At 65.1% G+C, this 115,343-nt stretch carries 99 protein-coding genes and 1 pseudogene (1 of these 100 only partly in view); 46 read left to right on the top strand and 54 right to left on the bottom strand.

Annotated elements, in window-relative coordinates; translation table 11 throughout:
- The 4 genes from BCEP18194_RS29085 to BCEP18194_RS29070 all read left to right on the top strand — a co-directional run.
- Nucleotides 1–1,143 carry the 3' portion of a DHA2 family efflux MFS transporter permease subunit gene (locus tag BCEP18194_RS29085; protein ID WP_011354866.1) on the top strand. 417 nt of this gene lie to the left of the window's left edge, so the window shows 1,143 of its 1,560 coding nt (coding positions 418–1,560); its start codon lies off the left edge, out of view; it ends in the stop codon at nt 1,141–1,143.
- A 175-nt stretch (nt 1,144–1,318) separates the two neighbouring features.
- On the top strand, nt 1,319–1,648 hold the full coding sequence (locus BCEP18194_RS29080; RefSeq protein ID WP_011354865.1) for a hypothetical protein: 330 nt from the start codon (nt 1,319–1,321) through the stop codon (nt 1,646–1,648).
- Between the two features lie 255 nt (nt 1,649–1,903).
- Nucleotides 1,904–2,239: a sugar ABC transporter ATPase gene (locus tag BCEP18194_RS29075; protein WP_041493265.1), complete on the top strand. Its 336-nt coding sequence runs from the start codon at nt 1,904–1,906 to the stop codon at nt 2,237–2,239.
- Between the two features lie 136 nt (nt 2,240–2,375).
- Nucleotides 2,376–3,965 carry an ABC transporter substrate-binding protein gene (locus tag BCEP18194_RS29070; RefSeq protein WP_041493264.1) on the top strand — a complete coding sequence of 530 codons (1,590 nt, stop codon included), beginning with the start codon at nt 2,376–2,378 and terminating at the stop codon, nt 3,963–3,965.
- A 155-nt stretch (nt 3,966–4,120) separates the two neighbouring features.
- Here BCEP18194_RS29070 and BCEP18194_RS29065 read toward each other — a convergent pair whose 3' ends face one another.
- A complete protein-coding gene (locus BCEP18194_RS29065; RefSeq protein ID WP_011354862.1) occupies nt 4,121–5,428 on the bottom strand; it encodes an Nramp family divalent metal transporter in 1,308 nt (435 codons plus the stop codon).
- Between the two features lie 84 nt (nt 5,429–5,512).
- Nucleotides 5,513–6,769, bottom strand: a complete 1,257-nt coding sequence (locus tag BCEP18194_RS29060; RefSeq protein ID WP_011354861.1) for an oxalate decarboxylase family bicupin — start codon at nt 6,767–6,769, stop codon at nt 5,513–5,515.
- Between the two features lie 563 nt (nt 6,770–7,332).
- On the opposite strand from BCEP18194_RS29060, the gene sapR reads away from it, so the two are divergent.
- The 9 genes from sapR (at nt 7,333) to BCEP18194_RS29015 (ending at nt 15,292) form a co-directional block, all read left to right on the top strand.
- The gene (gene sapR, locus BCEP18194_RS29055) at nt 7,333–8,232 is read left to right on the top strand and encodes a sap1 transcriptional regulator SapR (RefSeq protein ID WP_011354860.1); all 900 of its coding nucleotides are present in this window, start codon (nt 7,333–7,335) and stop codon (nt 8,230–8,232) included.
- 24 nt (nt 8,233–8,256) lie between these two features.
- On the top strand, nt 8,257–8,820 hold the full coding sequence (gene ddpX / locus BCEP18194_RS29050; protein ID WP_011354859.1) for a D-alanyl-D-alanine dipeptidase: 564 nt from the start codon (nt 8,257–8,259) through the stop codon (nt 8,818–8,820).
- Nucleotides 8,821–8,890: 70 nt separating this feature from the next.
- Entirely contained in the window at nt 8,891–10,492 is a 1,602-nt protein-coding gene (locus tag BCEP18194_RS29045; protein ID WP_011354858.1) for an ABC transporter substrate-binding protein, read from the top strand.
- 10 nt (nt 10,493–10,502) lie between these two features.
- Nucleotides 10,503–11,573, top strand: a complete 1,071-nt coding sequence (locus BCEP18194_RS29040; protein WP_011354857.1) for an ABC transporter permease — start codon at nt 10,503–10,505, stop codon at nt 11,571–11,573.
- Between the two features lie 66 nt (nt 11,574–11,639).
- The gene (nikC, locus tag BCEP18194_RS29035; RefSeq protein WP_011354856.1) at nt 11,640–12,554 is read left to right on the top strand and encodes a nickel transporter permease; all 915 of its coding nucleotides are present in this window, start codon (nt 11,640–11,642) and stop codon (nt 12,552–12,554) included.
- Between the two features lies 1 nt (nt 12,555).
- Nucleotides 12,556–13,470: an ABC transporter ATP-binding protein gene (locus BCEP18194_RS29030; protein WP_011354855.1), complete on the top strand. Its 915-nt coding sequence runs from the start codon at nt 12,556–12,558 to the stop codon at nt 13,468–13,470.
- Nucleotides 13,467–14,243, top strand: a complete 777-nt coding sequence (locus BCEP18194_RS29025; protein WP_011354854.1) for an ABC transporter ATP-binding protein — start codon at nt 13,467–13,469, stop codon at nt 14,241–14,243. The genes BCEP18194_RS29030 and BCEP18194_RS29025 overlap by 4 nt, the downstream gene beginning before the upstream one ends.
- A 128-nt stretch (nt 14,244–14,371) precedes the next feature.
- Nucleotides 14,372–14,626, top strand: a complete 255-nt coding sequence (locus BCEP18194_RS29020) for a GlsB/YeaQ/YmgE family stress response membrane protein (protein WP_011354853.1) — start codon at nt 14,372–14,374, stop codon at nt 14,624–14,626.
- 330 nt (nt 14,627–14,956) lie between these two features.
- The gene (locus BCEP18194_RS29015; protein ID WP_041493263.1) at nt 14,957–15,292 is read left to right on the top strand and encodes a type 1 fimbrial protein; all 336 of its coding nucleotides are present in this window, start codon (nt 14,957–14,959) and stop codon (nt 15,290–15,292) included.
- Nucleotides 15,293–15,359: 67 nt separating this feature from the next.
- On the opposite strand, the gene BCEP18194_RS29010 is transcribed toward BCEP18194_RS29015, so the two are convergent.
- The 3 genes from BCEP18194_RS29010 to BCEP18194_RS29000 form a co-directional block, all read right to left on the bottom strand.
- Nucleotides 15,360–16,232 (bottom strand): LysR substrate-binding domain-containing protein, encoded by an 873-nt coding sequence (locus tag BCEP18194_RS29010; protein ID WP_011354851.1) that lies wholly within the window; start codon nt 16,230–16,232, stop codon nt 15,360–15,362.
- A 106-nt stretch (nt 16,233–16,338) separates the two neighbouring features.
- Complete coding sequence (gene bla / locus BCEP18194_RS29005) at nt 16,339–17,238, bottom strand: class A beta-lactamase (protein ID WP_041493262.1); 900 nt, start codon at nt 17,236–17,238, stop codon at nt 16,339–16,341.
- Between the two features lie 210 nt (nt 17,239–17,448).
- The gene (locus BCEP18194_RS29000; RefSeq protein ID WP_011354849.1) at nt 17,449–18,309 is read right to left on the bottom strand and encodes a peptidoglycan DD-metalloendopeptidase family protein; all 861 of its coding nucleotides are present in this window, start codon (nt 18,307–18,309) and stop codon (nt 17,449–17,451) included.
- A gap of 532 nt (nt 18,310–18,841) precedes the next feature.
- Between BCEP18194_RS29000 and BCEP18194_RS28995 the strand changes: the two genes are divergently transcribed.
- A complete protein-coding gene (locus BCEP18194_RS28995; RefSeq protein WP_011354848.1) occupies nt 18,842–19,738 on the top strand; it encodes a LysR substrate-binding domain-containing protein in 897 nt (298 codons plus the stop codon).
- Between the two features lie 209 nt (nt 19,739–19,947).
- Here BCEP18194_RS28995 and BCEP18194_RS28990 read toward each other — a convergent pair whose 3' ends face one another.
- Together BCEP18194_RS28990 and BCEP18194_RS28985 are read right to left on the bottom strand one after the other, a co-directional pair.
- Nucleotides 19,948–21,063, bottom strand: coding sequence for an alkene reductase (locus BCEP18194_RS28990; RefSeq protein ID WP_011354847.1), 1,116 nt, complete (start codon nt 21,061–21,063; stop codon nt 19,948–19,950).
- A 176-nt stretch (nt 21,064–21,239) separates the two neighbouring features.
- Complete coding sequence (locus tag BCEP18194_RS28985; RefSeq protein WP_011354846.1) at nt 21,240–21,695, bottom strand: MarR family winged helix-turn-helix transcriptional regulator; 456 nt, start codon at nt 21,693–21,695, stop codon at nt 21,240–21,242.
- Nucleotides 21,696–21,764: 69 nt separating this feature from the next.
- Here BCEP18194_RS28985 and BCEP18194_RS28980 point away from each other — a divergent pair, with 69 nt between their 5' ends.
- The 3 genes from BCEP18194_RS28980 to BCEP18194_RS28970 all read left to right on the top strand — a co-directional run bounded on the left by BCEP18194_RS28980 (nt 21,765) and on the right by BCEP18194_RS28970 (nt 25,935).
- Nucleotides 21,765–22,307, top strand: a complete 543-nt coding sequence (locus tag BCEP18194_RS28980) for a PaaI family thioesterase (protein ID WP_244273104.1) — start codon at nt 21,765–21,767, stop codon at nt 22,305–22,307.
- 180 nt (nt 22,308–22,487) lie between these two features.
- A complete protein-coding gene (locus tag BCEP18194_RS28975) occupies nt 22,488–23,234 on the top strand; it encodes a hypothetical protein (protein ID WP_244273102.1) in 747 nt (248 codons plus the stop codon).
- Nucleotides 23,235–23,766: 532 nt separating this feature from the next.
- The gene (locus BCEP18194_RS28970) at nt 23,767–25,935 is read left to right on the top strand and encodes a hypothetical protein (RefSeq protein WP_011354843.1); all 2,169 of its coding nucleotides are present in this window, start codon (nt 23,767–23,769) and stop codon (nt 25,933–25,935) included.
- A gap of 105 nt (nt 25,936–26,040) precedes the next feature.
- Here the strand turns inward: BCEP18194_RS28970 and BCEP18194_RS28965 are convergent, their stop codons facing one another.
- Together BCEP18194_RS28965 and BCEP18194_RS28960 are read right to left on the bottom strand one after the other, a co-directional pair.
- Nucleotides 26,041–26,781 carry a sulfite exporter TauE/SafE family protein gene (locus BCEP18194_RS28965; protein ID WP_041493260.1) on the bottom strand — a complete coding sequence of 247 codons (741 nt, stop codon included), beginning with the start codon at nt 26,779–26,781 and terminating at the stop codon, nt 26,041–26,043.
- A 489-nt stretch (nt 26,782–27,270) separates the two neighbouring features.
- The gene (locus tag BCEP18194_RS28960) at nt 27,271–28,287 is read right to left on the bottom strand and encodes an aldo/keto reductase (protein ID WP_011354841.1); all 1,017 of its coding nucleotides are present in this window, start codon (nt 28,285–28,287) and stop codon (nt 27,271–27,273) included.
- A gap of 139 nt (nt 28,288–28,426) precedes the next feature.
- Here BCEP18194_RS28960 and BCEP18194_RS28955 point away from each other — a divergent pair, with 139 nt between their 5' ends.
- A complete protein-coding gene (locus BCEP18194_RS28955) occupies nt 28,427–29,338 on the top strand; it encodes a LysR family transcriptional regulator (protein WP_011354840.1) in 912 nt (303 codons plus the stop codon).
- A 45-nt stretch (nt 29,339–29,383) separates the two neighbouring features.
- On the opposite strand, the gene BCEP18194_RS28950 is transcribed toward BCEP18194_RS28955, so the two are convergent.
- Nucleotides 29,384–30,538, bottom strand: a complete 1,155-nt coding sequence (locus BCEP18194_RS28950; RefSeq protein WP_011354839.1) for a porin — start codon at nt 30,536–30,538, stop codon at nt 29,384–29,386.
- Between the two features lie 382 nt (nt 30,539–30,920).
- On the opposite strand from BCEP18194_RS28950, the gene BCEP18194_RS28945 reads away from it, so the two are divergent.
- Together BCEP18194_RS28945 and BCEP18194_RS28940 are read left to right on the top strand one after the other, a co-directional pair.
- Nucleotides 30,921–32,018, top strand: a complete 1,098-nt coding sequence (locus BCEP18194_RS28945) for an OpgC domain-containing protein (protein WP_011354838.1) — start codon at nt 30,921–30,923, stop codon at nt 32,016–32,018.
- Between the two features lie 61 nt (nt 32,019–32,079).
- Complete coding sequence (locus tag BCEP18194_RS28940; RefSeq protein ID WP_011354837.1) at nt 32,080–33,015, top strand: alpha/beta hydrolase; 936 nt, start codon at nt 32,080–32,082, stop codon at nt 33,013–33,015.
- Nucleotides 33,016–33,159: 144 nt separating this feature from the next.
- Here the strand turns inward: BCEP18194_RS28940 and BCEP18194_RS28935 are convergent, their stop codons facing one another.
- Complete coding sequence (locus BCEP18194_RS28935) at nt 33,160–34,374, bottom strand: FAD-dependent monooxygenase (RefSeq protein ID WP_011354836.1); 1,215 nt, start codon at nt 34,372–34,374, stop codon at nt 33,160–33,162.
- A gap of 166 nt (nt 34,375–34,540) precedes the next feature.
- On the opposite strand from BCEP18194_RS28935, the gene BCEP18194_RS28930 reads away from it, so the two are divergent.
- A complete protein-coding gene (locus BCEP18194_RS28930) occupies nt 34,541–35,485 on the top strand; it encodes a LysR family transcriptional regulator (RefSeq protein WP_041493259.1) in 945 nt (314 codons plus the stop codon).
- A gap of 133 nt (nt 35,486–35,618) precedes the next feature.
- Nucleotides 35,619–36,377, top strand: coding sequence for an SDR family oxidoreductase (locus tag BCEP18194_RS28925; RefSeq protein WP_011354834.1), 759 nt, complete (start codon nt 35,619–35,621; stop codon nt 36,375–36,377).
- A gap of 82 nt (nt 36,378–36,459) precedes the next feature.
- On the opposite strand, the gene BCEP18194_RS28920 is transcribed toward BCEP18194_RS28925, so the two are convergent.
- Complete coding sequence (locus tag BCEP18194_RS28920) at nt 36,460–37,671, bottom strand: alpha/beta hydrolase family protein (protein ID WP_011354833.1); 1,212 nt, start codon at nt 37,669–37,671, stop codon at nt 36,460–36,462.
- Between the two features lie 323 nt (nt 37,672–37,994).
- On the opposite strand from BCEP18194_RS28920, the gene BCEP18194_RS28915 reads away from it, so the two are divergent.
- The gene (locus tag BCEP18194_RS28915) at nt 37,995–38,657 is read left to right on the top strand and encodes a helix-turn-helix domain-containing protein (RefSeq protein ID WP_011354832.1); all 663 of its coding nucleotides are present in this window, start codon (nt 37,995–37,997) and stop codon (nt 38,655–38,657) included.
- 14 nt (nt 38,658–38,671) lie between these two features.
- On the opposite strand, the gene BCEP18194_RS28910 is transcribed toward BCEP18194_RS28915, so the two are convergent.
- Nucleotides 38,672–39,007, bottom strand: a complete 336-nt coding sequence (locus tag BCEP18194_RS28910) for an H-NS family nucleoid-associated regulatory protein (RefSeq protein WP_244273101.1) — start codon at nt 39,005–39,007, stop codon at nt 38,672–38,674.
- A gap of 333 nt (nt 39,008–39,340) precedes the next feature.
- Here BCEP18194_RS28910 and BCEP18194_RS28905 point away from each other — a divergent pair, with 333 nt between their 5' ends.
- On the top strand, nt 39,341–39,967 hold the full coding sequence (locus BCEP18194_RS28905; RefSeq protein ID WP_011354830.1) for a TetR/AcrR family transcriptional regulator: 627 nt from the start codon (nt 39,341–39,343) through the stop codon (nt 39,965–39,967).
- Between the two features lie 22 nt (nt 39,968–39,989).
- Nucleotides 39,990–40,118 (top strand): hypothetical protein, encoded by a 129-nt coding sequence (locus BCEP18194_RS42295; protein ID WP_279626959.1) that lies wholly within the window; start codon nt 39,990–39,992, stop codon nt 40,116–40,118.
- On the opposite strand, the gene BCEP18194_RS28900 is transcribed toward BCEP18194_RS42295, so the two are convergent.
- Nucleotides 40,106–41,113, bottom strand: a complete 1,008-nt coding sequence (locus BCEP18194_RS28900; protein WP_011354829.1) for an AraC family transcriptional regulator — start codon at nt 41,111–41,113, stop codon at nt 40,106–40,108. The genes BCEP18194_RS42295 and BCEP18194_RS28900 overlap by 13 nt on opposite strands.
- A 135-nt stretch (nt 41,114–41,248) precedes the next feature.
- Between BCEP18194_RS28900 and BCEP18194_RS28895 the strand changes: the two genes are divergently transcribed.
- Together BCEP18194_RS28895 and BCEP18194_RS28890 are read left to right on the top strand one after the other, a co-directional pair.
- A complete protein-coding gene (locus BCEP18194_RS28895; RefSeq protein WP_011354828.1) occupies nt 41,249–42,280 on the top strand; it encodes a 2Fe-2S iron-sulfur cluster-binding protein in 1,032 nt (343 codons plus the stop codon).
- Between the two features lie 35 nt (nt 42,281–42,315).
- Nucleotides 42,316–43,518 carry an alkane 1-monooxygenase gene (locus BCEP18194_RS28890; RefSeq protein WP_011354827.1) on the top strand — a complete coding sequence of 401 codons (1,203 nt, stop codon included), beginning with the start codon at nt 42,316–42,318 and terminating at the stop codon, nt 43,516–43,518.
- A gap of 115 nt (nt 43,519–43,633) precedes the next feature.
- On the opposite strand, the gene BCEP18194_RS28885 is transcribed toward BCEP18194_RS28890, so the two are convergent.
- Both BCEP18194_RS28885 and BCEP18194_RS28880 read right to left on the bottom strand, forming a co-directional pair.
- Nucleotides 43,634–44,404: an SDR family NAD(P)-dependent oxidoreductase gene (locus BCEP18194_RS28885; protein WP_011354826.1), complete on the bottom strand. Its 771-nt coding sequence runs from the start codon at nt 44,402–44,404 to the stop codon at nt 43,634–43,636.
- Complete coding sequence (locus BCEP18194_RS28880) at nt 44,401–46,059, bottom strand: flavin-containing monooxygenase (protein WP_011354825.1); 1,659 nt, start codon at nt 46,057–46,059, stop codon at nt 44,401–44,403. Before BCEP18194_RS28880 ends, BCEP18194_RS28885 begins: the two co-directional genes overlap by 4 nt.
- Before the next feature lie 245 nt (nt 46,060–46,304).
- Here BCEP18194_RS28880 and BCEP18194_RS28875 point away from each other — a divergent pair, with 245 nt between their 5' ends.
- The 5 genes from BCEP18194_RS28875 to BCEP18194_RS28855 all read left to right on the top strand — a co-directional run bounded on the left by BCEP18194_RS28875 (nt 46,305) and on the right by BCEP18194_RS28855 (nt 50,652).
- Entirely contained in the window at nt 46,305–46,877 is a 573-nt protein-coding gene (locus tag BCEP18194_RS28875) for a nuclear transport factor 2 family protein (RefSeq protein ID WP_011354824.1), read from the top strand.
- A gap of 57 nt (nt 46,878–46,934) precedes the next feature.
- A complete protein-coding gene (locus BCEP18194_RS28870) occupies nt 46,935–47,726 on the top strand; it encodes an SDR family oxidoreductase (protein WP_011354823.1) in 792 nt (263 codons plus the stop codon).
- A gap of 165 nt (nt 47,727–47,891) precedes the next feature.
- A complete protein-coding gene (locus BCEP18194_RS28865; RefSeq protein ID WP_011354822.1) occupies nt 47,892–48,830 on the top strand; it encodes an alpha/beta hydrolase in 939 nt (312 codons plus the stop codon).
- Between the two features lie 124 nt (nt 48,831–48,954).
- Nucleotides 48,955–49,824, top strand: a complete 870-nt coding sequence (locus BCEP18194_RS28860; protein WP_011354821.1) for an IclR family transcriptional regulator — start codon at nt 48,955–48,957, stop codon at nt 49,822–49,824.
- A 15-nt stretch (nt 49,825–49,839) separates the two neighbouring features.
- On the top strand, nt 49,840–50,652 hold the full coding sequence (locus tag BCEP18194_RS28855; protein WP_011354820.1) for an IclR family transcriptional regulator: 813 nt from the start codon (nt 49,840–49,842) through the stop codon (nt 50,650–50,652).
- Between the two features lie 36 nt (nt 50,653–50,688).
- Here BCEP18194_RS28855 and BCEP18194_RS28850 read toward each other — a convergent pair whose 3' ends face one another.
- The 3 genes from BCEP18194_RS28850 to BCEP18194_RS28840 form a co-directional block, all read right to left on the bottom strand.
- Entirely contained in the window at nt 50,689–51,600 is a 912-nt protein-coding gene (locus BCEP18194_RS28850; RefSeq protein WP_011354819.1) for an NAD(P)-dependent oxidoreductase, read from the bottom strand.
- A gap of 65 nt (nt 51,601–51,665) precedes the next feature.
- Nucleotides 51,666–52,589 (bottom strand): alpha/beta hydrolase, encoded by a 924-nt coding sequence (locus BCEP18194_RS28845; protein WP_041493536.1) that lies wholly within the window; start codon nt 52,587–52,589, stop codon nt 51,666–51,668.
- A 470-nt stretch (nt 52,590–53,059) separates the two neighbouring features.
- Nucleotides 53,060–53,953 carry a LysR family transcriptional regulator gene (locus BCEP18194_RS28840; RefSeq protein ID WP_011354817.1) on the bottom strand — a complete coding sequence of 298 codons (894 nt, stop codon included), beginning with the start codon at nt 53,951–53,953 and terminating at the stop codon, nt 53,060–53,062.
- 111 nt (nt 53,954–54,064) lie between these two features.
- Here BCEP18194_RS28840 and BCEP18194_RS28835 point away from each other — a divergent pair, with 111 nt between their 5' ends.
- Nucleotides 54,065–55,090, top strand: a complete 1,026-nt coding sequence (locus BCEP18194_RS28835; protein ID WP_157687293.1) for an alpha/beta hydrolase — start codon at nt 54,065–54,067, stop codon at nt 55,088–55,090.
- A gap of 166 nt (nt 55,091–55,256) precedes the next feature.
- Here BCEP18194_RS28835 and BCEP18194_RS28830 read toward each other — a convergent pair whose 3' ends face one another.
- The 13 genes from BCEP18194_RS28830 to BCEP18194_RS28770 form a co-directional block, all read right to left on the bottom strand.
- Nucleotides 55,257–57,926: a LuxR C-terminal-related transcriptional regulator gene (locus BCEP18194_RS28830; protein ID WP_011354815.1), complete on the bottom strand. Its 2,670-nt coding sequence runs from the start codon at nt 57,924–57,926 to the stop codon at nt 55,257–55,259.
- A 48-nt stretch (nt 57,927–57,974) separates the two neighbouring features.
- Nucleotides 57,975–58,172, bottom strand: a complete 198-nt coding sequence (locus BCEP18194_RS28825) for a hypothetical protein (protein ID WP_041493258.1) — start codon at nt 58,170–58,172, stop codon at nt 57,975–57,977.
- Nucleotides 58,169–60,166, bottom strand: a complete 1,998-nt coding sequence (locus BCEP18194_RS28820) for an acetoacetate--CoA ligase (protein WP_011354814.1) — start codon at nt 60,164–60,166, stop codon at nt 58,169–58,171. Before BCEP18194_RS28820 ends, BCEP18194_RS28825 begins: the two co-directional genes overlap by 4 nt.
- Nucleotides 60,160–61,014: a hypothetical protein gene (locus BCEP18194_RS28815; protein ID WP_011354813.1), complete on the bottom strand. Its 855-nt coding sequence runs from the start codon at nt 61,012–61,014 to the stop codon at nt 60,160–60,162. Before BCEP18194_RS28815 ends, BCEP18194_RS28820 begins: the two co-directional genes overlap by 7 nt.
- A 122-nt stretch (nt 61,015–61,136) precedes the next feature.
- Nucleotides 61,137–63,383 carry a hydantoinase B/oxoprolinase family protein gene (locus BCEP18194_RS28810; RefSeq protein WP_011354812.1) on the bottom strand — a complete coding sequence of 749 codons (2,247 nt, stop codon included), beginning with the start codon at nt 63,381–63,383 and terminating at the stop codon, nt 61,137–61,139.
- Nucleotides 63,384–63,397: 14 nt separating this feature from the next.
- Nucleotides 63,398–65,527: a hydantoinase/oxoprolinase family protein gene (locus tag BCEP18194_RS28805; protein ID WP_041493257.1), complete on the bottom strand. Its 2,130-nt coding sequence runs from the start codon at nt 65,525–65,527 to the stop codon at nt 63,398–63,400.
- A 19-nt stretch (nt 65,528–65,546) separates the two neighbouring features.
- Nucleotides 65,547–66,011 (bottom strand): acetone carboxylase subunit gamma, encoded by a 465-nt coding sequence (locus tag BCEP18194_RS28800; protein WP_011354810.1) that lies wholly within the window; start codon nt 66,009–66,011, stop codon nt 65,547–65,549.
- A complete protein-coding gene (locus tag BCEP18194_RS28795) occupies nt 66,011–68,008 on the bottom strand; it encodes a hydantoinase/oxoprolinase family protein (RefSeq protein WP_011354809.1) in 1,998 nt (665 codons plus the stop codon). Before BCEP18194_RS28795 ends, BCEP18194_RS28800 begins: the two co-directional genes overlap by 1 nt.
- Before the next feature lie 252 nt (nt 68,009–68,260).
- The gene (locus tag BCEP18194_RS28790; RefSeq protein WP_011354808.1) at nt 68,261–69,076 is read right to left on the bottom strand and encodes an SDR family oxidoreductase; all 816 of its coding nucleotides are present in this window, start codon (nt 69,074–69,076) and stop codon (nt 68,261–68,263) included.
- Between the two features lie 33 nt (nt 69,077–69,109).
- Nucleotides 69,110–70,195 (bottom strand): porin, encoded by a 1,086-nt coding sequence (locus tag BCEP18194_RS28785; protein WP_011354807.1) that lies wholly within the window; start codon nt 70,193–70,195, stop codon nt 69,110–69,112.
- A 628-nt stretch (nt 70,196–70,823) separates the two neighbouring features.
- Entirely contained in the window at nt 70,824–71,291 is a 468-nt protein-coding gene (locus BCEP18194_RS28780; RefSeq protein ID WP_011354806.1) for a hypothetical protein, read from the bottom strand.
- Nucleotides 71,288–72,001, bottom strand: a complete 714-nt coding sequence (locus BCEP18194_RS28775; protein ID WP_011354805.1) for a DsbA family oxidoreductase — start codon at nt 71,999–72,001, stop codon at nt 71,288–71,290. The genes BCEP18194_RS28780 and BCEP18194_RS28775 overlap by 4 nt, the downstream gene beginning before the upstream one ends.
- A gap of 37 nt (nt 72,002–72,038) precedes the next feature.
- A complete protein-coding gene (locus BCEP18194_RS28770; protein ID WP_011354804.1) occupies nt 72,039–73,022 on the bottom strand; it encodes a zinc-binding dehydrogenase in 984 nt (327 codons plus the stop codon).
- A 97-nt stretch (nt 73,023–73,119) separates the two neighbouring features.
- Here BCEP18194_RS28770 and BCEP18194_RS28765 point away from each other — a divergent pair, with 97 nt between their 5' ends.
- Complete coding sequence (locus tag BCEP18194_RS28765; protein ID WP_011354803.1) at nt 73,120–74,166, top strand: AraC family transcriptional regulator; 1,047 nt, start codon at nt 73,120–73,122, stop codon at nt 74,164–74,166.
- Nucleotides 74,167–74,338: 172 nt separating this feature from the next.
- Here the strand turns inward: BCEP18194_RS28765 and BCEP18194_RS28760 are convergent, their stop codons facing one another.
- The 5 genes and pseudogenes from BCEP18194_RS28760 to BCEP18194_RS28740 all read right to left on the bottom strand — a co-directional run bounded on the left by BCEP18194_RS28760 (nt 74,339) and on the right by BCEP18194_RS28740 (nt 81,471).
- On the bottom strand, nt 74,339–74,875 hold the full coding sequence (locus BCEP18194_RS28760; RefSeq protein ID WP_157687289.1) for a MarR family winged helix-turn-helix transcriptional regulator: 537 nt from the start codon (nt 74,873–74,875) through the stop codon (nt 74,339–74,341).
- Between the two features lie 52 nt (nt 74,876–74,927).
- Entirely contained in the window at nt 74,928–75,635 is a 708-nt protein-coding gene (locus BCEP18194_RS28755) for a TetR family transcriptional regulator (RefSeq protein ID WP_011354801.1), read from the bottom strand.
- Nucleotides 75,636–75,694: 59 nt separating this feature from the next.
- Nucleotides 75,695–77,143 carry an efflux transporter outer membrane subunit gene (locus BCEP18194_RS28750; protein ID WP_011354800.1) on the bottom strand — a complete coding sequence of 483 codons (1,449 nt, stop codon included), beginning with the start codon at nt 77,141–77,143 and terminating at the stop codon, nt 75,695–75,697.
- Nucleotides 77,140–80,299, bottom strand: a pseudogene (locus BCEP18194_RS28745) (efflux RND transporter permease subunit). The gene BCEP18194_RS28750 and the pseudogene BCEP18194_RS28745 overlap by 4 nt, the downstream one beginning before the upstream one ends.
- An 11-nt stretch (nt 80,300–80,310) precedes the next feature.
- On the bottom strand, nt 80,311–81,471 hold the full coding sequence (locus BCEP18194_RS28740) for an efflux RND transporter periplasmic adaptor subunit (protein ID WP_011354798.1): 1,161 nt from the start codon (nt 81,469–81,471) through the stop codon (nt 80,311–80,313).
- Nucleotides 81,472–82,445: 974 nt separating this feature from the next.
- Here BCEP18194_RS28740 and BCEP18194_RS28735 point away from each other — a divergent pair.
- The gene (locus BCEP18194_RS28735; RefSeq protein WP_011354797.1) at nt 82,446–83,396 is read left to right on the top strand and encodes a LysR family transcriptional regulator; all 951 of its coding nucleotides are present in this window, start codon (nt 82,446–82,448) and stop codon (nt 83,394–83,396) included.
- 88 nt (nt 83,397–83,484) lie between these two features.
- Here the strand turns inward: BCEP18194_RS28735 and BCEP18194_RS28730 are convergent, their stop codons facing one another.
- From BCEP18194_RS28730 to BCEP18194_RS40305, 11 genes are all read right to left on the bottom strand, one after another.
- The gene (locus tag BCEP18194_RS28730) at nt 83,485–84,144 is read right to left on the bottom strand and encodes a TetR/AcrR family transcriptional regulator (RefSeq protein WP_011354796.1); all 660 of its coding nucleotides are present in this window, start codon (nt 84,142–84,144) and stop codon (nt 83,485–83,487) included.
- Between the two features lie 129 nt (nt 84,145–84,273).
- Nucleotides 84,274–85,353 (bottom strand): porin, encoded by a 1,080-nt coding sequence (locus BCEP18194_RS28725; RefSeq protein ID WP_011354795.1) that lies wholly within the window; start codon nt 85,351–85,353, stop codon nt 84,274–84,276.
- Between the two features lie 306 nt (nt 85,354–85,659).
- Nucleotides 85,660–86,400, bottom strand: a complete 741-nt coding sequence (locus BCEP18194_RS28720) for an SDR family NAD(P)-dependent oxidoreductase (RefSeq protein ID WP_041493256.1) — start codon at nt 86,398–86,400, stop codon at nt 85,660–85,662.
- A gap of 869 nt (nt 86,401–87,269) precedes the next feature.
- Nucleotides 87,270–88,337 (bottom strand): 4-hydroxy-2-oxovalerate aldolase, encoded by a 1,068-nt coding sequence (gene dmpG / locus BCEP18194_RS28715; protein WP_011354793.1) that lies wholly within the window; start codon nt 88,335–88,337, stop codon nt 87,270–87,272.
- Nucleotides 88,337–89,296 (bottom strand): acetaldehyde dehydrogenase (acetylating), encoded by a 960-nt coding sequence (locus tag BCEP18194_RS28710; protein WP_011354792.1) that lies wholly within the window; start codon nt 89,294–89,296, stop codon nt 88,337–88,339. The genes dmpG and BCEP18194_RS28710 overlap by 1 nt, the downstream gene beginning before the upstream one ends.
- A 78-nt stretch (nt 89,297–89,374) precedes the next feature.
- Nucleotides 89,375–90,169, bottom strand: coding sequence for a 2-keto-4-pentenoate hydratase (locus tag BCEP18194_RS28705; protein WP_011354791.1), 795 nt, complete (start codon nt 90,167–90,169; stop codon nt 89,375–89,377).
- 80 nt (nt 90,170–90,249) lie between these two features.
- Nucleotides 90,250–91,095, bottom strand: a complete 846-nt coding sequence (locus tag BCEP18194_RS28700) for an alpha/beta fold hydrolase (protein WP_011354790.1) — start codon at nt 91,093–91,095, stop codon at nt 90,250–90,252.
- Nucleotides 91,092–92,360, bottom strand: a complete 1,269-nt coding sequence (locus tag BCEP18194_RS28695; protein ID WP_011354789.1) for an LLM class flavin-dependent oxidoreductase — start codon at nt 92,358–92,360, stop codon at nt 91,092–91,094. Before BCEP18194_RS28695 ends, BCEP18194_RS28700 begins: the two co-directional genes overlap by 4 nt.
- 68 nt (nt 92,361–92,428) lie before the next feature.
- Nucleotides 92,429–93,268 (bottom strand): alpha/beta fold hydrolase, encoded by an 840-nt coding sequence (locus BCEP18194_RS28690; RefSeq protein WP_011354788.1) that lies wholly within the window; start codon nt 93,266–93,268, stop codon nt 92,429–92,431.
- 90 nt (nt 93,269–93,358) lie between these two features.
- Complete coding sequence (locus tag BCEP18194_RS28685) at nt 93,359–94,303, bottom strand: catechol 2,3-dioxygenase (RefSeq protein ID WP_011354787.1); 945 nt, start codon at nt 94,301–94,303, stop codon at nt 93,359–93,361.
- 27 nt (nt 94,304–94,330) lie between these two features.
- A complete protein-coding gene (locus BCEP18194_RS40305) occupies nt 94,331–94,990 on the bottom strand; it encodes a 2Fe-2S iron-sulfur cluster-binding protein (RefSeq protein ID WP_011354786.1) in 660 nt (219 codons plus the stop codon).
- 239 nt (nt 94,991–95,229) lie between these two features.
- On the opposite strand from BCEP18194_RS40305, the gene BCEP18194_RS28675 reads away from it, so the two are divergent.
- The 3 genes from BCEP18194_RS28675 (at nt 95,230) to BCEP18194_RS28665 (ending at nt 98,297) form a co-directional block, all read left to right on the top strand.
- On the top strand, nt 95,230–95,727 hold the full coding sequence (locus BCEP18194_RS28675; protein WP_011354785.1) for a flavin reductase: 498 nt from the start codon (nt 95,230–95,232) through the stop codon (nt 95,725–95,727).
- A gap of 132 nt (nt 95,728–95,859) precedes the next feature.
- Nucleotides 95,860–96,696, top strand: coding sequence for a TetR/AcrR family transcriptional regulator (locus BCEP18194_RS28670; RefSeq protein ID WP_157687287.1), 837 nt, complete (start codon nt 95,860–95,862; stop codon nt 96,694–96,696).
- Nucleotides 96,697–97,436: 740 nt separating this feature from the next.
- The gene (locus BCEP18194_RS28665) at nt 97,437–98,297 is read left to right on the top strand and encodes an oxidoreductase (protein ID WP_011354783.1); all 861 of its coding nucleotides are present in this window, start codon (nt 97,437–97,439) and stop codon (nt 98,295–98,297) included.
- A gap of 112 nt (nt 98,298–98,409) precedes the next feature.
- Here the strand turns inward: BCEP18194_RS28665 and BCEP18194_RS28660 are convergent, their stop codons facing one another.
- Nucleotides 98,410–99,276 carry an oxidoreductase gene (locus tag BCEP18194_RS28660; RefSeq protein ID WP_011354782.1) on the bottom strand — a complete coding sequence of 289 codons (867 nt, stop codon included), beginning with the start codon at nt 99,274–99,276 and terminating at the stop codon, nt 98,410–98,412.
- 46 nt (nt 99,277–99,322) lie between these two features.
- Nucleotides 99,323–100,183: an oxidoreductase gene (locus tag BCEP18194_RS28655; RefSeq protein WP_011354781.1), complete on the bottom strand. Its 861-nt coding sequence runs from the start codon at nt 100,181–100,183 to the stop codon at nt 99,323–99,325.
- A 211-nt stretch (nt 100,184–100,394) separates the two neighbouring features.
- Here BCEP18194_RS28655 and BCEP18194_RS28650 point away from each other — a divergent pair, with 211 nt between their 5' ends.
- The 3 genes from BCEP18194_RS28650 to BCEP18194_RS28640 all read left to right on the top strand — a co-directional run bounded on the left by BCEP18194_RS28650 (nt 100,395) and on the right by BCEP18194_RS28640 (nt 103,453).
- On the top strand, nt 100,395–101,363 hold the full coding sequence (locus BCEP18194_RS28650) for an AraC family transcriptional regulator (protein ID WP_011354780.1): 969 nt from the start codon (nt 100,395–100,397) through the stop codon (nt 101,361–101,363).
- A 405-nt stretch (nt 101,364–101,768) separates the two neighbouring features.
- Nucleotides 101,769–102,527, top strand: coding sequence for an SDR family NAD(P)-dependent oxidoreductase (locus BCEP18194_RS28645; RefSeq protein ID WP_011354779.1), 759 nt, complete (start codon nt 101,769–101,771; stop codon nt 102,525–102,527).
- Nucleotides 102,528–102,889: 362 nt separating this feature from the next.
- A complete protein-coding gene (locus tag BCEP18194_RS28640; protein WP_011354778.1) occupies nt 102,890–103,453 on the top strand; it encodes a DUF2889 domain-containing protein in 564 nt (187 codons plus the stop codon).
- A 100-nt stretch (nt 103,454–103,553) separates the two neighbouring features.
- On the opposite strand, the gene BCEP18194_RS28635 is transcribed toward BCEP18194_RS28640, so the two are convergent.
- Complete coding sequence (locus BCEP18194_RS28635) at nt 103,554–104,399, bottom strand: helix-turn-helix transcriptional regulator (protein ID WP_157687285.1); 846 nt, start codon at nt 104,397–104,399, stop codon at nt 103,554–103,556.
- Between the two features lie 319 nt (nt 104,400–104,718).
- Here BCEP18194_RS28635 and BCEP18194_RS38850 point away from each other — a divergent pair, with 319 nt between their 5' ends.
- The 5 genes from BCEP18194_RS38850 (at nt 104,719) to BCEP18194_RS28610 (ending at nt 111,355) form a co-directional block, all read left to right on the top strand.
- Nucleotides 104,719–105,207, top strand: a complete 489-nt coding sequence (locus BCEP18194_RS38850; RefSeq protein ID WP_011354776.1) for a cupin domain-containing protein — start codon at nt 104,719–104,721, stop codon at nt 105,205–105,207.
- Nucleotides 105,164–106,696: an aldehyde dehydrogenase gene (locus BCEP18194_RS28625; protein ID WP_244273100.1), complete on the top strand. Its 1,533-nt coding sequence runs from the start codon at nt 105,164–105,166 to the stop codon at nt 106,694–106,696. Before BCEP18194_RS38850 ends, BCEP18194_RS28625 begins: the two co-directional genes overlap by 44 nt.
- Nucleotides 106,697–106,743: 47 nt before the next feature.
- Nucleotides 106,744–108,378 (top strand): GMC family oxidoreductase, encoded by a 1,635-nt coding sequence (locus tag BCEP18194_RS28620; protein WP_011354774.1) that lies wholly within the window; start codon nt 106,744–106,746, stop codon nt 108,376–108,378.
- A gap of 77 nt (nt 108,379–108,455) precedes the next feature.
- Complete coding sequence (locus BCEP18194_RS28615) at nt 108,456–109,826, top strand: MmgE/PrpD family protein (protein WP_011354773.1); 1,371 nt, start codon at nt 108,456–108,458, stop codon at nt 109,824–109,826.
- 917 nt (nt 109,827–110,743) lie between these two features.
- Nucleotides 110,744–111,355: an ATP-dependent Clp protease proteolytic subunit gene (locus BCEP18194_RS28610; RefSeq protein ID WP_011354772.1), complete on the top strand. Its 612-nt coding sequence runs from the start codon at nt 110,744–110,746 to the stop codon at nt 111,353–111,355.
- 128 nt (nt 111,356–111,483) lie between these two features.
- On the opposite strand, the gene BCEP18194_RS28605 is transcribed toward BCEP18194_RS28610, so the two are convergent.
- Genes BCEP18194_RS28605 through BCEP18194_RS28595 form a run of 3 tightly spaced genes read right to left on the bottom strand, consistent with a single transcriptional unit; the run spans nt 111,484 to nt 114,667 of the window.
- Entirely contained in the window at nt 111,484–112,782 is a 1,299-nt protein-coding gene (locus BCEP18194_RS28605; RefSeq protein WP_157687283.1) for an MFS transporter, read from the bottom strand.
- Nucleotides 112,782–113,813 carry an aKG-HExxH-type peptide beta-hydroxylase gene (locus tag BCEP18194_RS28600; protein ID WP_011354770.1) on the bottom strand — a complete coding sequence of 344 codons (1,032 nt, stop codon included), beginning with the start codon at nt 113,811–113,813 and terminating at the stop codon, nt 112,782–112,784. Before BCEP18194_RS28600 ends, BCEP18194_RS28605 begins: the two co-directional genes overlap by 1 nt.
- 53 nt (nt 113,814–113,866) lie before the next feature.
- Nucleotides 113,867–114,667, bottom strand: a complete 801-nt coding sequence (locus BCEP18194_RS28595; protein WP_041493252.1) for an FkbM family methyltransferase — start codon at nt 114,665–114,667, stop codon at nt 113,867–113,869.
- Nucleotides 114,668–115,343: the final 676 nt, after the last annotated feature.

Genomic DNA, 115,343 nt, shown 5'->3' with positions numbered 1-115,343 from the left:
TCGAGCGCGCTGGCGCTGTGGTCGATGACCGCGCTCGTCGGCCCGATCGCGGGGCCGTCGCTCGGCGGCTGGATCACGTACGACTACAACTGGTCGTGGATCTTCTACATCAACATCCCGGTCGGCTTCTTCGCGGCCGCCGTCACGTGGATCGTGTTCCGCGACCGCGAATCGGCCACGAAACGCATGCCGATCGACAAGGTCGGCCTGCTGCTGCTCGTGCTGTGGGTCGCCTCGCTGCAGATCATGCTCGACAAGGGCAAGGATCTCGACTGGTTCAACTCGCCCGTCGTGGTCGCGCTCGGCGTCGTCGCGCTGATCGGCTTCGCGTTCTTCCTCGTGTGGGAGTTCCACGAGGCGAACCCGATCGTCGACCTGCGCCTGTTCACGCAGCGCAATTTCGCGGGCGGCACGATCGCGATCTCGGTCGCGTACGGGATGTTCTTCGGCACACTGGTGCTGCTGCCGCAGTGGATGCAGGGCTATCTCGGCTACCGTGCGGTCGATTCCGGGCTCGCCACCGCGCCGCTCGGCGTGTTCGCGATCCTGCTCACGCCGGTCATGGGGCGCCTGCTGCCGCGCACCGATCCGCGCTACATCGCGACGCTCGCGTTCGTCGGCTTCGCGGTCGTGTTCATGATGCGCACGACCTTCTACACCGACGTGTCGCGCTGGGATCTCATTTTGCCGACGCTGCTGCAGGGCATCCCGATGGCAATGTTCTTCGTGCCGCTGACGTCGATCATCCTGTCCGGGTTGCCGCCGGAAAAGATCCCGGCCGCGGCCGGCCTGTCGAATTTCGGCCGCACGTTCTGCGGCGCGGTGGGCACGTCGCTGATCAGCAACGCGTGGAACGACCGCACGATCCTGCATCACGCACGGCTCACCGAACAGGCGAGCGTCACCAACCCGACCTTCGCGCAGCACGTCGACACGACGCGTTCGCTGCTGCATCTGGGCCCCGATTCGGCGCTCGCGTTCTTCAACGCGTCGGTCGATTCGCAGGCGGCCGTGATGGGGCTGAACGACATCTTCTACGTGTCCGCGATCATCTTCATCGCGATCATTCCGCTGATCTGGATCACGAAGCCGTCGCGCTCGGGCGGCGGCGATGCCGATGCGGCGGCGGCCGGCGCGCATTGATCCGCATGCGCGACGATCGGGCCCCGCGCCGCGCACGCCGGGGCCCGCACCGCCACGCGCCCACGTAATAAAGACTTGCAATCGATACAGGCGGAAACGTCAACAGCCGGTGCCCCCTCCGCGTTTTTTGAACAAGCGCCCACGATCCGGACGCGCAACGACAGGAGAAAACACCATGCGAGCCCTTACCCGCCATCTCGCGATTGCCGCCACCCTGATGTCGGTGCTGACCGGCACCGCGTTCGCCGACACGCCGTGGCAACAGGCACATCCGCGCCGCGAAGAGGTCAACCAGCGCCTCGCAAACCAGAATCGCCGGATCCATCACGAAGTGAAGGAAGGCGAGATGTCGCACGCACAGGCCGCGCGCCTGCACCGTGACGACCGCAAGATCCGCCAGGAAGAGCGGGACATGGCTGGGCAGGATCACAGCCACATCACGAAGAGCGAAAAGCACGTGCTGAACCAGCAGGAAAATGCGGTCAGCCACCAGATCGGCCAATAAGATCGACAACACCGGCAGGTGCCCATTCGCCATCACCTGAAACGCCCGCTGCCGCGATGCGGTAGCGGGTGCTTGTTGTATCGAATCGTTTCAACGCCCCAACGCCGTCAAACGCTGCGGGTATACTCCGTCGTCAGCCGCCTGTTGCATCGTCGTCCGTCAAAAACGGCCCGATTCCGGGCGGTTTCGTCGCGAAGCTTCGCGTTTCGCCTACCCCGCGCCCCAGCCTCGATACGAGACACACGACGACCGACCATGAAACGATTCCTGCTGCTCCTTCCCGCCGCCCTGCTCGCCGCCTGCGGTTCCGCGCCCTCGTCCGACTCGGCCGCTTCGTCCGGCTCGGCGCCGATGATCTACGTGTCGTCGCAACGTCCGGCCTACGCGGTCGCCAACTGCCTCGACAGCCGCCTGTCGGGCACCGAGCAATCGCAGCACAACGGCGTGACCGATATCTCCGTCGGCTCGAACTCGTACTTCGTCACGCTGACGCCGTCGGGCAACGGCTCCGTCATCAAGGTCGTGCGCGGCTCGGGCAACGAGCCGGCCGAGGAAGCGATGCGCTTCGCGATCGCGCGCTGCGCGATCTGATCCGAACCTGCCGATGCCGGGCATCCGCCCGGCTCGCTCCTGCGCGCCAACCCGCCGGCGCGCACGCCGAATATTTTCATCCGGGTGGCCGTCGATGAGAGAATCGCACCCACGATTCCCTTTCCACGGAGCCCGCATGAAGCACCTGCTGTCCCGCCTGTTCGTCAGCGCCGCGCTCGTCGCGCTTGTTCCGGCATTGCCGGCGCAGGCGGCCACGCCGCCCGGCATCTTCGTCGTCGCCACGCAGCTCGGCGAATTCACGACCCTCGACCCGAGCGGGATCTACGAGCTGGTGCCGTCCGAGTATGTCGCGAACACCTACGAACGCCTGGTGCGCGTCGACCTGAAGGACCCGACGCGCTTCGACGGGCAGATCGCGCAATCGTGGACGGTCGGCGCCGACGGCGTGACCTACACGTTCAAGCTGCGCCCCGGCCTCACGTTCCATTCCGGCAACCCGGTGACCGCCGACGACGTCGCGTGGTCGCTGCAGCGCACCATCCTGCTCGACAAGGGGCCGGCCGGCGTGCTCGCCGATCTCGGCCTCACGAAGGCGAACGTGATGCAGAAGGTGCGCGTGGTCGATCCGCAGACCGTCGTGCTCGAAACCGATCGCAAATACGCGCCGAGCTTCGTGCTCAACGTGCTGAGCGCGTGCCCGGCATCGGTCTTCGACAAGAAGCTGCTGCTGTCGCACCAGCAGGGCAACGATTTCGGCAGCGGCTGGCTGCGCACCAACGACGCGGGCTCGGGCCCGTACCAGCTCGTGAAGTGGACGCCCAACGAGACCATCGTGCTGCAGCGCTTCGAGAAATACCGCACGCCGTACCCGATGAAGCGCGTCGTGCTGCGCCACGTGCCCGAAGCATCCGCGCAGCGGCTGCTGCTGGAGAACGGCGACGCCGATGCCGCGCGCAACCTGAGCCCCGACAGCCTCGCCGCGCTGACGAAGGCCGGCAAGATCAAGGTCACGTCGTGGCCGGTGTCCGCGCTGCTTTACCTGAGCCTGAACACGAAGAACCCGAACCTCGCGAAACCCGAGGTGCAGCAGGCGATGAAATGGCTCGTCGACTACGACGGCATCCAGCGCAACATCGTCAGCACGACCTACAAGGTGCATGAAACCTTCCTGCCCGAAGGCTTCCTCGGCACGTCGAACGCTCGGCCGTACAAGCAGGACGTCGCGAAGGCGAAGGCGCTGCTCGCGAAGGCCGGCTTGCCGAACGGCTTCGACGTGACGATGGACATGCCGAACGACTATCCGTACCTCGAGATCGCGCAGGCGCTGCAGGCGAACTTCGCGCAGGGCGGCATCCGCGTGAAACTGATTCCGGGCGATGCGAAGCAGGCGATCGGCAAGTATCGCGCGCGCCAGCACGACATCTTCATCGGCGAATGGTCGCCCGACTACATGGACCCGAACAGCAATGCGCGCGGCTTTGCGTGGAATCCGGACAACTCCGACCAGTCGCCGACGAAGATGCTCGCGTGGCGCAACAGCTGGGACATTCCGCAACTGACGAAGGACACCGAGGCCGCACTCGTCGAGCCGTCGCCCGCGAAGCGTGCGCAGCGCTACGAAGCGCTGCAGAAGGCCGTGCTCGCGAACTCGCCGTTCATCATCATGTTCGAGAAGGTCGTGCAGGTCGCGACGCGCCCCGGCGTGACCGGGCCGGAAATCGGGCCGATCAACGACCTCGTGTCATACCGCACGCTCGCGAAGTAACGGGCGCTGCCCGCGCGGCCGGCCATGCCGGCGCGCGGGTCATCGCCGCGGCCGCCGCGCCGGCGCTGTGCCGTACGGCGGTCGGCAATGCAACGCGATCTGGCGGCTGCGCGAGGCGCCGGACATGCAGCAGTAAGCTGCCGGCCCGCTGCCATTCAATTGAAGGCCGCCCACACCAGGTACGCATTCAACCCGACGATCACGACCGTCGCCGCCCCGGCGACGATCCGCAGCGGCAGCCGCATCGCGTAGGCACCCATCACGTCCGCGCGCGCCGACAGCATCAGCAGCGCAACCATCGGCAGCGGCAGCACGAAGCTCAGCACGACCTGGCTCGCGACCATCGCACGCGTGACGTCGCAGCCGAACGCAACCACCGCGAACGCAGGCACGATCGTCACCGCGCGCCGCACCCAGACCGGCATGCGACGGTGGATGAAGCCCTGCATCACGACCTGCCCGGCCATCGTGCCGACCACCGAACTCGACACGCCCGACGTCAGCAGCGCGACGAGAAACAGCGCGCCGGCCGCCGGCCCGAGCACCGGGATCAGCGTGTGATACGCGTCGCCGATGTCGGTCAGGCCCGGCGCGCTCGCGTGAAACGCCGACGACGCCATCATCACCATCGCGAGATTCACGAACCCGGCCAGCCCGAGCGCGACGACGACCTCGCGGTTCGAGAAACGCACGAGCCGCCGCCGCTCCGCGTCGTCGCGCGGCGCGGTGCGATCCTGCGTGAGCCCCGAATGCAGGTACAGTGTGTGCGGCATGATCGTCGCGCCAATGATCCCGACCGCGATCGTCAGCGCCGTGTGATCCGGAATCTGCGGGACGACCAGGTGGAACGCGGCCGCGTGCCAGTCCTGCGGCGCGATCAGCAGTTCGCCGAGATAGCACGCGCCGATCACGCCGACCAGCGCCGCGATCGCGGCCTCCAGCGGCCGGAACCCGCGCTTTTCGAGCGCGAGGATCGCGCAGGTCGCGAGCGCTGTCGCGATCATCCCCGTGAACAGCGACAGGTGGCACAACAGCCCGAAGGCGAGCGCGCCACCGAGGAATTCGGCGAGGTCGGTCGCCATCGCGGCGATTTCGGACGCGACCCACATGCCCCATACGACCGGCGCGGGAAAGCGGTCGCGGCACAGCTCCGCGAGATTGCGGCCGGTCACGATGCCGAGCTTCGCCGACATCGCCTGGAACAGCATCGCGATCGTGTTCGCGGCCAGCACGACCCACAGCAGCCGGTAGCCGTACGCGGCACCGGCCTGGATGTTGGTCGCGAAGTTGCCGGGGTCCATGTAGCCGATCGACGCGATCACGGCCGGGCCGACGAACGGCAGCAGCGCGGCGACGCCGGTGCGGCGCCCTTCCAGTGCGGCGCGCGCGGCACCGTCGGTGTGCGCGGTGGACAGGCCCGGCAGCGCGAAGCCGCCGGCAGGTTTGCTCGTGACGGGAATCATGGTGAGGTTCCGTTCGAATGAGAAAGGCTTCCTGAAGGTCGGGCGCCGCGGCCGGCATGCCGCCTGCCGGCCACGGCGGCGGCGTTACAGCGGCACGACGTCGGGACGGTTGCGCGGAAACTGCGCGATCACGTCCGGCGCGACGTTCAGGTGTGCTTCGACGAGCTGCGGCGGCGTATGCGCGAGCCAGTCGGACAGCGACACTTCCGCATAGCGGTCGGTCTTGAAGATCTCGAGGAACACCAGGTCAGTGCTGCCGGTGTTCTGCACGTAGTGCCCGAGGCTCTTCTTCACGTAGCCGACGTCGCCCGTGCGGAAGTCGGCCGTCTGCGCTTTCGGCCCCGTGTCGAACACGGTCATCCGTGCGTCGCCCTGCAGGTAGTACTGCCATTCGTCCGCGTTCGGGTGCCAGTGCAGTTCGCGCATGCCGCCCGGATGCACGGTGACGAGCGCCGCCGCGACCGTGGTCGACACGTTGAAGTTCGTGCTGTCCGCGATGCGCACTTCGCCGCCACGGGTCTTCCTGACCGGCTTCATGTCGCCGAGCGAAAAGATGAACGGATGCGGCGGCGCCCCGGCCGACGACGCCGACGCGCGCTGCGCTTGCGCGAGCGGGCCCGGCTCGTCGCCCTGGAAGATCCACAGGTTGTCGAGCGGAATGTTCTTGAACGCGTCGGCCGGCACGCCGAAGTTGAGCGCGAGCACGTCGGGCGGCGTGTGCGCGATCCAGTCGGTCAGCAGCAGCGTGTTGAATTCGGACGCGCGGCCGTTATCGAACGCCAGCAGGAATTCGGCGCCGTCGGTGCCGAGGCCCTGCAGCGAATGCGGCAGGCCGGGCGGGAAATACCAGAGATCGCCGGTTTTCACGTCCTGCACCGAGGGCCGCCCCAGTTCGTCGAGCACCGTGATCCGGCAGCGGCCGTCGAGCATGATGGCCCACTCGGCCTGCTGGTGCCAGTGCATCTCGCGAATGCCGCCGCGCGTGAGGCGCATGTTGACGCCGGAAATGGTTTCGGAAATCGCAAAATCGTCCTGCGTGACTTCACGCGCCCATCCGCCATTTTGAATGCGCTTGTGCGCATTATTGAACGAGGCCCAGAATAACGGCATGCCATTGATATCGGTGGCCGGCGGATCCTGAAAGGACGGGAATTGATTGGCGATTGCCGGGTTTTTAGGCCCCGGGTCGGTCAGGCTCTGACGGTTGAGCGCATTCACCGCGCCTTCCGGCGGGCGGTCCGGATTACCGAACGAGGCAGCCTTGGCCGATACCGCGATACCCGCGGCGGCAATGGCGCCAGCCGTTCCCGCCAGCATCTTGCGTCGAGAAAGATTCGTCATGGTTTCCTCTTCATTCCAGCGATTGAGTGAATTCCCATTACGGAACACATGCCGTTTTTCGGATTATCGAAAATCGAACATCCCGTGACGCAAGTTAAATCCAATTTTTATGAAAACTTAAATGAATTATTAACCTGAATTAATGAGTTAATCTGATTCGCTTTAATTTTGTAATTATTCAGGCGCTTCGGGGCGCAGGGCGCAGGCGAATCGGTCTCGTCAAGTGAAGGTGGAAGTGGAACCGTGCGCGGTCGTCATGCTATCCATTCGATTTGGATAACTGATCGAATGGAGCGGAAACCGACATTTGCCGAAATGTCGAGGGCTTCCTGCGGCAAGCGAAGCACCCGCTGCTGGCCAAATATTCCTGTCAGGCATAAACGCAAAATATGCCTGACAGGAATAATTTGCCCGCCCTGCTCACGCCCCTGCCCGTACCACCCAGCCCGCTTTCGACCCTATCACCTATCCTCACACCATAGTTTTTATCCGCTGGCGCGAATGATTTTGGCTTTGTTAGATGGATGACATTCGATCATCAGACGACAACGATCTAACAGCCGATGACCTGTGCGTTCGCTCATACCGTCGAATCCCGCTATGCCGAGCTGACGCCGACCGCCAAGCGCATCGCGAGCTACATGCTCGCGAACCTCGACCGGCTCGGGCTCGAGACGGCCGACCAGATCGCGCAGCAGGCCGGCACCAGCGGCATCTCGGTCGGGCGCTTTCTGCGCAGCGTCGGCTATCGCAACCTCGACGACCTGAAGCGCGAGCTGCGCGGCGGCGGCGACCGCCCGTGGATGATCACCGACCGGCTCGACGAATACCGTCGCGTCGCCGGCACGCAACCGGCCGAACCCGACGGCAACGGCAGCAACGGCAGCAACGGCAGTGAAGGCCCGCTCGCGACGTCGCTCGAGCGCGAGCTCGATGCGATCCGCCACGTGTACCGGCTCGCAGAAGGCCCGGTGTTCGCGCAGGTGGCCGACCGGATCGCGCATGCAGACGCCGTGTTCATCCTCGGCATCCAGTCGACGCGCGGGATCAGCAACGCATTCAGCAGCTACCTCGAATACCTGCGCCCGCGCGTCTTCTATTCGGACGGCCAGTCGGGCTCGTACGTCGATTCGCTGAACTCCGAATTCGAGCGGCCGTACTGCATCGTCACCGATACGCGCGCCTATTCGCGCAGCGCGCGCCGCTATTGCCAGGCGGCCGCCGAGCGCGGACAGCCGTTCGCGCTGGTCACGGATCTGTCGTGCCCGTGGGCGCGCGACTGGCCGGCCGACCTGTTGCAGGTGAAGACCGACGTCGGCCAGTTCTGGGATTCGCTCGCGCCGCTCACCTGCCTGTTCAACCTGCTGATCACGGCCGTGGTTGACCGTCTTGGCCCCGCGATCGACCGGCGCGTCGCGCGCAACCGCGAACTGCAGCACACGTTCGATCAATTCGAATCCTGAAAGCGAGTGACCTCCGAACCGCCGATGACCGCTCACCGCCTCGTTGAAATCACGCCCGCCACGCATCGCGTCGACATCGATCTCGTCTACGCGACCGACCGCAACCTGACCGGCAAGCCGATCTATCGCCGCGCGCACTGCCTGCTGCTGGAGCCGGCCGAAGCCGCGCTGCGCCGCGCGGTCGACATCGCCGCGCAGGCCGGCTTCACGCTGCGCATCTACGACGCGTACCGGCCGCCGCAGGCGCAGCAGGTGCTGTGGGATTTCCTGCCCGATCCGAATTTCATCGCCGACCTCGGCCGCGGCTCGAATCACAGCCGCGGCACCGCGCTCGACCTGACGCTCGTCGGCGCGGACGGCGAGCCGCTCGACATGGGCACCGGCTTCGACGAGATGGTCGCCGCCTCCGGCCACTTCCACGCGGGGCTGCCCGAAGCCGTGCAGCGCAATCGCCTGCTGCTGCTCGGCGTGATGCACGCGGCCGGCTTCGCGCACATCGACAGCGAGTGGTGGCACTACGAATTGCCGGGCTCGCGCGCGCTGCCGCAGATCGACAATGCCGACAGCGGCCCGTGGCACCTGATGTGATGGCCACATGCATTCCCTTCACCGTTCACGTTCGACGCCCTCAACGACTTCAACGACACATGGAGCGCACATGAAATTGCTGACATCCAGGCTCGTCGCGGCGCTGGCCGCCGCGTCCGTTCTCGCCGCCGTTCCGCTTTCCGCCGCGCGCGCGGAAACGCCGAAGGACATGTTCGTGATGGCCACGCTGCTCGACGAATTCACGACGCTGGACCCGGGCGAGATCTACGAGCTGGTGCCGGAGGAATACGTCGCAAATACGTACGATCGGCTCGTGCGCGTCGACCTGCGCGATCCGTCGAAATTCAACGGCGACGTCGCGCAGTCGTGGACGGTGAGCCCCGACGGGCTGACCTATACGTTCAAGCTGCGCCCCGGCCTCAAGTTCCACTCGGGCAACCCGCTGACGGCCGATGACGTCGCCTGGTCGATCCAGCGCGCGGTGCTGCTCGACAAGGGCCCGGCGGCCGTGCTGACCGGCATCGGGCTCTCGAAGGCGAACGTCGTCGCCAACGTGAAGAAGCTCGACGACCTGACGGTATCGGTCACGACCGACCAGAAGTACGCCCCGACCTTCGTGCTGAACGTGCTCGGCTCGTGGCCCGCATCGGTGGTCGACAAGAAGCTGCTGCTGTCGCACCAGCAGGGCAACGACTTCGGCAACGCATGGCTGAAGACCAACGAGGCCGGCTCCGGCGGCTACAAGCTCGTGAAATGGACGGCGGGCGACAGCCTCGTGCTGCAGCGCTTCGACGGCTACCGGCTGCCGCTCGCGATGAAGCGCATCGTGCTGCGCCACGTGCCCGAAGCTGCAAGCCAGCGCCTGCTGCTGGAAAACGGCGACGTTGACGCGGCGCGCGACCTGAGCCCCGACGATCTGGCGTCGGTCGTGAAATCCGGCAAGGCGAAGGTGTCGGCCTCGCCGCAGGCGACGCTGCTGTATCTCGGCCTGAACACGAAGAACCCGACGCTCGCGAAACCCGACGTGCAGGAAGCGCTGAAGTGGCTGGTCGACTATGCGGGCATCCAGGGCAACGTGGTGAAGACGACCTACAAGGTGCACCAGACCTTCCTGCCCGAAGGCTTCCTCGGCACGCTGAACACGAACCCGTACAAGCTGGACGTCGCGAAGGCGAAGGCGCTGCTCGCGAAGGCCGGCGTGCCGAACGGCTTTACGGTGACGATGGACGTGCGCAACGACTATCCGTACACCGAAATCGCGCAGGCCGTGCAGGCGAACTTCGCGCAGGCCGGCATCAAGGTGCAGCTGATCCCCGGCGACAACAAGCAGACGCTCGCGAAATACCGCGCGCGCCAGCACGACATCTACATCGGCGAATGGTCGGCCGACTACATCGATCCGCACAGCAACGCGCAGGGTTTTGCGTGGAATCCGGACAATTCCGACAAGTCGAGCTATAAAATGCTGGCCTGGCGCAACAGCTGGGACATCCCGCAACTGACGAAGGAAACCGACACCGCGCTCGCCGAACCGACCGCCGCAAAACGCGCGCAGCGGTACCAGGCGATGCAGAAGGAAATGCTTGCGCGCTCGCCGTTCGTGATCATGTTCGAGAAAGTCGCGCAGGTCGCGACGCGGCCCGGCGTGAGCGGGCTCGAAGTCGGGCCGATCAACGATCTCGTGTCGTACCGCAACCTGAAGAAGCAATAAGATTCGCCGCATGTCGACTCCCGCCTCCTCCCTCGAAGCACTGCGCACGCTGCCCGCGCGGCGCCCGGCCGTACGCTGGGCACTGCGCGTGCTGCGCTGGGCACTCACGCTCGCCGTCACGTTCGCGGGGCTGCTCGCGCTGACGTTCGTGATCGGCCGCAAGGTGCCGATCGATCCCGTGCTCGCGATCCTCGGCGATCGCGCATCGGCCGAGGCGTACGCGGCCGAACGCATCGCGCTCGGTCTCGACAAGCCGCTCGTCACGCAATTCCTGATCTATGCGCGCGACGTGCTGCACGGCAATCTCGGCATGTCGCTGCTGACCGCGAACCCCGTGCTCGACGACATCAAGCGCGTGTTCCCGGCCACGCTCGAACTGGCGACGATCGCGACGCTGATCGGCATCGCGATCGGCGTGCCGCTCGGCGTCGCGGCCGCCGTGAAGCACAACCGGCCGATCGACCACATTGCACGCTTCGTCGGGCTGGTCGGCAATTCCGTGCCGGTGTTCTGGCTCGGGCTGATGGGGCTGCTGCTGTTCTACGCGCGGCTGCACTGGGTCGGCGGGCCCGGCCGGCTCGATCCCGTATACGACGGGATGGTCGACACGCGCACGGGCAGCCTGCTGATCGACGCAGCGCTCGCGGGCGAGTGGGACGTGTTTCGCAACGCGGTATCGCACATTGCGCTGCCGGCCGCGATCCTCGGCTACTACTCCGTCGCGTACCTGAGCCGGATGACGCGCTCGTTCATGCTCGACCAGTTGAGCCAGGAATACATCGTCACCGCGCGCGCGAAGGGGTTGTCGGAACGACGCGTGATCTGGCGGCATGCGTTCGGCAACATCATGGTGCCGCTGCTCACCGTGATCGCGCTCACGTACAGCAACCTGCTCGAAGGCTCGGTGCTGACCGAGATCGTGTTCGCGTGGCCGGGGCTCGGCTCGTACCTGACCGGCGCGCTGCTGAACGCCGACATGAACGCGGTGCTCGGCGCGACGCTCGTGATCGGCGCGATGTTCATCACCGTCAACCTGCTGACCGACGCGCTGTACCGTGTGTTCGATCCGCGTGCGCGCTGAGGGCCGCCACGACATGACCGCATCCCCCCTGCTTCTTTCATCGCCCATGCCGAAGGTCGTCCAACCATGAACGCCGAGCGCCTCACACTGCGCGCGTGGCTGCTGTCCGACGCTCCCGCGTCGCGCTCGCAGGCCGCACTCGGCCTCGCGTACCGACGCTGGCGTCGTTTCGCCACGAATCCGCTCAACCTGTTCGGGCTCGCGATTCTCGTCGCACTGATCGTGGTCGCGATCATCGGCCCGCTGATCATGCCGCACGATCCGCTGCGCCAGGTGCTGTCCGACCGGCTGCTGCCGCCCGGCTCGGCGTCGCACTGGCTCGGCACCGACCAGCTCGGCCGCGACATCCTTTCGCGGCTGATCGCCGGATCGCGCCTCACGCTCGGCATCGCCATCCTCGTCGTCGTGATCGTCGTGCCGATCGGCCTCCTGATCGGCACGACGGCCGGTTATTGCGGCGGCTTCGTCGACAGCGTGCTGATGCGCATCACCGACATCGCACTTGCGTTCCCGAAGATCGTGCTCGCACTCGCGTTCGCCGCCGCGCTCGGGCCCGGCGTGATCAACGCGGTCGTCGCGATCTCGATCACCGCGTGGCCCGCGTATGCGCGGCTCGCGCGCGCGGAGACGATCCGCATCGCGCAGGCCGACTACATTCACGCCGCGCGGCTGCAGGGCGCGTCGGGTCCGCGCATCCTGTTGCGCTACATCATGCCGATGTGCATGTCGTCGGTGATCGTGCGCGCGACGCTCGACATGGCCGGCATCATCCTGACCGTCGCGGGCCTCGGCTTCCTCGGCCTCGGCGCGCAGCCGCCGAGCCCCGAGTGGGGCTTCATGGTCGCGTCGGGCCGCAACGTGCTGCTCGACGCGTGGTGGGTCGCCACGCTGCCCGGCTGCGCGATCCTGCTCGTGAGCCTCGCGTTCAACCTGCTCGGCGACGGGCTGCGCGACGTCTTCGATCCCCGCCATGGAGCGTGACATGCCGATGATTCCCGCCCCCTCGCCCGCGCCGCTCTGCGAGATCGACGGCCTGAAGATCGGCTTTCGCGGCCACGACGGCACCGTCACCGATGCGGTGCGCGACCTGTCGCTGACGCTTGCCCCCGGCGAACGGCTCGGCATCGTCGGCGAATCGGGCTCGGGCAAATCGCTGACCGGCCGCGCGCTGCTCGGCCTGCTGCCCGACGCCGCGCGCTGGTCGGCACGCACGATGCGCTTCGCCGGCCACGACCTGCTCGCGATGTCGCCGGGCGAACGCCGGCGGCTGTGCGGCAGCCAGATGGGCATGATCCTGCAGGACCCGAAATATTCGCTGAACCCGGTCATGACCGTCGCGAAGCAGATGGGCGAAGCGTTCCGGCTGCACGAGCCGGGCCTGCGCGGCCGCGCGCTGCGCGAACGGATCGTCGACGCGCTCGCGGCCGTGCAGATCCGCGACCCGGCGCGCGTCGCCGATGCGTATCCGCACGAGTTGTCGGGCGGCATGGGCCAGCGCGTGATGATCGCGATGATGGTGTCGACCGGCCCGCGCCTGCTGATCGCCGACGAGCCGACCTCCGCACTCGACGTCGCCGTATCGATGCAGGTGCTCGCGGTGCTCGACGCGATGATCGCGCGGCACGGCACGGGCCTGATGTTCATCAGCCACGATTTGCCGCTCGTGATGTCGTTCTGCGATCGCGTCGCGGTGATGTACGCGGGCCGCGTGGTCGAAACCTGCGCCGCGCGCGACCTGCGCGACGCTTCCCATCCCTATACGCGCGGGCTGCTCGCGGCGAATCCGCCGCTCGCGAACCCGCCGGACGAACTGCCCGTGCTGCGCCGCGATCCGGCGTGGCTCGAGCCCGCGTCGCACGCCGGCACGCCCGCCGATCGACAGGAGGCCGCACGATGATCGACGTCGATCACGCATCGATCCGTTTCCCGACCCGCACGGGTCACGTCGACGCCGTGCGCGACGCGAGCTTCGCGGTGCGCGACGGCGAGGTGTTCGGGCTCGTCGGCGAATCGGGTTCCGGCAAGTCGACGCTGCTGCGCGCGCTGACGGGGCTCGTGCCGCTCGCATCCGGCAACCTGTCGATCGACGGCCAGCCGGTGGGCGGCACGCCCGATCGCGCGTTCCGCCGTCACGTGCAGATGGTGTTCCAGGATCCGTACGCGTCGCTGCATCCGCGCTTCACGGTCGACCAGACGTTGCGCGAACCGCTGTCGATCCACGGCATGGGCGACACCGATGCGCGCATCGCCCGCGCGCTGTCCGAGGTCGGCCTCGGCCCCGCGTTCCGGTTTCGCTATCCGCACCAGTTGTCGGGCGGCCAGCGGCAGCGCGTCGCGATCGCGCGCGCGCTGATCGTCGAGCCGCGCGTGCTGCTGCTCGACGAGCCGACGTCCGCGCTCGACGTGTCGGTGCAGGCGGAGATCCTGAACCTGCTGCGCCGCCTGCATCGCGAACGCAACCTGACGATGATCCTCGTCAGCCACAACCTCGCGGTGATCGGCTTCCTGTGCCAGCGCGTCGCGGTGATGCAGCATGGCGAGATCGTCGAGCTGCTGCGGATCGAGGACGTGCGCGCCGGGCAGGTGGCACGCGACTACACGCGCACGCTGCTGAACGCGACCGAAGGCTACCGTCGTCTCGACCCGGTGGCGGGCGCGCCGGCGGCCTGACATTTGCACGCCGCGGCAGCGTGCGATACTCGGCACGCCACGCGCCGCGCGGCCGCGCATGGAACCCTTGTGCGCCGCACGGGTCAACTTCGTTTGGTCAACAGCTCAACCGCAATAGGGAGGCGTTCATGCTGCAATTCATCGAAACCCTGGTCGTCGGGCTCATCGTCGGCCTCCTCGCCCGCGCGCTCAAGCCCGGCGACGACAAGATGGGCATCCTGATGACCACCGTGCTCGGCATCGTCGGCTCGTTGGTCGCCGGCTACGTCGGCCGCGCCGCCGGCTGGTACGCCCCGGGCCAGGGCGCGGGCTGGATCGCGTCGATCATCGGCGCGATCGTGCTGCTCGTGATCGTCGGCGCGGTACGCAAGCGCACGAACTGAACGGCGCACCTTCGGCGCCAACGCAAAACGGCCGCTCGTCTCGAGCGGCCGTTTTGCTTTCCGGGCGGCGCAAGGCCGTTGCCCACACAACGGTCATGACGACCGTTCGTCTTTCGATCTTATGCCACCCGGCATTTCCCTGACTTGCGGTTGCGCAGATTCGGTCTAGATTGATTTAAGCAATGCGCAATCGTTTGCTGATTGCCATTATTTCGATTTTTTCATTCAAGAGGTTCGATCGTTTTGCCGTTTACGCATATAGCAACGCAGCGTTGACGGACTGCCACCCGAGCGGCCCCGCTGCGACGCGCTTCCTCTCTGGAGCCTGTCATGAAGCATCGCCCTATCGCCGCCTCGTTCGTCCTGGCTGCCGCGCTTCTGGCCACTTCCTCGTCCTTTGCCGCCGGCGCGTCCGGCATCATCCACTTCTCCGGCATGATCGTCGAGCCGCCCTGCTCGTTCGCGCTCGATACGGCCGATCTCGCCCGTGGGCACGTCCGCCCCGACTGCCCGCGCCCGGCCACCGGCCAGATCGCGTTCGTCGATGCAGCGAGCCAGCAGGCCATCAAGACCACGACCTTTACTCAGGCCTCGCGCGCAATCGTTTTACCGAACCGTCCGGGCAACGATCAGGCGCCGATGATCGCCGTCGTCACGTACCAGTAAAGCCGTCCACCGGCGCGGTATCCAGCGGATTCCGCGCGCCGGTTCTGCGGGCGGGCGTGATTGGCGGTCAATCGCGATGGCGCGCGATCCAGTCGCTGAATGCGCGGATCTTCTGCTGGTTGCCGATGTTCTCGGGGTAGACGAAGAAATAGCGCGCGCCCGTCTCGAGCACGATGTCGAACGGGCGCTCGAGCCGGCGCGCACTGACGTCGTCGTCGACGAGCGTCACATCGCCGATCGCGACGCCGAAGCCCTGCATCGCCGCATTCGTCGCGAGATCGAGCGTGTCGAACGTCGGCCCGCGCGCGGGATCGACGCTGCGCTCGCCTGCGTGATCGAGCCACGCGCGCCAGTCGCGATGGTCGCGGGTCGGATGCAGCAACGTATGACGCGCGAGATCGCCCACCGAGTCGAGCGGCGACGTCTGCCGCAACTCGGGCGCGCAGACGGGCGTCAGCCGCTCGTCGAACAGCGGCAGCGCGAACACGCCGGCGCCCGGCGACGTGCCGTAGACGACCGCCGCATCGAACGGCTCGGTCGAGAAATCGACGACGTGCTGCCACGCGGTCGTGATCTGCACATGGAGATCGGGATGCTCGCCCTGGAACCGCATGATGCGCGGCAGCATCCAGCGCATCACGCAGGTCGGCACCTTCAGCGCGAGATCGGTGCGCTGCCGCGTGAGCCTCATCGAAATATCTTCGATCCGCGCGAAGCTCTCGTTGACGACCGGCAGCAACTGCTCGCCCTCCGCCGTCAGCGTGAGGCCCTTCGCATGCCGCTTGAACAGCGGGAAGCCGTAATGCGCCTCGAGCGTCTGGATCTGCCGGCTTACCGCGCCCTGCGTGATGCACAGCTGCTCGGCCGCGCGCGTGAAGCTGCGGTGGCGAGCCACCGTCGAGAAGATCTGCAGCGCGTGCAGGGGCGGAAGTCGGCGCATGAAAAAGGCAATCGGAAAAACGGCGCGGAAGGACCGCGCGCCGACCCCGGCGCGCGCTGTCCGACACGATAAGCCAAACGACGGCTTTGCGCGAGGCGCGGAACGCTCAGGCCGTCGCGGTAAGCGCGCCCGCCACGATGCGCGCCGCCGACGCGACGACATCCGCGCGGGCCGCCGCACCGGCCTGCGGCTGCGTGAACGACACCGCCAGCACGATCGGTGCACGCGACGGCGGCCACAGCACCGCGATGTCGGTCGTCGTGCCGTAACCGCCCGTGCCGGCCTTGTCCGCGATGCGCCAGCCGGACGGCACACCCGCCGCGATGCCGGTCGCGCCGCGCGCGCCGCCGACCATCCATTCCGTCAGTTGCGCGCGCTGCGGCTCCTGCAGCGTGTTGCCGAGCAGCAGCCGCTGCAGCGTGTCGACCATCTCGACCGGTGTCGAGGTATCGCGTTCGTCGCCCGGCGCCGCGTTGTTCAGTTCGGGTTCCCAGTGATCGAGGCGGAACGACGTGGCGCCGCTCGCTCGCGCGAACGACGTGACGGCCTGCGGGCCGCCGAGCACGCCCATCAGCAGGTTGCCGGCGCCCTTGTCGCCGGACTGCAGCATCGCGACGCACAGCTGCTCGATCGTCATGCCCGTGTCGACGTGGCTTTCCGTGATCGGCGAGCCCGACACGATTTCATAGCGGCGGTACAGGATGCGGCGCGGCAGCAGCGACGCGTCGAGCGAGCCGCGCGCGAGCATCGCGGCAGCCGCGACGACCGCATACGTGCCGCACAGCGGGAAGCGCTCGCGTGCATGGTGTGCGATGCGCACGCCGTTCGACGTATCGAGCGCGGCAACGCCGAGCCGGCCATTCGAGGCCTTCTCGAGCGCAGTCAATTCAGCCTGGGCAGTATGGGCGCGCCCTTGGTCGGCGACCGGCGCGGACGTGCACGCGGCGACGAACGGCGCGGCAACGGCGGCAAGCAACAGCGAGCGGCGTGTCGGAGAGTGTTCCATGAATGTGGTGTGTTCTGTCGGAATCGGTGGCACGAAGCAACGCGGGCGCGCCCTGAAGAAGCGCGCCCGTTCACGCCGGCGGCCGGCTCGCGACGGCATACGCCGCGCATCCCCGAAAGACGACCGTCGGCCCCGCGAAGCGCGGGACTCGCATGAACAGACCCTAGCGTAGCAGCGACCGCCGCCACGTTCCAGCGAAACGGCCCTGCTTCACCCTTGCGACGAAGGCAGATACGGCATCGGATTGACCGGCTTGCCGTCGCGCCGCACTTCGAACAGCAGCGCGACACGCGAGTTGTCGAGGTCGCCCATCTCGGCGATCTCGTCGCCCTGGCGCACGATGTCGCCCGTCTTCACGAGCAGCTTGCGATTGTGCGCATAGGCAGTCAGGAAATCCGCGTTGTGCTGGACGATGATCAGGCTGCCGTAATCGTTCAGGCCGGTGCCCGCGTACATCACGCGGCCGTCGGCCGCGGCGCGGACCGGGTCGCCCGGCCGGCCGGCGATCTGGATGCCGCGGTTCTGCCCCGGCCGGAACCCGTCGACGATCTTGCCGCTCGCGGGCCACTTGAGCGCGACACCGCCGGCATGCCGCTTCGTTTCCTTGACGACCTGTCGGTCGCTCGCGTTCGACGCGGTGGTCTGCGCGGTTGCCGCGTTGCTCCCTGCGTCATTGCTCGACGCCGGCGATGCGGCCATCTGCGTGCCGGCCGCGCCCGGTGGCGGCAACGGTTGCTGCTTGACGATGCGCAGCACCTGCCCCATGCGCAGCCTGCCGTTCGCACCCAGCTTGTTCCAGGTGCGCAGGTCGGCAATGCTGCAACCGTTCGCGGACGCGATGCCCGTCAGCGTGTCGCCACGCTTCACGACGTACTTCTGCGCGACGAGAATCGGCGCCGGCGGCGGGGTGGCGGCTGACGGCGCAGCAGTGGGCTGACTCGGCGACAATGACGGTCCCGCCTGCGTGTCGCTCGGCGGGACGGACTGCGTGCTTGCACAACCGGCCATGACGAGCACGGCTGCCAAGCCTGGCAGCCACGCCGCGTTGCGGTGAATCTCGCGCGTTTTCATGGACGATCCGACTCCGGTTTGACAATCTTTCAAGCATCTCAAAAACGGAACGGCCGACGTGTAACCGGATGCAAACAATGATGACAAACGATCACGAACCGGATGCCGGCCGGCATTCGCTACCGGTAATACGGTCCGATTCAGAAAAACTTGATGGTCTTTTTGCAGGAAAGCGGAAGAATTTTCGTCTCAAGACACTATGACGAATTTGTTTCAATAGGTGCAAAGCGGCGCCCGCCGCCCACGACGGCGCGCGCCCGCCGCAACGTTCAACGCAACCACGCGGCGAGTTCGGAACAGGCCCACGCGATGCCGATGCACAGGAACAGCACGTGCAACGCGATCTTGAACGACACGCCCCACGACGAATCGATCTGCATGACTGGCTCCCCGGTTGATGTGCGGCCATGATCCGCCATCGATCGCGCCCCGAAAATGCGGAACCGGCGAATCGGGCCTCAAGCTGCGCCTGAGACCTCGGCGGCCATTCCCTGCTAACTTATCGGCCATTCCAATACGATCGCCCCCCATCATGCGCTTCGACCTGACCGACCTGCGGCTCTTCCTGAACATCTGCGAGGCCGGCACGATCACGAGCGGCGCCGAGCGGACCCACATCACGCTGCAGGCCGCGAGCGAGCGCATCCGCGGCATGGAGGACGAGCTCGGCGTGCCGCTGCTGCACCGGACCAAGTCGGGCGCGCAGGCAACCGATGCGGGCCGCGCGCTCGAACACCACGCGCGCACCGTGCTGCAGCAGATCGACCACATGCGCGGCGAGCTGCAGCAATACGGCCAGGGGCTGCGCGGGCATATCCGGCTGCTGTGCAACACGGCGTCGCTCAGCGAATACCTGCCCGACGCGCTGGCCGACTACCTGCCGCTTCATCCGAAGCTGTCGATCAGCGTCGAGGAGCGTTCGAGCCAGGAGATCGTGCATGCGATCCGCAACAAGACGGCCGAGGTCGGCATCGTCGCCGATTCGGTCGGGCTCGGTGGGCTCGAACAGAAGCCGTTCCGCGAGGACTGGCTGATCGTCGTCGTGCCGGCCGGGCATCCGCTCGCGTCGCACGGCACGGTCGCGTTCGACTCGATCGCCGATGCCGACTTCATCGGCCTCACCGACGGCAGCGCACTGCAGGTGCATCTCGCCGACCAGGCGCGCGCGCTCGGCAAGCGGATCCGCTATCGCGTGCAACTGAAGAGTTTCGATGCGATCTGCCGCGTGATCGCGAGCGGCGTGGGTATCGGCATCGTGTCGCGCCATGCGGCCGAGCGCGCAATGCAGACAATGGACGTGCGGCTCGTCGAGCTGTCCGACGCGTGGAGCCACCGCAGGCTGAAGCTGTGCGCGCGGTCGTTCGATGCGCTGCCGAAGTACACGCGGGAGTTCGTTGCGTTCTTGTCGGAGGAAGCGGCGGCGCGCTAACTTCCCGCTCGTTTCGTCATCAGTCGAAGCGACCGGGATTCAAGAGGAATGTTCTTTGTGCGCGGGTATTTGCGCAGCATTTTCCGGCGAGCTGAATTAATAGGCCGAGGTCGTCGTCGGTTATGGCCGTGAGGCCGCACGGTCCCCGCCGTCGTGTGCTGTAACGGGGACCGCGACGTTAAAGCCAAGGGCACGTGAGCCTTGGCGTTTCAGGCACCGGCAGTCTCACCCAAGGCCGGATAGTCGGTGTAGCCGGCTGCGCCACCCCCGTAAAAAGTTGGCCGGTTGTAGGCATTGAGACTGGCGCCCAGGCGTACGCGTTCGGGCAGATCGGGATTGGCGATGAACAAACGCCCAAACGCGACGGCATCCGCGCGCCCCGCTCCGATCACTGCCCCCGCGGTGGCAGGCGTGTAGTTTCCGGCCGCGATCAATACATTAGGCCAGTGCGGACGGAACAACTCTGAAGCGAATGGTACGTTCTGGTGGTCGACATCGGCCTGGCCCGCGCCACTCGCCCGAGGTTCGATCAGATGCAGATACGCGAGGTCCAGGCGCGCCAGACGTTCGATGAGATGGGAATACAGCGGCAGTGGCGCGTCTTCTCCACTGCCATTGGCTACGCCAAAAGGAGACAGGCGAATACCGACGCGGTCTGGCCCGTATACAGCCGACACGGCCTCGGCCACCTCAAGCACGATGCGGCACCGGTTTTCGATCGAGCCACCGTATTCATCTGTACGGTGATTGCTCCGGCTTTGCAAAAACTGTTCAAGCAGGTAGCCGTTGGCGCCATGAATCTCCACGCCGTCGAATCCGGCCTCAAGCGCGTTGCGCGCTGCCTGCGCATAGTCGTCGACCAGCGAAGCAATTTCCTTTGTGCCCAGTGCCCTCGGGATCTCAAACGGTACCCTCTCGAACGTGGAAGTAAATGCATTGCCCGGCGCCGCGATCGCAGAGGGAGCAACCGGTTGCTCGCCATTCAATAGCGACGAATGTGAGATGCGACCTACGTGCCAGAGCTGCATGAATACCAGGCCACCTTTGGCATGCACCGCTTGCGTAACCGCCTTCCACCCTTCGACCTGTTCCGGACTGTGGATACCCGGTGTCGCGGGCATCCCCTGACCTGTTGGTGAAATTTGCGAGCCTTCGGTGATGATCAGCCCGCCGTACGTGGCACGCTGACGGTAGTACTCCACGTTCAGTGCATGCGGGGTGTTGCCGGGTTCGGCAGCGCGCATGCGTGTGAGCGGAGCCATCACCACGCGATGGGCGAGTGCGAATGGGCCAAGGCGTAACGGCGAGAACAGTGCTTGGGTCATATCGAAATCCTGTTTGAAGTTAAACCTGTCACGGAATGATCACGTGCTCCGTCAGTTCACGGAAACTATCCGAAAACACCTCCTCGAGCCTTCTTGGCAAGTTCTCGACCTTGTACGGCAAGAACGATGCGGTGCCGGACTGATCCAATGGCGCAGACGAGTCTGCTCGCACAAGGTCAGCGCGAGATATCCCCAGAAGGTGTTTCATCGAGACATGCAATGCACCCGTCGAGCAGGTCGTGCAACGCGGCAACGCGTTCGTCACCCAACCGTTTATTGAGTGCTACCTGCGCTGCTTTCCAGGCGCGCTGAGCTTCGGCCTGTTTGGCACGACCTTCCGCGGTTGCGTCGACCAAGCGGCTACGCGCGTCCTTACCCGCGCGAAGCTCCAGGTAGCCCTGCGCGGTCAACGGCTGCAGGTTACGCGTCAACGTCGACGCGTCCATCTTCATGTGTCGAGCCAGATCGCCTGGCTGAACGGGGCCAACCTTGACCACGTACGTGAGCAACGCGTACTGAGTGCTCTTGAGCCCCGTCTCGGTGACATAGTGATCGTAGTGGCGAGTCACTACCCGAGTGAGCTGGCGTAACTTCAGGTTGGTGCATCCCGTTGGCTTGGTGATATTCTTCATGCAGAATATTGTACCTACAAGTTTTGTATCTACAAGTGTTGTCTACTTTATGATCTTTGGAGAAGGGAGGTGTCTGTGGATGCAAATGAGACTGTGGCTCGGTGGGATGCAGACGAAGCGAGAGTACGCGCACACCTGATTGCGCCAGATGCAGACCCCAAGGGGCAAGTCTTTGCCCGCTCGGGGATGGAGATGTTCGAGGCAATCTTCGCAGGAGAACTGCCACCGCCGCCGATCGGCGAACCGCTGGATTTCCTGCCAATCCACATGGAGCCTGGCACGGCAATCTTCCAGGGGCGACCGCAGCGCCGCCACTACAACCCGCTCGGAACCGTGCATGGCGGCTGGTTTGCCACGTTGCTCGACTCTGCAGTAGGCTGCGCAGTGCACACGATGCTGCCCGCTGGCAAGGGCTACACCACGCTGGAGCTCAAGGTAAACATGGTGCGCGCCCTGAATGATCAAGTACCAATCGTGCGAGCGGAAGGCAAAGTGATTCATGTCGGGCGGCAAGTGGCCACGGCTGAGGGGCGCATTGTCGGGCCGGACGGCAAGCTGTATGCGCATGCAAGCACCACATGCCTCATCTTCGACCATTCGGCAGGTACCTGATGAACCAGGACTGATGCAACCGGGATCTTACGGAAAACCCGACCGCCTCATGCACACCGGGTGCATCAGCAGGTACGCACCACCGTCCAGAATACTCGCCGGATGGAGCAGCGTAGTTCGCGTCTTGTTTGCGAAATTAAGCCTCGTACAGGTTTCCATGCATCCACCTGCTCCGACACGATGCCCGCCACCCGCAACTCCTCCCTTCTTCCTGCTCACCGGCTGGTGATCGTCGAGGGCATCATGGGTTCCGGCAAGTCGACCGCGATGCGCGTCATCGCGAAGCACCTGACGGCAGCCGGACACGACGCCGTGGCGATTCACGAGCGAACGGACCCTCATCCCGTGCGGGCCACCGACGAACTCGAACACTGGTTCGAGCCGTGGCGCGATGCGACGGCCGCGCATCTTGCCGGGCGCGCGCTCGCGCGATGGGCAACGTTCGTCGCCGACGTGCGGCGCGGCAACACGATAACCGTGCTGGACGGGCAACTCTTTCACGGCGACCTGACCCACCTGCTCCTGATGGAAGGCGACCCGGCACTGATCGAAACGTACGTGTGCGATCTCGCCCGCACGATCGCGCCACTCGCGCCGCTCGTCATCTACTTATGGCAGCGCGACATCGACGCAGCCATTCGCACTGTCAGCGCCGAGCGCGGCGACGATTGGGTCGCCTATCAAACTCGCTGGAAACTGGCCGCGCCGTACTGCGTGCGGCGCGGGTTCACCGGTCTCGACGGGCTGATCGCGCTGTACCGCGACTACCGTCGACTGACCGACGCACTGTTCGATCAGTTGCCGCTCGACAAGCTGTCGATCGAAAACGGCGACCGCGACTGGCCGGCCGTCGAATGCAGGATACTCGACGCGCTGAAGCTGCCGCGCGCGACCGACCGGGACGACCGTCATGGGCAAGCCCTCTAGGACATCGCTGTTCGCAGCGGCGCGGATCGGGAACTGGTACGCCGTCGCGGCCCTACTGGCCGATGCGCCAACGCACCGATGTCCGTCGAATTCACATCGATCCTTATGGATAACGTTTTCTCTCAATATCCGGCGAACGCGCATCGCCGGCTAGCCCTTCTGCTCGCCGCTTCCACATCGACATCCCACGCTTTTCCTCATCTCATCCGTAAAAAATCCCGGTAATTTCCGCGAAATCCCAATCTCGCGCACCGCTCCCTCCGTTCCACTATCCGGGTTTCTCCCGCCCCGTCCGGCGTGAAAGTTCATTGACATCACGCCGATCGCTGCCTAAATTTGGAAAACGTTTTCCAATGCATCCGCGCGACGCTGGTCACGGCCCGTGCAGGGAGAACGTTTGCCCGCTCGAGTTGTGATTCAGGCCGTCCGTCTTCAGGGATCAGGGTTGCAGGACGGCGGCCAGGTACGGGCATCGAGCGCGGCAACGGCCACACCCGCCCGTCCTTCATCACTATTCAAAACTGGAGACACAATGCATCCGCGCAGCAGATTCGCGCTCGGCGCCGCGCTCAGCGCCCTTTCCGTCCTGTTCGTCAGCGCCTGCGGCGGCAACGACGTGACCGACACGCCGCCGTCGACCTCGCCGCCCCCGTCCACGACACCGTCGCTCGCGTCGAACTCGCTGCAGGCGCTCGTCTACGGCGCGCCCGACACCAGCGTGCCGGCCGGCGCGAACATCCCGGTCACGATGATGGGCCAGATGCGCGCGCTGTTCGACCTGATCCGGAAATCGCCCGACTTCACGCAGGTCGTGATGGACCTCGGCGACGGCACGCCGGTCCACGTGCTCGACACGAACACCGGCGACAAATTCCTGCCGGGCAAGCTCGCGCTCGGCCTGTCGTACATCCTGATCGACATGAAGTCGAAGAACGATCCGCAATACGCGAGCTACCTCGCGACGTACCAGACGATCACGACCGCGATGATGGCGCAGTCGGGCAGCAACTACACGTATGCGAATACGTCGTGGGGCGAGTACTACTACCTCGTCGCGCTGAACAACCTGAAGGCGCACGGGATGCTCAACGAAGTCTTCAGCGACGCGATGCTCACGACACTGCAGCAGCGGCTCACCTTCTGCGACATGTTCGGCCCCGATGCGAGCGGCAAGACCAATACGTGCCCCGCGGCCGGCACGCCGATCGATATCGCGTCGCTCAACACCGCGCAGAACTACTATGCGGTGTCCTACGGAATTGCCGGGCTGCGCCAGAAGCTCGGCTGGAGCAGCCCGTCGTTTGCGTCGAAGACCGATGCGTCGGTCGCGACGATGGGCGCGCGCGACGCGCTGCTGTACACGCTCACGAACCACATCCGCAACGACTCGTCGGGCGGGTTCTCGGACGAGGCGTCGAACACGCACACGACCTACTACGACCAGGCGCGCTTCGACCGCTACAGCACGCTGCTGATCGGCGAAGTGACCGAGCGCACGTTCGAGATGGGCAACGAGGCGAACCTCACGCCCGAGCTGAAGGGCTATCTGCGCAAGTCGGTCGACCTGATCCTGCCGCAGCTGAACGCGAACGGCCAGGGCTTCAACTACGGCCGCTCGATCGGCCCGTACGGCGATTCGGCGTTCATGGAAGTGCTGACGGCCGCGGCCAATGCCGGCGTGCTGACCGACCAGGAGAAGCAGGTTGCGTATGCATTCATCTACCAGGCCGCGCACCGGTTCGACACCTACTGGTACGACCCGTCGCTGCCGACGCCGTCGGTGAACATGTGGGTCAAGGGCCGCGGCACGGACGCGTATCGCGGCAAGCCGCGCGTGATGGGCGAGAACTTCAGCCTGCTGCACCAATACCTGTACGTGAACGCGTGGTGGAACAAGCTCGGCTTCGGCGGCAAGGCGCCGATGGCCGATGCGGACTACAACGCGTGGCTCGATGCGCTGCCGCACTACACGCTCACCTGGTACAACCAGCCGGGCGACACCGCGCATCCGTACAGCGCGGCGCTCGTCACCGTGCGCGACGGCCGGCGCGTGATCAACCTGAACCTCAGCCAGGCGCCCGACTACAACTCGTACACGCCGTACTACCCGGTGCCGTTCTCCGACAAGCTGATCTACGGCACGACCGATCTCGGCTACGCGTTGCTGGTGCCGCAGGTGTCGTACAACGGGAAAACCTACATTCCCGTCACGTACTACAAGAACCTGAACGTCCAGCAAAGCAACGGGCAGGTGATCGTGTCGTTCGATACCGCGAAGTTCCGGCTCGCGTCGAAGAACGCGGCGTACACGACCGATCTCGACCTGCAGGTGCATACGGTGCTGACGTTCGCGCACGGCTCGGTCGCGCGCAGCGACACGCTGAGCACGGGCACGCTCACCGGCAACCTGTCGGTCGAAACGGACTTCACGTCGTTCGCGGATTACGCGTCGACGCAGGCGAACGGCGACGGCGTGTCGGTCACGTACGCGAACAGTGCCGCAACCGGCTACGCGGCGTCCGGGTTCGACACCTGCGCGCTGTCGGCTTTCGACACGGCGAACGGCACGACGAATCCGCTGTCGACGACGCCAATCGGCCAGCTGCATTCGAACTTCGCGTGTACGACGAAGCCGTTTGCACTCGGCACGGGCGCGACCCGCACGTTCGGGTGGACGCTGAAGTACGCCGACCCGGCCTGAGCGGTGTGACCCTCGCCTAGTGAACGCTCCCGAGGCCGGTTGTTGTCGAAACCGGCGTCGGGAGCATCACGGACAGCGGGCATCGAACTCGTCGGCGAGGCCCGCTTACAGCCAACCCGAAACCGCCATATACGCGCCGAGCGCGATCAGCCCGACGAAGAAGCAGCGCTTGAAGGCCTTCTCGCTCATCACGCGCCGCGCATATTGGCCGCCGGCCATGCCTGCCAGCGCCGGCACGAGCGCGAGCGCCGACACGCCGAGATCGACCGTCTCCAGCGCGCCCGTCACGCGCAACTGCAGGCCGAGCACGATCGTCGATGCGGTGAACGACAGCCCGAGCGCCTGGATCAGGTCATCCTTCGACAGCCGCAGCGCCTGCAGGTACGGGACGGCCGGCACGACGAACACGCCGGTCGCGGCCGTCACGACACCCGTCAGGTAGCCGACCACGGCCGACAGCCATTTTTCATGGCGACCCGGTGCGGGCAGACGTGCGGCGGCCAGCCCCCACAGCCCGTAGAGGATCAGCACCACGCCGAGCGCCGCATGCGTCCAGGTGCTGCCGGCCGCGAGCGCGGGCAGCCCGCCCGTCAGCGTGCCGATCGTCAGGCCGGCGAGCAGCGGCCACAGCCGGCGCAGCAACGGCCCGAACGACGGACCGAGCCACAACTGCCACACGTTGGTGATGAACGACGGCACGAGCAGCAGGCTCGCGGCGGCCGACGGCGGCATCGCGAGCGTCAGCAGCCCCATCGCGATCGTCGGCAGCCCGAGCCCGATCATCCCCTTGACCGTGCCGGCCAGCAGGAAAACCACCGCGATGATCGTCAGCGTATGAATGTGCATGAAAGGCGTTCCGTCCGGTTGAGTACGGCGCCGATGGTGAACCTCGATCGCGCCGCCCGCCATCTGGCTTTGCCTGAGGCTGGCTAGGGCTTGCCGGACGGGGCGGCGGCGTGATTGTGTCGGGGTGTCGGTGTGCCCGGTGTGCCCGGTGTGCCCGGTGTGCCCGGTGTGCCCGGTGTGCCCGGTGTGCCCGGTGTGCCCGGTGTGCCCGGTGTGCCCGGTGTGCCCGGTGTGCCCGGTGTGCCCGGTGTGCCGGGTGTGCCGGGTGTGCCGGGTGTGCCAATGTGCCAATGTGCCGATGTGCCGATGCGCCGGGTGTGCCAATGTGCCGATGTGCCGTCGCGTCTGAGCCGGCGAAACACGCGCCGCCGGTGTCAACCCGGGCGGCGCCGGCCACGCACTGCCATCCGGGTTACCGAACCCCGCCCCGGGCCCCGGATTCGAGCCGAATACAGGGCCTGCTCCGACACAAAAACCGATCCAACCCGATCAGTCCCCGTGAGATACCCCCTGTCCCTGCTCGCTATCGAGGTGCGCCATCTGTGCGGCCGGATAACGCTCACCGGCAGCCGCCCCGGCGGGAACCGCCGCTTCGATGCGAGCGATGTCATTGACCGTTAGTTGCATCTCCGCCGCTTGCAGCGCGTCCTGAAGCTGCGTGCGCTTGCGCGCGCCGATCAGCGGCACGATATCGCCGCCGCGCGACAACGCCCACGCGATCGCGACCTGCGCCGGATTGCTGCCCTTCTCGTCGGCGATGGCACGCAGCGCGTCGACGAGCGCGAGGTTGTGCGCGAGGTTCTCGCCCTGGAAACGCGGGCTCGCCCCGCGAAAATCGCGCTCACCTTCCCGCGCCGCGCTCCAGCGTCCGCCCAGCAGCCCGCGCGACAGCACGCCGTAGGCCGTCACGCCAATCCCGAGTTCGCGGCACGCAGGCAGGATCCCGGCCTCGATGCCGCGCGACAGCAGCGAATATTCGATCTGCAGGTCGGAAATCGGCGCGACGGCCGCCGCGCGGCGGATCGTGTCGACGCCGGCCTCCGACAGGCCGATGTGGCGTACGTACCCGGCCTTCACGAGATCGGCGATCGCACCGATCGTCTCCTCGATCGGCACCGCCGGATCGACGCGCGCCGGCCGGTAGATGTCGATGTAGTCGGTGCCGAGCCGTTTCAGCGAGTACGCGACGAAGTTGCGGATCGCCACCGGCCGCGCGTCGTAGCCGGCAAACCCGCCGGACGGATCGCGCAGCGCACCGAATTTCACGCTGATCAGCACCTGGTCGCGCGCCCGGCCGCGCAGCGCATCGCGGATCAGCATCTCGTTGTCGCCCATCCCGTAGAAATCGCCGGTGTCGAGCATCGTGATGCCGTGGTCGAGTGCCGTGTGCAGCGTCGCGATGCTTTCGTCGCGGTCGGCCGGCCCGTAGAAGTCCGACATCCCCATGCAGCCGAGCGCGATGGCCGACACCCGCGGGCCCGTCCGGCCCAGTTCACGCGTTTCCATGTCCGTTTCCTTGAGTGATGAATGAACAGGCCGGATTCTGGACGCATCGCGACACGCGATAAACGCGAAACACTCAACCAAACCATTCGACGCTGATTAACAATGGAGCCTGCTCCCCCCACCCACGCACCCGCCCCGCATGGATCATCTGCAAGCAATGCGCATCTTCGCGCGCGTCGCCCATCTCGGCAGCTTCACGAAAGCGGCCGAGCAACTGCAACTGCCGCGCCCGACGGTCAGCAACGCCGTCCAGTATCTGGAAAAGCACCTGAAGGTCCGCCTGCTGCAGCGCACGACGCGGCGCGTCGCGCTGACGGCCGAAGGCGCGACCTATTACGAGCGGTGCATGCGGTTGCTGGCCGATCTGGACGATGCGGAAACGCTGTTCGAGGACGCCGGCACGACGCCGCGCGGCGCGATCCGCGTCGACCTGCCCGAGCGCTTCGCGCTGAACCAGGTGATTCCGGCGCTACCGGGTTTCCACGCGCGCTACCCCGACCTGCGCGTCGTGATCGGCACGACCGACCGCTTCGTCGACCTCGTCGCCGACGGCATCGACTGCGCGGTGCGGGTCGGCGCGATGTCCGATACGTCGCTGGTCGCGCGGCGCATCGGCGAACTGGCGCAGATCAACTGCGCGGCGCCCGCGTATCTCGAACGGCACGGCACGCCCCGCTCGCCGGACGAGCTGCCGGACCACGTCGCGGTCGGCTATTTCTCGAGCCGCACGGGCCGCGAGCTGGACTGGGAATATGCGGATATGGATTCGGGCCAGCTGCACGCGGTCAAGATGCGCAGCGTCGTGTCGGTCAACAGCTCGCAGGCGTATCTCGCGTGCTGTCTTGCGGGCCTCGGGCTGATCCAGGCACCGCGCGAAGGGCTCGGGCCGCTGCTCGCCGACGGCTCGCTGGTCGAGGTGCTGCCGGAGTGGAATGCCGAGCCGCTGCCCGTGTCGGTGGTGTTTCCGACCGGCCGGCATCTCGCGCCGCGCGTGCGGATCTTCGTCGACTGGCTCGCGGAAACGCTCGGCGCCACGCCCCGCGCGGATTGACGGCAGGCGCCGGCGCACTCGCCCCGGCACCGCCCGCTCAGCACCTTAGAACTTGTGGCGAATCGCGGCACGCACCGCGAACTGGTTCGACGACGCCGACGGGCCGTCCGTGCCGACCACGTAGCCGCCGTCGGCCGCCGTGCCGGTCTTGTCGCCTGCCACCTTCTGCCATGCGCCCTGCAGGTACACGTCGGTGCGCTTCGACAGGCTGTAGTCGGCCATCAGGCCAACCGTGTGGTATTTCGGCTTGAACGAGCCGGCCGCGGCATCGTATTTGCCGTCCGTGTACACGTACTGCGCGCCGAGATAGAAATCGGGCGTGAGCTGGTACTTGCCGTTGATTTCGAAGTTCTGGAACTTCGTCGCGGTCAGCCCGAGGCCGGCGAACGTCGAAGCCGGCAGGTAAACGGTCGACACCGGGTTCTTCACGTCCGTCTTCGTGTAGACGAAGCCGACCGTGGCCGGGCCGAACGTGTAGTTGATGCCGCCGCCGAAGATCCGCAGGCGGTCGGCGACGAAGTTCGCGTCATCCGCCGAGATCGCGCCCGCGCTGCCGACACCCGGGTTGTTCGCCTGCAGGTACGCAGCCGCAACCTGCAGCCCGGCCAGCGAGTACTGCGCGCCGAGGCTGTACTGACGGTTGTTCGAGAAGCCGGTGCTGTTGCTGAAGCTGTACGTGCCGCCGAACGTCAGGCCGTTCCAGTCGGCGCTCGCATACTTGACCGTGTTGTTGACGCGGAACGAGTTGTCCGTGTTGTCGTTGTCGAACGGGTGCGAGAACAGCGTGCCGCCCCAGTTGCCGTTGGCGGTGAGCGGCGCGAGATAGTCGACGACCGAGTCGTATTGACGGCCGAAGGTCAGCGTGCCGAAGCGCGGCGCGCTCAGCCCGACGAACGCCTGGCGGCCGAACATGCGGCCGCCCTGGCCGAGCCGGCCGTTGTTCACGTCAAAACCGTTTTCCAGCGTGAAGATCGCCTTCAGCCCGCCGCCGAGATCCTCGCTGCCCTTCAGGCCCCAGCGGCTGCCCTGCGCATAGCCGCTCGCGAGCTGGTAATTCGATTTTCCGACCCCGTTGACGTTCACGTTGTTCGTGTAATTGAAGCCTTCGTCGATCACACCGTACAGCGTCACGCTGTTCTGGGCGAAGACCGGCGCGGCGAAAGCGGCCAGCGCGGCGGTAAAAATGACGTGCTTCTTCATGACGGATCTCCGGAGCCGGGGGCCGGGCATGGTCGAGCGCCCGGCGAATGTTTGGTCTGTTGTATGTGTGGCCCGCAGGGCGGACGACGCGGTGTGCGGCCGCGTGAGGTCAAAATGGTGTCACGTCGCAAACCGTCCGTCCATCGGGGTAAGTGAACCCTGCGCAAACCGTTGCGCTCGTCCAACTGCCTCGTTGCGCAGACTGCCTGACCCGGCTTATCGGCAGCGGCAGGACGGACGACCATCCGCGTAAACCCGGTGTGCGCCACATCGGTGGCACAATGCGCATCCGTTCGTCATTTCTTCACGAAGTCATGCTTCACCCCGATTCATGCGCGGCGCATGCCGGCCGCGCCCGCCACCCGCGCCGGGAGGCGGTCCGATGACCGCACCGGCCCGGGCCGGCCGCTACGCCGAGCTCGATTTCTTCCGCGGCCTCGTGCTGCTCGTCATCGTCGTCGACCACATCGGCGGCAGCATCCTGTCGCGCGTGACGCTGCACGCGTACGCGCTGTGCGACGCGGCCGAGGTCTTCGTGTTCCTCGGCGGCTTCGCCACCGCCATCGCGTACAACTCGCTCGCCGAGCGGCACGACGAGGCCGCGGCGCGCCAGCGCTTCATCCGGCGCGCGTTCGAGATCTACCGCGCGTTCCTCGTGACGGCCGGCCTGATGCTGCTGATCACGGCCGCGCTGAACGCGTTCGCGATCGACGGCCCGAACATGCCGACCAACGATCTCGACGGCCTGCTCCACAAGCCGCTCGCCGCGCTGCGCGACATCCTGCTGTTCCGCCGCCAGCCGTACCTCGCGTCGGTGCTGCCGATGTACGCGTTCTTCGCGCTGCTCGTCCCGCTCACGCTGCCGCTCGCACGCACGCAGCCGTGGCTGCTGCTCGCGTTCAGCGGGTCGCTGTGGTTCGCGGCGCCGCACGTCGCGCGCTTTTTGCCGACCGTCGAAGGCGCGCCTTGGGACTTCAATCCGTTCGCTTGGCAGTTCCTGTTCGTGCTCGGCGTGATCGCGCGCTGCCAGCCCGTCTACCAGACGCTCGCGCCGAAGCCGCAGGGCTGGCTGCTGACGGCCGCGGCGCTCGCGATCGTCGCGGCCGGCGCGTACTACCGGCTGCGCATCGAGCCGTTCCCGACCGATCCGTCGATCAAGCAGAACCTCGGCGCGCTGCGGCTCGCGAACTTCCTCGCGATCGCGTGGCTCGCGGCCAAGCTCGTCCACCTCGGCTGGATGAAGAAGGTTGCGCACGCGATGCCGTGGATCGGCACGATCGGCCGGCAGGGGCTGCTGTGCTTCGTCGCGGGTACCGCCATCTCGCTCGCGGTCGATTCGGTGCTCTACCAGGCGACCGAAGGCTATCTCGACGTGAAGCTCGGCCTGACCGCCGACGTCGTCGCGATGGGCCTGCTGTATCTCGTCGCCAAACTCTACGGGCCGCTCGTCGCGCGGCTGACGTTCCGTTCGCGGCGATGACGCGCCGCGCCGTCATGCGCCGCTGCTACGATAGCCGGCGCTCCTCCTGAAACGATTCGACATGCGCCGACTCGCCCTTCCGTTCGCCCTCGCCCTGATCGCCGGCTCCATCGCCACGGCCCGCGCCACGCCGCCCGCACCGGCGGCACCGCCCGCGCCGCCGCCGCCCGCCGTCCAGACCGCGACGACGCCGTCGGCCGCGCAGGAGCCCGCGCTCAACCCGGGCAGCAGCGTCGTGCTGCGCACGTTCCGGTCGGCATCGCTGAAGCGCGACTGGTCGTACACGGTGTACCTGCCGCCCGGCTACAACCCGGAAGGCGCGCGCTACCCGGTGATGTACCTGCTGCACGGCAACGCCGGCAACGCGAACGACTGGGTCACGCAGGGCCGGCTGCAGGCCACTGCCGATACGCTGATCGAGCGCCACGAGATTCCGCCGGTCGTGATCGTGATGCCGCAGGGTGGCACCGACTGGTACGTCGACCGCAAGGAGAAGATGCAGAGCGCGTTCCTCAACGACCTGCTGCCCGAAGTCGAAGCGCACTTCGCGGTGTCGAACCAGCGCGCGGGCCGTGCGATCGGCGGCGTGTCGATGGGCGGCTTCGGCGCGCTGCGCTTCTCGCTGCTCGAACCCGGGCTGTTCTGCGGCGCGATGCTGCTGAGCCCCGCGATCTACGCGAACGAGCCGCCGCTCAATTCCGCCGCGCGCTACGTCGGCGTGTTCGGCGACCGGCAGTTCGATCCGCGCGTGTGGCACGAGCTCAACTACCCGGCGCTGATGCGCGGCTATTTCGCGCGCAGTTGGCGAATCCCGATGTTCATCGCGGCCGGCGACGACGACCTGACCATCCAGGCCGAATCGAGCGTGCTGTACACGCACCTGCGCCGCGCGCAGAACCCGGCCGAGCTGCGCATCGTCGACGGCGGGCATACGTGGGACGTATGGCGCGGGCTGCTCGGGCAGGGGTTGAAGTACGCGCTCGAATGCGTGAAGTGACGGCGGGCTGGCACGGCCCCGCCCGTTTTGTTTGTCAGGCTGGCCGGTGACCGGCGAGCCGTCATCTCTCGATCAGTCTCGTGCCCTGCGCCCGCCATCCCGGCACGCCTGCCGCGCCGGGATGGCGAGCTCGAGACGGCGGGCTCAAAGCCACGTGCCGCCCTGCCGCTCGCTCGGCTCCCCGGCCAGCGCGTCGAAATCGTGAATCCAGTCCAGGTGATGCAGCACGCTGTCGCGCTCGGCCAGACGCGCATTGCGCGCCTGCGCGGCCGGCCCGTCGGGCAGGTGCAGCACGTCGGCCACGGAGATCGACGCGTACTGCACCTTGCGCGTACGGCCGCGACGCAGTCGCTCATACGCTTCCTGCGCCTCGCGCCAGTTGCCCGGCCCGGCCTGCGTCAGCTGCGCAGCCAGCACCACCGCATCCTCGATCGACTGGTTCGCACCCTGCCCGTGGTGCGGCACCAGCGCATGCGCGGCGTCGCCGATCAGCGTCACGCGCCCGCGGCTCCAGCGGCCGAGCGGCGGCCGGTGGAACAACCCCCAGCGCTGGCTGATCGGCACGGCGGTGATCATCTGCACCACCGCCGGATGCCAGTCCCTGAACACGCGCAGTTGCTCGCCTTCTTCCGACGGCATCACCCAGTCGCGCGACGGCCACGGTGACGGATGACGCTCGACCAGCAGGAAATTCTGGTCGCCGTTGTCGCCGATCGGATAGTGCAGCAGGTGCCCGTGCGGCCCGATCCAGTACTGCAGCGTTTCGGGATCGGGCAACAGGCTCAGCCGTGCGGCCGGCACCACGCCGCGAAACCCTGAACACCCCGAATACAGCACGTCGTCGTAGCCGAGCATCCAGCGCCGCGTGATCGAGCGCGCGCCGTCCGCGCCGATCACGAGATCGGCATCGACGCGCACACCGTTGTCGAACGACAGCGTGACGCGATCGGGATGCTGCGCGAGATCGGTCAGCCGATGGCCGAGATGGATGGAGTCAAGGCCGACCGCCTTCGACAGCAAGGCCTGCAGATCCGCGCGATGCACGCCCCAGTACGCGCCGCCGAATTGCCGGCGATAGTCGGGATCGCCGCGATGATGGCCGATCACCGCGCCGCTGCGGCCGTCGCGATAGACGAGCCCGGGGATATCCGCGCACACCGCATCGAAGGCCGCCCGCAATCCCATGCGCTCGTAGAAGCGCGTCGCATTGGCCGACAGCGCGACGGCCGCGCCGACTTCACGCAACACCTCCGTCTGTTCGTAGAGCTGCGCGTCGATGCCGTGCTCGCGCAACGCGAGCGCGAGCGTCAGGCCGCCGATTCCGGCGCCGACGATCGCAATCTTCAGGTTCGTCTGCATGATGAAGGTGTCTCCGATATTCCGATGTGGGGTCTGCGGCATGCGCAGCGGTCATGTCGATTGCATGGGCCGTATCGGTATTCTCGGGAGCGGACTTTCATCCCGCAATAAAATGACGGGAATCTGCTTCATCACTGGATGCAATGAACCCGGCGAGGCCACCCCCATGGAACTGAGCGATATCGACCTCAACCTGCTGCTGCTTTTCCAGCGGCTGATGCAGGAACGGCGCGTGTCGAGCGTCGCCGAGCAGATGAACATGAGCCAGCCGGGCGTGAGCAATGCGCTCGCAAAGCTGCGCCGCCGGCTCGGCGATCCGCTGTTCGTGCGCGGGCCGGGTGGCGTGGTGCCGACGCCGTTCGCGCTGCGCCTCGCGGAACCCGTGTCGCACGCGCTCGCGACATTGCACGCCGCGCTCAACCCCGAGACCGGCTTCGATCCGCTGCGTGCCACGCGCACGCTGACGATCGGCATGACCGATATCGGCGAAGTCGTGTTCCTGCCCGCGCTGCTCGAGCACCTGTCGCAAGCGGCGCCGGGCATCGCACTCAATACCGTGCGCGACACGAGCGTCAACCTCAGCGACGAAATGGCCGACGGCCGCGTCGATCTCGCGATCGGCCTGCTGCCGCAGCTCAAGGGCGGCTTCTATCAGCGCCGGCTGTTCGATCAGCGCTATGTGTGCCTGTTCCGGCGCGGGCATCCGCTCGAGGACGCGCCGCTGACGGTCGACGCGTGGCGCGATGCCGAGCATCTGGTCGTGGTGTCGGCCGGCACCGGTCACGGGCAGGTGGACGAATGGCTGAAGCGCCGCCGCGTGGCACGCCAGGTGCGGCTCACGGTGCCGCATTTCATGAGCGTCGGCTACATCCTGCAGCGCACCGACCTGATCGCGACGGTGCCCGAGCATCTCGCGCAGCAGCTCGCCGCACCGTTCTCGCTGGGCTGGCGCGCGTTGCCCGTCACGGTGCCGGGCGCGCCGATTCACATGCTCTGGCATACGCGGGTCAACCAGGACGAGGGGAACAAGTGGCTGCGCGACGTGGTGGTCGATCTGTTTGCGGAGACGGGCACGCGGGCGCGGAAGGCCGTCCCTGGCCGGAAAAAATAGCCGCGGCCATCGTGCCGGCTTTACGATGTCGCTCGACCATGTGCGCCGCGCGTTTCGACTACATTGCCGAATGTGGCGATGATCGCGGTCATCGGCCACCTCGCCCCTCTTTCAACCAGCAGGAAATCAAGCCATGTCTGTCTCGAAGAAATTCGCAGCCGTCACGGGCGCCGGCTCCGGCATCGGTCGCGCGGCGGCCGTCGCGCTCGCCCAGGCGGGATTCACCGTCGCACTGCTCGGACGCACCGAGGAATCGTTGCGCGACACGCAGGACGCGATCCGCACCGCCGGCGGCGACGCGCACGTGTTTCCTGCGGACGTCACCGACGAAGCATCGGTCGACCATGCGTTCGCCCAGATCGCGCAGCAGTTCGGCCGGCTCGACGTGCTGTTCAACAATGCCGGCCGCAACGCGCCGCCGGTTTCACTCGACGAATACGACTTCGACGTGTGGAACAGCGTCGTCGCGACGAACCTGACCGGCGTCTTCCTGTGTGCGCGAGCCGCATGGCGCCTGATGAAGGCGCAAACGCCGCAAGGCGGCCGGATCATCAACAACGGCTCGATCTCGGCGCACGCGCCGCGCCCCGATACGATCGCGTACACGGCCACCAAGCATGCGGTGACCGGGATCACCAAGTCGCTGGCGCTCGACGGCCGCCGGTACAACATCGCGTGCAGCCAGATCGACATCGGCAACGCAGCGACGTCGCTCACGGACCGGATGACGCAAGGCGTCCCGCAAGCCGACGGCAGCCTCGCGCCCGAAGCGCGCATGGACGTCACGCATGTCGCGAACGCGATCGTCCAGATGGCGAACCTGCCGCTGGACACGAACATCCTGAACATGACGATCATGGCGACGGCCATGCCGTTCGTCGGTCGCGGATAAGCGCGCACGGCACGGGAGACGTCACCTGCGCCAAGACGGCGAACGATGTCTCCCGGAGATCGGTGCGCGCGCCCGCACCCACTTACGCCAATGCAGGCCTGCGCTGCCTCACCGCGCGCTGGTCGATGCCCAGCCGCGCCGCCAGCCAGTCGCAGATGAATTCCTGACCGAGCGTCGGATTGTCGACCTGGCAGTGCGCGGCGCCCGTTTCGTCCGGATCGAACAGCCTGAGCGTCGCGTCGACGCCATGCGCCTTCGCGTAGTCGTAGGTATCGGTTGCCGTCTTCAGCCCGAGCCAGTCTTCCGTGCCCTGCAGCACCAGGTACGGCACCGGAATCCGGTCGATCACGCCCTGGAGGCGGAAATCCCGCGCCTTGTCGACGACTTCCTGCGGCGTCGCGCAGCCGAACACCCATTTCAGGTGGCGCCAGATGAGCCGTTCCGGCGTATCGAGCCAGCTCGCGAATAGCGACGCCATGTCGAACATCACCGAATCCGAGACCACCGCGACGATGCGCTTTTCGAACGACGCCGCGCGCGCCGCGTAGACGCCGCCGACGCTTGCGCCATACAGCGCGATCCGGCCGTGATCGACGTCGCCGCGCGTGAGCAGGTAGTCGACGCACGCGCCGACCGGCACTTCGGTATCCGGGCGGTTGACGATCCCCTGCCGGCGCAGCGTCCCGCCCTGCCCCGGCAGGTCGACCAGCAGCAGCGACATGCCGCGCGTGAGCGCGTGCTTGGGCATCTCGTGGAGCAGCTCGTCCTTGTACTCGTCGAGCCCGCCGAACGCGATCACCGCCGGCGACCGAACGTCGCCGCCCGCACACGGGATGAAATACGCGTCGAGGTGCGCGCCGCCCTCGTACGGGATGCGCACGACCTCGCCGGCCGGCGTCAACCCTTCAAGATAACGATGCGAGCAGCGTTCGACGCTGTCGAAGCTGTCGCACCGGCGCGCGTCGTCATGCGCAAGATAGAACTCGGACGACCGGTAGTAGTTGGCCGCGCGCAGCCAGTTGCTGCTCGCGGTGCGCAGGAAGCCGCGCTCATGCGCGTCGAGCGCACGCTGCTCGCTGACTTTCGCGAGCACCTGCCATTCGCGGTACCAGCTCTCGGTATCGCCGGGCGTCATCCGCGACGCCGCGCGAAAGCACTCGCTGATCAGGCTCGCGCCTTCCTGCGCGCCGCCGAGCGTGCGCGCGAACTGGAAACTCAACTCCGGCTCGCCGGGCCATTGCACCCAGCCTTCCGCGCGATACGCGCCGTTCATCCGATCGTCTTGCAGACTCATGGTCATTCTCTCCGAAATTACCGATACGTAAATTTCTGGCCGTGGAAGCACGCTGCATCCGTTGCACTCATCGTTCGTCTGTGGGGCACCGCGTGCTGACGGCCGGGACGAGATGCGTCGCCCCTGAATTTACATATCCGTAAATTCAAGGACCAAAAAAACGAGGCTCCGTGGATGCCCCGCCTTCGTCGTGTCGACGCCCGGGAAGTGTACGCCTCGATATCCGTCGACGACAAGCGTCATGCAATCCGTCGCCCGGCTTCGCACCGATGCGGTATATTTTCATTACGTATCGGTAAAAACATTCTCCTCGGCGGACGATCATGAGCAAGAAAACCCGCGTCACGTCGATTCTTTCGGCGCTGCCGCTCAAGCCGCGGCGCCGCGAGCCTCTTCAGGTGCCTGCCGACCAGATCGGACAGCGGCTGCGCGCGCTGCGCCAGTCGCGCGACCTCACGCTGAACGAGGCCAGCCAGCTCACGGGCGTGCCCGCGGCGACGTTCTCGCGCATCGAGACGAACAAGATGTCGCCGACCTTCGGCGTGCTGCACCGGATCATCGAAGGCATGGGCTTCGACTGGCGCGACGTGCTGACCAACCAGCCGCGCCATCGCAACTCGCTGAGCGTGTGCCATGCGGAAGACATCGTCACGACACGCATCGCGAACATCCCGTACGAATACGCGCTGCTGCATCGCGACAGTTCGGCCGGGATGATCACGCTGCGCATGCAGGTCGACGCGCGCACGGTGGACGAAGCCGGCGGGCTCGCCGGCCACGAGGGCGACGAGTTCTGCTACGTGCTGTCGGGCGAACTCGAGCTGCACTTCGAACACGGCGAGCCGACGCGGTTGCGCGCCGGTGAGAGCGCACTCTTCTCGTCGCATCGGCCGCATGCGTACGTGGCGCCGTCGCCCGAAGGCGCGACGCTGCTCGTGGTGCTCACGCCGCCCGGCCAGGGACCGGCGAAGCCGCTGTCGCCGTAGCCCGGCGCTCGCGGTCAGCGCGTCCGGGTTTTCTTGCCGGCGGACGGCGGCTTGACGACGACGAACTGTCGACGATCCTTGCCCCTGATCCAGAGCGGCGCATTGCCGCGCCCGCTCCACTCCTTCCCGCTCGCCGGATCGCGATAGCGCGCCGGCAGCACTTTCACGATGTACGAACCCCGGCTGCCGTTGCGGCCGACCAGGTCGCGATGCTTGATCGCGTAGGTATCCATCAGCGAGTGAACCGCCGCGATCGCATCGACGCGTTCGCGCGCGCGTGCGCGCTCGATTTCCTCGTCCAGTTCGGCCAGCTCGACTACGAGCTGTGCATAGGTCTTGCTCGCGCTCATCTTCTGCATCCTGCCCCGCATCCGCATCCGCATGCGAACCGGCATGATTCGCATGACTAACTGACTGTTTCACGACGCCCGGTGACGACGGTATTCACTGGATCGGCTAGCGGCTCGCGTCGGCGCATCGAAGCACGCGACACGAGGGCAACGACACGCCGCCACGCACCGGCACACAGTGCGCGCCCCCGCGTCGACCCGATCGTCCGCCCGGGGATCCCCGTTGCGAACGTTCGGCGACACAATCGCGCCCTGCATTTCAAATATCGAGTGATATTTGAAATGGGATCGTAATGGTATCTATCTTAAATATCAACTGATATCCTGCCTGCCATGAACATGGCCCCCCTTCCCCCGCGGCTGACCCGCGAAGAAAGCCAATTGCAGACCCGCGCCCATTTGCTTGCCGCGGCGAAGCGGCTGTTCGTCGACCGCGGGTTCGGCGGCACGTCGCTCAGGGATATCGCGGCCGAAGCCGGCTATACGCAGGGGGCGTTCTATTCGAACTTCGCGAGCAAGGAGGCGCTGTTCGTCGAACTGATGCGGGAGCGTTCACAGACGCAAGTGGCCGACATCGCCCGGGTGCTGAGCGATTCGTCCGCGTCCGGGGAGGACATTCTGAATGCGCTGGAGGCCTGGTCGCGGACCGTCGATGCCGAGCCCGAGTGGTCGGTGCTGGGCGTCGAGTTCAAGCTTCAGGGGCGGCGCAACCCCGCTTTTGCCGTCGCGTCGCAGGCGTTGCTGGATGCCCACCGCGATGGCCTTGCCTATTGCATCGAACAGATTTTCGCGCGGCTGAAGAAGGTGCCGCCCGAACCGCCGGCCGTCCTGGCCATTTCGTTCATGGGGCTCTCGCAGGGCCTGTCGCTGCAGCAGTCGATCCTGTCCGAAGTACCGATCGGGCACATGATCATGGTGTTCCTGCGCAGCCTGCTGGCCTCGGCCGCGCCGGTGCGCTGACCGTCGACTCGGCCCTGTCGCCTTGACGATGATCTGGCACGAACGCACGCACGACGACCCGGCGTACGGGTGGCTGCGCCGGCAGGTCGCGGAGATCGCGCAGGACATGGCGCCCCGGCCTTCGCACCAAAGCAGCCGCTACATCGACTGACGATATTCCGACGGCGACATGCCCTCCCAGCGCCTGAACGCGCGCCGGAAATTGCCGAGGCTGTCGTAGCCGAGCAGAAACGCAATTTCCTGCAGGCTGAGCTTGCCCGTCTTCACGCTCTCGATCGCCAGCTTGTGGCGCACGCTTTCCAGTATCTCGCGGTACGACGTGCCTTCGTCGGCCAGTCGCCGATGCATCGTGCGCGGCGTGACGTTCAGCAATTGCGCGGTCGTGCGCTGCGTCGGGAAATCGCCGACCTTCTCGAACATCAGCCGGCGGATCCTGGATGAAAAAGCCTGCTGCCGGTTCTGGTTCGCGAGTTCGTCCTGGCAGATGCGCACCGCCTCCGTCAACGCGTGCGGGTTGCTGGTGCCGAGCGGCCGGTCGAGTTCCGCCACCGGAAACGCCATGCCCGCCCAGTCGACGCCGTAACGCACCTCGCAACCGAACAGTTCGCCCGCCAGCACCGCATAGCCGGGCACGTCGAACGGGAACGCCACATACGATGTACGGCTCGTGCCGCGCGTGATGTAGTCGAGCAGATTCTTGATCGTCAGCACGATCGCTTCCATCACCGGCTGCCGGATGTCGCCCAGCGGATGACGTTCGACGAACGCGAGCCGCGCATGTTCGCCCACGATCTCGAGCTTCGCGGAAATGAGCGACGTGCGCACCTGCACGAACCGCTCGATCAGTTCCAGCGCCTGCCGCGCCGTCACGCTGTTGGCCACCGCGTAGCCCAGTACCCCGTGACTGCCGACGCGCAGGCGTTCACCGACCAGCAGCCCGAATGCCGGCTCGCCGGTTGCGTCGAGCGCATCGCCGACCAGCCGCTTGAACGCGTCGAACGAAAATTCCCCGATCGTCAGCTCGCCGTTCGGCCCCGGATGCTGCAATTGCACAAACCAGTCGGGCGGACGCCCGCCCATGCGGACCAGTTGATCGGCGATCTGGATCGCGTACTGCGGTTGAAGAAAAAAGTCCGTCTCGGACATGTCGGGTTTCCCGGGTGAGCGACGGACATCAATTGACAATAAATGCGCCATCGATGTCAATTCGCGCACTCCCGTAACGCCGGCCGGCTCCCTACGATGAAGCCACATCAATCGCGATGGCCGCATGGGGAGAACATGTTCCGATTCCTGACAAAAACCAAGACTGTGAAGGCCGTCATCAACGATCGCGCCATCACGGTCGAGCCGGCGGAAACGCTGTTGCAGGCAGCGCTGCGCCACGGCATCGACTTCCCGCACAGCTGCCGTGTCGGTGGCTGCGCGACCTGCAAGTGCAAGCTCGTCGACGGGCGCGTGAAGGAGCTGACGCAGACCGGCTACATCCTGTCCGACGACGATCTCGACCAGGGTTTCATCCTCGCGTGCCAGAGCATCCCGCAGTCGGACGTGACGATCGCCGTCGACACGAGCCGGCAGGCCGCGCGACGGAAGATCGACGGCCGCGTGATCGGCCAGGACCGGATGACCCACGACATCGTCCGGCTGCGCGTCCAACTCGACGAATCGCTGCCGTACAAGGCCGGCCAGTACGCGCAGCTGTCGATCGCGTCGCTGCCCGGCGAGGCGCGGCATTACTCGTTCGCGACCAGCGTGCGGCCGAATGCGCAAGTGAATTTCCTCGTCCGCAAGGTGCCCGGAGGCGTGTTCTCGGGCCACGTCCATGCGCACGATCTCGTCGGCCGGACCGTGAGCGTCGAAGGCCCGCTCGGCGACTTCTGGATGCGCCCTGCCGACGCCCCGCTGATCCTGATCGCAGGCGGCAGCGGGCTCGCGCCGATTCTCGCGATGCTCGAAGACGGCGTCGCGGCACGCACGACGCGTGCGGTCACGCTGCTGTTCGGCGCACGCGCGCAGCACGACCTGTATGCACTCGACACGATTCACGACCTTGCCGCCCGCTGGCCGGGCCGCTTCGATTTTCAACCGATCCTGTCCGACGAGCCGGCCGATTCATCGTGGCGCGGCTCGCGCGGGATGGTGACCGACGCCATCGCGGCCGACCTGCCGGCGCAGACGCACGCGTACCTGTGCGGGCCGCCCCGCATGATCGACGCGGCGACCGACGTCCTGGTCGCGCGCGGCCTCTCCCGCTCGCGGATTCACGCGGACCGCTTCACCACGCAGCACGACACGCAGGCAATCGCCTGACTTTCCAGGATCGGCATGGAGGAGGAGACACCGAGATGTTCCATTACCTGAAATATTTTCTGTTCCACGTCATCGGCATCGCGTCGATCGTCGCGTTCGTCGCGGGCGGCCCGTGGATCACCGCCTGTTTCGTCGCGCTCGTCGCGTTCTACATCGTCGGCGACGCGATCTGCGGCGACGATACGTCGACACCGACCCTGCGCCATCCCGGCATCCTGACGTTCCAGCTGTGGATGGCCCTGCCGCTGCTGGCGTTGATCGTCTTCGCGTCGGTCTGGTCCGTCAGCGCGTCCGACCCGCTCGGCTTCGGCATGTTGATCGAACGCGCGACCGGATACGATGCGCTGGCGGCGCGCGCGGCGGCCGGCTGGGGCCATCACGTGTCCGGCATGCTGTTGACCGGGCTGATGATCGGCATGATCGGCACCATTCCCGCGCACGAGCTGACGCATCGCACGTGGGACCCGGTGTCGATGTTCATCGGCCGCTGGCTGCTGGCGTTCAGCTTCGACACGATTTTCTCGATCGAGCACGTGTACGGGCATCACCGCTACGTGTCCACGACGGAAGATCCCGCCACTGCACCGCGCGGCCGCAACGTCTATTTTCACGTGCTCGCTTCGACGGTCAAAGGCAACGTCAGCGCGTGGAAAATCGAGGGCAAGCGCCTGAAGCGCGCCGGGCACGGGCTGCTCACGCCGTTCAACGCGGTCATTCGCGGCCACCTGATGAGCGTGCTGCTGATCGCTTGCGCATGGAGCGCCGGCGGCTGGCGGACGGCCGCGTATTTCACGCTCTGCGCGCTGTGGGGCAAGGCGCTGCTTGAAATCGTCAACTACATGGAGCACTACGGCATCGTTCGCGATCCGGCGACGCCGGTCCAGCCGCGTCATTCGTGGAATACGAACCGGCGCATCAGCTCGTGGTCGATGTTCAACCTGACGCGCCATTCGCATCATCATGCGCAGGGCGAAGTGCCGTATCACGCACTCGAACCGTTTCGCGATGCGCCGATGATGATCGGCGGCTATCTGACGACCATCGTCGTCGCGATGATTCCGCCGCTCTGGCACCGGTTGATGACGCCCAAGGTGCTCGCATGGGATCGCGTGCATGCCAGCGAGCGGGAAAGGCGTCTCGCAGCCGACGCGAACGCGCGCAGCGGCATTGCCGGGTTCGAGGCCGCGACGGGGTTGCAGGCGCTCCGCGTGTCGGGCGCGGACGGGCACGGGCGCTGAGCCACCGGTCCCGCACCGGCGCCACGGGCATCGCCCGCGTTCCGGCTCGCGAATGCGGCGATTTCCGTGCCCCTTCCTGCGGTGCGGTCGAGCGCCCTCGGGGCGCTCTTCCTCATCACGAGATCGAGAATCCGCCGTCGATCGGGAAGATCTGCCCCGTGGTCGTGCGCGATTCGTCGGTGGCCAGGTACAGCGCCGTCAGCGCCACCTCCTTCGGGTCGATCAAGCCCAGCAACTGGCGCTCGCCGGTCTTGTTGATCACGTCGGGCTGCGACTTGAGCAGCCCGGCCACGCGCGCCGTGACCGTCACGGCCGGCGCCACCGCGTTCACGCGAATGCGATGCGGCGCGTACTCGACGGCCATCGAGCGCGTGATCGCCGAGATGCCGCCCTTCGCGGCCGTGTACGCATCCTTGCCGCGCGTGCCGACCAGCGCGAACACCGAGCTGCTGTTGATGACCGAGCCGCCGCCGGTCTTCAGCATTGCCGCGATCCCGTACTTGCACGTGATCCACGTGCCGAACAGGTCGAGCTTGATCGCCCGCCAGAACTCGTCGGCCGGACAATCCGTCACCTGCGCGTCGACCGACGTCGAGCCGCCCGCGTTGTTGTACAGCACGTCGATCCGCCCGGCGAATTCGAGCGCCGTCGCGATCGCGTCGCGCACGCTGTCCTCGCTCGTGACGTCGGTTCGCACGAACGTCGCGGTGCCACCCGCCGCGCGAATCGCGTCGACCGTCGCCTGCCCGCTCTGCGGGTCGAATTCGGCCACGACGACCGTCGCCCCCTCGCTGGCGAACAGCTCGGCCGCCGCACGGCCGATCCCCGCCCCTGCGCCCGTGATGAACGCGACCTTGCCGGCCACGCGTCCGTTGATGTTGCTCATGCAGCATCTCCAATCGTTTCGTTCTGCGATTCGGTTTCGCGATCGCCGGCTCCCGTCAGCACGAAGCCCGCATAGCCGGCTGCCGCGACGTCGTCGCACTTCTTGCGGTAGTTGCCGTGTCCGCCCAGATACGGCAGGAACACCTGCGGCTTGCCCGGCACGTTCGCGCCGACGTACCAGGAGTTCGCCTTCAGGTAGAGCGTCTTCGCAACGACGTCCTGCACGTGCTGCATCCAGTCCTCTTCCGCCTGCTGGCCGGCGTCGATCCGGTCGACGCCCGCGTCGCGCAGGTCGGTCATGCAGCGCGCGATCCAGTCGATGTGCTGCTCGATGCTCATCGACATGTTCGCGAGCGGCCCCGGGCTGCCCGGCCCCGTCACGGTGAACAGGTTCGGGAAGCCGCTCGTCATCAGGCCGAGGTAGGTCTTCGCGCCGCTCGCCCATTTTTCGGTCAGCGGGCGGCCGTTCACGCCGCGCACGTCGATGTGCGTGAGTGCGCCCGTCAGCGCGTCGTAGCCGGTGGCATAGATCAGCACGTCGAGTTCGTGCAGCCCTTCGCTCGTCACGATCCCTTCGGGCACCACGCGATCGATCGGCGTCTGCTTCAGGTCGACCAGCGTCACGTCGTCGCGGTTGTACACGCTGTAGTACGTGTCGCCGAGGCACGGGCGTTTCGTGCCGAACGGGAAGCCGCGCGGCATCAGTTTCTCCGCCACCGCCGGGTCCTTCACCGTCTCGCGGATCTTGCCGCGAATGAACTCGGCCACCGTATCGTTCGCGGCCTCGTTCGACAGGATGTCGCCGTAGCACATGCGAAAACCGAGCAGCTGGCTGTTTTCCCACGCGTTCTCGTATTTCTTCTGGCGCTCTTCCGGGGTTGCGTCGAGCGCCGATTCCACCGGGAACGGCACCGCGATGCCAAAGCGCGTGAGACGGCTCACCGCGCGACGCTCCGGATACGTCGCCCGCACGCGGGCCCGCATCTCCGGTGTGAGCGGATGATTCTTCGCCGGCACCACGTACACGGCCGTGCGCTGGAACACTGTCAGGTGCTTGCACTTGCCGGCGAGCGCCTGGATCACCTGGATGCCCGACGAACCCGTGCCGATCACGCCGACGCGCTTGTTGCTGAAGTCGACTTCGTGATGCGGCCAGCGGCCCGTGTGATGGCTTTCGCCGACGAACGTGTCGATCCCCGGGATTTCAGGCGGCTTCGGCACCGACAGCACACCCGTGGCGGGCACGAAGAAGCGTGCATGCGTGACCTTGCCGTCCGACGTCGTCACACGCCAGATATTCCGCTGCTCGTCGAACACCGCGGATTCGACCCGCGTATTGAAGCGCACGTGCCGGCGCAGGTCGAAGCGGTCGGCGACGTGATTCAGGTAGCGCATCAGTTCCGAGGACGTCGGATAGCGCTCCGGCCAGTCCCATTCGTCCTGCAGTTCCGGGGAAAACGAGTACGAGTAGTCCCAGCATTCGAGATCCACTCGCGCACCCGGGTAGCGATTCCAGTACCAGGTGCCGCCGACGCCGTCGCCCGATTCGAATGCCTGGATCCGGAAACCCGCGTCGGTGAGCCGCTTGATCGCATACAGGCCGCCGAAGCCGGCACCGACGACGACGGCATCCAGCACGTCGAGAGGTTGGTTCATGTTGGGTGTCTCCTTTGAAATGATTGCGTTTCGCAGGAGCCCATTGAAAGACCGCGGGCCGGCTTGCATCAACGGCGCCGGTGCGGCCTTACCGTACATTGAAATCGGCCGGCGCCGGCCGCCGGCCGTGCGCTGCGGCAAACCCGGTGAAATTTCAAAGTACGGCAAACGCGCGCGGTGCGCGTTGACGCGATACGGACCGGCTCTTCATCGTTGATGCCATCAAACACAAGGAGACTCATGCCGTGTCCGACGCCATCCAACGACTGATCGACAAGGACCTGATCCGCGACGTGATGCTGCGTTACGCACGCGGCGTCGACCGTCGCGACTGGGCACTCGTGCGCGCCGCCTTCTTCGAGGACGGCGAAGATGACCACGCGGATTTCAAGGGCACGCGCGACGCGTTCATCGCGTGGGTGCGCGAGCGGCACGATGCGCCCGGCCTGCTGACCTCCACGCACTTTCTCGGCAACTGCCTCGTGGAACTCGCGTCCGACCGCGTCGCCGCGGTCGAGACGTATTTCTTCGCGCGGCTGGAAATCGCGCCGCAAGCCAGCGGACACCGCTCGATGCTCGACGCGAAGCACGCCGGCAGCACGCACAACAGCCGGGTCGAGGTTTTCGGCCGCTACGTCGACCGCTTCGAGAAGCGCGACGGCGAATGGCGGATCGCACGGCGGCGCACCGTCTTCGACGCCATCCAGTCGCAACTCGTCGATCCGGCCGACAACGTGCTTAACCCGGCCTGGACGCTCGGCCGCCGCGGCCCGGACGATCCGGTGTTCGCCGTACGCGCGGCAGCCGGCCTGGGCTGACACGCTGCAGCGCGCGGCAGCCGGGCCGCGGCAAATACAACATCAAAGGAGACAGACATGGAATTGCGCAGAAACGTACTCGTGGTGGGCGGCGCCGGCGGCATCGGCGCGGCCTGCTGTACAGCACTCTCGGCGACGTGGAACCCGATCGTGGTCGACCGCGACGCACCGGCCGCCAAACGCGTGGCGGCCGAAACGGGCGGCCGCGCGTACGGGCTCGACGTCGGCGAGGTCGACAGCATCGAGCCATGCATCGACACCGTCGAACGCGAATGCGGCGACATCGACGCGCTCGTGTTCGCGGCCGGCGTGATCCCGCCCGCGCAGGGCCCGCTACAGGCCGACATTCCGGTCTGGGACCACATCATGGACATCAACGCACGCGGCGCCTACGCGGTCTGCCGTGCGGTCGGGCTGCGCATGGCGTCGCGCGGACGCGGCAGCATCGTGATGCTGTCGTCGCTCGCCGGGATGGTTTCGACGCCCCATCTCGCCTACGGCCCGTCGAAGGCCGCGATGATCAATCTCGCGGGCTCGCTCGCCGTCTATCTCGGCCGGCAAGGTGTGCGCGTGAATGCCGTGTCGCCGGGGCCCGTCCGCACGCCCGTGATCGAGGCCAGCTACGCACGCGGCGAACGCGATCCCGCCGTGATGGCGCGCCAGACCGCGCTCGGCCGCGTCATCACGCCCGGCGAACTGGCCGGACCGATCGCGTTCCTGTTGTCCGACGCGGCCTCCGCGATCACCGGCACCAACCTCGTCGTCGATGCCGGCGCCACCGCCACGTTCGGCTGGAACCTGTTCGGCGGCGTGGATGCCGTGCTCGGCGCACTGCAGCCGCCGCAGTAGGCCGGATCACCCGCGTCGCGCAGTCGGCGCGGCGCGGCACGACGCGGCGCGACGCACACCGGCGAAACCGCCCACCTGACATCCCCCATCACGGAGACACCCCATGGACCGCTCGACCGCCTCGCACGGCGTCCCGCTTCGCCTGGCCGCCCGGAGGTCGCCATCATGAGTCTCGACGCCGCCACCCGGGCGTTCATGGACAAGCTGGCCGCGACACCATCGAAGCCGCGTCACCTGATGTCGCCGGACGAGGCGCGCACGGCGTTTGCCCGCATCAGCACGATCCTGTCCCCCGGCGCCGACGTGCGCTCCACCATTGCGCTCGACATCCCGGTCGACGGCGGCACGCTCCGCGCGCGACTGTTCGTGCCTGACGGGCGCCCTCAGGCGTTGCTCGTCTACTTCCACGGCGGCGGCTGGGTCGTCGGCGGAATCGACGCGTTCACGCCGCTGTGCCGGGAAATCGCCGCCGGCGCGGGCGTCGCGGTGGCGCTCGTCGAATACCGGAAGGCGCCGGAGCATCCATTCCCCGGGCCGGTACACGACGCCTGGCAGGCCGCGCAATGGCTCGCTTCGCAACGGGTCGCGCTGCTCGGCGCCGAACTGCCGGTATTCGTCGGAGGAGACAGTGCGGGCGCCAACCTCGCGATCGCGGTGACGCTGCTCACCCGCCGTGAAGGATCGATGTCGTTCGCCGGCCAGCTGCTCGTCTATCCCGTGACCGATTGCGTGTTCGACCGGCCTTCGTACGTCGCCGCCGAGAACCAGCTACTGACCACGCGCGACGCGATGATGGGGTACTGGAATCACTACGCGCCAAGCGATGCCGCCCGGCATTCGAGCCTCGCGTCGCCGCTGCGGGAAGCCGACCTGTCCGGCCTGCCGGAAGCAATCGTCGTGACCGCCGAGCACGACGTGTTGCGCGACGAAGGAGAGGCGTATGCGCAGCGTCTCGAACAGGCCGGCGTGCCGGTTCATCACCGTCGCGCACTGGGGCAGATGCACGGCTTTCTGATGATGATTGGCGTGCTGCCCGGCAGCCGCGACGGCCTGGAATTCGTGTGCGAGCGACTCCGCGACCTCGTCGCGCGATCGTCGCGCTGACGCACCGGGCCCGCCTCCGGGCTCGCCCCAGCGTCACGATCGGCGCGATGGTAGTACGATTCGACCAGCAACGCGCCACGGGCCCGCACGCGGCCCGCGATCGAACGAACCGACGGAGACACTCATGCAACCCGGCAGATCCATGCCGACGCACGTCGATGCGAGGTCCGACAACGGCCCGCACGGCGTCGACACCGCGTGGCCGAAGCCGCCGCGCGGCGAACGCGCGCCGAGCAGCACAATGGTGACGCCCCTCGCGCGCGGGCTGTCGATCCTGTCGGTGTTCGGCCCGGAACATGCGTGGCTCGGCAACCTGGAAATCGCTCACGCCACCGGCATTCCGGCGCCGACCGTGCTGCGGCTGCTGCGCTCGCTCGTCGCGCTCGGCTACCTGCATCACGACAAGGCGAGCCGGAAGTATTCGCTGGCCGCCGCTTCGCTGGCGCTCGGCTACGCGGCCGTTTCCGATCCCGACCTGCAGCGGGTCGCCGGCATCGAGATGCGCAAGTTCGCCGAGGCGACCGATACCTGTGTGCTGCTCGGCACGCGCGACCGGTCCGACATCCTGATCCTCGACGTCCAGATCGGCAGCCGCGTCGTGCTCAACCTGCAGTTGCAGCCCGGCATGCGCATGCATATCGCGTATTCGCTGATGGGCTGGTCGCTGCTGGCCGTGCTGCCGGAGTCGGAGCGCAGCTATCTGCTGAGCGAACTCGAGCGGCGGCCCGACGACAACTGGCCGACCATCGGGCGCCGGATGCACGAGAAAATCGCGCAGGTGCGCGAACTCGGCTTCGGCATGCTGCACGGCGAATGGGAAGAGGAACTCGCGTGCGTCGCGGCACCGCTGGTGCTGCCCGATCGCCCGCCGCTGGTGCTCGGCTGTGTCGGCCGCACCGCGCGCCTCGCCCAGGCGCGGATCGAACGGGAACTCGGGCCGCGGCTCGTCGCGATTGCGCAGACGCTGCGCAATCGCGTGCCGCGCCAGGGTTGAGGGCGCGGGAGCACGATGACGAATCCGTCGAATCATGCCGAAACCGCGACGCCCGAGCCCGCGCAGGTCACGCTCACGCTCGACCGCGGCCTTCAGCTGCTGCGCGCGTTTCATGCCGAACGCGCGCCGCTGACCAACGGCGAACTGGCGCAGCGCACCGGGATGTCCCGGTCCGCGGTGTCCCGCCTCACGTCGACGCTGATTCAGCTCGGGTATATCCGCCGCGTCGCGGGCGGCACCCGCTTCGAGCTGGCGACCGGCGTCTTCGGCATCGGGCATGCGTACCTCGAAACCAATCCCGTCACGCGGCTCGCGCAGCCGCTGATGCAGCAACTCGCCGACCGGCTCGACGTGTCCGTCGCACTCGCCACGGCCGATGGCCTCGACATGCTGTACATCGCGCATCGCACAAGTTCGGGCATCGCGACGCTGCGGCTCGGCGTCGGCTCGTTGCTGCCGATGGGCCTCACGGCGATCGGGCGCGCGTGGCTGTGGGGGTTGCCCGACCCTCAGAGGCAGGAATATGTCGCGCGGCTGCTGGAAGCCGCCGGCGCGCAGCGCGATGCAATGCGCGCCGGCATCGACCACGCGTTCGAGGATCTGCGCGAGAACGGCGTGTGCCTGTCGTACGGCGAATTCCAGCGCAATGCGTACGGCATCGCATTGCCGGTCCGCGTCGGCGATACGGCCACGCCGATGTCGCTGAGTTGCGGCGCGATCAAGGCCCATGCCGACATCGACACCATCAGGCAACGCATCGTGCCGGCGCTCAAGCAGGCCGCGCGCGATCTCGAACACGTGCTGCGCGACGTTCGCTACGAACCGTGATCGCACACGCGGCGCACCGGTGCGGTTCGTCGCGCGTCATCCGGGCATGCGCCCGCTGCGCACCTGCGTGCCGCCCTGCTCCGCGACGAACGTCAGGATCGACGTGAAATCGTCCTTGCCTCGCCCTGCTTCATAGGCCGCGTGCCAGACGTCGCGCGCCCGCTCGATCGTCGGCGCCGCGATGTCCAGCAAGCGCGCCGCGTCGAATCCGAGCGACATGTCCTTGTCGATGATCGCGACCGCCGCGCCGTAGTCGAATCGCCCCGCCACGGCCCGGCTCAGCATCTTCGAACACGCGAAGCTCTGCGCCGTTCCGGCGTCGAGCAACCGCATCATCATGTCGGGATCGAGACCGGCCTTCGCGCCCATCGCAAGCCCTTCCGAGCACACGACGAGATTGGTCGCCATGATGATGTTGTTCACGATCTTCATGACCTGCGCCATGCCGGCGCGCTCGCCCATCACGAACACGTCCTTGCCGATCAGCGACAGCAGCGGCGACACCTGCTCGACGAGCGCCGGTGCGCCGGCCGCGAGCATCGCGAGCGTACCGGCACGTGCGGCCGGCGCACCGCCGGAAATCGGCGCATCGACGATGCCGATTCCCTTCTGCGCGAGCGCGTCGCCGATCCGCTCGATCAGGTCCTGACCGATCGTCGACATCTCCACGTAGGTGCGGATCGCCGATCCGTGCACGACGCCGTCCGGCCCCAGACCGACCGCCAGCGACACGTCCCGGTTCGGCAGGCACGCGAACACGATGCCGGCCGCATCGGCGACCGCGCGCGGCGAATCGTGGACGACGGCGCCGCCTTCGATGAACGGCGCGAGCGCCGCCGGCGACGGATCGTACACATGCAGGCGGAACGCGTGCCCGAGCAAGCGCTCGGCCATCGGGCCGCCCATCTGACCGAGGCCCAGAAAGCCGATAGATTGTTCTGTTTCCATTCGCACTCCGAATCCGTTTGTCCATCAAGTCATGACGCGACCGCGCCACGACGCTTTATCGTTCGTCAGCGCGCCATCACGTCGCGGATCCACGCCGCCGCGCGCAGCAACCCTTCCTGAGCGGCCGCACAGGCCGGCCCCATCCGGAAGAAGCCGTGAATCATGTCGTCGTGGCGCCGGAACGTGACCGGCACGCCGGCGTCGAACAGGCGATTGGCATAGGCTTCGCCTTCGTCGCGCAGCGGGTCGAATCCGGCCGTGATCACCAGCGCGCGCGGCAGGCCCGCCAGCGATTTCGCGCGCAGCGGGCACGCATGCGGATGCAGCGCCTCCCGTTCGTTCGCGACATAGTCGTTCCAGAACCGGATCATCGCCGCGCGCGTGAGCGAATAGCCGGACTGGTTCTCGATGTACGAACGGGTCGGCGGCGTGTGATAGTCGGTCACCGGATACACGAGCACCTGCGCGCGCAACGTCGGGCCACCCTCGTCGCGAATCTTCAGCGCGGTCACGGCGGCCAGGTTGCCGCCCGCGCTGTCGCCGGCCACGACGATGCGCGACGGGTCGAACGACAGCGTGTCGGCGTGTTCCGCGATCCAACGCACGGCATCGAAGCAATCGTCGACAGCGGCAGGAAACGGGTGTTCCGGCGCCAGCCGATAATCGACGGCAATCACGGCGGCACCACTTTCCGCGCAGAGATCGCGACACACGTGATCGTGCGTGTCGAGATTGCCGATCACGAAGCCGCCGCCATGAAAGAACACGGTGACGCCGTCGCTTTGCGCAAGCTTCGGCCGGTACAGGCGCGCCGCGAGCACGCGCCCTTCGAGCGGCATGTCGAAATCGACGACCTCGCCGACGACGGTGCGCCGCTCCAGCGGCGGGTACGCGAGGCTGTTCCTGAGCGCGTCGACGGACAGGCTCTCCATCGGCGGTGCGGCTTCGAGGGTCTTCAGGATCGCGGCAATTTGCGGATCGAGCGGCATCGGCATTACTCGTCGGCGGATCGGGAAGCGTCTCGATGCAATCCGGCGCGATCGTCGGCATGCACATGGAGGTCGACACGACGATTCGGCCGTGCGCGAGGGGAACGGGGCATCACTTGTCTCCGTATGGGCGATGGTTTCGCTGCGTGCGTCCGCCCGGCATGCCGATGGGAATCGGCACGATCGGCGGCGCGTCATCAGTTCACGTGCAGCGTGCGGCCATGCCGTCGAGCGGTCAATTCCGGAGCGCGGCGGTTTCCGTACAACGGAATCGGCTATCGCGACCGGTTCGCTTCCGGCACGCGGAACGTTCCAGCAAGAGACGATGCGCCGGCTCCGGACGCGCCGCTACAGTATCGGCACGCACCCTGACATCGCGCCGACAAACCGTGCCGCATCGCGATCGAGCCGCGCCGGCCACTCGATGACCGGCGCACGGCCCGCCCGCGCCGCCGGCACGGCGATGGACGCTATCCGCGGTAGCGCAGCGCGTCGACCACCAGCGAAAACGCGGGGGACGCATGACGGCGGCTCGGGTAGTAGAGGTAGTACGGCTCGTAGGTCTTGCGCCAGCCCGACAGCGCTTCGACCAGTTGCCCCGACGCCAGTTGCTCGGCGACGTACGCATGCGGCAGGTGGGCCAGGCCGAGCCCGCTCAGCGCGGCATCGCGCGCCGACCCGATGCTGTTGCCGACCAGTTGGCCGTCGACCTTCACGCGCTGCTCCTTGCCCGCTTTCGCGAACACCCACGGGAAATACTCGCCGTGCGTCGGCAGGCGAAGGTTGATGCAGAGGTGGTCGGTCAGGTCGCGTGGGAGTTTCGGCGCCGGCCGGCTGGCGAAATACGCCGGCGCCCCGACGACCGACATCGGATGCGGCGGGCTGATCTGCACGGCGATCATGTCCTTGGCCACGAGCCCGCCGCGCCGCACGCCCGCGTCGTAGCGGCCGCTGACGATGTCGGTCAGCCCGTAATCGATATTGAGTTCGACGCGGATGTCGGGGTACGCGGGCAAAAGCCGCGTCACGGCCGGCTGCAGGACATGCTGCACCGCATATTCGTCGGCATTGAGGCGGATCGTCCCGGCGGGCTTGTCGCGCAGGTGGGTAATTTCGTCGAGGCCCGAGTCGATCTCGCCCATCGCCGGGCCGATCAGCTCCAGCAACCGGCTGCCCGCGGCGGTCAGCGAAACGCTGCGCGTGGTGCGCGCGAACAGCTGCAGGCCCAGCCGCGTCTCGAGCGCGCGGATGACCTGGCTGAGCGCCGACTGCGAGATGCCCAGGCGCGCGGCCGCGCGCGTGAAGCTGCCTTCTTCGGCGACCAGCAGGAATGCCGTCAGGTCCTTGAGGTTGTTGCCGTTCATTCAGAAGCTCCACTAATAACTGCATCAAAATTTTTCTGGATTATCACCGAGCCTGTCAAGGTCTAAAGTGTTACTCACCGCGAGCACCAACGGTACGTCCTCCCAGGCAGCATGCCGGCGTTCGGCTCGCTCCCCGGGAAACGTGTCCCGATCCACTCATCGCGCAGGGCCCGACCGGCCACGCGCACACGACAGGACCTCACCATGAAATCCGTGACCTTCAAGAACCGCACGTGGGACGTGGCCGCCGACCTTCGCTTCCCGAAGGACTTCGACGAAACGAAGACCTACCCGGCCATCGTCTGCGCGCACCCGATCAGCAGCTGCAAGGAGCAGACCTCGGGCCGCATCTATGGCGAACAGCTCGCCGAGCAGGGTTTCATCACGCTGGCCTTCGACGCATCGACCCAGGGCGCGAGCGGCGGCGAGCCACGCTTCAGCGAAGATCCGACGCTGCGCGTGGAAGACTTCCGCTGCGCGGTGGACTACCTGGTCACGCTCCCCTTCGTGGACGAGAAGCGCATCGGCGTGCTGGGCGTGTGCGGCGGCGGCGGTTATGCGGTCAATGCAGCGATGACCGAGCGCCGTTTCAAGGCGGTGGGCACGGTGGTCGCAGCCAACTACGGCCGCATCATGCGTGAAGGCGACCTGACGCCGGATTCGGCGCTGAAGGCACTGGACGCGATCGCCAGCCAGCGTACGGCGGAAGCACGCGGCGCCGAACCGCTGCTGACCACCTACATCCCGACCTCCAAGGCGGCGCTCGAGCAGGCCGGCCTGACCAACGTGGACATCGTCGAGGCGGTCGAGTACTACACGACGCCGCGCGGCCAGCAGCCGGGTTCGCCCAACAAGCTGCGTTTCTCGAGCCTCGCGCCGGCAGTCGGCTGGGATGCGTTCCATCTGGCCGAGCACCTGCTGACGCAGCCGCTGCATATCGTCATCGGTGGCGGCGAGCCGGGCGCGTTCGGTTCGTACCGCGACGGCTTCGACCTGTACAACCGCGCGCGTTCGAGCGAGAAGACGCTGCAGATCGTGCCCGGCGCCACCCACTATGACCTGTACGACCAGCCCGCGCCGACCGGCCAGGCGCTGGAGCAACTGGTGCCGTTCTTCAAGAAGCATCTGGGGGCGTAACGCGAGGCGGGCTGCCGGCCGGCGCAACATGCCGGTGGTCGGCCCTGCCCGGACGTGACACGGTGGCCGGCATTTTCCGCCGCACGCTCCCGTGCCGCGATAGCCCGAGCTGACGTACCGAAGAGGCCGGCCACGCAACCCGCGTGGCCGGCCTCTTCGCATTGCGTCACCGCAAGTCGAGTTGCGCCTTGAGAATCGCCTGCGCGCGATTCTTGACGTCCAGCTTCAGGTACACGTTCTTCAGATGAAACTTCACGGTGTTTTCGGAAAGGAACAGCTTCTCCGAAATCTCGCGATTCGATGCGCCGCTGCACAGCAGCCGCAGGATTTCCTGTTCGCGCTGCGACAAGGCGCCGTACCACGCCGCCGTAGGGGAACGTTGTTCCGATGCCTGCGCCGTATGCGGCATCTCCGCGTCGGGCGCCTGGTCGAGCAACGCGACCAGTTCCGCGCCTTCGTCGAGCAGCGCGCGTCGGCAGCCGCCGGCGCTCGCCGTTTCGCGTACGCCCTGCAGCGTTCGCAGCGCGAGCCGCGTATGCCCCTGCCGATGCTGCACCAGTGCCTGCAGCACGTGCAACTTGACCGACAGCAGCGGCCGGGCCGGCGTGATCGCCAGCGCGGCTTTCAGCAACTCGCCGGCCCGGTCGAGTTGCTGCCGGAACAACGCGAGCCGGATCCGTCCCAGCAGCCGCCCGCTCAGCATCTCGGTGATCGGAATCCACACGGGGTCCGACGGCGACGCGTCGTCCGTCACGTGCTGCAGCAGCGCATCGACCCGCGCCGCATCGCCGCTGCGCCCGGCAAAGTAAAGCCGCTCCCACGCGATCATCTCGCGCACTCCCGACCACTGGCTCTGAAAGCTCAGGCGCTCGAGCGTGTCGAGCGTGTCGCGTGCCTGGATCATCCGCCCGCGGGCCGCGTGGATGCGCGCGATCGAGACCATCGACAGCGCGATGAATTCCGGCACCGCCGCCAGCGCGATCTCGTCCTCGAACTGGGTCGCGAGCCGCTCCCCGATGTCGAGCGCATCGGCTTCATAGCACGCCCAGATCCGCGATGCCGCAAGCGCCACCGCCGCCATGCCGCGATTCACGTAGGGCCACGGCCGGGTGCCCGACGTCGCGCGCGGCGCTTCGGTCGCGAGCCTCGGCTGCCCGCTGGTGACCTGCAGGATGCAGCGCAGCGCGAGCGTGTAGCCCTGGCTGAACGCGGCCTGCGCATGATCGTTGTGGCTGTTCGCCAGCACGAGCATGTGGTGGATGTCTTCCTCGTGCCACGTCGCCATCGCGCTGAACGTCAGCAGGTTCGCAGCCGCGCCCAGTTCGAACGCCTCGAAGATGTCGCGCGCCGGCTGATGCAGCACCGGGATGTTCGCGAGACGCGCGGCGCCGCGCAGGTCGTTGTTGAACATCGTCGCCATCGCCAGCACGACGTCCGGATTGTGCGTGGCGCCATCCTGTTCGCGAGCGCGCGTCTCGTCGAGATACGAGAGAAGCGGATGCGTCGGGCTCCCGCGACGCAGGAACACGAGCGCCCACGCGACCTTGATCGCGAGACTCCGGTTGCCGAGCACCTCGTTCAACGGCAGCCGGTCGAACCAGTACGCCACCGTGGCGAGCTCCGCGCCCGCGATCAGTCGCGACGCCCATTCGTCGAGCGTGCGCACCGCAAGCGCGTACTCGCGCGCCTCGACCGCGTGATACATCGCTTCCTCGGGCACGCCATGCCGCACGTACCAGTGCGCCGCGCGCCGGTGCACGTCGAGCACGCCATCGGGATCGTCCTGGCCGAGACGCTCGGACAGGAAACGCGCAAACAGGCTGTGATACCTGTACCAGCCAGGATTGCCGTCGAGCGCCTCGAGAAACAGGCCGTCCTGCTCCAGTCGCTGCAGCACCGCGTCTGCGTGATGCGCGCCGGTCACCTCCGCGCACAGCGATCCGTTCAGGCGCCGCAGCAACGATGTTTTCAGCAGGAACACCTGCGCGTCCGGCGGCTGCAGCGACAGCGTGTTTTCCGACAGGTAACGCACCAGCTCAAGCGGCCCGCAATCGCGCATCTCGTCGACCGTGTGCCACGGATTGCCGCGCGCAAGCGCAAGCTTGAACAGCTGCAACCCGGCCGGCCAGCCTTCGGTGCGCGCCTGCACGAACGACGCGATCTCCGCGTCGAGCGCCTCGTCGTCCGACGCAGTCATGAACTCGACCGACTCCGCCGGCGAGAAACGCAGGTCCTCCATCCGCAGCACCAGCGCCTCCTCGGCGACCAGCAGCGTGCTCACGCCGATGTCCGGCAAATTGCGCGACCCGATATAGATTCGGCAGCGGCCCGGCAGCGCGCGCAACAGGTCGCGCAGGAACCGCAGGATCGCGGGATCGCGAATCCACTGGAGATCGTCGATGCACAAGCCGATCGGGCCGGGAATCTGCCCGAATCGATCGAGCACCCAGTCGATCATGTTGTCGGTTGTCGCCGGCGACTGCTCGGGCGCGGGGCCGCCCGCGTCCGCCACCATCTGCGTGACCAGCGCGATGAAGTACGTTTCGAAGCGGCGCGGATCGTTGTCGTTCTCGTCGAGCGTCAGCCACCCGATCGTCCAGCGCTTCGCGGTGCCGATCTCCATGATCTGCCGAAGCAGCGTGGATTTGCCGCTGCCGAGCGGCGCGTGCAGGATCACGACGTGCGGCACGCCGAGCCGCGTCACGCGTTCGAGCAACGCGTGTCGCACGATCGCGCCGCGTCGTGCGGCGGGTGGTGAAAACTTGTGCTCGCGCAGGTCCACGCCGTCATGACGCACGCTGCGCTGGATCGCATTTCGGGAAACGGTCACGATCATCCGGGTGAGGGGTCGGGTCGCTCATCCTGCCGCATTCACGCGGCAGCTTCAAGCCGTGGCATCGCCTTCGGGTACCGCACCGGCATCCGGCAGCGGCGGCGTCCACCCGCCCACCCGGGAAAACGCGGAGAACGCCGCGAACGGATTGCAGCAGTAAGGCCGCAGGCACGCCGCCGGTTCGTGCGCTGCGGGGTCGTCGTCGCCGGCCGCCGCGGCCGCTTCGGGACGCGAGGCAGTCGCGTTCATCTCGGCACCTCGGCGGCAAACGCGACGTAGGCATCGAGCGCGGCCGGATTGGCCATCGCGTCGCGGCTCGCCGCCTGCTCGACCGGACGCCCCATCAGGATCTTGCGCACCGGCACCTCCATTTTCTTGCCCGTCAGCGTGTACGGTATCTGCTCCATCGCGACCATCGTGTCCGGCACGTGGCGTGGGCTGCATAGCGTGCGCAGCCGCTCGGCGATGCGCGCACGCAGCGTGTCATCGAGCGTTTCGCCATTGCGCAGCCGCACGAACAGCGGCATGAAGAAACCGCCGCCCGGCAACTCGCAGCACACGACCAGGCTGTCGGCCACCTCGTCGATCTCCTCGACGACGCGATAGATCTCCGCCGAGCCGATTCGCACACCGTATCGATTCAGCGTCGAATCGGCGCGCCCGTAGATGTAGCAGCCGCCGTCGCGCGTGATTCGCATGAAGTCGCCGTGCCGCCATACGCCGGGGAAGGTTTCGAAGTACGACTCGCGATAGCGCGCGCCGCCGTCGTCGTTCCAGAAGAAGATCGGCATCGACGGGGCCGGCTGCGTGACGACGAGCTCGCCCACTTCGTCGACGACCGGCTGCCCGTCGTCGTTCCACACGTCGACCGCCATGCCGAGCATGCGCGCCTGGATCTCTCCCGCGTGGACCGGCAGCGATGGCACCGCGCCCACCAGCCCGCTGCACAGCTCGGTGCCGCCCGATTGCGACGTGACCCACAAGTCCTGCTTCACGTTGCGGTAGAACCATGCGAACGTCTCGGGCGTGCTCGGCGCACCGGAGAGCAGCACGCTCCTGAGCGCCGACAGGTCGAACTGCCGCCCGGGCTCGATACCCGACTTTTCCATCATCTGCACGAAGGTCGGACTGCCGCCGAAGCAGGTCGCGCCGGCGTCGGCCGCGAGCCGCCACAGACACTCGGGGCCGCCGTGCATCGGGCTGCCGTCGTAGAGCACGGCGGATGCGCCGGTCAGCAGCGAGGCGACCAGCAGATTCCACATCATCCAGCCGGTCGTGCTGTAGAAGAACATCACGTCGCCCGGGTGCAGGTCCACATGCAGATGCATCAACTTCAGGTGCTCGGCCAGGATGCCCGCATGACCATGCACGATCGCCTTCGGCAAGCCCGTGGTGCCCGACGAGAACACGATCCACAGCGGATGATCGGCGCCGACCCGCTCGAAGCGGAACGTATCGGCCGGCACGTCGGGGCCGGCGAGCAACGCATCCCATGCGTGCACCGCGCACGGCAGCGACGTCGCATCGGCCGGCATCGCATCCGCCACGTTCGGCAGCCAGACGAGCGTCTGCAGCGACGGCAGCGCCCGCGCGATTTCGGCGACCTCGCGCCGGCGATCGAATACCTTGCCGCCGAAGTGGTAGCCGTCAGCGGCGATCAGCACCTTCGGCGCGATCTGCTGGAAGCGGTCGACGACCGTGCGCACGCCGAAGTCGATCGCAGCCGACGACCATATCGCGCCGATGGCGGTCGTCGCGAGCATCGCGACCGCGCACTCGGGCACGTTCGGCAGATACGCGACAACACGATCGCCCGGCACCACACCGAGGTCGCGCAGGCGCGTCGCGACGCGCCGCACCTGGCTCGCAAGCTCGGCAAGCGACATCGTCTGCAGCGGTCGCGTTTCGGAAGCGTAATGAAAGGCCGGCGCCGCACCCGCATGCGCAGCGTTCTGCAGCACATGCTCCGCGTAGTTCACGCGCGCATCCGGAAACCAGCGCGTATGCGGCATCGGCGCGCCGTCCGTCACGCGTCGCGCCGAGCCGTCGTACTGCACGCCGTACCATTGCCAGATCGACGCCCAGAACGCATCGGGCTCGCGCACCGACCAGCGCCATAGCGCGTCGTAGTCCGCGAATGCCAGATCGCGATCGGTCGCGAGCCAGTCGAGATAGCGGGCAAGATGGGAGCCGCGCACGGACGTCTCGCCGGGCGTCCACAGCAGTTCGCCTTCGTTCACCATGTCAATCGCCTTTCATGTAAGAGCGCGAGCCGTTCGAGAACGGTCTCCGGATGTGCCGCAGCGGGAATCTCGGCCACGTCGAACGACTTGGGTTCCGGTGCCGGCAGCGCACCGTCTTGCCAGAACGCGTCCGGCACGACGATACCGGCCGTGCCGGGCCCGCATCGCGTCGGCGCGATCGTGAAATCCGGGCCCTGGCCGTCGGCCAGCGTCACGGCCGCCGGCCATTGCATGCCCCAGTCCCAGCCGTAATGCGTCGCGACGTTCGCGACGGGTTGATACAGTTCGAGCCACAGCGCGGTTTCGTCGGCCTCCCAGGTACGCGACTCGTGCAGCAGTACCGCATCGACGCCCGCCGTCGCGAACGCCCGCAGGAAATCCGCGATGCTCGACGCCGCCGCATCGGCGGCATCCTCGTCGACCTCGCCGTGCGGCGAACCGCCAGCCGAAGCAAGCGCCCGAGCCGCCCAGTCGCGTGGAGACGGCAGCACGAGTGCGAAGATCGCCTCGGGCAACGCCGCGCGCAACGCGCTCGCCAGCGCGGCCGCCTGCTCGCGCAGCGGCGTGCTCGCGAGACAGGCCTTCAGCGGCAGATGCGCGCGCTTCGTGTTCGCAGCCATTGCGTCCCGCAATGCCGTGTCGCGCGCCACCCATGCGGCGGCAAGCTCCGCCAGCGGCAACGTGAGCACGTCCGATCCGAGCAAGCCGTGCGCCTGGCGTGCCCACGCGACGCACGCGGCACTGTCGAGCCACGGCGCGCTGCCGCCCGCGAGCAACGGCACGCTGTAGCCAGCGTGATTCAGCCAGAGCGGCCGGCGTACCCGAGCGGTATCGATGAGTCGAGACATGATGCCTTCCAGTTCAGCATGAGGCCGGGTGGCCGTCAATCACGCAACCGCCGCCCGTCCTGCAGGAAAAAAGCGTTCGGCGCGGCGGCTCTCGCCCGCCGCGCCTCGGCCGTGGCGCCGGCTTATGCCTGCGCCGCCTTGTCGGCCAGCTGCGCCTCCAGCTCCGCGATGCGGACATCCTTCGGATCGAGCATGAAGGCGCCCTGGATCGCGTCCGCCGGCATCCTGACGCGCTGGCCCAGCGTCGTCGCGTAGATCTCGGTGCGGTCGTTCCAGCTGCCGAAGTACGGCAGCGTCGCCGGCGGCTCCGGTGTCACCCAGGCGTCGCAGAACGCGTCGAACGGCTTGCCGCGCGCAATCCGTGCGAGCCGTTCGGCCGCCCGCGCTTCCGCCGTCGCCTCGACATCGACGACGAGCGTCTCCTCGTCGTAGACGACCTTGTAGATGTCGCGCGCGTTCTCGTGCGACATCAGCTCCTCGCGCAAGTCCTTCATCACGAGCGCCGGATCGCGTTCGAGCACGTCGCCATAGCCGCCACCCGAGCCCTGGCAGATCATGTAGATCTCGCCCTCGTTGCAGATCTCGAACGTCATGCCCATGTCGTGGCTGCTGTACTGCGCGCCCGGAATCGGCCGCTTGTTCATCAGCTCGACGATGTCGAACGTGTCGACGGCCTTCGGGTTCTCCTCGAGCACCTTGAAGATGTTGATGCCCTTGATCTTCATCAGCTGGTAGCTCGGGCACGAATAGCCGCCGAACAGCCCCTGCGCCGACGGAAACTTCGAGCCCTCGCAGCCGGTCATGAAGCCCCACAGCCCGGAACCGCGCGCGGTCGCGATCTGCTCGTAGCCCATCCCGCCGCGATACTTGCCCCAGCCGATCCGGTCCTTCGCGAGCCGCTGCGCACCGAGGCGGATGATCGGCGTGTCCTCTTCCGCGATCTCGTGCTCGCCGGTGTCGCACATGAAACCGAACACGGGCGAGATCGAATGCTCGCCGTCCGCGTGGCTGCGCGCGCCCTGCCCGTTGCCGTTGATGTCCGCGCAGAAGTTGCCGGTCACGTCGCCGTGCTGCGTCAGGCCGCCGTAGATGAACGTCGCCGCCTGGTCGTATTGCGACGCGATCACCGCCGAGTAGCGATGCGGCAGGCTGTAGCTCAGCTTGTTCATCGGAATCGTCCACACGACGCAGCCCTTGAACAGCGGCATCAGGCTCATCGCCTGCGGCATCTCGCCTTCCGCATCGAGGATCGAGTTGCGATCGGTGATGATCTCGATCGGCGACAGCACGGCCATCGTATGCGGCAGGTCGGGCCAGATGTTCTGCAGCAGGCCCGTGCACAGCGCCGCCTTGAACGACGCGATGTTGGTATTGACCGAACGGTTCATGAACTGCGGTGCCGAGCCGCGGAAATCCATCACCATCCGGTCGCCCTTCACGGTGATCGCACACGAGATCTTCTGCAGCGCGTTTTCGCGCAGGCTCGAATCCATGAACTGCAGCACGCGCGTCGTGCCGTCGGGCAACTCGCGAATGCGGCGGCGCATCTCCGTTTCGACGTCTTCCAGGTGCGTGCGCAACGTGCCGATCAGCGCGTCACGCCCATACTGGTCGAGCAGCGCGATGATCCGCTCGCGCAGGCGCAGCACCGCGTGCAGCTTCACCTTCATGTCCTCGAGCTGCAGGCGCGGGTCGCGCACCGAGTTCTGCAGGAACGTGACGAGGTCGCGCTTCAGCTCGAAGTTCTCGACGATCTTGAACGGCGGCATCTTGATGCCTTCGTCGTACTTGCTCTCGGCCTTGGCCGGCAGCCCGCCCGGCTCGGTCGAGCCGTTCTCGCCCTCGTGGATCGTCGACGACAGCCAGCACACGAGTTCGCCCTTGTAGAACAGCGGCATCATCATCGACTGGTCGGTGTTGTGGATGCCGCCGTAGCGCGCGTCGTTGTGGATGAAGCCGTCGCCGTCCTTCACGCCGACCGTCGGGTCGTTCACCCAGTTCTTGATGATGAAGCGGATCGGATAGAAGCAGCACGCGGCGAACGCGATGATCCCGTGCGGCGCGATCATCGACAGGTCGCCCTGCGCGGTGTAGATCGCGGTGACGAGGTCGCCCCACTTCGCGCCCGGCGCCGCGCCCATCTGGTTCACCATCGTGAACGCTTCGGACAGCGCCGAGTTGATCAGCCCGCGCACATGGTGAACCTGGTGCGGGTCGACGCCGCGCTCCAGCACTTCGTTCTCCAGCTTCGAGCGCGGCAGGATGCTGTGATTGCGCATGATCTCGGGATCGGGGCCGAGAAACAGCGTGTTGTCGGCGATGAACTTGTCGAGCAGCGCCCGGTCTTCCGCATTGATGTCGTTTTGCATGTCGATCTCCTTGCTTACTTGCGCAGGAACCACGCGCCGCCCTGGGCCGTCGCCTGATAGATCCAGCCCGGCTCGACGAGGAACGTCGTCGCGCGGGTCGTGATGACGGCTGGCCCTTCGATCTGCGTGCGCTCGGCACGGGCGCGGTCGTCGTAGATGGCGGTGCGTTGCGGGCCGTCGTGCCCGACGAAGTGGCATTCGCGGTAGCCGACCGGCTCCGGCGGCGGCAGCGGGCTGTCGCTGACCGCGAGCTTCGCGAACTTCACCGACGGCTGTTCGACGTACGCGCAAACACGCAGCGTGTTGATCCGCACGCCGGTTTCCGGGCTTTGCGAGCCGTCCCCGAAGCGCGAGCCGTAACTCTCGTGGAACAGCTCCATCAGCGTCAGCACGTCGCGCTGCGTCTTCAGGCGCGAGATCGGCGTGACGACCGCCGTCTGCACGCGCTGGTTGCCGTAACGCATGTCGAGTTCGAGCCGGTAGCGGATCTGCGACGGGTCCATCCCCTGCCGCTCCAGATCCTCGCGCCCGCGCCGCTCGAGCTCCTCGACGCCGCGGTTGAACGTGTCGAAATCCAGGAAGAACGATTTCGTGTTCGGGTTGAACAGCACCGTCCACGTGTTCATTTCGTGGATATGCATCTGGTTCACCGTCCCCGCCCCGCACGCGGAGAACGTCGACGAATACGGCGGCGCCAGCACTTTCGCGACCCCGAGCGCGGACGCGATCCCGCACGCATGCAGCGGCCCGTTGCCGCCGTATGCGAGCACCGTGAATTCCTTCGGCTCGAAGCCGCGCGTGCGCAATTCGGTGGCGATGCCGTTCGCCATCGACGCGTCGACCTGCTTCTTGATCAGCTTGGCGGTTTCGATCACGTCGAGATCGAGCACGTCGCACAGGTCGTCCTGCATCGCCTGCTTCGCGCGACGCGGATTCAGCGGAATGCGGCCGTTCGCGTAGTTCTTCGGATCGAGATAGCCGAGCAGCAGGTCCGCGTCGGTGACGGTCGGATGCTGGCCGCCGCGGTCGTAACACGCGGGCCCCGGATCGGAGCCGGCCGACTGCGGGCCGATCTCGACCGTCTTGTACATCCGCTCGTAGCGCGCGATCGAGCCGCCGCCCGCGCCCAGCGCGACGAGGTGCACCATCGGCACGCTGACGAGCCAGCGATCGATCACCGGGTTGAAGTCGTAGAACTTCTGCCCGCCCTGCACGACGATCCCGATGTCGAAGCTCGTGCCGCCCATGTCGGTCGCGACGACGTTGCCCAGTTCGGCGGCCGCCGCCAGGTACTCGCTCGCGGCGATGCCCGACACCGGCCCCGAGTGGACGGTCTGCAGCGCATCGGTCGAGTTGAGTTGCGCCATCCCGCCCGAGTTGTGATTGACGAGCATCGGCTTCGTATAGCCCTGCTGGCGCAGGTTCAGCTCCAGCGTGCCGAGCCCGTGGTACATGATCTGATGCAGGAACGCGTCGATGATCGACGACGTCGCGCGCGAATACTCGCCCTTGCGGCCGACCACCTGGTGCGACAACAGCATCGGGATCGCGCCGAGCATGTGCGCCGGGTACTCCTCGAGGAAGATCTCGCGCACGCGCAGTTCGTGCACCGGGTTCACGACGCTGTTCGTGAACATCACGACGAGTGCCTGCGCACCGGCGTCGACGAGCTCGCGGATGCGCAAGCGCACATCGTCCTCGTCGAGTGTCCAGAACACCTGGCCAACGTAGTCGACACGCTCGCGGATCTCGCGGATCAGCGGAATCGCCACGAGTGGCTCCGGGCGTGCCGCATTCGGAATGTCCATCTGCTCGTGTTCGGACAGCCCTTCCCCGTAGCCGCGGGCCCGCGACAGCGGCACCGTGTGCTTGAAGCCCGTCGTGACGAGCAGGCCGACGCGCGGGCCCTTGCGCTCGATCAGCGCGTTGGTGCCGAGCGTCGTCGCGTAGCGCACCGAATCGACTTCGGACAGCAGCTGGGTCGGCGTCAGTTCGAGCTGGCGGCATGCGTCGGCCAGCGAATCGTTGAAACCGACCGCCAGATTGTGGTGCGTCGTGAGCGACTTGCCTTCGACGCAATGATCGCCCCATGCCACGAAGCAATCGGTGAAGGTGCCGCCAATGTCGACGGAAACACGTTTCATGATCGAATCTCCCCGTGGCTCAAGTGGACGACGCGTCGGTGCCGGCACCGACTGCGTGGCGATGATGGGCGGCCGCATGCAGCGCGCGCTGCAGCTTCACGCGTTCGAGTGCAAGATCGGGCGCCTGCGCGGGCTCCGTCATCTCCTCGCGATCCTTCCATTGCAGCTTCAACGCGTCGATGTCGAGATCGATGTCGTGCAGCGGCGGATGGCCGGGCGGCAGGTATTCGGCTTCGACGAGCACGCCGCATTCCGGGCAGTAGTATTCGAGAATCCGGCACCAGTCCGGGTCCGGCGAGTACGTACGTGCGTAGCGGTTCGGATCGAGCAGCGGCTTGTGGATCTCGCGCGGATCGCGATCGTGGACGAGCAGGCCGCGCTTGTAGTTGTCGCGCGCGCTGCCGTGCGCATGACCGCAGCGCCGGCATTCCCATTGCTCCGTGCCGAGATCGATGCGCAGGGTTTCGGTAATCAGGACTTTCATTATTCGTTCTCCGTGCCGCTGCTGAGCAGGATGTCTCCGGCGGAATTGATGTCGAAATGCCAGCCGGCGTCGATGCGCCCCGTGAAGAACGCTTCCTCGAGCACCGCCGGGCCGGCCGCGCGTACCGCGACGCCCTTCGGTTGATCCTCGACGCGGTACAGCGGCAGTTCGGCTTCGCGGCCATCGACCACGACGCGCCGCGTGCCGTGCGCAACGGCGGGCTGGTGGCCGGTCTCGTCGAAGCGGCCGTCCAGCGTCGCTTGCGGCATGCGCTTGATCGCGGTCAGCGACACGGACAGCGTCGCATCCGGTGCAAGCCCGGCCGGCAGCGTCGTGCCGGTCACCGCGTGCTCGCTACTCCGGCCGTCGGCACCGGTCGCTTCGATCGTATAGACCAGCCGGCAGTCGTCGATCGCCGCGTCTTCACCGAACATCGCACGCGATGCCTGCGTGAACAGCGTGTCCATTGCAGCAGCGAGGGCGCTGTCGGTCGCTTCGGCAAGCGGCGCCGAGAAGCTGTGCCCGACATCCGAAAAACTGATTCCGTACGCGGAAAACACGGCCGCCAGCCCCGGAATCAACACCCGCTTCACGCCGATCGCCTCCGCGACGCGGCATGCGACGAGCGCCCCCGCGCCGCCGAACGCGGCAAGCGTCGTGTCGGGCCGGATCGACGCATAGGCGGTGAGGCTGTCGGCGACTTTCTTCACCCACGCGGCTTCCATCGCGGCGAGCGCTTCGAGGTCGCCCATCTTCAGCGGATCGGCCACATGCGCATGAACCGCCTGGCGGGCACGCGCCTTGTCGAGCTGCAGCTTGCCGCCGAAGAACGACGCGGGATCGAGCAGGCCCGACAGCGTGAACGCATCGGTGATCGTCGCCTGCGTGCCGCCGAGGCCGAAACAGGCCGGCCCCGGCGCGCTGCCGACGCTTTCCGGCCCCACCGCGATGCGTTCGCCCGCTACGCGGATGATCGAGCTGCCGCCGACGCCCGCACTGACCACGTCGCACAACGCGAACGACGTCGCGACGCCTTCGACGTTGCCGCGCCGGTCCGCGCGCACGCCGCGTTCGTCGACCACGCCGATGTCGGTCGTCGTTCCGCCGATGTCCATCGACAGCAGATGCGTCAGCCCGTAGTGCCGGGCCAGCACACGTGCGCCTTCCATCCCGCCGCGCGGGCCGGAACTGTAGGTCTTCAGCGCGATCGTCTTCGCGACGCGCCCTGCATAGCCGTCGTTGCGGAACACGAGCAGCGGGCTCTGCGCGCGCGCGTCGCGCAGCTTCTGTTCGGCGCTGTAGAGAAAGCGCTCCATCGCCGGATGCAGGAACGCGTTGAACAGCGCGGTCCACGTGCGGCGCACATCGCTCGCATCGTCGGCGATTTCGTGTGCATACAGGATCGGCAGCGCGCCGAGCAAGTGGGGCGGAAAGCTGCGCAGCAGCTTGCGCTTCAGGCGCTGTTCGAGTTCGACGCGGCGCGGGCCGCCGATCGCCACCACGAGCCGGTTGGCCCCCGACGCCGCGAGTTCGCCGACCGCGCGGACTACGTCGGCTTCGGGCGAATCGCCGGACAGCGTGACTGCGCGGCTGCCGATCACCGCGTCGAACAGGTCGGCAGCGCCGTCGGCGTCGCGCACCTGCGCGGCCGACAGCGTCCCGCCGACCACGAGCCCGAGCCGCGGCCCCTTGCGCTCGACGAGTGCGTTCGTCCCCTGGGTCGTCGAGTAGCGGATCGCGGCCGTCGACAACAGCAGCGCCTCCAGGTCTTCGTTGCCGTAGATCGCCACGGACGCCTTGCGCAGCCCGTCGAACAGGCATTGCGACAGGTCATGCGGCGTGGTCAGCGTCTTCGTGCGGATCACGTTGTCGCCGTCCATCACGCAGATGTCGGTCAGCGTGCCGCCGTTGTCGATGTTGATCAGGCGATGTCGCGCGGTCCGTGTGCCGGACGTGCCCGATGCCGCGTGCTGGATCGAATCGGTTGGGATTGTCATGAGCTCTCTCGCTTCGTGATCGGCCGGTTCAGGCGCGGCGCGGCTGCCGTGCCTGTGCAGCGCGGCGCATGTCGATGGGCGCGCGCGGCTCCGTCATGCAGCCGTGCGGCGTCGGAAAAGGAAGGGAATGCACGTCGTCTCCTGTCTGGTTATGTTCGTCGTGGAATCAGTGTAGGCAGCGGCCTGTCGGCCGCCGCCACCCGTCCGGGTAGTTATCGGGTATGGATTGCCCGTATCGGTGGCATCCGCGCGTCAGGTACCGGCCGACGCGTTCGCGCCAGCCCGCTCGATCGCCGGCTTCACGCTGTCGATCGCACCGCCGCCGTCACACGGAATCACGGCGCCGGACACGTACGACGCATACGGCGATGCGAGGAACAGCGCGAGGTTCGCAATGTCGTCGATCGAGCCGAACCGGCGCAGCGGCACGGCCGACTCGGCCAGCGCGAGTTCGTCGTCGGTGCGGGCGATCAGCTTGCGAAAGCCTTCCGTCCCGTCGATCGGGCCCGGCGAGATCGCGTTGACGCGCACGCCGTCGGCGCCCCATTCCAGCGCGAGCACGCGGGTGAGCTGGTCGATGCCGGCTTTCGCCGCGGACGCGTGTGCCTGATGGCGCATCGGCACCGTCGCCTGCGGTGCGGTGATGCTGATGATCGACGCGCCCGGCTTGCGCAGATGCGGATAGGCCTGCCGCATCACGTTGAACGAGCCGATCAGGTCGATATCGATGACCGTGCGGAAACCGTTCGCCGACATCGCGTTCGCGTCGCACAGGAAATTGCCCGCCGCGCCGGATATCAGCACGTCGATCGGGCCGAATTCGCGCACCGCATCGCCGAGCGCGGCGCCCACCGCGTCGAAATCGCGGACGTCGGCGCATGCGCCATACACCGACGCATGGGTCGTGCGCAGTGTCTTCACTGCAGCGTCGACGTTCTCGCGTTTGCGGCTCGCCACGCTGACGGCCGCGCCGCATCGCGCGAATGCTTGTGCGATGCCGAAGTTGATGCCGGTCGTGCCGCCGAAGACGAACACGTGCCGTTGCTCGAAACCTATCTCGATCTGCATGCCACCCTCCTGTCGAAACCTGTGAACCCGTCGTCAGAACAGGTGGCGCATGCCGATCACGGTGCCGAACGTCGACCCGTTCGCGCCGTACAGCGCACCGTTCGTCGACAGCCCCGTATTCATCTTGCCGTGGTTGTTCACATAGCCGAGCTGCCCGTACAGCAACGTCGCCTTCGACAGGCTGTAGGTCAGCCCTGCCGCGGCGAGGATCGAGTGGTTGTTCGTGTCGTTGCCGTCGCTCGTGTACCAGACGCCGGCGTCGGCGCTCACGACCGGCGTGAACTGATAGGCAGCGCCGCCGCCGTAGACGCGGCTGTCGAACGAGCCCGCGATCTTGTAATTGACGTAGGCGGCTTTCACCGTGAGCGCGTCGTACTGATAGCTCGCGCCGAGCGTGCGCCCGGTAAACGGCACCGTGCTCGGTACCGGCGTCGCTGCAGCCGTGCCGCCCGAGTTGCCGTTGTACATCGCGGCACTGACGAGCAACGGCCCAACCGTGTAATTGAGGCTCGCCGAATACTGGCGGCCCGCCTGGAAATCGCCGGCCTTGCCGCCGAGCGCAAGCATCGCGCTGCCCTGCAAGCCCGCCACCACCGGGCTCGTATACGAAATCGCATTCGCGTTGAAGATCCCCGTCACGAGCACGCCGCCGACATAGATCGGCACGCCGCTGCCGAAGTACGACACGCTGCGCGCGTCGGTGGCGATCAACGACAGCACGAACGGCGAGAACTGGACACCGGCCTTCACCGTGCCGTAGCTGCTCTCGATCCCCACCCACGCCTGCCGGCCGAACAGGTTGCCGTTCGAATCCGCATAGCCGCCGTTCGACACGTCGATGCCGCTTTCGAGCGTGAAGAGCGCCTTCACGCCGCCGCCGAGATCCTCGGTGCCTTTCAGGCCGAACAACGACGGCGTCATCCCGCCGGTGATCATCGATACCTGATGCCCGGCATTCAGCCCGGTCTTCGGATCGATCGCCTTGCTCGTATAGAGGATGCCGGCGTCGACGACACCGTAGAGCGTGACACTGCTTTGCGCATGCGCGGGCAATCCGGCCGTGGCCAGCAGCACGCCGGCAACGGACGCGAAACGTTTGCGGGACGGGATGATCGTCATCGGGAATGTCTCCTGTTCTAGTCTCTGTTTGTTGGATACCGGTGCTTCGCTGTTGCGAATGCCCGCCGGACCGGATGCCGCGGCTTGCCCGGGCCCGGTCGTTGCGCGGCGGAGTCCGACCGTCCGTGCGCATTGATCGGCAGGATGGCCGTCGACGCGCGGGCGCCAATCGGAAGCAGGACGAAACAAATCACGTCCCGCGCACCTGGTTTTGCGCGGGAGTCACGACCCGGCGGTATCGCCGCCGTTCAGTCGCGTTGTTTCTGGAAAAGGAGTGTAGGTATGGGGGGGACGGGTGGCAGCTACCCGTTCGGGTAGTTTGGGAGCATGGATTCCCCTGATCGGGGATGTGCATGCCAGCGTGAGCAACACCGGCCAAGTCATGCGCGACGGCGAAAATATTACGAACTACTTTCGCGCGAGCCTGACCGGGTCATCCCGCGCACCGCAACCGTGGTCACGTTCCGGCCGAACGCACGCCAGGTCGCGTTCGGTGCAACGGCCATTCGTCGACGGCGATTTCGCGCGCGCACCGCGACGCCGGCGCCGCGGCGCACCCTCTCCCGTCCACGAACCGGTTGCCGCTCACGCCACGGCGGCAACTTGCCCGCCCCCGTTGCTCATGCACTTACGACGCACCACCGACGACACGTCGATAGACGTCCTTGTTCTGATAAACGCGCCCGTCGGAAAATCGACCGAACACCGAGATCGTCATCCAGACGCCACTGCCATCCAGCCGGCGCTCGGCCCAATGCACCTTTTCATTGTTCTTGAATGCCGACGACCGCAGCAGGTCGGGCGGCTCGAACTCGAAACCGAGCTCGTCGGCAGCGCTGGTGCTGGAGTAAGGAAACCGTCCACCGCCCAGCTTTCCGGCGAAGCGGATCTCCCGCGTACGCCCCGCAGCAGTGCGCCACCGCGACGTGATGTCCAGCCAGCCGTCGTCATCCAGCGCGACGGTGTAGGTGCCGTCCAATGGCGGCATCCCGAACGCATAGACCGAGCGCCCCGGTTCGAGCGCCCAGACGCCGAGGAACGGGAAGTCCCCCGGCGCGGGCGCTACGCGCCCGTCTGCCGGAAGCGGCGCGTTCATTTGCGGACTTCGCAAAAGCCGTCCTTGCAGATCCCGGCATCATCCGACGCTGGGGCCGGCCCGGTCTCCTGCGTGGCGGCCGCGGCGATCGCCGCCTGTTCGCGCAACACGCGCACGAAATCCGCGACATCGCGCGCGCCCGACACCGACGCCTGCCCGTTGATCACGAAGTAAGGCACGCCACGAATCCCCCGTTCGAGCGCTTGCTGCTCGTCGGCACGCACCTCGTCAGCAAAGCGGTCGCTGCCCAGCACGGCATCCACATCGTCGGCCGCCAATCCCGTCTCGAGCGCCAACGAACGCAGCACCTGCCGGTCACCGATATCCTGCCCCTCGGTGAAATATGCGCGCAGAAAGCGCTCCTTGACCTGATCGCCGATTCCCTCGTGTTTGGCAAGGTGGATCAGGCGATGGGCATCGAACGTATTGCCGGGCCGCGCGATGCGCCACTGGAAATCCAGCCCCATGCGGCGCGCTTCCTGTTCCTCATGATTCAGGATGGCCAGCGCGCGCTGGCGGTCGATGCCGTACAGGCGATTCATCACGTCCGGCAGCGGCATGGCATACGACTGCGGCGCGGAAGGGTTCAGCTCGAAGCTGTGCCACTCGATGTGCGCCGCGATGCCGGTCTGCTCCAGCGCCGCTTCCAGCTTGCGTTTGCCGATATAACAAAACGGGCAAATGACGTCCGACCAAATATCGATTTTCATGATTGCTACTCCATCGTGCAGGAAACCCGAACCCGGTTCAGGATTCGCTATTACCCCCTCGCAGCAGCACCTTCCCGGCACTGCTTCGGATACCGGATGCGCTGGCTACGTCACCCAGGTCGTGGACCGCGGCGACGGGTAGATTGAAGCCGTTGCGCTGCGCGATCGCAAGAATCTCGGCCACCATCCTGGCCCGGTACGCGTCGCTCAGTTTCTCGACCTTGCGCAATCCCCAGAAGCCTCGCACCGTCGCCTGCTTGAACAGCACGTCCTGGAAGTCGATGTTCAACGGCTGATTGCTCAACGCACCGAATACCACCAGCGTCGCGTTGTCGTCCATCACGTGAAGCATTTCACCGGTCAGACTGCCGGCCACCGAATCCAGCGCATGGAGCAGCGGCTCGCCGTTCAGCGCGGTCTTGATACGCGCCTGCCAGCCGTCGACGGTGGTGTTCTCCACCACGTCCACCCCGAGCTTCCTGAGTTCTTCGACCTGCGCCGCCTGATTGACCAGGGCAATGACGCGAATATTCCGCGCGGCGGCCAGCAGCGCCACATTCTTGCCCACGGCGCCCGCCGCGGCATTCAGCATCATCCATTGGCCGCTTTGCACGCCCAGGTCGTCCAGCACCACCATGGCACTCGTCGGCATGATCAGCAACTGCGCCGCGAGTTCGTCGCTGATGCCGTCGGGTACCGGCAGCACCTGGTCGGCCGGCGCCACGAACGCATCGGCCCAGGTGCCGAACGCGCCCGACACGGACACGCGCTGGCCGACTTGCAGATGGGTCACGCCCTCGCCCACGGCCAGCACGCGCCCCACCGCCTCGGTGCCTGCACGTGCCGGCAGTTCCGGCTTGATGCCATAGGTGCCGGCAATCTGCATCAGGTCGTGGTTGTGGATGGGCGCCAGGATCATCTGCAACAGCACCTCGCCGGCTTGCGGCTGCGGACGCGCGACGTTGCGAATCTCGAGCACCTGCTCGGGCTGGCCCATGGATTGATGAATGGCGGTACGCATGACGGACACTCCGTGTGTCTGGTTTGAATGAGGTCATGGTACGCAGCCGCCATCTTTTCCCTTGATCTCACGAGACAAAGTTTTTATATTGCGAGACATGACGGCAATCATTCGTTCGACAGGCATGAAGGGCTACCGCGAGCTCATGACGACGCTCGGGGTCGATCCGATGCCGCTGCTGCGCAAGCACAAGCTTCCGGCCGACCTTGGCGATGTGGACGACGCGACGGTTCCGATTCTGTCGGTGATGCAGCTGATGGAAGACAGCGCCGCCGCCGCACACCGACCCGATCTCGGCCTGCAGCTGGCCGCCCGCCAGGACATCGACATCCTCGGCCCGCTCGCAATGGCCATCCAGCATTCCGCCAATGTCCGCGAGGCCATGACGACAGCGTCCCGCTATCTGTACGTCCACAGCCCGGCCGCGCAGCTTTCCGTGATCGAACCGAGCACGCTGGTCCAGGATGCGGCGGAGATCCGTCTCGAGTTGGTGGTTCCTCGTGCGCCCGTCTGCCGGCAAGCGCTCGATCAGTGCCTGGGCAGGATGCACCATCTGGTGCGGTCCTTCGCGGCGGACAACTATCGGCTGCTTGCGGTGGCGTTCCCGTACGGGAACAGTGCCGACCCGGGCGCCTATGCGCGTTTTTTCGGGCAAGCGCGCATCTATACGGAGCAGGAGCACGCCGGTTTGCACGTGTCGCCGCAAACCCTTGGCAGCCGGCTGGAGAACGTCAATGCGTCGCTGAAGAACATCGCGCTGGAGTATCTGCAGCGGCACTACGGCGACCCCGGATTGTCGATGGTCGAGCGCGTGCGACGGGCGCTGCATTGCACGCTCGGCGCGACCGGGGGAAGCAAGTCGGCGATTGCGGAGCTGCTGTTCGTGCATCCACGCACCATGCAGCGCAAGCTGGCCGACGAAGGCGCGACTTTCGAGGGGGTCCGGGATGAGGTCCGGCAGGAGATCGCATTGCGCTACCTCCAGCAGACGACCATCCCGCTGGCTCAACTGACGAGCTTGTTGGGGTTTTCCGATCAGTCGGTCCTCACCCAATCGTCCATACGATGGTTCGGCATGCCTCCGTCGAAGATCCGGGCAAGTTCGCGACCTCGAGCGCCCGCTGCCGCGAATCGATCGTCATGAGCGTCGTCGAATCGACGCCACCTTCGGTAACACGTCTATCCGGATGACGACGATCGGGCGGCGTCGGAGTCGGCGGGCCGATCCGGGAGCAGGCATGCCCTTCCCCTTCGTCACAGAGGACGCATCGGCGAAGGCAGCCTGCCGGTATGCAACGAGAAACCGCCCATGACGTTCATCCACTCGCCTCGCCTCCCGCCGCATTGACGAGCATGCGCGACAGCAAATTGCCCAGCATTCGAAGCTCGTCGTCGCTCGCAAACGCGCGCAGCTCGCACTGGATCTCGTCTTGCAGGCAGCGCCACGCAGCCGCGATCCGGCGCCCGTCACACGTGAGCGACACGTAGACGATACGGCGGTCATCGTCCCGTTGCGCCCGCTCCACGAGATACCGCGCCTCCAGCCGGTCCACCAGACGCGTCACCGCGCTGCCGGCAATGCCGCAGGCATCGGCCAGTTCGCCGGCCGTCAACGGCGCGCCGCAATCGAGCACGCGCAGGATCGACGCCTGCGACTTCGTAATGCCGAGCGCCTGCTCGACGCGCCGGTCGATGCACCGGGACTGCAACGAATCGGCAGCCGACAGCAATGTCACGATCGACATACCACGGTGGCGCCTTTCCGGTAGGACGGAATTCGAACCAGACATTCCTGGTGCCATCTCACCGGATCGTTCTTTCGCGATTTCAAGCTCTGTTGGTACGGGATTCATCACAGCACTCATGGATCGCGGCGCAACGCCCTTCGTCGAGCGCCCGATGCATTCATCCTTGAATCAGGGTGCGGACCACTTCGGTCACTTCAACCCTGTCCGGATTGCGGCATCCTGGCCGCGTCAATTCCCGGTGCAGCAATCCGCTCAGCGTCGCGTGAACCACGCTGGCGATCACCGCCGGTTCATGCTCGCTCGCCAGCTGCCCGGCCGATATCGCACGACGCAACCAGGCATCGATGCGCTGTTCCGCCGCGTACGCAGCCTGGCAAACCCGTTCGCAGAAAGCCGCCGTTTCCTTCGCGTTTTCACATCGTGTGTACGACAGCGTGTACAGCCGGCGGGACAATTTCGAGCGTGTCGCGATCCGCCAGCACGCACCGAGTGCATCGATCAGCGCGTCGAGCTCATGCTCGGCATCGTGTCGCGACGCAATCAGGAAAGGGTCCAGCGGGATCGCCGCATCGGCGAAGATGGCATCGAGCACCTCGAGCTTGCTCTCGAAGTGCCAGTACACGGCCCCGCGCGTGACGCCGGCCCGGCGGGCGATTTCCTCAAGCGACGCATGCGCGAAGCCATGATCGAAGAACACGCCCTGTGCCGACTCGACGATGATGGCCCGTGTCGCCTGTGCCTGTTCACGGGTTCGTTTCACCATAACGTTTCCGAACGTCCATCCGGGTCGGGATGGCTCGCGTGTCACATCGCAGCGGCCCGGTAAGGGCATGCGATTGCGTGCCCCGGGTGTCGGGGCACGCATCCTGAATCACCGAACGGGCCGGGCCCGTTGCGGCGTCCTCCTTCACGTCGGCGTATGGGTCAACCCGGCGGATGCGCGGCCTGCCCGGTCGACACGTCGGCTTTCACCGTGCGGTCCTGCCAGCCGCCGCCCAATGCGCGGTAGAGGTCGACCGTGTTCGACATCCTCGCCAGCCGGACCTTGACCAGGTTCTGCTGCGCGTCGTACAGCGACCGCTGGTTGACGAGCACGTTCACGTACCCGTCGACACCCTCGCGATAGCGTACGTCGGACAACCGGTACGCCGACTGGCTCGCATCCACCAGCAGCCGCTGGGCCGTTTCCTGCTGGCCCCAGGTCGCACGACCGTCGAGCGCATCGGAGACTTCGCGAAACGCCGTCTGGACCGCCTTCTGGTACGTCGCGACCTCGATGTCGCGATTGACCTTCGACACCGCCAGGTTCGCGCTGTTGCGCCCGTAGTCGAAGATCGGCACGCTGATCGTCGGCCCGAACGACCACGCCGCGCTGCCGGGATCGAACAGGTTGCGCAACGACGCACTGGCCGTACCGCCGTTCGCCGTCAGCGAAATGCTCGGGAAGAACGCCGCGCGGGCGGCGCCGATGTTCGCATTCGAGGCCATCAGCTGATGCTCGGCGGCGATGATGTCCGGCCGCCGCGCGAGCAGATCCGACGGCAGTCCGGCCGGCAGGTCCTCGTCGAGCCGAACCGTCGCCAGCGATTCGCGCGACAGCAGCGCGTCATCGAGGGGCACGCCCACCAGCAGCGTCAGCGCGTTGATGTCGGTCCGCACCTGCCGGTCGTACTGCGCGAGATTCACTTCCGCCGCTCGGACGGTCGTTTCTGCCTGACGCAGATCGAGCAGCGACGACGTGCCGTTGCGGTACCCCGCTTCGGTGATCTTCAGCGACGCCCGCTGGCTGGCGAGCGTATCGGCCGTCAGCACCTTGATGTCCTGGTCGGCCTGCAGCGTCAGCCACGCAGTGGCCACCTCGGCGATCAGGCTGATCTGGGTGGCCTTGCGCGTGGCCTCGGTCGCCAGATACGTCTGCATCGCCTGCTCCGTCAGGCTGCGGATCTTGCCGAACAGGTCCAGCTCGTACGACGCGACGCCCCCGACGTTGTAGGACCGCGTGACGCCGGCTTGGCCCGTCGTCGACAGGTCCGACGGCAGCCGCTGGATCGACCCGGACGCGCCGGCCGACAGCGTCGGCAGCAGGTCCGCCCGCTGGATCCGGTACTGCGCGCGCGCCGCTTCGATGTTCAGCACGGCCACGCGCAGGTCGCGGTTGTTTTCCAGCGCCATGCCGATCAGCGTCTGCAGGTGCGGGTCAGTGTAGAAGTCGCGCCAGCCGACTTCCGCGGCCGACGGCTGGCCGGCGTTGTCCTGCGCGGCCGTCGCGTACTGCGCGGCGACCGACGGGTCGGGACGATGATAGGTTGGGATCATCGTGCAGCTCGCCATCAGCAGCGCAGCAGGCAATACCGCGAGTTTCAGGATCTTCATGCGGTCACCTCGTCAACCTTGTCGATGTCGTCGGCCTTGTCGGCCTTGCCTTTCTTGCCGCGCGAGAACAGGCCCGTCACCAGCACATAGAACAGCGGCACGTAGAACACGGCCAGGAAACGTCGCGGTCATCATCCCGCCGACCACACCGGTGCCGACGGAGTGCTGGCTGCCCGAGCCGGCGCCGTTCGAGATCGCGAGCGGCAGCACGCCGAGCACGAACGCCATCGACGTCATGATGATCGGGCGCAGCCGCAGCCGTGCCGCCTGAACGGCCGCCTGCATCAGCGACATCCCTTCTTTTTCGTACAGCTCTTTCGCGAACTCGACGATCAGGATCGCGTTCTTCGCGGACAGGCCGACCGTCGTCAGCAGGCCCACCTGGAAGAACACGTCGTTCGTCAGGCCGCGCGCCAGCGTGGCGACCACCGCGCCGATCACGCCGAGCGGCACGACCATCAGCACCGAGAACGGCACCGACCAGCTCTCGTACAGCGCGGCAAGACAGAGGAACACGATCAGGATCGACAGTGCATAGAGCGCCGGCGCCTGCGAGCCCGACAGCTGTTCCTCATAGGACAGCCCCGTGACCGCCAGCCCGAATCCGTTCGGCAGCTGCGCCGCGATCTTCTCGATCTCCTGCATCGCTTCGCCCGAGCTGTGGCCGGCTGTCGGCTGGCCCTGCAGTTCGACGGCCGGAATGCCGTTGTAGCGCTCGAGCTTCGGCGAACCGTATTCCCAATGCCCCGACGCCACCGCCGAGAACGGCACCATCTGGCCGTTGCTGTTGCGCAGATACCATTTGTAGAGATCCTCCGGACCCACGCGCGCATCCGGCAGGCCCTGGACGTACACCTTCTTCACACGGCCGCGATCGACGAAGTCGTTCACGTACTGGGAACCCCAGGCAGCGGTCATCGTATCGTTGATGTCGGCGATGCTGACCTGCAGCGCACGCGCCTTCTCATCGTCGATATCGATGTGGAACTGCGGCTCGTCGTTCATGCCGTTCGGGCGAACGTTGGCCAGCAGCGGGTTGGCATGCGCGAGCTTCAGGAACTGGTCGCGTGCCGCCATCAGCGCGTCGTGGCCTTGACCGGTCCGATCCTGGAGGTACACGTCGAAGCCCTGCGAGTTGCCCATTTCCATGATCGCGGGCGGCACGATCGGAATCACGATGCCGTCCTTGATCTTCGAAAACGCCGCACCCGCACGCTGTGCAAGGCCGAACACAGTGGTGTCGCTCCCCTTGCGCGCGGCCCACGGCTTGAGCCCGACGAATGCCAGTGCGGAGTTCTGCCCGCGCCCCGCGAAGTTGAAGCCGTTCACCGTGTAGACCGATTCGACGATATCCGCCTCGTCCTTCAACAGGTAGTCACGCACCTTCGCCAACGCATCTTCGGTCCGTTCCGCCGATGCATTGCCCGGCATCTGGAGCTGAACGAACAGCGTCCCCTGGTCTTCGTCCGGCAGGAAGGCCGTCGGGATGCGCGTGAACAGGAAGCCCATGCCGACCACGATCAGCAGGTAGATGACGATGTAGCGCCCCTTCTTGCGCAGGATCGCCGCGACTGCACCTTCGTAACGGTCGGTACCGCGGTCGAAGGTGCGGTTGAACCACCCAAAGAAGCCCTTCTTCACGTGATGATCGGCGTCGCCCGGCTTGAGCATCGTCGCGCACAACGCCGGCGTGAACACCAGAGCAACCAGCACCGACAGCGCCATCGCCGACACGATCGTGATCGAGAACTGGCGATAAATCACGCCCGTCGATCCGCCGAAGAACGCCATCGGCAGGAACACGGCCGACAGCACCATCGCGATACCGACCAGCGCGCCCTGGATCTGCCCCATCGACTTGCTGGTCGCTTCCCGCGCGCTCAGCCCTTCCTCGGTCATCACGCGCTCGACGTTCTCCACCACGACGATCGCGTCGTCGACCAGCAGGCCGATCGCCAGCACCATGCCGAACATGGTGAGCGTGTTGATCGTGAAGCCGCACGCGGCGAGCACGCCGAACGTACCCAGCAGCACGACCGGCACCGCCAACGTCGGAATCAGCGTCGCGCGGATGTTCTGCAGGAACAGGTACATCACCAGGAACACGAGGATGATGCCTTCGATCAGCGTCTTGACCACTTCGTGGATCGACGCATGAACGACCGGCGACGTATCGTACGGAACGACGATCTTCACGCCCGGCGGCAACAGCGGTTCCTGTTCCTTGAGCAGTTTCTTGACGGATTCCACCGTCTCGAGCAGGTTCGCGCCGGTCGCCAGGCGCAGTGCAATACCGGCCGACGGCTTGCCGTTGTACATACTCGAGATCGAGTAGTTCTCCGGCCCGAGGCTCACGGTCGCGACGTCGCCGAGCTTGACCTGCGAACCGTCGGCATTCACCTTGAGCAGGATCTGCTTGAACTCGTCGGCGGTACGCAGGCGCACCTTCCCGATCACGGTCGCGCTCAGTTCCACGCCACGCCGCGTCGGCAGGCCGCCAAGCTGGCCCGACGATACCTGGACGTTCTGCGACCGGATCGCGTTCGTGACATCGAGCGGCGTGAGCGAATAGCTGTCGAGCTTCGCCGGATCGAGCCAGATCCGCATCCCGTACTGCGAACCCATCAGCAGGTAGTCGCCCACCCCTTTCGTTCGCAGGATCGGATCCTGGAGGTTCGACGCCAGATAGTTGCCGAGGTCGCCGCTCGACATTTTTCCGTCTTCGGAAACGAGCGCCGCGACCATCATGAAGTTGATCTGGTACTTGACGACGCGAATCCCCTGCTGCTGCACTTCCTGGGGCAGAAGCGGCGTCGCGAGCGACAGCTTGTTCTGCACCTGGACCTGCGCGATATCGGGGTTGGTGCCCTGGTCGAACGTCGCGACGATCGTCATGCTGCCGTCGGCGTTACTTTCCGACGACATGTAACGCAGGCCGTCGAGACCGTTGAGCTGCTGCTCGATCGGCTGGACGACCGTGTCCTGAACCGTCTGCGCGGACGCGCCCGGGTAGCTGACCGTGATCGACACCGCGGGCGCCGCGATGTTCGGATACTGGTTGATCGGTAACGACCGAATCGCCAGATAACCGGCCAGCATGATGACGATGGCGATCACCCACGCAAAGATGGGCCGCCTGATAAAGAACTGTGACATGCGCGCTCCGACTAGCTGCCGTTTGCCGTAGACGGCGCGGCAATGCGCGCGTCACCCAGGTCGACATGGACGTTCGTCGCGGGCACCGCAACGACCTTCATGCCGACCTGCAGTTTCTGCACGCCTTCGGTCACCACGCGCTCGCCCACATTCAGCCCCGAGCGGACGAGCCAGGTATTGCCGACCGTCCGGTCCACCGCGAGCTGCTTCAGTTGCACCTTGCCGTCGGCATCGACGACCCAGGCCACCGGCGTGCCCGTCGTATCGCGCGTAATGCCCTGCTGCGGCACCAGGATCGCGTCCCGCTTGACGCCCTCGTCGAGCTTCGTGCGCACGAACATGCCCGGCAGGATCTGGTGATCCGGGTTCGGGAACTGGGCACGCAACGTCACCGAGCCCGTGCCTTCGTCGACACTGACTTCGGAGAATTTCAGCGTGCCGCCGTGCGCATACGACGTGCCGTCCTCGAGCAACAACCCGACGCTGGCCGCGCCCGCGCTAGCGGTCTGCAACTGACCGTCGGCGAGTTCCTTGCGCAGGCGCAGCATGTCGGACGACGACTGCGTCACGTCGACATAAATGGGATCGAGCTGCGTGATGACCGCCATCGACTGGGACTGGCCGTTCGTGACCAGTGCGCCTTCCGTCACGAGCGAGCGGCCGATGCGCCCGGCGATCGGTGCGTAGACCTTCGTGTAGTCCAGGTTGACCTTCGCGGTATCGAGATCGGCCTGTGCCTGGCGATACGAGGACACCGAGTCGTCGTACTGCTGACGGCTCACCGCGTTGTCGGCAAGCAGCTTTTCATTGCGCTCGGCGAGATGCTGCGCCGATACCAGCGCGGCACGCGCCTTCTCGTACGCGGCCTTGTACGGCGCATCGTCGATCTGGTAGAGCTGCTGGCCCTGCTTGACATCGTCGCCTTCGACGAAGAGCCGGCGCTTGATCACGCCGTTGACCTGCGGGCGCACCTCCGCAACACGCCACGAATTCGCGCGACCCGGCAACAACGACTTGAGCGTGATCTCCTGCGGCTGCAGCGTGACCACGCCGACCTCGGGGACAGCCGCCACCGCGGCTTCCTTCTTCTGGCATCCGGCGACAGCCATCGACCCGACTACGACACACGTCGCAAGCAAGGCGGTTCTCTTGGGAATGATCATCCGGTACATACAACATCCCTCACTGTTCGTTTCATGTTTCTCACTCTCAACGTTGCGAATCCGGCCGCCACTGGGGAAGCCCCTCCGTGCGCCGGGCTGAACGACAAGTCCGGTTCGTCTGTCCATATGGACGCCTGCTCGGCGCATCCGCCGTCGCGACGCACATACGATCCGCCGCACGCAACCTCGAATCGGCAAGCGGCACCGGATTCAACGATTTCTGCGCGCAGCATGACTCCCACCCATTCAGTAGGTGTACTGATCGATAAGAAAGGACGTTAACGGTGCCGAACCTCCCGCCCGTTAACGCACGACCGACGCAACGACTCATTCGTACGAGTGAGCACGCGATGCGACGGGACATCCACCCGGCGTGGCAGGCACGCAACCCGGGTTGCCGGGCGCCTGTCGTGCCGGGGCGGAAGCAGAGCGCGCTGCGCGCTATCCGTCCCCGATGGCCGGAATCCTCATGGTCGAAATTTATTCATCACTTGTTGATTTATTGCGATGGTAGGGCATCCGTCGCGACGCTGTCAACCGTTCGATCGTCACGTCATGCGACCTCACGGCATGCTCGAAGCGGCGTCAGGCGGCTCGCACGCGGCGAAGCAGGCGGCCGATAGAAGCCATGCTCAGACAACGGGAGCGATGCGCCATATGCCCCGACGGTCAATGCGGTTACGTGATCGATCCCCTCGGACGGGGGCTGCACGTCGCTTCAAGCCGGGGTGTCGACAGTGCCGCCACCGCCCCGCACTGCCGGCGCACTCGACGCGCTCAAGCATCGTGGTGGTGCAGGACTGCGACACGCGGCGGCCTGCAATCTTCACGCGGGGTCATTTTTGCGATATCATTTTATTCATCATTCGTTGAATATCGCTTGCGAACTACACAGACGGCCGTTCCCGTGCGCCAGCCGGCCGCCGCGATTGCGAGGCCCGGCATGCCCGGGATGGGAACGGCGCCTGAACCAGAAAACGGATATGGACAAACTTCAATCGATGCGGTCGTTCGTACAGGTCGTGAACGACGGGAGCTTTATCCGTGCGGCCACCCGCCTCGGCATCTCTCAAATGATGATCAGCCGTCGCGTCAACTGGCTCGAGGAACAGCTGGAAAGGCGCCTGCTCGTCCGCAGAACGCGGAGCGTGTCGCTTACGGAGTTCGGGAAGACGTACTACACGCGTGTCAGCGACATTCTGGCGAAGCTCGACGAAGTCGAGCATGCGGTATCGGTGCCCACGCAAACGCCGTCCGGAACCCTGCGCGTAGCGGTCTCCGTCGGCTTGTCGCTGCGGCACCTGTCGTCGTGCCTGCGTGACTATTGCGATTCGTATCCGGAGGTACTGCCGGTGCCCGTGCTGGTCGATCGCCCTGTCGATCTCGTCGCAGACGGCTACGATGCCGGCATCGTCGACCTGTCGTCGTTGTCATGCACGAGCCTCGTCGCACGCGCAGTCTTCAGCGCGCCGCTCATCGCCGTGGCATCACCCGGCTATCTTCAGCGGCGCGGCGAGCCGACGCACCCGGCGGAGCTGGCCGAGCACGCGTACCTCGCGATCTCGGGGCCCCAGCGCGGTAAACCCGAGCTTCAACTGGATAGTGCCGACGGCACCGTCACGATCACGTGCAATCCGGCCGTCGTGGCCAACAACATCGACTTCCTCATGCAGATGGTCCTGTCAGGCATGGGAATCGCGTTGATCCAGCCCGCACTGGTTCAGCGGGAACTCGAGCAAGGCACGCTGAAGCGTGTCCTTCAGGATCACTGGGCCCCGGCGCCCACGTTCGGCATCGTCTACCCCAGCCGTCGCCACTTGCCCGCCAAGGTGCGAACCTTCATCGACCATCTGCTGGCGACGTTCGACGAATCGGGAACCGCACCGCACTGCCCCGCACCGGCTCAATACCAGGCAACCGCGGAGATCGCGTGACAGCCGCTGCCCGCTCGGCAGCATGACGCGCGGGCCCGGCGACCTTCATCACCACGCGCATCGCGGAGACGTCGGCGCGACGGCCAGGTTATCGCAGCAGCCCCATTGCGATCTCCAGCACCCCTTGCTTGAATTTTTCGGGTTGCTCCGGCAGCGTCGAAAACTTCTCGAGCACGTGCCCGTAGGAGATCGTGTTGCTGATCGAATTCACGATCATCGCGTGCAACAGCTCGGGATCGTGAGGCTTCATCTTGCCGGCTTCGATTGCATCCTCGAGAAGCGGAATGAGTGCGTCACGATAGGGGCTGATCAGTCTTTCGACGAGTACGTTCAGGCGCTCGCCGTGCTCCGTCGTGGCAGTCGAGAGAAACATGCCGATATCCGGATTCTCGAACACGCTGTCGGTCAGCAGTGTCAATGCCTGCCTGATCCGTTCGATCGGCGACATCCGGCTGTTGCGCAATTGCTTCGTCGTCTCGATCAGCTGTGCCAGCTGCGCGGCCAACTGGTCGACGACCGCGGTCCACAGCCCTTCTTTCGATCCGAAATGATGGGCCATCAATGCAGGATCGACGCCCGCGAGACCTGCAATCTCCCGCACGCTGGTTGCCGCGTAGCCCTGCTTGGCGAACCGCTGCCGCGCACATCGCAGCAGCGAATCGAAACCGACGTGCGCAGTGCCGGACGGGCGTCCCCTGGTGCGTTTGGCAGTGGGCTGGCGCTTGGCCGAAGTATCGGAGCTGGGCATGCAGGAGTGACGTCGAAGGCGGGAAGATGTCGAAGTATACCAAGCGCATCTTGCCCGCCCCAGGCCGTTATCGTCGAAACGCGCAGCGATCGTTCACCCCGACATACCCGCCACGCCGACACCCGCCGCTCAGAAGAAATGCCGGATACCGATATCGGCACCCACGGTCGTCCCCTGAGCACCGTACAGCGCCCCGTCTGCCGAAATGCCGGTATTCATCGTGCCGTGGTTGTTCACGACAGCCACTTGCGCATAGAGCGCCGTGCTTTTCGACAGGTTGTAGGTGGCCCCGGCAGCGCCCATGATGGAATGATTCGCCGTGTGATTCCGGTCACTGGTGAAATAGATACCGCCGTTGAGATTCAACTGCGGCGTGACGTAGCTGTCGAGCCCCGCACTGTAGACGTTGGAATCGTACGATTGCGCCACCTTGTAGTTGACGAACTGCGCCTTCGCCGTGACGACGCCGAAATTGTAGGTGGCGCCGATCGCGCGCCCCCAGAATGCGACCGTTGTCGGGATCGGCGTCGACACCGTACCGCCGCTGTTGCCGGAATAGATTCCCCCGCTGATCAGCAGATTGCCGACCGTGTATTTCAGGCTCGCCGAATACTGACGGCCGGCCTGGAAATTGCCCGCGGCTCCACCGAGTGCCAGCATCGCCTTGCCCTGCAAGCCGGCGATGGTCGGGCTGGTGTACGACACGGCGTTCGAGTTGAATGCGCCCGTGCCGGTCACGGTATCCGCATAGATGATCAGGCCGCTGCCCAGCTGCGAAAACCCGCGCGGGTCGGTGTCGAGCAAGGACAGGAAGAACGGTGAAAACTGCAGGCCGATCGCCACTTTGCCGAACTGGTTTTCCAGTGCGACATAGGCCTGGCGACCGAACAGGTTCCCGTTCGAGTCGTCGAAGCCGCCGTTGCGCATGTTGATGCCGCTCTCCAGCTTGAACGACGCCTTCATGCCGCCACCCAGGTCTTCCGTGCCCGTCAGGCCAAACTGCGACGGCAGCGAACCACTGTCGACGGCGGAGAACTGGTGCCCCAGGTTCTGACCGTTGGCGCCGGCCGTCTTGCTCGTGTACAACAACCCCGCGTCGACAATGCCGTAAAGCGTGATGTTGCTCTGGGCGTGAGCCACACCGCCCATCAGCGAACCTGCCACCGCGATCGCCGCGCCCTTGCGAGATACCTTCCATCCACCTTCCATGTCCCTCTCCTGTCTTTCCTGATGAGTTACAGCACGCAGAGAATCGTATTTATTTAATGGATTCCTAATCAAAATACCTGCTACCCGATACTTCTTCAGATCAACCCCAACCCAACTCAAATAGGATATCGAATCAATTGGATCAGACCGGCCATTCAAATCACACCTGGGCTGCCCGGCGATCCTGCTTCAAATCCGGTCGTGGATCGTATCGGCCATCATTCGCCGATGGCCAAATGCGTCCGTGGTAGCCCGGGTCGCGCCGACGCAGCAAGCGTTCTTGCTACACGGCGCGTGTCGACACGGTCAAAGCTTCATCATCCCGCCATCGACGGAAACGGTCTGCCCGGTAACGAACGCCGCGTCCTCGCTTGTCAGGAAGACGATCGGGCCGGCGATGTCCCGCGGCACCGCAAAGCGCTTGATGGCCTGCTGGTTCCACACGGCATCGACGATGTCGCGCGGCATGCCGCTCGTTCCCGGCGTGTCCGTGATGGCCGGTGCGACGGCGTTCACGGTAATGCCGCGATCCGCAAGCTCGTTGGCCAGGCCGCGGGTCAGGCCGATCACACCCATCTTGCTCGCGATGTAATGGCTGAGCCCGGCAAGGTTCGTCGCGATCGAGTTGGAGGCAATGTTGACGATGCGCCCCCACCGATTCTCGGCCATCAGCGGCGCAAACGTGCGGGCCCCGAGGTACGGGCCTTCGAGGTTGACCTTCAGCACCCGGCGGAAGAGATCGGGATCCAGATCGTCGATCGTCGCAAACGGATAGATGGCCGCGTTGTTCACCAGGATGTCCGCTCGCCCGAATCGTTGACGTACTTCGTCCCGAACGCGGACCCAGTCCTGCTCCGACGACACATCGCCTTGAATGCTTGTCGCCGTTCCGCCCATGGCAGCGATATGCCGCAATGTCTCGCCGCAGTCTTCGAGATCGAAGAGCACCAACTGCGCTCCATGCGTCGCAAGCTTCTCGGCAACCGCCTGCCCGATCCCCTTGCTGGCACCCGTTACGATCGCCACACGTCCTTCATGCGTATTCACGTCTCTGTCTCCTTTCGTATCGTTTTTTCCGAACATCGGCCTTCCGCAGCACAACCGGCTCGCTCGCGTTCCGTCGTTGCGATATCGCGTCACGCGAGCGCAACTTGCGCTCGGGTTGACACTGCCAACCGTTGCCCGTTCACACTTCGCGTTTCCAGTGTCAGTGCAGCTTCTGCTATCGCTTCATCAACCCGCACATCTACTGCACTACTAACCAAATAGGGATCTATCAGATCAATGTCGTCACGTCCCGCTAGACTTTCGCCGCGAGCGAAAGCCGATCAAGGCATTCAGTCATGTGCCACACGACAGCTTGCCATCCCGCGCCGCAACCTTTGTCCCGAGCGTCTGCGAGTGATGTACGGCCGGAAGTCCGGGCATGCGCCTCTCCGGAGCGCCCGGTCCTCACCGGTCCGGCTCATTGCCACTTGTTCCGACGCCGAATACAAGCCGCTGAAGGTCACCTCACACCAAAACTGATAAACACCTCAGTTATGATTTAACGATCACCATTGATTCACGTCAAATAGGGTTTTCCCCCGACGCGTGCGATCGGTGCGCCTGTGTTCACGGAGCTGCGAGTGCAGCCGGCTCTTGCTGTCGGAATGACCCGTTCGAGGGTTTGAAGGCACAGGGGCGCGGCGCGCGAACGGACTCCGCGTCGGAGCACGCCCGCTCGCCGCACAAAATGCAACGCCCGACAGGTATCCCCTGCCGGGCGTTGCATCAGGCCGATGACGTGATCAGCGATAGGTACGAGCGTCGCCGCCGCTGCCTCGTCGACCACTCCCGAGGCAGCGCATGAATCGTCGACGCACGCCGCCGCCGGCGCGTCGCCTCGCACCGGTGTGACGTGCCGACGTGCTCGCTCAACGCCCCGCTTCGCTCATCGTCGGCTCGGCATGCGTGCGTTCGTGCTCGGCCGACTTCAGCAGATCGAGCGCGACGTCGACGATCATGTCCTCCTGCCCGCCCACCATCTTCCGGCGGCCGAGTTCGACGAGGATATCGACGGTCTTCAGGCCGTACTTGTCCGCCGCGCGCTCGGCATGGCGCAGGAAGCTCGAATACACGCCGGCGTAGCCCAGCGCGAGCGTCTCGCGATCGACACGGACCGGCCGGTCCTGCAGCGGGCGCACGATGTCGTCGGCTGCATCCATCAGGCCGTACAGGTCGCAGCCGTGATGCCATCCCTGGCGCTCGGCAGCTGCGATGAACACCTCGAGCGGCGCATTGCCCGCGCCCGCCCCCATCCCGGCGAGACTCGCGTCGATGCGGTCGCATCCCTCCTCGACCGCCACCAGCGAGTTCGCAACGCCCAGGCTCAGGTTGTGGTGCGCATGCATGCCCGTCTGTGTCTCGGGCTTCAACGCCTCCTTGAACGCGCGGAAGCGGTCGCGGATATCGTTCATGCCGAGTGCGCCGCCGGAATCGACCACATACACGCAGGTCGCGCCGTAACTTTCCATCAGCTTCGCCTGTTCCGCGAGCTTTTGCGGCGTCGTCATATGGCTCATCATCAGGAAACCGACCGGATCCATGCCGATCTCGCGGGCGTATTCCAGATGCTGCCGCGACACGTCCGCTTCGGTACAGTGCGTCGCCACGCGCACCACGCGCGCGCCGGCATCGTACGCGTTACGCAGATCGTGGATCGTCCCGATGCCGGGAATCAGCAGCGTGGCGATTTTCGCGTGCTTCACGCTCGCGGCCGCCGCTTCGATCCATTCGACGTCGGAGTGTGCGCCGAAACCATAGTTGAAACTCGAGCCCTCGATGCCGTCGCCGTGCGCGACCTCGATGCTGTCGACCCCCGCGCGATCCAGCGCGGCCGCGATCGCTTTCACGTTCGCGATGCTGTACTGATGGCGGATCGCATGACTTCCGTCGCGCAAGGTCACATCGGAAATATAGAGCTTCTTGCGTGCGTCGTTCATCACACTGCCTCCTTGTGACCGCGCGCAATGCCCGCGGCCATTCTTCTGCGCGCCATCATGTCGCCGCATGCGAGTGCGGCCGAGGTCATGATGTCGAGGTTGCCGGCATACGACGGCAGGTAGTGCGCCGCGCCCTCGACCTCGAGGAACACCGACGTCTTCAATCCGTGCTTCAGCCCGACGCCCGGCACGTTGAGCGGCTTGTCGGCCGTGATCACGTCGAACTGGACCTTCTGCTTGAGCCGATAGCCCGGCACGTACGCCTGCACGCTCGCCACCATCTGCGCGATGCTGTCCTCGATCTTGCCCTGATCGGCAGGATCGGACAGCGCGAACACCGTGTCGCGCATGATCAGCGGCGGCTCGGCAGGATTGAGGATGATGATCGCCTTGCCGCGCGACGCGCCGCCGAGCTGCTCGATCGCCTTGCGCGTCGTCTCGGTGAATTCGTCAATGTTCGCGCGCGTGCCGGGCCCCGCCGACTTGCTCGAGATCGACGCGACGATTTCCGCGTAATGCACCTTCGTCACGCGCGATATCGCGGCGACCATCGGGATCGTCGCCTGGCCGCCGCACGTCACCATGTTCATGTTCGGCGCATTTTCCGATTCCAGGTTGATGGCCGGAATCACATACGGGCCGATCGCGGCCGGCGTCAGGTCGATCACCTGCACACCATGCGCCTGCAACACGTCGTTGTGCCGCTTGTGCGCGCCGGCCGACGTCGCGTCGAACACGATGTCGATCTCCTTGAACACGTCGAGCGCCAGCAACCCGTCGATACCGTCCGACGAGATCGCGACACCCATGCGCTGCGCGCGCGCGAGGCCGTCCGACTTCGGATCGACGCCGATCATCGCGCCCATTTCGATGTGCGTGCCGTGACGCATCACCTTGATCATCAGGTCCGTGCCGATATTTCCCGGCCCGATGATCGCCACTTTCGCTTTTGACTTCACCGTCCACTCCGATCGTTCAAACTTGTTTCATTCGCCGTGTCGCATCCGGTTCGCCCGAACACGCCGACTCCCCGCATGTCATGCCTCTGCGTCGTCGAAACTCGCGCGCACCGCGCCCAGCCCCTGGATCTGCGCTTCGAACACGTCTCCCGGCCGCACGTTCACCATCGGGCCGAGCGCGCCGGACAACACGACATCGCCGGCCCGCAGCGGCACGCCACGCGCCGCCATCGTCCTGGCCAGCCAGACGAGCGCATTGACCGGATGCCCCATGCACGCCGCCCCGACGCCGAGCGAGACGACTTCCCCGCGTCGCTCCGTCACCATGCCGCACAACCGGAGATCCACGTCCGACAGCTTGACCGGACGATTCCCCAGCACGAACGCGGACGACGACGCGTTGTCGGCGATCGTGTCGACGATGCCGATCTCCCAGTCGCGGATCCGGCTGCCGACGATCTCGAGCGCAGGCAGCACGTATTCGATTGCGTGCAACAGATCGAGATGCCCCGGGTTGTCGCACGCGATGTCCCGCCCCATCACAAACGCGACTTCCGCCTCGATCTTCGGCTGGCTCAATGCGCTCCACGGCACCGTTTCCTGGTCGCCGTAAGCCATGTCGTCGAGCAGTACGCCGAAATCGGGCTGGTCGACGCCCAGCTGCTTCTGCACCGCTGCCGACGTCAGGCCGATCTTGCAGCCGACCCGTCGGCTGCCCGCGCTGATCCGTCGTTGAATATTGAGCTGCTGTATCGCATACGCATCGTCGATGCTCAGCGCCGCGTTCGCCCGGTGCAGCGGTTCGATGAAATCGCCGGTGCTTTCGGCCCGACGGAGCCGGTCCGCCACGTGTTGAATCTGATCCACATTCATTTGAAAAACCCCTCGATGGAACGGCAGGCGGGTATTGCCCGCCTGCCGTTTGTGCGGCCCCATCGCCGCACGTGCGTCGACTACTTCGCTTGCCCGAGGAATCCGCTGACGATGCGGTAGGTCTCGATGCGCTTCTCGACCTGCGGTATGTGTCCGCAATCGTCGATGATCTCGACTTCGCTGTCGGCGATCAGGCGCTGGAACTCCGCCGCATAGCCGGACGACACGAGCTTGTCGTCGCGGCCCCAGATGATCTTGGTCGGGATCCGGATCCGGTGCAGCCGTTTCGCGAGGCCACGATCCGGAATCGGCCACACGAAGGAGCCGGTGCAGCCCAGCGTCCAGACCCGCGCGGCCAGCGTTTTCACGAAGGATTCCTGATCGGTCGGCATCGCGAGAAACGCGCGTGCGGCTTCGCTGTCCGGATCCGCAAAGAGCAGCGACGGCATCTGCTCGGCGGGCACCGAATTCCAGTGCACGACCGGCATGTCGTCCCGCCACAGGCCGATCGGGTCCAGCAGCACGGCCCGGCGGAACAGCGTGGGGAACGTCGACGCGAGCTCGGCCGCCAGCATGCCGCCGAAGCTTTGCCCGATGACGATCGGCCGTTCGATGCCGAGCTGGCGGATCGCTTCTTCATACGCCAGCACGACGTCGTGAAGATCGTCGAGCTGCCGCACCGCGTAAGGGTCGTCCGCACTCGTTCCCGGAAACTCGATCGCGAAAATGCGATGCGTGCCCGCGAGGTCCATCAGGAAGTCGTCGATCACGAGGCCGGCCGCCGGATGAAGATAGACGACATCCGCGCCCGTGCCGAAAACCTTGACGCGAAGGGTGACTTTGCCGCCCCACACCGGCACCTTGCGCTCCTCGAGCGGGACGCTGACGGCAGCCTGGTTCGGGGATTCGATCGTTTCGGTGTTCATGCCTGTGTCTCCGCGAGTTGTTGTTGGCGAGCATCGAGCGGAACGCCGCCCAGCCGCTCCGGCCACCAGTGATGCTGATGCCCCTTGTCGCTCCACAGCTTCTTGAGGTCCGGCATCACGTATTTGGTAAACATGTCGATGTTGTACTGCGCGAGCTCCTTCGGCATCGAGCCGAACTGCAGCATCGCGTGCAGGTTGCCGATGCCGAATTCGCGTGCATATTCGACGAGCTGCTCGCGCACCGTGCTGATCCCGCCGGCGACGACCGCCCCCGATTCGAGGAGATCCCGGTAGGTCGCCGTCTTCATCCGGTCGTACATGCCGAAATCCTTCGGATCGCGGAAGATGAATTCGAGCCCGCGGATGTCGATGCCGCCCGGCAGTGCCAGCCGGTGCATCCCGATGCCGCCGAGCGCCTTGCGGAAGAAGTATTCCGCATGCCGTGCGTACAGCCGCTCGGCTTCCGCATCCGTTTCGGCAACCGCGATCGACTGCATGAAGCCGATCCGGTACGGGTTCGGTGCCTTGCCCGCTTCCTGTTCGATCTCGCGGAACCGGTCGAAAATGCGCTTGCCGGTGGCTTTCGCGCCGAACCAGCCGAAGTAATTGAACCCGTAGTCGCGATCGACGATGAACTTCATCGTGTTCGGGTTGCCGATCGCCGTGATCCAGACCGGCGGATGCGGCGCGTTCTGGATCGGCCGCGGCCAGATGTTCACGTCCGGGTGCTGGGAGAACTTGCCGTTCCACGCGAACGGCTTCGGCTCTTTCCACGCCTTCAGGATAAGTTCAAGGTTTTCATCGAAGCGTGCACGCGTCTGCAGCGGCGACACGCCGTTGTTCACGTTCGCGTCGTACGCCAGGCCGATCGGAAAACCGCAGATGAGACGCCCCCCCGACATGCAGTCGAGCATCGCCTGCTCTTCGGCCACCCGCAGCGGCTCCAGCGTCTTGCCGAGCGAGCGCCCGATCGGATAGATCGCGGTCTCGATGCCTTCGACCTCGGTCATGTAGGCCAGCACGGCCTCGAACAGATCCGGGTTCGGCATCATGTCGTACGAGCTTTGCCCGTGCTCGGTGATCGCGAGCCCGTCGAAGCCGGCGCGCGCCGCATACATCATCTCGTCGAGCGCATCGCGATAGGCGCCCCGGATACCTTGCGGCGTCGTGAGCCCATAGGGCGTCGTGACGACCGATTCGTGTTTCGTTTCGAAATCGGCCGGCAAGTCCCGATACGGAACCTGTTGGAAGTAGTTGATCTTCATGTGTCACCTCTCATGTTTGCCTGGTGAGGCGTTTTTTGCCGAAACCTTCAAGCTGCCGCGCGAACGCATCACGACGTCAGGAAATTCCGGACCAGTTGATTGAACTTCGCGGCCTTCTCGATCTGCACCCAATGCCCGCATTCGGAGAACATGTGCAGCTCCGCATGCGGAATCAGCTGGAACAGCCGCTCGCTGGTCCGGGCCGGAATGACCTTGTCTTCCCGCCCGTGCACGATCAGCGTCGGCTGGCGGATGGCCGACAGTTTTTCGTCCGGCACGGCCAGCGCGTCGATGCCTTGCTGGCGGGGCGCCGGGAACATCCGGCCGAAGGTCTCCTGATACCCGGGCCGGATGCTGGCCTCGTAACGCGAATCGGCGAGCGCGTCGGTCAGCATCCCGTGGTTGTAGGCGAACGTGTGCAGGAGATTCCGCATGTTCTCTTTCGACGGCTCGTACCCCCACACCGCATCGAGCCCGGGCGTCAGCTCGAACGGCACGCCGACACTTCCCATCAGCACGATCTTGCCGACCCGCTCGGGGAAGGTCGTCGCCAGCGTCAGCGCGAGCGCACCGCCGAACGAGTTGCCGATCACGTCCACCTCGGTCAGCCCGAGCGCATCGAGAAAACCGACGAGATGCTCGAGCCAGAGCCGCTTGCCATACGTCGCGCCGTCCGGGCGCTCGGTATAACCGAAGCCCACGATGTCCGGCGCGATTGGCCGGCAGAACTCCGCCAGCGCGGGCAGCGTCTGCCGCCAGTTCGCCCACGCGGTGACGCCCGGCCCAGAGCCGTGGATCAGCAGCACCGGCCGGCCGCTTCCTTCGTCGTGGTAGTTCGTGGTAATGCCGTCCGCACGGATCGAGCGCCCGATTTCGGGATCGTTCCGGGTCGCTGCTGTCTCGTTCATCTCGTTGTTCCTTGAATGCAATTGCCCTGCCAACCTGCTGTAAATCCGCTGCCTCGCGGTCGCGCCGGATGACGCGACCGGCCGCGCAGGTCAGGTGTAGACCTCGATGAAATCCGGTCTCGGTTCGCCCTGGTGATAGAAAATGCCGCGCCAGATGTCCTCCGCATGCCAGGTGATGGGCGGCATGTCGGGTTGCGCGTAGTAGCCGAGCCCCGCGAACATCTCGTTGCGATTGCCCGACGGATCGAAGAAGTACGTGGTCTGCCCACGGGTAATGCCGTGGCGCTGCGGCGTGACGTCGATCTTCACCTGATGCTTGCCGAGCACGTCGGCCGCGCGCAGCACGTCGTGCCAGCTGTCGAGGTAGAACGCCACGTGATGCAGGCCGGCAACCGGGCCACCGGCCATGGCCAGATCGTGAGGCTTGCAGCCCCGGAACAGCCACACGGCGGCCTGCACCGAGTGATCGGGCCCGGCGAGCACCTGCTCGGCCAGATGGAAATCGAGCGCCGCGCCGAGGAAGCGCGTGTTCTCCTCGACGGTGTTGATGCCAGCCTCCGGGTCGACCGGGCACATCAGCATCACGTGATCGAGCCAATGCACTGCCGCGCCTTCGAGGCCATCGGGCCAGGGCTCCGGATTCAGCGTGCCGACGCTCTTGCCGCGAAATTCCTTGTCCGCGTACAGGTACATCAGATGCCCGCTGGGCAGCGTGAAGCCGATGGAACGCCCGCACCGCTCGAGATGTCCCGCCGCATGCTCGGTCGCCCGAACGCCGGCTGCCTCGACTCGCGCCGACAGCGTGTCGAGATCGGCCTCCTTCTCGACCTTGTACGCGATGTGCTCGACGCCGGACCGATCCGCCTGCGTCAGCGAAACGGAATAGAGATCCCACTCGTCCCATCCCTTCAGATAGACCGTGCCGCGCACGTCGACATGGCTTTTCTGCAGGCCCAGCACCGTCACGTAATGATGCAGCGCCCGATCGAGGTCGAGCACTCGCAGGGCCACGTGACCGATTCTCATCACACCCATCATCCCCTCCTTCATGATTTTGGATAACTAACTGCTTTTGATCGTGCAGCGTTCCTTCGATTTTCCGAGCAGCTCGACGACCAGGTTCGACAGCGGGTAGATCCGGCACGCCAGCACGTCGTTGCCTTCACCGGCCGTCGGGCTGACGTGCGCCCGGCTCATCGGGCCGGACGCATAGCTGCCATGCAGCACCCTGATCTTGCAGATGCCGCATCCACCGCCGTGGCAACCCGACCGGATCGACTTCGTTCCCGCGCCGATGGCCGCCTGCAGCACCGGCTGATTGCCGTGGCAGTTGAACCGCTCCGCCGTATCGACGATGTAGACCTGGCAGACCGCCCCGTTCCGGGCTTCATCGCTGCCAGGTTCGGTCCGATCGACCTGATTCCACCGAATCGGGATGCGTATGGTTCCGACACCCTCCTCGTTGATGCCGATCCGATGCAATTGCTCCATCAATCGTGCAAACCGCTGCCCCCCGCTCGACCCGGCGCGCAGGCATTCCGACTTCAGCCAGGCCAGCGAGATCGATGCGAAATCCGCGTCGACGCCAATCGCGACACCGTCCAGCACCGCGCGCACATGCTGCAACTCGGTACGCGGCTGGTGCACGAGGAGCGCCAGCCGACTGACGTCCAACCCGTCCGAGACCCTGATCCGCCATTGCCTGTCCACCACGACGTACATCGCTGTCCCCTCTATCTCGTCAGATGCCACCCCGGCCGGACTCGAATCTCGTCGACCCGTAGACTGATGATGTCATCAGTTATGATTTAACGATCACACTCACGAAGAGTCAAATGGGGTTTTCCCCAGCCACGTTTGCCTGCTCCGGCAGTTGAAACTGATTACATCATCATCTATGATTTTTTCATCACTCTGCGGAGCTGGCCAGCAAGGTGCAATCGAACTCAAGGAGACAAGTCATGGTGATGCCAACGGAATTTCGGGATGCAATGTCGCGGCTGGGTGCGGCCGTCAATGTCGTGACGACGAATGGCCTCGCCGGCCTGGGCGGCTTTACCGCGTCAGCGGTATGCAGCGTCACGGACAGCCCGCCCACCCTGCTCGTCTGCATGAATCAGAGCAGCCACCAGTACGACCGCTTCGAGGCCAACGGCGTGCTGTGCGTGAACGTGCTCGGTGCCGAACAGGAACATGTCTCGCGGCTGTTCAGCGGACAGACGCGTGCGTCGGTCGAGGACCGGTTCGCGCAGACGAATTACGAGTACCTGGAGACCGGTTCGCCGGTGCTGCCCGACAGCCTGGTGTGCTTCGACTGCAAGATCGACCGCATCGAGAAGGTCGGCACGCACGGCATCCTGTTCTGCCAGGTCGTCGGGATCGGGAACGGGTCTCAAGCGGGCGGCCTGCTGTATTTCGACCGCGCCTACCATCGGCTCACGAGCGTCAGGCCGGTCTAGTCGGCACCGCCGCCGCGCGTTGGATATCGACTCAAAGGGTGATACGCTTGTTCGGTTCCCGATATTGCTTTAGCGCACACCAGACGTTGTTCAGCAATGAAGCCGTTCTTGTCGCAGCGCCGGTGCGCCGGCATGGAAATCGTGTCCGTGCGCGGTTCTGCGGCAAGCTCTGAACGGCGCGCTTCGGCTAACCTGGCTTACGAGATGGATGATCGAACCAAACCACGCGCAGTGACGCGCACCAAGACGGCCCCCAAGCCCGCTGCTCCCAAAACCTCGTCCGTCAGGAAGACGCGAACGAAAGCGCCTGCCAAAGCCCCCCTGCACAGCGACAGCGATGCGCCGATGCCGCGCGGCATGCGATCGCGCCTGGCGACGCGGAGCAAGCTCATCGAAGCAGCGCACACCCTGATGGCGGAAAAGGGCTTCGACCTCTGCACGATCGAAGAGATCACGAGGCAGGCCGATGTCGGTTTCGGCTCCTTCTACAACCACTTCGAGTCGAAAGACGAGATCGCGAAGGCGGTATTCGCGCAGCGTGCATCGGAGATCGGCGTCATCACGGACGAAATCTCGGCGCGCGAGACGGACCGGGCCGTCGCGATCAGTCACGTGCAGAAGATGTTCCTGACCAAGGCGGTCCATGATCCCGTGTGGGGGCGCTTCATCGTGCGGGCGCAGGATTCGCATCGGCAGATGAACGAGACGTTCGTGGTTCGCGCGTCGAAAGACATCGGCAACGGCACCGAGCAAAAGCGGTTCTCGATTCAATACATCGACACCGCGGCAGACATCACGATTGCCGCATTGATCAGTGCGATGACCCGGATTCTCGACGGCGGCCCGAGTGCGCAGATCACCGCCGAAACGGTCGAATGCCTGATGCGGCTCTACGGCGTCGCACCGGACGAGGCCCGCCGCCTTGCCGAAATGCCGCTGCCGGATTACGTCACCGACTTCTTCAAGTAACGCCGGCGCGGCCGTTGCAGGTCCGTCGGCAGCGCCGAACCGGCCCGGCATCGCCCCCGTCGATCCACCACGAGATGGCCATGTCTGGCTGCGTGCCGCCGGGTACGCAGCCGCGTCGCCGTTGCAACGCATCCGGCCGTGAGGGTCGGGCCGTTCTGCGCCAGGACATCCACCGCGCCGCCAACAAAGCATTTCCCGCTTTCGATCTTCCAGACGTTCCATAGCAAAACGGGCGCGATGAGTTGTCACGCCCCGCTGCTTCATCGACTTTCCCAAGCTGGCCTGCCCCCACCGGGGCCCCGCATCACGACCGCGAACAGGATTCGCCGACGACGCGGGCAGTCTCAAGCCCACGCTCCAGCGGCCCCTCGAGTCGCCCACGCTCAAAGCCGCTGCGACCTGTCCGGCAGAAGGCCCGCGGCCACACTTGTACGATCGAAAAGAAAATAAGGACGCTGAAGCATGGATCGTTCGGCCGTCAGTGAATATCGTTGACTGCCTTGGCAGCGTGCGTCTACGCACGCCATGCCGCTCGTCAATGCCCCGGAATCATTCGACCAGACCGCGCCCGCCGGCACACGGGATCGTCCCATCGCGCCCTTCGGCACGCACCGGGACCTGTACCGGCCGGCCCGGCCCAAGGCCACACCACGCAGGCGCGCGGCCGCTTCCGGAGCACCCTCCGATTCCGTCTTGCCCCGTCGCAAGACAGATCCAACACCTACTTTCAAGGGATTGAAATGAACAAGATCTGGTTCATCACCGGCGCATCGTCCGGTTTCGGCAAAGCACTCGCCGAATTGGTACTGGCCGCCGGCGACTGCGCGGTGCTGACCGCCCGCCGCCTGGAGTCGCTGCAGGACATCGCCGCCCCTCACGGCGAGCGTGCGCTGGCGCTGCAACTGGACGTGACAGACGCCGCCGCACGCGCCGCCGCGCTCAAGGCCGCGAACGAGAAATTCGGGCGCATCGACGTGCTGGCCAATATCGCAGGCGCAGGCTCGTACGGCGCGCTCGAGGAATTCACGTCCGCGCAGATTCGCGCCCAGATGGAACTGAACTTCTTCGCGGCCGCGGAGTTGTCGCGCGAAGTACTGCCGCAGATGCGCGCGCGGCAGTCGGGCCATATCCTCAACCTGACCAGCATTGCCGGCCTGGTCGCGTTTCCCGGCAGCGGCCTGTACAACGCGTCCAAGTTTGCGCTGGAAGGCTTCACCGAGGCGCTGCACCACGAGGTCAAGCCGTTCGGCATCCGCGTGACGCTGGTCGAGCCGGGCGCGTTCCGCACCGGCTTCGCGGGCAACGCGGCGATGAAGGCCGAACAGCGGATCGCCGCCTACGCGCCACTGGATGCCGGCATGGACGAGTACTACACCACGCAGAACGGCCAGCAGATGGGCGACCCGGTCAAGGGCATGCAGGTGGTCGTCGACATGGTGGCGTGCGACACCGCGCCGGTTCGCCTGATGCTGGGCGAGGATGCTTACCAGCTGTGGGACGGCGCCGTCGCGTCGCGCAACCGCGATCTCGGCGTATGGCGCACACGTGGCGAGGACACGGCCATTCCGGGCGCCGTGAAGAACACCGCGCAGGCGCTCTGAGCGCGTTGAACCCTGCCCGGTCGATGCGCGGATGCGGGTGCCGGTCGTTCTAACGAAAGAAGGGCCGATCGACTACATCGACCGGCCCCTCTTCCTTCCCACCGCAACCGCGTTACAGCCGGATTTCCTCCAGTTCGGCACCGTCGAATGCGGTGTCTTCGCCACTTGCCCGCCAGCTGTCGATGTCCTGAATCCGCTTGGCGATGGTCGCATCCCAGATCGAAAACGCATCCCGGCCCAACATCAGGCGCACCGGCGGTGCGTCGCTTGCGACAACTTCCAGCATGCGCCGCGCGGCCTTGGCAGGGTCCCCCATCTGCTTGCCGGCGGAGTGTTCGAGATAGGCTTCGAACGGCTCGACCACGGGCCGGTAAGCATCGATGCGCTGCACGGGCCGCATGTTGACGTCGCCCGCGAACTCGGTGCGGAACGCGCCGGGCTCGACCAGCGTGACGTGAATGCCGAGCGGTCGGGCCTCGATGGCCAGTGCCTCGGTCCAGCCCTCGATCGCGAATTTCGCTGCGCAGTACGGGCCCGCGGCATTCATCGACACCAGCCCCGCGATGCTGCTCACGGTGAGCACATGGCCCGAGCCCTGCACGCGCATCTGCGGCAGCACCGCGCGGGTCATCTCGGCAGCGGCGAAGAAATTCAGCTCCATCTGCTCACGCAGCTGATCGAGACTGAACTCCTCGCAAGCGCCGGCCACCCCTCGCCCGGCGACGTTGGCCAGCACGTCGATACGACCGAAGCGCGCGAGCGTGTCGGCCACGGCCTTGTCGCGTGCGGCGGCGTCGGTCACGTCCACGGCCAGCGGAAGCACGCGGTCTTCATGACCCTGTGCGATGGCTTGCAGCCGATCCAGGCGACGGGCGGTGATGGCAATGCTGTCGCCATTGGCGATGACGGCCTCGGCCAGCGCCTTGCCGAAGCCCGACGATGCACCCGTGACCAACCAGACTTTTGGATTCTTGTTCATATTGATTCCTTTGCAATCTTGATTCAATGAATGGGGACGCTCACGCTCAAGCGCCGCCGATCGGCGTCAATTGCGCGTCATCGTAGGCCGTGGCCTCGCCCTTCTCGCGCCAGGCGGAAATATCGGCATCGCGCGCGGCCGCCGTCTTTTCCCAGAGCTGATACGCGTCAGCACCGAGCATCAGTCTCAGCGGCGGCGTATCGCTGTTGACCGCTTCGATCATCAGGCGCGCGGCCTTGTCCGGGTCTCCCGGCTGCCGGCCGCTCTCGCTCTCGAGGAACTGCAGAATCGGCTCGACCGTCGGCCGGTATGCGTCGATGGTCTGGCCCGGCCGCATGATCGCCGCGCCGTTGAATTCCGTGCGGAAACCGCCCGGCTCGACAATCGTCACGCGGATGCCCAGCGGCCCGACCTCCTGATGCAGCGTCTCGCTCCATCCTTCGAGCGCGAACTTCGCCGCGCAATAGAGCGCGCAGGCCGGAATGGGCGCGAGACCCGCAATGCTGGTCAGGTTGAGGATGTGTCCGGTGCCCCGAGCGCGCATATGGGGCAACACTTCCCGCGTCAGCTCGACGGGGGCGATGAAGTTGAGCTCCAGTTGTTCGCGAAGCTGCTCGCCCGAAAATTCTTCCGCCGCCCCGCACGATCCCCGGCCCGCGATGTTCGCAAGCACGTCGACACGCCCAAAGCGCTCCAGCGCCGCACGCACGGCCCGCTGTCGCGCGTCGGCGTTCGTCACGTCCATCGATACCGCCAGCGCACGATCGCCATGCCGGCCGACGATCGCGTCGAGCGCATCGCCCCGGCGGGCCGCCAGCACGGCGTTGTCGCCGGCGGCCAGCACCGCTTCCGCCAGCGCCCGCCCGAATCCCGACGATGCGCCGGTAATGAACCACACCTTGCTCATGAACCTTCTCCTTGCCGTGTCCGCCCACCATCGGGCTGAAGGAGCGTGCAACGACTGCCGAACGCCAGTCCGGGCTCCAGGCCCGGCGCTCCAGGGACATGAAGGAGATCGGCACGCCGCCTCCTTCGATGCCCTCAAGATTAGCGGTTGAACCCTGGACACTCCATGCGATAAAGTCTGTCATTCTTTGTAGATCGTCCAGGACGCCCCGATGGATCCCTTGTCAGACGTACTCACGCTCCTGAAGCCGCGCAGCCAGTTCTACGCATCGCTCGATGCGGCGGGAGACTGGTCCTTTTCGTTTCCGGCCAATCCGGGCATCAAGTTCACCGCCGTGGTGCGCGGCAGTTGCTGGGGCATCGTCGACGACCTTGCCGAACCCGTCCGGTTCAACCCGGGCGACTGCTTCCTGCTGAACAGCGGCCGTCGTTTCGTGCTCTCGTCCGATCCCGCGTTGCCGCCCGCCGACTGCCAGCCGGTCATGGATGCCGCGGCCCGCGATGGCGTGGCGGTCTGGAACGGCGGCGGCGAAGTGCTGTTGATCAGTGGCCGCTTCGACGTGTCCGCGAGCCACGCCGCGCCGTTGTTCGACACGCTGCCGGCGATCGTCAATGTCCCGAGCGCAACGGGTCATGCGGAAGTGCTGCGCTGGTCGCTGGAGCAGCTTGCCGAGGAAGTCCGCCAGGAGCGGCCGGGTTCCGCGCTGATGGCAACGCACCTGGTTCACTGCATGCTGGTGCAGGTCCTGCGGCTCCACCTGGAAACCTCGACCAACCTGTCTCCGGGCTGGTTCCTGGCGCTGTCGGACCGGCAGATCGGTGCGGCCATTCGGGCGATCCATGCCGATCCGGCCCATCCCTGGACGCTGGCGGAACTGGCGAAGATCGCCGGCATGTCGCGGTCGGGCTTCGCGCAACGGTTCAAGGAGCTGGAAGGCGGTACGGCCATCGGCTATGTGACGCGATGGCGCATGATGACGGCCGCGAATCTCCTGCGCGACGGCGAGCAGAGCGTCTCGTCGATCGCCTTCTCGCTCGGCTACGAATCGGAAAGCGCGTTCAGCACGGCGTTCAAGAGGACGATGTCCTGTTCGCCGCTGCAGTACCGGCGCCAGTCCACGCCGTCCGAAGCACATCGGGACGTGGCCGGTGCGCTGTCGGCCCAGTCGTACGACACGTAACGCAGTCGCGGCCCGCTGCTGCGCTGCGCGCCGACATCCACGACCACCGCGGCGATCGCGATTCGGCAATCCGGTTCCATCGCCCGGAACAAATCGACTGCGACATGCAGCGATTCGGGCTCGTCGAAGCGACAATTCTAAAAATGCGAATTTACGGGGCGACTCGATGCGGATACGCTGCACAAGCACTCGATTGCCCCGGGACAGAACGCGATAGCCGTGTTCGCACCCTGCGCGGCCACCGTCCAGTCCACTGCACGACTGACCTTGCGCCGCTGAGCCACTCACCGGCTCACGACGCACACCGGCGGTTACCTGCGGCAATTTCCTCGAGTCGCTCAGCTTTCTCGATAAGTAGTCCTGCATGAAAAACAGATTCAAGAACAACATTTCCAGGAGACTTGAATGAATCGAATGCTCGGAAAAATCGTGATCATCACCGGTGCTGCCAGCGGCATGGGCGCCGCCAGCGCACGCCGCCTCGCGCTCGAAGGTGCGAAGGTCCTGGTCACGGATCTCCGCGAGGACGGCGCCGCGCAGGTTGCGGCGGAGATTCGGGGGCAAGGCCTGACGGCAGATCACGCGCGGCTGGACGTCACCCGGGAAGACGACTGGCAGGCGGCCGTCGACAGAACGCTGACGCAATGGGGGCAAGTGAACGTTCTCGTGAACAACGCGGGATTGCCCGGGACCCCGGAAACCTGGGACCAGGCCACCCTCGACGGGCTAAGCCAGTTGATCGCGCTGAACCTCAATGGCCAGTTCCTGGGCATCAAGGCGGTCCTGCCCCACATGAAGAAGGCGGGCGGTGGATCGATCGTGAACATGTCGTCGATCGCCGGGATGATCTGTTTCCCCAACCTGCATCCCGGCTACGGCGCATCGAAAGGGGCGAACCGTCTCCTGTCGAAAGGTGCGGCCGTCGATCTGGCCGCGTTCGGCATTCGTGTGAACTCCGTGCACCCGGGCCTGATCCAGACCCCGCAGAGCGCGTATCTGTTCGAGGATCCCGAGATCGTCAAGGCCGTGCTGTCCAAGATCCCGCTGTCCCGCCCGGGCAAGCCCGAGGAAGTCGCGAACGTCGTGCTCTTCCTTGCGAGCGACGAGTCCTCCTACGTGACGGGTGCGGAACTGGTCGTCGACGGCGGTTATACGACGCTCTGACGTCGCGGGCGGCCGACCTCTGCCCGTAGGCATGCCGGCCGCTCTTTTCGATTCGATTTCCCGATTCCCCTGATACGCCGGAGTCACGCGCACAAGGAGGTGTCGGTGAAGGCCATGCGCCCATAGCCGCTGGCCGGCACATCCATTCCGCTCGACCTTCCGCGGCAACCCAGCCTAACGGAAGGTAGGTTAAAATCGCCCCTGCGGCACGAAGCTCCGCACCGGTCGCAATGTCGATTCGTCACCGTAGCTTCGCGCCCCGCCACGCCGCGGTGCCATGTGCACCGCGATCGCCGTTCCCCCAACCATCGATGCCCGTTCAACGCAACGCACACCCGCCCTGCCCCGAAGGAAATGACGAAATGAAGCTGCCTCCTCCCCAACCACGACAGATGTTGCACGAGCGGCGCGTCATTACCCGCGGTTTTCTACGCGACGACGGCCTGTGGGACATCGAAGGAGAGATCGTCGACGAGAAAGGTTACGACAGTGTGGATCGCGAACGCGGCACGCTGTCCGCCGGTACGCCGTATCACAACATGTGTGCAAGACTGACCGTCGACAACGACCTGAAGATTCACGAAGTAGCGACGTCGATGCCCGCGACGCCGTTCGCGTATTGCCCGGGCGCAAACGATCCCACGCAGGGCCTCGTCGGAAAATCGCTGACGCGCGGTTTCCGGCGTGCCGTTGACGACACCCTCGGCGGTGTGCGGAGTTGCACGCACCTGAGAGACCTGATCCTGTCGATGGCGACGACTGCCTACCAGACGATCTTCGCGTATCAGTCGCAGTTCTCGCCCGACCAGGTCGACACGACGTTCGGCAACGACGCGCCGCCGTTTTTCATCAACCGTTGCCGGACGTGGGCGGAATCGACACCGGTGGTCGCCCAGTACTATCCGAAGTACTACCGGAAGCCCTGACCGATACATGCGCGGAGGCGAATCCGTTCGACGCGCCTGCGCCGATCGATTCGCCGTGCGGTGGTACGGGCCTATGGCCCGCCAGACAAGAACGGGATGCCTAGTTGGGTTCCAGGTAATGCCCCACCGCGCCATACAGGTCCAAGTACCAGATGACCAGGTCACGAAAACAGCCGATTCCGAAACGCTGATAGAAGCGGCGCCGATAGCACACGACCGTATCCGCACTAATGCCCAGATCCAGTGCGATGCCTTCCGTCGACAGGCCGTAGAGCATGCGCGCGGCCACCTGGCCCTCCCGCCTCGAAAAATTCTCGCGACACAACGACAGACACCTTTCGATGACGGGCAGTGACGTCAGCGCCCTGGACATCGCCTGCTTCTCCAGTTGCAACGCGTAATGCCGCGCCACCATCGGAAAGGCCATCTCGCCGAGCAGGCGCAACCGGTACTCCTCGTCCGCCGTGAAGCATCCGCGTGCCCGTGACCGGATCCCAGCCAGATAGAGCCTCCCGGAAGGACTGTCGCCAATGGCGATGACCCGCTCGCCCACGTCGACGAACTCGTAGAAATCCCGCATTTCCTGGCTCTTCGTGCGTACGGTATCGAAGCGAAACACGGCCGGGCCATGCTCGATGTCATGGTCGTAGCGGGAAAATTCGGAATCGAAGCGCCACACCTTCTGATCGATATAGCGCTCGCTCTGCTGCTCGGCTCTTCCGGTGCCGCTCGCGCAAATGGATGCAACGATCTGCGGTTCGTCGACCGTACCGCGAAAGATGTGCACCTGGTCGACACCCAGCGCCTCGACCAGCAGCCGCGTCACCTCGACTTCGAATGTCGGACGCCCGAACGAAGCCAGCAGGCTGTCCCACTGGAAGCCGCTGCTCCATCGCCAGTCCGTCGCCATCGATGAAGCAGGCGACCTTTCTACCTTGGTACGCACGTCTGTCTCCATGAGTCATTCGAATGCTGTCTTTGCGAAAAGAATAGCATTCCGGCACGCCGGCCGAAGCGTCACGTCGCACGCTGTTTCACGATCGCCGCGCGTTCGCCGGGACATCGGGCAGGCAAGTTTCACCGTATCCGGCTCGACGAAACCGGTCACGCAGCGGCAATGCGAACGACGACCTAGGGTAATTGCGCCCCCTCGGCAGGTAGCAGACATGCGCTGCCCCACCCGATAGCCTTCTCCTGTCCATTCCGGATTCCCAAAACCGATCGATCGACGATCGGCAATCTTCGCCGCGCATCAGGAGAAAACAATGGCATTCACCCATCGCCGCATCGTCACGGGCCTCGACAACGAAGGCAAGTCCTGCGTGGTTTCCGACAAGACGCTGAACCAGATTCCCGAATGCCAGGGCGTGCCGGCCGTGATCTGGAAAACGGACGGCTATCCGGTCAGCAACGCCGGCAACGACGAGGCGGCGGCACCGTTCGGCACGGACACCTTTACCAGTTCGACGTTCTTCCTGCTGTTTTCCCCGTCCTCGCCCGATGCGCCGTCGGCCTGGCATACGACCGACACGATCGATTATGTCGTTGTCCTGAGCGGCAAGGTTCTCCTCGAGCTCGAAACGGGCAGCGTGGAACTCAAGGCGGGCGACCTGATCGTCGATCGCGGCGTCAAGCACAGCTGGCGCGAAACCGGCGGCCAGCCGGCCACGCTGCTGGCCGCGGTCGTTCGCGCCGAACCGCTCGGCGAAGGTGCAAGCTTCGGCGACAACTTCGACCAGTACATCAAGGGCTGAGCGCGACGGGCGCAGAACCATCATGATCTGGGAAGGCCGAAACGACCGGCTGTACATCGGTGGAGAATGGGTCAAGCCGGACTCCACGCACTTCGTTGACCTCGTTTCCCCGTTGACCGAAGAGACGATGGCCAGCGTCATCTCCGCGTCGAAGGTGGATGCGGATGCCGCCGTGGCCGCTGCCCGCCGTGCATTCGACCATGGCCCGTGGCCACGCATGTCGCTGCACCAGCGCATGGAAGTGATGGCCCGGTTGCGCGAGTTGCTGATCGAGCACGAAAGCCTGATCGCGCACCTCGTCACCGAGGAGATGGGTTGCCCGATCTCGATCTCGCGATGGATGCAGGCTGGCGGGCCCATCAGCATGCTGGGCATGTTCCTGGAGGTGGCGCCGCACTATCCGTTTTCGCAGATCCGCCGCACCGTGACCGGCAACGGCCTCGTGTTACGCGAACCCCTCGGCGTCGTTGCCGCTGTCGTGCCATGGAACGCGCCGCTGCAGATAGCGGTCCTGAAGCTCGCCCCTGCGCTGCTGGCCGGGAACACCGCGATCCTCAAGCCCGCGCCCGAAACGCCGCTCGACGCCTGTCTGCTGGCCGAACTCGCGGAGAAGGCCGGCCTGCCGAAGGGCGTACTGAACGTTCTCCCTGCCGACCGCGAGGTCAGCGAGTACCTCTGCCTGCATCCGGCAGTCGACAAGGTCTCGTTCACGGGTTCCAGCGCCGCTGGCCAGCGCCTCGGCGCATTGTGCGGAAACGACATCAAGCGCATCACGCTCGAACTGGGCGGCAAATCGCCCGCCATCGTGCTCGACGATGCCGATATCGGCAAGGCGGTGGAGTCGCTGCGGATGGGCTCGCTGCGCAACTCGGGCCAGGTGTGCAGCAACAAGACGCGCCTGCTCGTCTCGAAACACCGCAAGGACGAACTGATCGACGCATTCGTCGAGATGGTTCGTTCGATGCCGGTCGGCGATCCGTTCGACCCGCTCACCCAGATCGGGCCGCTCGTCAGTGCCCGCCAACGCGACCGGGTTGAAGGCTATATCGCGAAAGGCAAGCAGGAAGCGCGGCTCGTGCTCGGCGGCGGCCGGCCGAAGGGGCTCACGCGCGGCTGGTTCGTGGAGCCCACGATCTTCGCGGACGTCGACCCGGATGCGGTGATCGCGCAGGAAGAAATCTTCGGCCCGGTGATCTCGATCCTGTCCTTCGACACCGACGACGATGCCGTGGCGATCGCCAACAACTCGGCCTACGGGCTGCACGGCGCCGTGTTCTCCGCCGACACCGAGCGGGCCGTGAACGTCGCAAGACGCGTCCGGACCGGTGCAATCGATATCAACGGCGCCAGCGCGGGCTATCACTCGCCGCTCGGCGGAAGGAAGAAGTCCGGGATCGGCCGCGAGGCCGGCATCGAAGGTTTCGACGGCTATGTCGAAATCAAGTCGATCGGCATACCGGTCAGTTATGCAGAACAACTGTCGAGCTGAAGCCGCCGCGGGAGATGACGCCCTTCCCGGGCACAAGGAAAACGCACATGGAAATTTATGACTACATCGTCGTGGGTGCCGGCTCGGCGGGCTGCCCCGTTGCCAGCCGGCTGTCGGAAGATCCGCAGAACCGGGTGTTGCTGATCGAGGCCGGCGGGCCGGCCGACAATTTCTGGATCCGCTCGCCGGCGGGCATGGGGCGGCTGTTTCTGGAAAAGCGCTACAACTGGTCGTATTTCACCGAAGCCGGCCCGCAGATTCACGACCGCAAGATCTACTGGCCGCGTGGGCGCACGATGGGTGGCACCAGCGCCGTCAACGGCATGGTCTATATCCGCGGCAATCCGCTGGATTACGAACGCTGGAAAAGCCTCGGCAACGACGGATGGGGGTGGGACGACGTCCTGCCCTACTTCAAGCGTTCCGAATCCAACGCGCGGGGCGCCAGCGAACATCACGGCGCAGACGGCCCGCTGCGTGTGTCCGATCCCGTCACCCGCAGCCCCGCGATCGAGGATTTCATCCGCGCCGCCGACAGTATCGGCATTCCCCATATCAAGGACCTCAATGCGCCGCCTTACGAGGGCGTCGACTTTCAGCAGCATACGATCCGCGACGGCCGCCGCGAGACGTCCTTCAACGCCTTCATCGAGCCTCACCTGCAGCGCCGCAACCTGACGGTCCTCGGCAATGCGCGCGTCCTGCGCGTGGTGATGCAAGGCAACGTGGCGACCGGCATCGAGATCCTGCAGAACGGCGAAAGTCGAATCATCGAGGCGGCGCGGGAAATCGTGATCTCGGCAGGCTCGCTCAATTCGCCTCACCTGCTGATGCTGTCGGGCATCGGCGACGGCGCGAAACTGCAGGCCAAAGGCATCGACACGCGCGTGGACCTGCCGGGCGTGGGACAAAACCTCCAGGACCACTGGTTTGCGCCGATGATCTGGAAAGTCACGCCGGGAAGCTCGTATAACCAGCGCCTTTCCGGGCTGCGCAAATATGTCGAAGGCGCGCGCTATCTGCTGACGCGTACCGGCGTCCTGGCGATCTCCGCGTCGCAGGGCGCGGCCTTCGTGCGCAGCTCCGCGGATCTCGGGCAACCCGATCTGCAACTGGTGCTGCGGCCCCTGTCCTACACGTTCCACCCGAAGGGCGCCGTCATCGTCGACCGTTTCCCCGGCCTCAGTGCCGGCGTGGTGCTGCTCAATCCGGCGTCGCGCGGCTGGGTCGACCTCGCCTCTCCCGATCCGCTCACAGCGCCCGTGTTCCAGCCCAACTACCTGGCGGCACCGGACGACGCGATCCGCACGCTGCGCGGCGTGCGCCGGATGCGCGAAATCATGGCGGCCCGACCGATGTCCGAGCGCGTCGTCGAGGAAATTTCGCCGGGCCCCGGCGCCACCACCGATGAACGCCTGCTCGAGCATCTCAAGACCATCGGCAACTGCGGCTGGCATCAGGTCGGAACCTGCAAGATGGGCGTGGATGCGATGGCGGTCGTCGACCCACGGCTACGCGTTCATGGCGTGCAGCGCTTGCGCGTCGCCGACGGCGCAATCATGCCGACGATCAACGCCGGCAACACCAACGCGCCCTGCATCATGATCGGCGAGAAAGCGGCCGCCATGATTCGTGAGGACGCACTACCGCGCCGAGAAACAAGCGGGACGCACACGCGTTAGTCCATTCGACGAATCGAACCGCGAACCCCGACATTCAGACAACCGCGTAATGCGAGCGAAACCGCGAAATACCTGACATGACCCTCTCCGAACAACTCATCCAGTTCTCCCGGAACCTCGACTTCGCCGACATCCCGGCCGACGCATTGGCCAACGCCAAGCTGCATGTGCTCGACACGATCGGCATCTGCCTCGCCGCATCGCAAGACGACACGGCGCAGGCGGTCAAGCGAGCCATGGCGCGAATCGGCACGCACCCGGAATCGTCGATCATCGGCGGCACGGAGAAGTTTTCCGCGGCCGCCGCCGCGCTGATCAACTCCAGTGCTGCCCACGGCCCCGACTTCGACGACACGCATCAAGGTTCGGTGATCCATATCAGTTCGGTGGTCGTGCCCGCGAGCCTCGCCGTCGCGGAATCGGTCGGTGCCAGCGGAAGGGATTTCCTCACTGCCGTCGTCGCCGGTTACGAAACGACGACGCGGCTCGGCATGGCCGCGCCCGGCGTCTTCCACATGAGGGGCTACCATGCGACGTCGCTGGTCGGGATCTTCGGCGCGGTGCTGATCGCCGGCAAGCTGAACGGCCTGGACGCCGGCGTGCAATGCAATGCGCTGGGCATCGCGGGCAGCCAGGCGTCGGGCATTCTCGAGTGCCTGAACGCGAAGTCCTCGCTCAAGCAGATTCAGCCCGGCTGGGCGGCGTACAGCGGGATCATCGCGAGCATCCTGGCCGAGGAAGGCGTCACGGGCCCGAACACCGTGTTCGAGGGACGATACGGCTTCTTCAATTCCTTTCTGCCGGAAGGCAACTACGACCTGAAAAAAGCCGTGGCCAATCTCGGGACCACGTGGGAAGTGAACGACATCGCGTACAAGCTGTACCCGTGCTGCCATCACACGCAGGCATTTCTCGATTGCGTGAAGGAGATCCGCCAAGCGAATCCGTTCGCGCTGGATGACATCGAGGAAATCGAATGCATCATTTCACCGATGCAGGCCGAGCTGCTTTGCCACCCGCGGGAAGATCGCTACGTGCCGAAAACGGCGTACACGGCCAAGTTCAGCCTGCCTTATGTCGTGTCGGTGATGCTGCACCGGGGCAAGGTCGGGCTCAGGGCGTTCAGCGACGAAACCATCAAGGACGACAGCATCCTGAAGCTGGCCCAAAGGCTGAAATTCACGGAGTCCGACGATACCGGTTATCCCGGTTCATTCCCCGGGTGGGTCAGGATCAAGCTGAAGGACGCGCGGACCCTCGAGCATCGGATGGCGGCCAATCGCGGCGCGCAGGCCAATCCGGCAAGCGAGGCAGAAATCATCGGCAAGTTCGAAGACAACGCGTCGATCGTGTTGCCTCGCGAGAAGGTCGATCAGCTCGAGGCGCTGGTGATGGATATCGAGCACGTTGCGGACGTGCGGGCACTCGCCGCGTGCACGTCGATCTGAGCGTGCTCAGATATCCGGATCGGGAATCCGAGTGTTTCGACATTCCCTGGTATGAATCGACATTCATGTGATCACCCGAAGCCACTACCCACAAAGGCTTCGTGCAAAATCATCGGAATTCTAGATTGACTGACGTAGATCGATTTTCGTAGCTCTTTCCTGCATGGCATCTGGAATTCGGGCACGCGAGTCCCTACTCCCGAAGAAGCTCAAGCCACGGCACAAACACCGGCAACAATCGAACGCGGCAAACATTTCGGCTCGGAACGGCTAACGAACACCACCAACAGCACTCCTGCCCCTTCGGCACCAATCGTCGCGATACGTGTACTCTACAGACGCCCGATTCAGACGAGATTGGTAACTATGTCAAATAAACAATCCCGCCATTCTCAACCCCAATACGCCACGACACGCTGCGGTAGCTGCTCAGCCTGATATCAAATCTTCGGAATTCGAGCCAATCCTTTTCGGGGCGCTAAAGTAACGACTATTGAGAATACTCGGGTTTATGACTGCTGGACTCGTCAGTGTGCTCGCACGGCCCGCGGTTGATGCTCGTCCGCGCGCTGCGATCGGGCACTGGTGTACACCACCGGCCGCGACACGCGGTGGCGTCGATGCATGCGCTGGAGCGACAGGTGCAACGATTGAATTGGTTGTCTATCTTTTTGAACCACTGATCTTATCGGCCGCGCGTGGCCTCTATCCATTTCCACGTCGCCGCCGATTGCATACCGTAAGTCGTACTGGCCAGGCGTAATTCAACCTGAATTCCGCCTGGCCGCGCCCCCCCGGGGCGAAAGTCAGGTGGTATAGTCTGATGAATGTCAGCCAGTGTGGCAGTTCGTCGACATTCACCGACTTCGCCAGTGATTAGCGGTTAAGTATGGAGCCTATTTTTTCAGGAGAATCAAGTGAACAACCTGGATCGAGAAGAAGATTCCAAAGACCCGTCGTCAGAAGGTAATGCCAAACTGTTCGATATCCTCACACGTGCGCGCAAGGTGTTCATCACCGGCACAATTGAACAGAGAATGGCCCGTGACGTGGTTCAGCATCTGCATGCGCTCGCCCACATAAGCGACGATCCCATTCAGGTATTCATCAGCTCTCCGGGTGGCCACGTTGAATCAGGCGATCTGATTTTCGACACGCTCCGTTTCATCAAGCCCAGAGTCATCACCATTGGATCAGGCTGGGTAGCCAGCGCTGGTGCGTTGATTTACCTGGCGGCCAACAAGGAGGATCGCTATACGCTCCCCAACACGCGCTTCCTGTTGCATCAACCGTCAGGCGAGTCACGCGGCCCGGCCAGCGATCTGAACATTTACCTGGATGAAATCGTGAAAATGCGCGACCGACTGAATCGCATCTTTGCCGATGCCACGGGCCAGGCCGTCGAAAAGATTGCGTCGGATACCGCACGGGATTTCTGGTTGAGCGCGGAAGAGGCAGTGCAGTACGGATTAGCCTACAAGATTATTTCGTCGGAATCCGAAATCGATAACCGCACCAACAATCGCTAACAATCGTCGCACAAGCTACGGGGAGAGTATGTGGTACAACATACCCCCCTGTAAAACTGATCACGCGCTGGCGCGTGCCCCCCCGGATGGCTGCCCGCATCACCTCCCAAGGGAAAAAGTACAAAAAATCACCCCTTGAATGCGCCGGGATACATCCTGCTGTACAAGCCACTCAGTTCTTTTTCAGGTGACGTTAATACAATGACCGTATTCTTTGATATTAAAAGACCCGCCTGGGCCAATATGATCGCAATGCCTGCCATTGTCATCGCGTAGCCAAGGTAGACGATCGAACCAGACGAAACGAAATACCCAAACACCCAGCTTCCAAGCGGAATCGACGCAACACAGCAGGTAAAAACCGCAGCTTCCAATCGTCCTCGTATATCATTTGGAGCGGCGTAGCCCCTGAGCGAGCCACATGTTACATTGCCCAGGCTCAGAGCAAATCCGATTGTCGCCACAATGAGACCTCGCAGCACATCAAAATTTACGAAAATGACGGCTACTATCCCGGCGCCTACCATCAAATTTCCCAACAGGATGATTCTCAGCCGTGACACTCCGGCCTCAATCAGCCTGGGCGCAATAAAAGCACCAATCAGCATCCCTATGCCAAACAAAATTTCGGATGCAGCCAGGTAACTCACCGGCGCGTGGAGCATGGATTTTATAAATGCTGGAATCACGATCGACAAAAATGGCGTCAGCACGAAATTGATGACAACCGACGAAACGCACAGCCATTTTTCGGGGTCGATTTTAAAAAGTGCGTGAAACCCGAGAAAAGTTTCCTTGAATACTCCTCGAGCAGACGCTTTCTGATCCCGAATACGATTCCTTGAGGAAAGAGACCATACGGCACACACGGAGGCCGCAAACAGGATGGCAATCGTGAGAATGGCGCCTTTCACACCTATCACCGCCATCGAAGCGCCGCCGATGATCGCCCCGACGATGACTTGCATGGAATTGACACTGGCGGCATACCCGAGATATCGATTCAGATCCCTTCCCTGAACGAACGTCGGAATAATTGCATTGGGAGCAATCGACATCACGCCGTCGAGCGCCGACATCAGTATCAATACCGCCGCCGCAACAACAGGATTGAACTCTCCCGACACCTCACCCAACATAAAGAATAGCAGCGCCGCAAAGGAGGTCGTAACTGAGAATCTGATGCCCCTCACCCCGCCATACCGATCGATCAACACTCCACCCAACGGAAAGGCAACCAAGTTGACAATCCACGATACGGCAATCACGCTCGCGAGATATGTTGCCGATCCAGCATCACGAAGCACGAGCCATGCAAATAACAACTGAAATGCGCGAAAAGAAAATACCGCTGCCCCTTGCGCAAACAGCAGCTTCGCAACCTCGATTCTTTCTTGCCTCTGAGTTAACAAGCGATCCTGTGGCATCATACGTTCCTGCTATACTCAACAAGTGACACACAATCCCCTAGAATTTTCTTGCCGAAGGCAGTAGCTTTGTTCGATTGCTCTATCACCTTCACTGTTTGGAAAAATTTCTCCTTGAATGGGATGGCATTATTTGCCTCGTTGTAGTTGCTCTTGATATCCCGTGGCGACAACCCGGACGCCGCGTTGGCCAACAATCTATCGAAGGAAAAAATAGTGCGCGACAGTACAAACATCGCGTGAAAAATCGCACTCATCGGGCGACGATCCTGACGGAATGGCGTATAAAACAATCCATCGTCGTCGTCAATTATTGGCTCCCTCAGCCAGACTTGATAAAGCAAATTATGGGCTGCCTCATGCACGATATGCTCGGCGATTCTCGACCAATGCTCACTTTCCGGCATGAACGATCGAATGTAGATAGCGCCAAGCGTATTGAATTCGGTTGCGGCATTGATACCGTTTGAGTCGAATACAATAATATCCTTGACCAGCACCTGAATCTCATCGAACAGGATCTCGTCAGTTTTTTTGATTTCATCCAGCACAAGCGAGATCGCGTCGTCCGTCAAATGCTTATGGCGCACTGCCGGCGTAGTCATCACCACCTCGCGGCCGGCGTACTTGCTTTCGTATGTTTCGGCAAAGGACTTGGCGAACACCTCCCTCATCGCATCGCCAATTACCGACTCGTAGCCTGTTCCATAGCGTAACAGCCTGCTCGACGAAGTACGGTCCTGGCGTGCGCTTACCTCATCTATCAACGCCGTCACGGTGGCTTCGGCGCGCGCACGATTCCCGGCCCCGGCGCAGATGCGTAGTATTTCGTGGACCGCGTAAATTTGTGGCGCCACGCACGCAATGTCACTCGCTGAAAAGGCGCTGATGCGTTCAATGAGTACGTTATCCAGATCGACAAATTCAGCCAGATAGATCAGGCTGTTCAATACGTCCTGGTTGTTCATTGAAACAAGTTGCTTCGCCCGCGTTGCGTCCGGAACCGCCCAATTGGCAGTTGTTACATCCATGATGGCCCTCGTGATTCTGATGAATTTTCAGGCGACTTCGCTCTTCGGCAAGACTACCCTTGATACTCGAGGTATTTTTTGCACAAAGCACTTCCGCTGCGAAGATCCAGTTCCTCAAGATAATGAGCCGCCAGATCCTTGGCCCCATAGACATCGTGCGCAATCATGGCTAATTTCAGAATCTCAAGATCGGTGGCCTCGCTCTTTCGCTTTGTGATGAACACCGCGTGTGCCCAGAGCCATTGGTCGGACGGCGCAAACGGGTCTGCGGGATCGGAGTGCGGCTTCAACAAGCGCGACCCATATCCGGTAAAGGTGTAGAACTGAAAGCCCAGCTTTCTCAGCTCGATTTCGACATCCGAAAATAATGGCTGACCCAGGTATTGCTCGACGAACTCGACCTCGATTTCAATTACGAGCGCTGTTTTTATCCATTTTTCACCATAATTGATCGCCATCAGATCCGATGCCTGTATATCGGATTTAATGTAATCCGGATAGAATGGAAGATCGACATCGTTTAGTTTTGTCGTCTGCACTCTCCGCACATTCACAACCTCGAGCCACTCCGCAATATTGTTATATTTTTTCATCAACTCGAGATTCGGCTTGTATAGCGATGAACATGTCTCCAGCTTGCACACGTACAGATCATGTTCATTGCCGTCGCCGAGCGCGGCCGAGATGACTGTCCCTTGGAAATCCGTTTCCGCACCATTGCCCGGCAAGTCAATTCCGACGGCAGCATGACGGTGAAGTTTTGTGTAATTGGAGGGATCTCCCGCGACTTGCCTGCAGCCGATATCAAGTACTTTAACTTCCGCGTCAACTTTAACAATGTCGTAGAGCTTCACTCGGCGTCCTGATTCTTGGCGGTTGGTTTCAATGCACCCCAAAAGCGGGGTGCACTTATCGCGAAAACCTAGATCAGTTGGACACGCTCGAAACGGACGGCGATCCCTTTCGGGTCAATGCAAACACTTTCGTCGGGTCCAAAACTTTCTGTTCCTGCTTCTGCACATCTTGTTGCATCACTCACCTCATTCTTGAAGATTGTTGATGCTTCACACTGTTGTGGAAGCGCTGCGCCATTGGCCAATGGCGCTTACGAATTTATTCGCGCAAGCCCTCGAATGTCAAGTAAACATGAAATTAAATAACTGAATTTTTAGCGGGATTGTGCAATCTTATTGAATTTGGTTGACGCAACCCACTCCTCAAGCGCTCAATCAAGCAACAAGCATCGCTGATACTCTCGCCTACTGAACCAATAACGACAAACCGTCTTGAATCTGCCACCTTGTGGATATGATTCGATTGCCGCCTCCATTGGCTTACGCTTGCTTCCCCACACATCGAAGAACGCTACGTAGCCCCCATCCGCATGGAATGATGCAATAGACATTTTTGTTTCGCCCAATGACTTTATAGAAGCAAAGAAGCGACCATGAGGAATCGTCAAATAGCGAGATGGTCTTTCAAATGAGGCAATGCATGGGATTGTTACACTTAAGCAACCGTCCAGGTCGC

This window comes from Burkholderia lata (assembly GCF_000012945.1).
GTDB classification, from domain to species: Bacteria; Pseudomonadota; Gammaproteobacteria; order Burkholderiales; family Burkholderiaceae; genus Burkholderia; species Burkholderia lata.
The sequence above is the reverse complement of the archived record's forward strand: the minus strand, read 5'-3'. Positions and strand labels throughout refer to the sequence as shown.

Coding starts and splice junctions, on each gene's coding strand:
- BCEP18194_RS29080 (WP_011354865.1), top strand. CDS start 1,319: ATGCGAGCCCTTACCCGCCATCTCGCGATTGCCGCCACCCTGATGTCG.
- BCEP18194_RS29075 (WP_041493265.1), top strand. CDS start 1,904: ATGAAACGATTCCTGCTGCTCCTTCCCGCCGCCCTGCTCGCCGCCTGC.
- BCEP18194_RS29070 (WP_041493264.1), top strand. CDS start 2,376: ATGAAGCACCTGCTGTCCCGCCTGTTCGTCAGCGCCGCGCTCGTCGCG.
- BCEP18194_RS29065 (WP_011354862.1), bottom strand. CDS start 5,428: ATGATTCCCGTCACGAGCAAACCTGCCGGCGGCTTCGCGCTGCCGGGC.
- BCEP18194_RS29060 (WP_011354861.1), bottom strand. CDS start 6,769: ATGACGAATCTTTCTCGACGCAAGATGCTGGCGGGAACGGCTGGCGCC.
- sapR (WP_011354860.1), top strand. CDS start 7,333: ATGACCTGTGCGTTCGCTCATACCGTCGAATCCCGCTATGCCGAGCTG.
- ddpX (WP_011354859.1), top strand. CDS start 8,257: ATGACCGCTCACCGCCTCGTTGAAATCACGCCCGCCACGCATCGCGTC.
- BCEP18194_RS29045 (WP_011354858.1), top strand. CDS start 8,891: ATGAAATTGCTGACATCCAGGCTCGTCGCGGCGCTGGCCGCCGCGTCC.
- BCEP18194_RS29040 (WP_011354857.1), top strand. CDS start 10,503: ATGTCGACTCCCGCCTCCTCCCTCGAAGCACTGCGCACGCTGCCCGCG.
- nikC (WP_011354856.1), top strand. CDS start 11,640: ATGAACGCCGAGCGCCTCACACTGCGCGCGTGGCTGCTGTCCGACGCT.
- BCEP18194_RS29030 (WP_011354855.1), top strand. CDS start 12,556: ATGCCGATGATTCCCGCCCCCTCGCCCGCGCCGCTCTGCGAGATCGAC.
- BCEP18194_RS29025 (WP_011354854.1), top strand. CDS start 13,467: ATGATCGACGTCGATCACGCATCGATCCGTTTCCCGACCCGCACGGGT.
- BCEP18194_RS29020 (WP_011354853.1), top strand. CDS start 14,372: ATGCTGCAATTCATCGAAACCCTGGTCGTCGGGCTCATCGTCGGCCTC.
- BCEP18194_RS29015 (WP_041493263.1), top strand. CDS start 14,957: ATGAAGCATCGCCCTATCGCCGCCTCGTTCGTCCTGGCTGCCGCGCTT.
- BCEP18194_RS29010 (WP_011354851.1), bottom strand. CDS start 16,232: ATGCGCCGACTTCCGCCCCTGCACGCGCTGCAGATCTTCTCGACGGTG.
- bla (WP_041493262.1), bottom strand. CDS start 17,238: ATGGAACACTCTCCGACACGCCGCTCGCTGTTGCTTGCCGCCGTTGCC.
- BCEP18194_RS29000 (WP_011354849.1), bottom strand. CDS start 18,309: ATGAAAACGCGCGAGATTCACCGCAACGCGGCGTGGCTGCCAGGCTTG.
- BCEP18194_RS28995 (WP_011354848.1), top strand. CDS start 18,842: ATGCGCTTCGACCTGACCGACCTGCGGCTCTTCCTGAACATCTGCGAG.
- BCEP18194_RS28990 (WP_011354847.1), bottom strand. CDS start 21,063: ATGACCCAAGCACTGTTCTCGCCGTTACGCCTTGGCCCATTCGCACTC.
- BCEP18194_RS28985 (WP_011354846.1), bottom strand. CDS start 21,695: ATGAAGAATATCACCAAGCCAACGGGATGCACCAACCTGAAGTTACGC.
- BCEP18194_RS28975 (WP_244273102.1), top strand. CDS start 22,488: ATGCCCGCCACCCGCAACTCCTCCCTTCTTCCTGCTCACCGGCTGGTG.
- BCEP18194_RS28970 (WP_011354843.1), top strand. CDS start 23,767: ATGCATCCGCGCAGCAGATTCGCGCTCGGCGCCGCGCTCAGCGCCCTT.
- BCEP18194_RS28965 (WP_041493260.1), bottom strand. CDS start 26,781: ATGCACATTCATACGCTGACGATCATCGCGGTGGTTTTCCTGCTGGCC.
- BCEP18194_RS28960 (WP_011354841.1), bottom strand. CDS start 28,287: ATGGAAACGCGTGAACTGGGCCGGACGGGCCCGCGGGTGTCGGCCATC.
- BCEP18194_RS28955 (WP_011354840.1), top strand. CDS start 28,427: ATGGATCATCTGCAAGCAATGCGCATCTTCGCGCGCGTCGCCCATCTC.
- BCEP18194_RS28950 (WP_011354839.1), bottom strand. CDS start 30,538: ATGAAGAAGCACGTCATTTTTACCGCCGCGCTGGCCGCTTTCGCCGCG.
- BCEP18194_RS28945 (WP_011354838.1), top strand. CDS start 30,921: ATGACCGCACCGGCCCGGGCCGGCCGCTACGCCGAGCTCGATTTCTTC.
- BCEP18194_RS28940 (WP_011354837.1), top strand. CDS start 32,080: ATGCGCCGACTCGCCCTTCCGTTCGCCCTCGCCCTGATCGCCGGCTCC.
- BCEP18194_RS28935 (WP_011354836.1), bottom strand. CDS start 34,374: ATGCAGACGAACCTGAAGATTGCGATCGTCGGCGCCGGAATCGGCGGC.
- BCEP18194_RS28930 (WP_041493259.1), top strand. CDS start 34,541: ATGGAACTGAGCGATATCGACCTCAACCTGCTGCTGCTTTTCCAGCGG.
- BCEP18194_RS28925 (WP_011354834.1), top strand. CDS start 35,619: ATGTCTGTCTCGAAGAAATTCGCAGCCGTCACGGGCGCCGGCTCCGGC.
- BCEP18194_RS28920 (WP_011354833.1), bottom strand. CDS start 37,671: ATGAGTCTGCAAGACGATCGGATGAACGGCGCGTATCGCGCGGAAGGC.
- BCEP18194_RS28915 (WP_011354832.1), top strand. CDS start 37,995: ATGAGCAAGAAAACCCGCGTCACGTCGATTCTTTCGGCGCTGCCGCTC.
- BCEP18194_RS28910 (WP_244273101.1), bottom strand. CDS start 39,007: ATGAGCGCGAGCAAGACCTATGCACAGCTCGTAGTCGAGCTGGCCGAA.
- BCEP18194_RS28905 (WP_011354830.1), top strand. CDS start 39,341: ATGAACATGGCCCCCCTTCCCCCGCGGCTGACCCGCGAAGAAAGCCAA.
- BCEP18194_RS28900 (WP_011354829.1), bottom strand. CDS start 41,113: ATGTCCGAGACGGACTTTTTTCTTCAACCGCAGTACGCGATCCAGATC.
- BCEP18194_RS28895 (WP_011354828.1), top strand. CDS start 41,249: ATGTTCCGATTCCTGACAAAAACCAAGACTGTGAAGGCCGTCATCAAC.
- BCEP18194_RS28890 (WP_011354827.1), top strand. CDS start 42,316: ATGTTCCATTACCTGAAATATTTTCTGTTCCACGTCATCGGCATCGCG.
- BCEP18194_RS28885 (WP_011354826.1), bottom strand. CDS start 44,404: ATGAGCAACATCAACGGACGCGTGGCCGGCAAGGTCGCGTTCATCACG.
- BCEP18194_RS28880 (WP_011354825.1), bottom strand. CDS start 46,059: ATGAACCAACCTCTCGACGTGCTGGATGCCGTCGTCGTCGGTGCCGGC.
- BCEP18194_RS28870 (WP_011354823.1), top strand. CDS start 46,935: ATGGAATTGCGCAGAAACGTACTCGTGGTGGGCGGCGCCGGCGGCATC.
- BCEP18194_RS28865 (WP_011354822.1), top strand. CDS start 47,892: ATGAGTCTCGACGCCGCCACCCGGGCGTTCATGGACAAGCTGGCCGCG.
- BCEP18194_RS28860 (WP_011354821.1), top strand. CDS start 48,955: ATGCAACCCGGCAGATCCATGCCGACGCACGTCGATGCGAGGTCCGAC.
- BCEP18194_RS28855 (WP_011354820.1), top strand. CDS start 49,840: ATGACGAATCCGTCGAATCATGCCGAAACCGCGACGCCCGAGCCCGCG.
- BCEP18194_RS28850 (WP_011354819.1), bottom strand. CDS start 51,600: ATGGAAACAGAACAATCTATCGGCTTTCTGGGCCTCGGTCAGATGGGC.
- BCEP18194_RS28845 (WP_041493536.1), bottom strand. CDS start 52,589: ATGCCGCTCGATCCGCAAATTGCCGCGATCCTGAAGACCCTCGAAGCC.
- BCEP18194_RS28840 (WP_011354817.1), bottom strand. CDS start 53,953: ATGAACGGCAACAACCTCAAGGACCTGACGGCATTCCTGCTGGTCGCC.
- BCEP18194_RS28835 (WP_157687293.1), top strand. CDS start 54,065: ATGCCGGCGTTCGGCTCGCTCCCCGGGAAACGTGTCCCGATCCACTCA.
- BCEP18194_RS28830 (WP_011354815.1), bottom strand. CDS start 57,926: ATGATCGTGACCGTTTCCCGAAATGCGATCCAGCGCAGCGTGCGTCAT.
- BCEP18194_RS28825 (WP_041493258.1), bottom strand. CDS start 58,172: ATGAACGCGACTGCCTCGCGTCCCGAAGCGGCCGCGGCGGCCGGCGAC.
- BCEP18194_RS28820 (WP_011354814.1), bottom strand. CDS start 60,166: ATGGTGAACGAAGGCGAACTGCTGTGGACGCCCGGCGAGACGTCCGTG.
- BCEP18194_RS28815 (WP_011354813.1), bottom strand. CDS start 61,014: ATGTCTCGACTCATCGATACCGCTCGGGTACGCCGGCCGCTCTGGCTG.
- BCEP18194_RS28810 (WP_011354812.1), bottom strand. CDS start 63,383: ATGCAAAACGACATCAATGCGGAAGACCGGGCGCTGCTCGACAAGTTC.
- BCEP18194_RS28805 (WP_041493257.1), bottom strand. CDS start 65,527: ATGAAACGTGTTTCCGTCGACATTGGCGGCACCTTCACCGATTGCTTC.
- BCEP18194_RS28800 (WP_011354810.1), bottom strand. CDS start 66,011: ATGAAAGTCCTGATTACCGAAACCCTGCGCATCGATCTCGGCACGGAG.
- BCEP18194_RS28795 (WP_011354809.1), bottom strand. CDS start 68,008: ATGACAATCCCAACCGATTCGATCCAGCACGCGGCATCGGGCACGTCC.
- BCEP18194_RS28790 (WP_011354808.1), bottom strand. CDS start 69,076: ATGCAGATCGAGATAGGTTTCGAGCAACGGCACGTGTTCGTCTTCGGC.
- BCEP18194_RS28785 (WP_011354807.1), bottom strand. CDS start 70,195: ATGACGATCATCCCGTCCCGCAAACGTTTCGCGTCCGTTGCCGGCGTG.
- BCEP18194_RS28780 (WP_011354806.1), bottom strand. CDS start 71,291: ATGAACGCGCCGCTTCCGGCAGACGGGCGCGTAGCGCCCGCGCCGGGG.
- BCEP18194_RS28775 (WP_011354805.1), bottom strand. CDS start 72,001: ATGAAAATCGATATTTGGTCGGACGTCATTTGCCCGTTTTGTTATATC.
- BCEP18194_RS28770 (WP_011354804.1), bottom strand. CDS start 73,022: ATGCGTACCGCCATTCATCAATCCATGGGCCAGCCCGAGCAGGTGCTC.
- BCEP18194_RS28765 (WP_011354803.1), top strand. CDS start 73,120: ATGACGGCAATCATTCGTTCGACAGGCATGAAGGGCTACCGCGAGCTC.
- BCEP18194_RS28760 (WP_157687289.1), bottom strand. CDS start 74,875: ATGAATCCCGTACCAACAGAGCTTGAAATCGCGAAAGAACGATCCGGT.
- BCEP18194_RS28755 (WP_011354801.1), bottom strand. CDS start 75,635: ATGCGTGCCCCGACACCCGGGGCACGCAATCGCATGCCCTTACCGGGC.
- BCEP18194_RS28750 (WP_011354800.1), bottom strand. CDS start 77,143: ATGAAGATCCTGAAACTCGCGGTATTGCCTGCTGCGCTGCTGATGGCG.
- BCEP18194_RS28740 (WP_011354798.1), bottom strand. CDS start 81,471: ATGTACCGGATGATCATTCCCAAGAGAACCGCCTTGCTTGCGACGTGT.
- BCEP18194_RS28735 (WP_011354797.1), top strand. CDS start 82,446: ATGGACAAACTTCAATCGATGCGGTCGTTCGTACAGGTCGTGAACGAC.
- BCEP18194_RS28730 (WP_011354796.1), bottom strand. CDS start 84,144: ATGCCCAGCTCCGATACTTCGGCCAAGCGCCAGCCCACTGCCAAACGC.
- BCEP18194_RS28725 (WP_011354795.1), bottom strand. CDS start 85,353: ATGGAAGGTGGATGGAAGGTATCTCGCAAGGGCGCGGCGATCGCGGTG.
- dmpG (WP_011354793.1), bottom strand. CDS start 88,337: ATGAACGACGCACGCAAGAAGCTCTATATTTCCGATGTGACCTTGCGC.
- BCEP18194_RS28705 (WP_011354791.1), bottom strand. CDS start 90,169: ATGAATGTGGATCAGATTCAACACGTGGCGGACCGGCTCCGTCGGGCC.
- BCEP18194_RS28700 (WP_011354790.1), bottom strand. CDS start 91,095: ATGAACACCGAAACGATCGAATCCCCGAACCAGGCTGCCGTCAGCGTC.
- BCEP18194_RS28695 (WP_011354789.1), bottom strand. CDS start 92,360: ATGAAGATCAACTACTTCCAACAGGTTCCGTATCGGGACTTGCCGGCC.
- BCEP18194_RS28690 (WP_011354788.1), bottom strand. CDS start 93,268: ATGAACGAGACAGCAGCGACCCGGAACGATCCCGAAATCGGGCGCTCG.
- BCEP18194_RS28685 (WP_011354787.1), bottom strand. CDS start 94,303: ATGGGTGTGATGAGAATCGGTCACGTGGCCCTGCGAGTGCTCGACCTC.
- BCEP18194_RS40305 (WP_011354786.1), bottom strand. CDS start 94,990: ATGTACGTCGTGGTGGACAGGCAATGGCGGATCAGGGTCTCGGACGGG.
- BCEP18194_RS28675 (WP_011354785.1), top strand. CDS start 95,230: ATGGTGATGCCAACGGAATTTCGGGATGCAATGTCGCGGCTGGGTGCG.
- BCEP18194_RS28670 (WP_157687287.1), top strand. CDS start 95,860: ATGGAAATCGTGTCCGTGCGCGGTTCTGCGGCAAGCTCTGAACGGCGC.
- BCEP18194_RS28665 (WP_011354783.1), top strand. CDS start 97,437: ATGAACAAGATCTGGTTCATCACCGGCGCATCGTCCGGTTTCGGCAAA.
- BCEP18194_RS28660 (WP_011354782.1), bottom strand. CDS start 99,276: ATGAACAAGAATCCAAAAGTCTGGTTGGTCACGGGTGCATCGTCGGGC.
- BCEP18194_RS28655 (WP_011354781.1), bottom strand. CDS start 100,183: ATGAGCAAGGTGTGGTTCATTACCGGCGCATCGTCGGGATTCGGGCGG.
- BCEP18194_RS28650 (WP_011354780.1), top strand. CDS start 100,395: ATGGATCCCTTGTCAGACGTACTCACGCTCCTGAAGCCGCGCAGCCAG.
- BCEP18194_RS28645 (WP_011354779.1), top strand. CDS start 101,769: ATGAATCGAATGCTCGGAAAAATCGTGATCATCACCGGTGCTGCCAGC.
- BCEP18194_RS28640 (WP_011354778.1), top strand. CDS start 102,890: ATGAAGCTGCCTCCTCCCCAACCACGACAGATGTTGCACGAGCGGCGC.
- BCEP18194_RS38850 (WP_011354776.1), top strand. CDS start 104,719: ATGGCATTCACCCATCGCCGCATCGTCACGGGCCTCGACAACGAAGGC.
- BCEP18194_RS28620 (WP_011354774.1), top strand. CDS start 106,744: ATGGAAATTTATGACTACATCGTCGTGGGTGCCGGCTCGGCGGGCTGC.
- BCEP18194_RS28615 (WP_011354773.1), top strand. CDS start 108,456: ATGACCCTCTCCGAACAACTCATCCAGTTCTCCCGGAACCTCGACTTC.
- BCEP18194_RS28605 (WP_157687283.1), bottom strand. CDS start 112,782: ATGCCACAGGATCGCTTGTTAACTCAGAGGCAAGAAAGAATCGAGGTT.
- BCEP18194_RS28600 (WP_011354770.1), bottom strand. CDS start 113,813: ATGGATGTAACAACTGCCAATTGGGCGGTTCCGGACGCAACGCGGGCG.